The sequence below is a fragment of the Bacillus sp. CIS52 genome, from assembly GCF_053545315.1.
Genome location: NZ_JBIUFR010000001.1, coordinates 1,848,478 through 1,963,820, shown reverse-complemented (window position 1 = coordinate 1,963,820; position 115,343 = coordinate 1,848,478). Strand labels below are relative to the sequence as shown.

The following is a 115,343-nucleotide window of genomic DNA, read 5'->3' as shown; positions in this document are numbered from 1 at the left end:
TGGATATCGTTTTCGGCGCAAGCTCCCCGATGACGACGTGCAGATACGTGACGGCGATAAACGCCGCAATAAACGTGACGACGTGCGTAATGGGTGACGGCATTCCGATCAGACTGAAAACAGGATGAAGAAGCCGCTGAATCGTCGGTTCCCCGAGCCAGCCGAGTCCGAGCGCCGTAATCGTAATGCCGAGCTGGCACGCTGATAAATACTCGTCGAGATTTGTAATCACCCTGTGCGCCGCAAGCGCCCGGCTGTCTCCGGTTTCAACCAGCTCCGCAATTTTTGAACCGCGGATTTTGACAATCGCAAATTCCGCAGCGACAAAGATGGCCGTTAATCCGATTAACAGCAAAATGAGAATCAGTTTTAATATAAGCAAAAAAACCCCTACCGCAAACGGTAAGGGGCCACCTCCTTCGTGTTAATTCTCATCACGACCATTTAAGAAAATCATCACAAAACGAAGCAGCTCGAATAATGAAACGAGCGCCGCAGCCACATACGTCAGCGCAGCGGCGTTCAGCACTTTATTCACGCCGTGTTCTTCACTGTTGCGAATGAATCCTTCCGACACGATAATCCGCTTCGCCCTCGCGCTGGCATTAAACTCGACAGGCAGTGTGACAAGCTGGAAAAAAACAGCGGCAGAAAACAAAATAATGCCGAGCCCGATTAAATTCAAGCTGCCAAGGAGCATTCCGCCCAAGAAAAGCAGAGGGGCGACCCCTGAGGCAAAATTGACGACCGGAAAAATTTTGTGCCTCAGCACAAGCGCGCCGTAAGATTCCTGGTGCTGCAAAGCATGTCCGACTTCATGGGAAGCGACGGAAATGGCGGAAATGGAGCGGCCGTAATATACCGGCTCAGATAAACGCACCACCCGCTCCGTCGGGTCGTAATGGTCTGTTAAAGTGCCTCTTACCGGTTCTACCGGCACATCATATAAACCGTTTATATCAAGAATCCGTCTTGCCGTTTCCGCCCCGGTCCGCTGACTGGAAGCTTCCACGTCTGAGTATTTCTGAAAATTACTTTTCACTTTAAATTGTGCCCAAAACGACAATCCCAATGCAGCAATTGTTAAAAAGACAAACAGCATATTATCCTCTTCCTTTTTCTCTTATATCGTACGATCTGCTTATATATTATTTTAATGATTGCCCGCTTTCCTGTACAGAAATCCGCTTCTTTTTTCTGACAGGAATCAATCCTCCGAGCAAAATCAGAACACATCCGGCCATTGCAGTATAAAACGAAAACGTGCCGACAGTCCCTTTTGCGAAAGCGACCCATGAAAAGCTGCCGGACATATGATCATATCCATTTAAATCGAAAATAAGCAATACGGCCGCTGAAGCGAGCAGCTGCGCTCCGGCCAGCGCCGCCAGCAGTTTTTGAATGACTGTCATCTGACTCACCCTTTTTCGGTCCGCTTTCTTTATCATATGAAAAAATGAAGGTGAATATGTTTTCGCTGATTTTTGAAAGACATCAAACGAACTGGGACATACTGTAATAAAAAAGATACAGGTGTGATCCATCATGAAAGTGACAAATGGCGAAAAAGAAAAGCTGAGCAATGCGATAGACAGAATGAATGAGGGGCTTGACGCCTTCATCCAGCTCTATAATGAATCGGAAAACGACGAACCTCTCATTCAGTTTGAGGATGAGACGGCCGATTTAATCAGACAGGCGCGTGACTCATACGGGCAGGAACAGCTGAATGAAAAATTAAACACCATTATTAAGCAGATTTTGTCCATCTCTTTGTCGAAAGAGGAGCAGGCCGAATGAAATCAAACCGTATCTTTATTTCCTGGCTGAGATGGCCGTTATATATCCGGATCGGACTGATCATTATCGCCTTGATCTTATTGTTCGGCCAATTGATTTACATGCTTGAACCGAAGCAATTCACGTCTGTGTTTGAAGGGGTTTGGTGGGCGGTAATTACGGTAGCCACGGTCGGTTACGGCGATTATGTTCCGCAGACGCCGCTCGGGCAGATTGCCGGCATGGTGCTTGTATTAAGCGGAGCGAGTTTTGTGACCGCCTATTTCGCCACGCTTTCTTCAGCCGTGTTCAGCAAACAGCACCGTTATATCGAAGGGAAGGTCGCCTTTAAAGGCAAGGGGCACGTCATTCTTATCGGATGGAATGAGAAGTCGCATATGCTGCTGAAAGAACTGCAGCACATTGCACCGTCAAAAACTGTCGTCCTGATTGATGATTCATTAAGGGAAGGGCCGCTTATTGAAAATGTCCATTTCATCCGCGGACATGCCGCTGATGACAGCACGCTCAATAAAGCGAATATTACGGAAGCTGATACCGTCATTCTGACAGCAGACCAGCAGAAAAATGAATCCGAAGCTGATATGCTTTCGGTATTAACGCTTCTCGCCATCAAAGGGCTGCATCCGTCCGTTTATTGTATCGTGGAAATTTTAACGGAACGGTATGTCAAAAACGCCGAACGTGCAGGAGCCAATAAGATTCTGTGCACATCACGCCTGTCGAGCCGGGTGATGTTTGAGCATTACCGGGTCAAGATGCAGCTTGCCAAGCCGCAGACGCTGTCCGACCTGACGCTGGAGAAAAAGGTTCGCATCATTCCCGTCCCCGAGGAATTAAAAGGCTCCTCTTATCATGATTGTGCGCGCTATTATCTCAAACGGAATACAACGATTATCGGCATACAAAAAGAAGAGGGGCCGATGCTGACCCCTCCTCTGTCATACCAAGTGCTCAGTACTGATCTTTTTTTGGCGCTTTAATGCAGCAGGACATCTTCCAGCTCTTTCACGAGCGAGATGCCGATATCTATATATGAGCGGTCAATTGCCGCATCCCGGCGTTTCGGCTCGGAGAATTGGTTGAATAATGATTCAAAAACTCCGCCCCCTGCTGCATCATCCGTTTCCTGCTGATAGACGTGCCTCAGCAAAAAGGGTGTGCCGATTGTAACGGCCGTTCCCCGTTCATCAAGGCGTCCTTTATTTGCTTCAACAGGGATACGGAGAAACAAATAGCCGTCCTGATCGGAAATTTTGTAATCAAAGAATCCCCGGTCATATTCCCAGCCGCCTCCGATGGTATAACCGATCGGTTTCAGCACCTGTTCCAATTCGCGGAGTAAAAAAGACTGTCCTTCAAGTGAAGATGGTATGCTGATCATGTAAATACGCTCCTTTTAGTCTTTAGCGTCCCCGGTCTGCGATATCTTCATACGGCTTCCGCAAAGAATCAGGAGCAGCAGACAGACGCTGAAAAGAGGTAACGGCGCATTCAATCAGAACATACGTCACAATTGCGGAGAGAGCGGCATCCGGCGAAATGAGGAAAACGACGGCATACAGACAGCACTTCGTAATGAGCGAATGCATCCGGCCCATCTTCAGTTTCAGCCGGACCATATCCGTAAACAAGCCGAGGGGAAGAGCGAAAAAAAAGATCGTTTGTAAGAGGGAAGCAGAGGACGGATTCAGCGCAAAAAAGACAATAGCGGCGGAACAGAAGGAAATGACGGTATGCTTACATAAGAGCCATGTCAATTCATCATCACACCTTTCACGGTTTAAAAAAGGCTGACCCGTCATGCGGGCCAGCCATTCTTTTTATTTCTCAAGGCGTTTTTCAAGCTCTGCTTTTTTCTCTTCAAAGCCCGGTTTGCCGAGAAGCGCGAACATGTTCACCTTGTAGGCTTCAACACCCGGCTGATCAAACGGGTTGACTCCGAGCAGATAACCGCTCATTGCCACCGCTTTTTCAAAGAAATAGACGAGATATCCAAATGTATATGCATTAAGCTCCGGAATGTTGACGATTAAGTTCGGCACTTTTCCGTCTGTATGAGCCAGCATCGTACCTTGGAACGCTTTTTTATTGACGAAATCGACCGTTTTGCCGGCTAAGTAGTTTAAGCCGTCGAGATCATTTTCCGCTTCTTCAATTGTCAGCTCATGCTTCGGTTTTTCTACGTTTAATACAGTTTCAAACAGATCGCGTCTGCCTTCCTGCACGTATTGGCCGAGAGAGTGAAGGTCTGTTGAGAAGTTAGCGGAGGAAGGATAAATTCCTTTCTCGTCTTTTCCTTCACTTTCACCGAAGAGCTGCTTCCACCATTCTGCAAAGTACTGCAGGGCTGGCTCATAGTTAATGAGCATTTCAATGGTTCTGCCTTTATTGTACAGAACGTTGCGGACGACGGCATATTGGTAAGCCGCATTCTCTTCTAATTCCGAGCTGGAAAAGTCTTTGCTTGCATCAAACGCGCCCTTCATCATTTCGTCGATATCAGCCCCGCTTACCGCAATCGGCAGAAGACCCACCGCAGTCAGAACGGAGAAACGCCCGCCGACATCATCAGGAATAACGAATGATTCGAAGCCTTCTTCGTTAGAAAGCGTTTTTAAAGCGCCGCGCTCTTTGTCAGTTGTCGCGTAAATCCGCGCTTTCGCTTCTTCTTTTCCGTATTTTTCTTCAAGAAGTTTGCGGAAAATCCGGAAAGCGATGGCAGGTTCCGTCGTCGTTCCTGACTTAGAAATGACATTGATAGAGAAATCAGCGTCTTCCAAAAGATCCATAACGTCTTTCATATAAGTTGAGCTGATATTGTTGCCGATAAAGATGACTTGAGGGTTTTTGCGTTTATCTTTCGGCAGGACATTATAGAAAGAATGGTTGAGCGCTTCAATCGCCGCGCGGGCGCCTAAGTATGAACCGCCGATTCCGACGACGAGAAGCACGTCTGAATCTGATTTGATTTTTTCAGCGCTTTTTTTAATGCGCGCAAATTCTTCTTTATCGTAGTTTTCAGGGAGGTCCACCCAGCCTAAAAAGTCGCTTCCGGCGCCTGTTTTTTCATGGATATTATGGTGTGCCGTTTTTACGAAATCACGTGCGTATGTAAGTTCATGTTCATTGAAAAAAGGTAACGCTCTTGAGTAATCAAAGCGTACATGCGTCATTTGCTTGTCCCTCCATCACGGTGAATTGTTTTCTCTTCCACTTTATATGAACTCTACCTCTAAATCAAGTCATGAAGAAGGCCTGACGGATACGGGATTTGCGCTAAAGACGCATTCATTTTTTCTTACAATATCTCGGTTTTGAGATAGGTATTGCACAGAACGTTATATTTGTATGCATGGTGAGAAGGATCACTAATCAGATGACGAAAAATGCAGTAAAGGTGAATGCACGCACGATAAATCAAATACTTCCATTTTTAAAAATAGTGTCTATATTTGGGTTATCATGTTAAGATGAAAATAATTTTAAACCGGGAGGTGATTTTATGACTAAAACCATTGGTCTTATTTGTGGAAGTTTACGAAAAAACTCGTATAATCGAGCAATTGCTCAATCATTGATTGACTTGGATCATTCGGCGCAATTTCGTTGGATTGAAATAGACCGTCTTCCTTTTTTTAACGAAGATTTAGAAATGGCCGGAGCGCCTGAATCCGTAACATCCTTTAGAGCAGATATACAAGATGTTGACGGCGTCATCATTGTAAGTCCAGAGTACAATTCCGGAATGCCGGGGGTTTTAAAAAATGCATTGGACTGGGCATCGAGACCGCGGACCTCTTCTGTGTTCAACAGAAAACCGGTTGGCTTAATCGGAGCAACCCCCGGAGGGTTCGGTACTGCCTTTAGCCAAATGCAAATGAGAGAAGTACTCGAAGCTATGCAAGTCAATGTGCTGCCCTTTCAAAAAATGCTGATTTCGCAAGTCCATGAGAAAATTGATTCCACTCAAAATATACTTACGGATGAACAAACAAACCGTTATCTTCAACGCTATTTACAACAGTTCATCCATTGGATTGATCATGCTCCGGTTCCCGTTCCAGATTAATAGAAGGATCATAACCCTCACTAAAAGTCACCTCAGAAGCTTTCTACATAATTCTTAGATGCCTTTGACAAACTTACTTAATGAATTTAAGGAGGATGATAAAATGTCTGATCTTTATTCCCGTCTTTCAAAAGATGATGCTGCTGTTCTTTTGGTGGATCATCAAACCGGCCTTATTTCCGGTCTAGTACGTGACTATGGTGTTGATGAATTTAAGAATAATGTATTGGCTCTTGGCGATACGGCTAAATTCTTTGATTTACCGGTTATTTTAACAACGAGTTTCGAAAATGGACCTAATGGCCCACTCATGCAGGAATTGACGGATCTCTTTCCTGATGCACCAAAAATAGCGCGTCCAGGACAAATTAATGCATGGGATAACGAAGATTTTGTGAAAGCCATTAAAGCGACTGAAAAAAAACAACTTATTATCGCAGGTGTAGTTACAGATGTCTGCGTTGCGTTCCCTGCACTTTCCGCAATCAAAGCAGGTTACGAAGTGTTTGTTGTGACAGATGCTTCGGGAACATTCAGTAAGCAAGTAGCAGATGCATCATTAACCCGTATGGCTCATGGGGGCGCACAGCTTATGAACTGGTTTAGTGTAGCATGCGAGTTACAACGTGATTGGCGCAACGATGTTGAAGGGTTTGGCGCATTAATTTCCAGTCATCTTCCTGGTTACCAAAACTTAATGGGGAGCTATATGGGGGCGCAGCGAGATCTTAGTACACAGAATGCATAAAAAAGAGCGCTGATTTAATCAGCGCTCTTTTTTATTCTTACTTTCCATAGTTGTTTCAGTGCAAGGAGTGTTTCACTTGCTCCTGATTCACTCATAGAAAATCCGATAGATCTGCAGGATGTGATCTTACAGAGACGCCTTCAGGATGGCAAGCACGTCATCTTTGTTCAGTTTTTGGAAATTGCCGAATCCGCCGTGTTCCATTTCTTTTGCGGCGATATCTGCGATCAGCTCAAGCTTGTCTTCGCCGATGTCATAATCCGCAAGACGGGACGGCGCACCGAGGCTTGACCAGAACGCTGATAACTTATCGATTCCTTCTAAAGCAATTTCTTTATCTGTTTTGCCTTCGGTATCAATGTCAAACATGTTGAGCATGAGGTTTTTAAAACGGTCTACATTTGTATCAAGCGTGTATCTCATCCAGTTCGGGAACAGAATCGCAAGTCCTCCCGCGTGAGGGATGTCATAAACCGCTGATACGGCGTGCTCCATCGTGTGGGAAGCCCAATCGCCGAAATAGCCCATTTGCAGCGTGCCGTTTAAAGCGATCGTACCCGCGTATAAAATCGTTTCGCGATGCTTGTAGTTCCCGAGGTCTTCCAAAAGTTTCGGCGCTGTTTCAATCACCGTCTGAAGCACCGCAAAGCACATTCTGTCCTGAAGCGGCGTATTTTCAACATTGTGGAAGTATTGTTCGAATACGTGGCTCATCATATCCACCATGCCGTATACGGTTTGGTTTTCCGGAACGCTGAATGTATTCTCAGGGTCTAAAATGGAGAAACGCGGATGAGTGACATCGCTGCCCCATACGTATTTTTCATTCGTTTCCCAATTTGTGATAACGGAATCAGGGTTCATTTCAGAGCCTGTCGCCGCAAGCGTCAGCACCGTGCCGAACGGAAGCGCGTCCTGTGCCGTTACTTTTTTGCTGTAAATGTCCCATGCGTCTCCGTCATACTTCGCTCCGGCCGCAATCGCTTTTGTACAGTCGATGACACTTCCGCCGCCGACTGCGAGAAGAAAATCAATTTCATGCTGTCTGCACAGCTCAATTCCTTTATTCACCGTTGCCAGACGCGGGTTCGGTTCAACGCCCGCAAGCTCATGAACGGCTGCGCCTTCTTCTTTTAAGATGCCTGTTACTTGGTCATACAGGCCGTTTCGCTTAATGCTGCCGCCTCCGTATACAAGCAGCACGTTTTTCCCGTATTGTTTCAGCTCTTTTTTCAATTGGTCGATTTGACCTTTTCCGAAAATCAGTTTCGTCGGATTGTAGTACGTAAAGTTCTCCATTTATCATAACCTCCAAAAAAATCGTAAGGGAATTACTATAACACAGAAAAAAAGGAGCTGCCAGTTCGGCCGCCCCCTTTATTCTATTACAATGATGCCTTCAGTATCGCAAGCACATCTTCTTTCTGAAGTGATTTGAACTGTCCGAATGCGCCGTTTGCCATCGCTTTATCTGCAATCGTATCCAGCTTTTCATCTGAAATATCATAATCAGCGAGTCTGTTCGGAGCGCCGAGGCTCGTCCAGAAAGCAGACAGCTTGCTGATCCCTTCAAGCGCGATCTCTTCATCTGATCTGCCTGCCTCGTCAATATCAAAAACACGGACGGCAAGCTGCTTAAAGCGGGCCGGATTTTCTTTGAGCACATGTCTCATCCAGTTCGGGAACAGGATCGCTAAACCTCCGGCGTGCGGGATATCGTACACCGCTGACACCGCATGCTCGATGTTGTGTGTAGCCCAATCCCCTCTTGCGCCCATTGACAGCATTCCGTTTAATGCGATGGTGCCTGTATATAAAATGGTTTCACGAAGCTCATAGTTCTCCAGATCATTGATCAGCTTCGGCGCTGTTTCAATCACCGTGCGCAGAAGTGATTCACACATCCGGTCCTGATACGGCGTGTTTGACGTGTGGTGGAAATATTGTTCAAACACATGGCTCATCATATCGACCATGCCGTAAATGGTGTGGTCTTTCGGAACGGTAAATGTGTTTACCGGATCAAGAATAGAGAATTTAGGATAAACGAGCGGGCTTCCCCATCCGTATTTCTCCTGTGTCTCCCAGTTTGTGATCACTGATCCGGCGTTCATTTCCGAACCGGTCGCCGCAAGTGTCAGCACTGTTCCGAACGGCAGCGCTTCTTTCGGCTGGTGTTTTTTCGTGACGATATCCCACGCATCACCATCATATTTAGCGCCCGCGGCGATGGCTTTCGTGCAGTCAATGACACTTCCGCCGCCGACGGCCAATAAGAAATCGATGTTGTTTTCTTTACAGAGCGCAACACCTTTGTTCACCGTTGAGACACGCGGATTCGGCTCTACGCCTGCCAATTCATGTACCGTAACTCCTGCTTTTTTCAGCAGCTCGGTTACTTGATCATAAAGACCGCTGCGCTTAATGCTGCCGCCTCCGTATACGAGCAGCACGTTTTTTCCGTACGGCTTGATTTCTTCCGGAAGCTTTTCAACCTCTCCCTTTCCGAAAATCAATTTTGTCGGATTCCAATATGTAAAGTTTTGCATGACATCTCCTCCTTTGGATTTATATTATGCAGAAAGTTGACGTTCAATGTAAAGCAATCCGCTTTTTTGACGGCACATCACACGGTTTCATGACAGCGGGTTCACGGGAAAGGCACTGGTACAGCATGAGACAGGATGCGATTTTCACGCCGGAGAATGAAGAATGTATAGTTTCTTTGCTTTGTCACAATCTATAACTGTTTCACGAATTCATAGAGGAGGTTGTTTACATGAGTGTTATTCAGCGGATCTGTCTTGTTTTAACCATTATCGGCGCGATTAACTGGGGACTGATCGGATTTTTCCAATTTGATTTAGTAGCAGCCATCTTCGGCGGCCAAGGATCAGCTCTGTCGCGGATTATTTACGGCCTTGTCGGCATCGCCGGTCTCATCAATCTCGGCCTGCTGTTTAAGCCGAACGAAGAAACATCCCGCGAGGAAGCGGCAAATCCAGAAGTCAGATAAACATAAAAAAAGCACCGAACATACATATCCGGTGCTTTTTTTGATGCTTATTTTTTGATAAGGTCTTTGCGGTTAGACTGTTCGATCCACTCTTCAAGCTTATCTTTCAATGTGTTGAAACCTTGCGGAGCAGATGTTTCTTCAGAAACTTGAGCCGCTTTCGGTTTTCTTGGCTTGCTTTCTTTTCTTTCAGGCGCTGCTTGAGTCGCACGGATAGAAAGGCTGATTTTACCTTTTTCTTCGTCAACTGCAAGAACTTTTACTTGTACTTCGTCACCGATAGAAAGGTGCTCGTTAATGTCTTTTACGAAACCGTGAGTGACTTCAGAAATGTGAACAAGTCCTTGAGTTTCTTCATCTAATGCAACAAACGCACCATACGCTTGTAATCCTGTTACTTTACCAGTGTAAACACTGCCCACTTCAAATTTTGCTGCCATTCATAACAACTCCTAAGTTAAATTAAATACAGTTTATACGCAATTTAAAATTATATCATACAAGTTTGTTTTTCGCAAAGGGAACTTTTTTGTATGATGATGTTTAAGCACAGAAAAAGGTGGGTATACTATGATTACGAAGGCTTTCTAGTATTCCCCCCCTTTTATTTGGATGCGAACCGGGTTCGTATCTTTTTTTATGCCCTTTTTTCAACAAACCGTTTGATTCTGACGAGCGCTTCCTGAATCTGCTCAATAGATGTTGCATAGGAGCATCTGATGTACCCTTCGCCGCTCGGGCCGAATACATTCCCCGGAACGACGGCTACTTTTTCTTCAAGAAGCAGCTGTTCCGCGAACTCTTCTGAACTCATGCCTGTCGATTGAATGGAAGGAAAAGCGTAAAACGCTCCGCCGGGATGGTGGCAGCCGAGTCCGATTTCGTTCAGTGTTTCCACAATCAGATTTCGGCGTCTCCGATAGCTTTTTTTCATTCGTTCGACGTCTTCCTGACCGTTTTTCAAACCTTCAAGCGCGGCGTACTGCGCCATAGAAGGCGCGCACATCATCGCGTGCTGATGAATTTTGAGCATGGCATCCCTGATTACGGGAGGCGCCGCCGTAAATCCGAGTCTCCATCCCGTCATGGCAAATGCTTTGGAGAACCCTGAAATCAGAATCGTCCGCTCCTTCATGCCGCGGATGGCCCCCATGCTCGTGAATGGCTCATCATACGTCAGCTCGGCATAAATTTCATCGGAAAGCACGATCAAGTCATGTTTTTCAGCGAAAGCAGCGATGGATTCAAGTTCTTCTTTCGAATAGACGGAACCGGTCGGGTTTGACGGCGAGCAAAGAAGCAGCGCTTTCGTTTTGTCCGTCAGGGCCGCTTCAAAATCGGCCGGGGATGCTTTGAAACCTTTTGCAGCGACAGTCTGAATCGGCACCGGCTTCGCCCCCGTCAGCGTCACGAGTGATTCATATGCGACAAAACACGGTTCGGGAATTAACATTTCCTCTCCGGGATTCATAATGGCGCGGACAGCGAGATCAAGCGCCTGGCTTGCCCCTACCGTAACGATCAGTTCACTGTCAGGCGAATAATTCAGGCCGAACCGCTGATCTAAATAGCGGCTGATCTCTTCTCTCAATTCATAAAGACCCGCATTTGCGGTATAAGCCGTGTAGCCCTGTTCTAAAGAAAGAATACTCGCTTCCCTCACGTTCCAAGCCGTCACAAAGTCAGGCTCTCCCACTCCCAGTGAAATGACGCCTTCCATCGTAGCGGCCAGATCAAAGAATTTGCGGATGCCTGACGGTTTAATCTGCTGCACATAATCCGATAAATAAGAAGTCTTCGTTTCCATTTACGGAGACACCACGATTCTTTTGTCATCGTCTCCGCTTTCAAAGACTTTGCCGTCATGCTTATATTTTTTCAGGATGAAGTGCGTTGTCGTGGAAACGACAGACTCAAGGGTGGACAGTTTTTCAGAAACGAAGCTCGCCACGTCTGACATCGTATTGCCGCGGATGACGACAGATAAGTCATACACCCCTGACATCAGGTACACTGATTCGACTTCCTGGAATCTGTATATCCGTTCAGCAACTTCATCAAAGCCGACATTTCGTTTCGGAGTGACTTTTACGTCAATCATCGCCGTGACGCCTTCCAGCCCGTCAACTTTGCGCCAGTCGATCATCGCCGCATAATCAATGATGACTTTTTCCTTTTCAAGCTTTTCAATGATGCTTTTGACTTCATCGGCGGGAATGTTCGCCATTTTGGCGATCGTTTCCGCATCAACGCGGCTGTTTTCGTCTAAAATTTCTAATATTTCTGTTTCTTTTTCGGTCAGCTTCATACGTTTCACACCTTTGCTTTATCAAAAATCTTCATGACATTATATCATGATTTTCGACAAATGCTAAGAAAAACCCGCAAGAAACCAGAGCTAAAATCTGACAATTAAAAAGCCATTACACTACAACACAGAAAGGACGGAGAAGACGCTCATGGAAGCTGTTTCACCGATTAAACGGGCCGCGATACACGGAGTTGAGCTGTATTACGAGCATTATGAGAATCCCGGCAGACAGACGCTCGTCTGCGTGCACGGTTTTTTATCTTCGGCTTTCAGCTTCAGAAAACTGATTCCGCTGCTCAGAAACCATTATGATATTATCGCCGTTGACCTGCCTCCTTTCGGACAATCGGAAAAGTCACGGACGTTCGTATACACTTATGCAAACCTCGCCAAGCTTCTGATCGGACTTTTGGAAAAGCTCAATATCAGCCGGGCCGGGCTCGTCGGCCATTCGATGGGCGGCCAGATTTCCTTATCCGCGTCTTTGCTTAAACCCGAGCTTTTTACTAAAATCGTCCTGCTGTGCAGCTCGGGGTATTTAAAACGCTCGCATCCGTCGATTATAGTCGGAACGCATATCCCTTGTTTTGACCTGTATCTTAAGTATTGGCTTTCAAAAGACGGCGTGCTGAAAAACCTGTTAAATGTCGTGCACGACCGGACGCTTATCGACCAGGAAATGATTGATGGTTATGAAAAACCATTTACAGACCGCCAGATTTTCAAAGCGATGACAAGGTTCATCAGACACAGGGAGGGCGATTTGGACTCTGAGGATTTGAAGAAAATACAAAACCCCGCTCTTTTAATATGGGGGGAAGAAGACCGGGTCGTGCCGGTTTCAGTCGGAAAACGGCTTCATCACGACCTGCCGGATTCTATTTTATATTCGCTTAAAAATACGGGGCACCTCGTCCCCGAAGAGCGTCCTGAGTTTGTTTCAGAGCGGATTTTTGAATTTGTCCAATAAAAAAACCGGCGTTTCAGCCGGTTTTAAGGGGTGCAGGAGCTGCTTTCTTTTATGAGCAGAAGCTGCGCGGCGGCCTTTTGACAGTCTTCGATCGGAAGCTTTTGTTCAAATGAAACTTCAAAGATGTCCTGTATGGCTTCTGCCAGCTTGCCGGCGCTGTCTTCACGATATACGGCCTGAACGATATCGACAGCTTCTGTCTCATAAAATTCTTCTCCATATTTAAACGGGTCCCACTTGGCAATGATTTTCATCATTTCCATGACCGCTTGGCTTTCTTCCATTTTCATCACCGCTTATAATAAAGTTTGAAAATCTATTTTATCATAGATACGATGTGAAAAATAATGATACAACAGGAGTGACATACATGAACTTTGACCTTCGAGAAAACCGCTTTGGCACTCAATCGGTGAAATGGGACAAGGCGGAAGCGTTATTCGGCGTATCGGACGCACTTCCGATGTGGGTGGCCGATATGGATTTCCGCGCTCCCGAAGCAGTCACAGAGGCATTAAAAGCCCGTCTTGACCATGGCATATTCGGTTATACGTCTCCTGACGAAAACACAAAAAAAGCCGTCGCTTCATGGCTTGATACACGGCACGGCTACCGGCCAGATCCCGCAAGCATCACGTTCAGCCCCGGAGTTGTGACGGCGCTCAGCATGGCCGTCCAGGCCTTTACCGAACCGGGAGATGAGGTTTTGATCCAGTCACCGGTATATACGCCTTTTTATCAGATGATCGAAGAAAACAAACGGCAGGTTTTACATAATCCTTTACGGGAAGAAAATGGAATCTACCGCATGGATTTTGAGGACCTTGAGAAAAAGCTGAGCGATTCAGGAGTTAAGCTGATGATTCTCTGTAATCCGCACAATCCGTCCGGCAGAGCGTGGAGCCGGGATGAGCTTTTGAAGCTCGGATCACTGTGCGCCGCCCATAACGTCACCGTCGTTTCTGACGAGATTCACTCCGACTTGATGCTGTACGGAAAACCGCACACGCCTTTTGCTTCTCTGTCTGAGGATTTTGCGCGGATTTCCGTTACTTGTGTCGCGCCGAGCAAGACGTTTAATATTGCCGGCCTTCAGGCATCGGCCATTATCATTCCTGATCGGTATAAGCGGGCGAAATTCTCCGCGGCATTGCATCGGAACGGGATCTCCAATCTCAACACATTTGCGGTTGCAGCAATCGAAGCGGCTTATACAAAGGGAGGCCCTTGGCTTGACGCGCTGATTCCTTACATTGAGGGAAATATGAAATTAGCTGAGGACTTTTTTAAAAAAGAATTGCCGAAAGTCCGCATGATGAAGCCTGATGCTTCCTATTTGATCTGGATGGATTTCAGCGAATACGGATTTTCAGACGCCGAGCTCAAAAAAAGAATGCTCAAAAAAGGGAAAATCATTTTAGAACCGGGAACGAAATACGGGCCGGGCGGCGAAGGATTTATGAGACTCAATGTCGGCTGTTCAGCCGCAGCTGTAAAAGAAGGGCTTGAGAGAATCAAAGCAGCGCTTGCTTCATAATGTAAAGGACGCCTTTATCAGAAGAGATGAGGGCGTTCTCTTTAGAGAAATATATACTTTTTTTGCCGGTAAAGATGTTATAATAGGTTCATATTTACATAAGAAAGGATTTCGCATAAATGGAGATTGTAAAGGATTATCTGCTTCACTTCTCTTTTCTTTTATTTCCTATTTTTCTCTATCAAGTCTTCTGGCTCAGCAAGCCCGATTTGCTTGTGCCGAGAGCGAACCGCCTGCTGGTCGCCGTATTTGCAGCGGCATCTTCATTATTATGTACGGCTTTTCCCATCCAGGAGCTTCATTCCGTCCGTTTCGGATTGCAGCTGATTCCCATTATCGTCTGCCTGCTTTATTCCGGAACTGCCGCAGGACTTGCCGCAGGAGCAGCGTCTGTTTTGTTCCAGCTCATATGGTTTGAACCTTCCGCTCTTTTTTTCTTATCCTTAATTCCTTTTTTAATCATCATCTCTATCCAGCTCCAAACGAAATGGCCCTTTTTTTCAAAGCGGAAGAAACTGATTTTCGCTCTTCTCATCGGCTGTACTGAAGCCGCCTTATTAACCGCATCTGTCTTCATCTATTCCGTGACCAATATTTTCAACTTTCAAAATCTATCTTCCGTATATTATGAGGCGGGAGTATCCGTTTTTTTTCAGATCAGCGCTCTTGTGCTGTGCATTTATTTGATTGAAATCATTGATGAGAATGCGTCCATGCGGGCAAGGCTGATTCACTCAGAGAAAATGGCTGTTGTCAGCGAGCTTGCGGCAAGCGTCGCACACGAAGTCCGCAATCCGCTCACGGTCGTCAGAGGTTTCGTGCAGCTGCTGTTCAGCGGCGATCAGCTTCAGGATAAATCACACGCCGGGTATCAGAAGCTTGTGCTGTCCGAACTTGACCGGGCTCAGACGATCATAACGAATTATCTGGATATGGCGAAGCAGGATGATTATGAAAAAGAAAAGTTTGATATTTCTCTGCTTGTGAAGGAAACTGGTTCCTTAATGGAGTCATACGCCAATTTTAAATCGGTGACCGTTACTGTTCGAAGCGAGCCGGATTTATATGTGTTCGGGGATGTGAAAAAACTAAAACAAGCCTTCATTAATCTGATTAAAAACAGTATTGAAGCCGTGCCTTCTGAAAACGGCCATATCGAGGTCTCCGTCCAAAAACAGGAACAGATGATTCTCATTCAGATTACGGATAATGGAATCGGCATGTCCGACGAAGAACTTCAAAAACTCGGCAAGCCGTATTATACGCTGAAGACTAACGGCACTGGACTTGGGCTTACTGTGACATTCTCCATTATTCAGCATCATGAAGGCTCCGTCTATTTCACCAGCGGAGAGCACTCGGGCACCACGGCCTCTGTCAGGCTTCCGGCAGCTGTTCTCTAGCCAATCGCGTTGATCTTATATAGAATAAACAGAGAGGTGAACGCAATGAATTCATTTGAAATCGGCACAATCGTAAAAGGGTTTTATAAAACAGGAGTATACATAGGGGAAGTGACAGACGTCAGGCCCAATCACTATTTAGTAAAAATTAAAGCCGTTCTGACGCATCCCGCTCAAGGAGATCTTCATCATCCGAAGCAGGCCGATGTTCCGTTTTTTCATGAAAGAAGAGCGCTGGCATTCGGAGAACAGACAAACATACCGCATCATATGGTCAAACCGTTTGAAGGCGAAGTTCCTGATTATACGGCTTCCTTACAAGCGGCGGCTGCCCGGCTGAAAGATCAGCTCACAGCGGACGGCTCAGAATGGGCGAAACGTTCGCTCGCCAACTTGGCCGTGTTAGAGCGCGACTATTTTAAAAGACTATGACCCAGTCGGCATGATTGGGTTTTTTTATGTGGCCCGGCGAAACAGTTCAGTCAGATCGACGCGATCGCCGATCGTCGGAGGTTTCGGTTTTTCAAGGTATTGTTTATCCCGTTCGACAAGCTTGAATAATTTATAAGTCGTCTGCGCATCATCAAGCGCTTTATGATGTGTGCCCGTCCCTTTATCGCCATACTCTTCAGCCGCTTTCCAAAGCCCGGTCAGAGTTCTGTCTCCGAAGAAGTTTTTATATTCAAGGGACAAATCCCGGAGTTCTCCTTTAAATGGAAAGGGGATGTGGTTAAACATGCAATTTTGCTTTAACACTTTCATATCCATATTGCCCCAGGTGACGATCGTGCAGTTTTTATCAGGGTCAAGCTCATTTAATTTTCGGATGAATTCATTAAACGTGATTCCGCCGTCCACGTCTTTTTGAGTGATGTTCAGAAAGGTTTTGCATCGTTTTGTCAGCTTCGGAAATTTTTTCGGTTTGATATAACTCGAAAACGTTTCAGTCACTTCATCATTCACTGTCTTGACAATCCCCGCTTCAATAATTTCGGGAAAGAAATTTTGCGGGCTGTATTTTCCGTCAGGCATCGTAAATTCAAAATCAATAATGAGAAGACTGCGCTGATCCACTTTTTTACACCTGCCTTTCCTCCGATCAAAAATGATATTTTATGATAGTATATCAGTTTCCCCTCTGAAACTTTCTTCATTTTCTAAAAATAATGAATTTTCCTATATCCGCATCGAAAATACAAATACCGGATTCATTCCTATATACTTATAATTAGACACACGAAAAGTAAAGAAGGTGATGTTATTTCTGTCCGTAAGAAGAACTTCGTCGTCATTTGGATTACAAATTTCTTTATTTCCGCCAGCATGACTATGATTGTTCCGTTTCTTTCGTTATATATTGAAACGATCAGCCCCCATTCGGGCGGGTATGTGCAGAGATGGAGCGGTTATGTGTTCGGCGTCACGTTTTTAATGGCGTTTGTGATTTCCCCGTTTTGGGGAAGATTCGGCGATAAGCGCGGCTACAAAAAAATTCTCTTGATTACAGGCACCGGCATTGCCGTCAGCATTTTATTGATGGGGTTTGTGACATCGGTTTATCAGCTGTTTGTCCTCCGGCTGCTTATGGGCCTTGTCACGGGCTTTGTTCCGACATCACTGGCGATGATTTCGGCGCAGACGCCGAAAGAGACTGCCGGGAAAACACTCGGCACGCTGCAGATGGGTCAAGTGTCAGGCACTTTATTCGGACCGATGCTGGGCGGGCTGCTTGCTGACAGCTTCGGGTTTACGTACACGTTTTTTATTACGTCTTTTGTCATTTTCGCATCTGTGCTTCTCGTTTTATTTCAGGTCAATGAGCAGCCGCTCGGCGAGAAACAAAGCAAGCGGAAAACCTACTCCAGAAAACAGGTGCTCTCTTATATTTTTCACCAGCCCGCGCTTTGGGCGATGATGGTGCTTACTATGATCGTGCAGACCGGCAATTTCAGTATTCAGCCGCTTCTCGCTTTATATGTTAATGAGCTGCACGGACCTGTTAATTTAGCCTTTTTCTCCGGAATGGCGTTTTCTGCGACCGGACTCGGAAGCTTGCTGCTGGCCCGGAAATGGGGAGACCTCGGCGACCGCTTCGGCCACAGCCGGATCTTAATCGTGCTTTTGATTGCCTCAGCGGTGTTTTTTATTCCGCAGGCGCTCGCCTCCTCCCTTTCCATCCTTTTAGTCTTCAGATTTCTGTTCGGGATGGTCATGGGCGGGACGCTGCCTTGTATTACGGCAGCGATCCGCGTCAGGGCGCCGGGCAGCATTCAGGGGGAGGTGCTCGGCTATAACGTCAGCTTTCGTTTTCTCGGAAACGTAATCGGCCCTCTGCTCGGCGGTGCGGTATCGAGCGGTTTTTCCATTTCGGCCGCTTTCTACGTCACCGCTTTTCTCTTTTTGGCAGGCGCGGGGCTTTTATGGCTGGCCGGACATTTGCAAAAAGATACAGCGTCTGATGCGGGCTGACCGATCAGCAATTACGATTTCTTCTAAATTTAACCTTCTCGTATTCTTAAAAGAATGATACGATATGGCTAGAAATCAGGAGAAAAGAGAGTGACCATGGTACGTAAAATAATCGGATGGATTTTGCTGCTCGGCATTATCCCGTTGTTTGCATTTACAGTTATTGCTTCCGGCAAAGAGGTAAAACAAATCAAGCCTTTTGATCAGGTGCTCGATAAACATATTGATTTAAAAGCGATCAACCTGGTTCAAAACAGTTACATGTATGACAGGGACGGAAGCCTTGTTTCTGAGATTGTCAGCGATCATGAGAACCGCGTGATCGTGCCCTTTAATAAAATACCGAATGAGGTAAAACAGCTGTTTTTAACCTCTGAAGACCGTCATTTTTATGAGCATAAAGGGTTTGACTTTATGGGGATGGTCAGAGCGGCCGCCTCCAATTTTAAAGATCATAAAATTGACCAGGGCGCCAGCACCATCACCCAGCAGCTGGCGAGAAATGTGTATTTAAGCCATGAACGCACCTTCAGCCGAAAACTGACGGAGCTGGCCTATTCCTATCAGCTTGAGAAAAAATACAGCAAAGATGAGATTTTGGAAGGCTACTTAAATACGATTTATTTTAATAACGGTGTATACGGTGTCGGTTCGGCGGCACAATTTTATTTCAGCAAGCCGCTGAAATCTCTCACCTTGGGAGAAATGGCCTTTATCTGCGCCATCCCTAATAACCCTACATTATATGATCCTCTCAAGCATTTTGACTATACGAAAAAACGACAAGTCAGATTGCTTAACGGATTAAAAAAAGCGGGTGTCATATCCGGAAAACAGCTGAAAAAAGCCGAAAAGGAAAAGATCAAGCTTGATATAAACGAAAAAACAAACAAATATCCTGACTATGTTTCCTATGTAAATGATGAATTCACACAGCTTGTTTCATCATCTGAAGGCTATGACAAACGCCTTGAAAAAGCTTCCGGAAAGGCGAAACAAAAAATACAGAGTGAGCTTTCCGATAGAGTCGGCACATTGTTAAAAGACGGTGTGAAGATTTATACGGCGCTGAATCCGTATATGCAAAATCAGGTCGTCGCCCAAGTGAATCAAAATCTGCCGTATGCAGGCGTTCAGGGCGGAGCGGCCGTGATTAATCATCAGACGCATCAGATTATCGCGCTTTCAGGCGGGAAAGATTATCATAAATATGATTTCAACCGCGCCTATCAGGCATACAGACAGCCCGGTTCATCCATTAAGCCGCTGCTTGATTACGGGCCTTACATTGAAAAGACCGGCGCAACGCCACACAGCAAGATTGACGCAAGCAAATTCTGCAGTGCGGATTACTGCCCGCAGAACTATAATAACCGCACGTACGGGACGGTTACGCTGGAAACGGCGTTTAAATACTCGTACAATACACCGGCCATCAGAATCATGGACCGCGTGGGCGTCAATAAGGCGTTCAGCTATCTTGAACCGTTTCATTTCGCGAAGCTGGTCAGCGCGGATTACCGTCTGCCTGCGGCGCTTGGCGGTTTTACAAACGGCATGACGCCGCTTGAAATGACCAATGCGTACACCACGTTCGGAAACAACGGCGTTTATACGCCGAGTCACGCAATTACGAAAGTGACTGATTTAAAAGGAAAAACGATATTAAAATGGAAAGATGAGCCGACGCAGGTATTCAGCGTGCGGACCAACATGCAGATCAAAGAAATGATGAAAGCCGTCGTGAAAAGCGGAACAGGGAAAAAAGCGAACTTTAAAGCTCCGTACGTCGGCGGAAAATCAGGGACGTCAAATGACTATCACGATATGTGGTTTGTCGGCCTGACGGATGCTTACACGATGGGGGTATGGGTCGGCAAGGATACACCGTCAAGCGTCGAATATCTACATGACGCAAGCCCTCAGCTTTCGATCTGGAAAAACACGCTGCAGGCAGCTTATTAAAGATAATGGAGGGGATCCGACTTGAAACCAGCTCAGCTTCCGGACCGCGTGCTTTTGTTTGACGGCGTCTGCAACTTATGCAGCGGCGCCGTTCAATTCATCATTAAACGCGATCCGGCCGGCCTGATCTCATTTGCATCATTGCAATCAGATACCGCCCGGGAGCTTTTGGCATCAGAAGGACTTCCGACAGAACAATTTGACAGCATGATTTTTATCGAAAACGGGCGGATCTACAAAAAATCCGCAGCCGTATTAAAGGCTGCCCGGCATCTCTCCGGGGCCTGGCGGCTGTCAGCGGTTTTTTTCGCAGTGCCCCGCCCTCTCAGGGACAGAGCTTATTCTTTCATCGCCCGGCGCCGTTATAAATGGTTCGGAAAGAAGGAAGCATGCATGCTCCCCTCCCCTGAGATCAAAAACCGATTTCTATCCTAATAAAAATGGCTAGCTTACACAGGTAAGCTAGCCATTATGCTATTATAAAGCTTGATAAAGATGTACAAAATACCGATAACAAAAGTAAACCAAAACAGAATCTCAAGCAATATGAAACCGATCAGCGAAACGACCGAGAGCGTTGAATAGATTCTGTACACCATGAAGATCAAATAAACGAGCGTGACAACGGCAAAAAACGCCGCAATCCAGAAACCATTCTGCACAAGCGCAAAGGAAAGAATTCCGCCGCCTACATAAATTAAAGAGCCTAATCTGATTTTTTTCAGGTTTTCCCCTTCAGGGTCATTTGTGAAAAACAATAGAGACAGCTCTGTCACTGTGTTTGCAATCAGCTTCAAAGCCGAAAAAAGCATAAAATACACAAGGGCGAACGCTGCAAAAAGCGCCAGTCTGATCCCTTTCTCAGAGAAATAATCCAGCATTCCCTGATACATGCCGAGCGTCTGAAGCATTTTCATGACATAAAGCGAGGTAGAAATGGATAATGACGAACTAAAAAGCAGAATCGCAACGAGCGGAAAATAACCCGTCCAATAAGTATTTTTCATATAAAAAGTCCCTTTCTGTAATCTACTTCACTTATTATGGAGGACTTAAAACACATTGACAAGATAAAAAATTCCATTTTTCCTCACTTTTACGAAATAAGAGCCCGATCTTCACAAACCGGCTTTTTCGGAGTAAAGTAGAACGCGGGAATGATAAACGTAAGGAAGGCTGTCATGAAAAAAACATTAAAATTGCAAACCCGATTAACGATATTCGTCTGTATTGTCGTTCTTATCGCACTTTGTATCACCTTTTTCACCATCAGCGTCCAGACCGCAGACCGCGTGAAAGAAGAAGAACGGACAACCGCCCTGCGCACCGCAAAGCTGGTCGCGGAAACACCGAGTGTCGCGCAGGCATTGCAAACAAGAAAAGGGCTGAAAGAGCTCCGGCACTATACACTGGATGTCCAGCATACGACAGGAACCGAATTTGTCGTGGTGATGGATATGAACAGCATCCGTCTCACCCACCCCGACGCAAATAAAATCGGCAAGAAATTCACCGGCGGAGACGAGCAGCCGGCGATGCACGGCCATATCAAAACGAGCACATCAGCGGGAACGCTCGGGAAATCCATGAGAGCCTTCGTTCCGATCTACGGAAAAGATAAAAAACAAGTGGGCGTCGTTTCGGTCGGAATTTCGCTTAACAAAATACAGGATGTCGTCAGCCACAGTTTGAGACCGCTTTATTTCATTATCTGCGTAAGTATTTTTGTCGGCGTTATAGGAGCCGTCATTGTCGCCCGCACCGTTAAAAACATTATGTACGGTCTTGAGCCTTATGAAATTGCCACTCTGCTGGAAGAGCGGAGCGCCATGCTCGAATCCACGAAGGAAGGCATCCTCGCGGTTGACGCGCGGGGAAAAATTAAGCTCGCCAATGCCGAAGCGAAACGCCTCTTTATTAAAATGGGTATTCCGACTAATCCGGTTGATCAAGATGTGAACGATATTCTTCCGAAAAGCCGGCTGAAGCAGGTGATTGAAACGAAAAAACCGCTTCAGGACAGGGATATCCGCATTAACGGACTTGAGCTTGTTTTTAATGAGGTTCCGATTCATCTGAAAGGACAAACCGTCGGAGCGATCGCCACTTTCAGGGACAAAACGGAGGTCAAACATTTAGCAGAACAGCTGTCCGGTGTTAAAATGTATGCAAACGCATTAAGAGCACAGTCCCATGAATTCATGAATAAGCTTCATGTCATTTTAGGACTTGTCCAGTTAAAAGAATATGATGATCTCGGCACTTATATTAAGGATATCGCCATTCAGCAGAAGACGGAAACAAGCGAGATTATCAGCGATGTCAAAAGTCCGGTTCTTGCAGGGTTTCTGCTGGGAAAACAAAGCTATATACGCGAACAGGGCGCTGACCTGGACATTCAGCTTGGCAGCCTGATTCCGAATGCGGCGGATCCCGCCGTCATCCATGAGCTCATTACGATTATCGGAAATCTGCTGAACAATGCGCTTGACGCGGTGGCGCAGATGCCGAAAAAAAACATTACGTGTTCGATGCGGTTTCAGGATCGACTGCTTGATATAGAAATTACGGACACCGGGGCCGGAATGTCCGCCGAAGACCAAACCCGTATTTTTGAACAAGGCTATTCCACGAAAGGGACAAACCGGGGATTCGGTCTCTATTTTACCCAGCAGGCAACAGAAAATTTAAAAGGCCACATGATTGTGACAAGTGAAAAGAATGAAGGAACGACTTTCAGTCTTCGCATTCCGTATGAACCGAAGGAGGAAAATGATGATTAATGTACTCATAGTTGAAGACGACCCCATGGTGGGTGAATTAAATAAACGCTATCTCAGCCAGATTGAAGGCTTTCAGCTGAAAGGGATCGCTTCATCCTTTCAAAGCGCGCTGCACGTGTTAAGCGAGCATCATATCGACCTCATCCTCCTTGACATTTATATGCCGGGAAAAAACGGTCTTGAGCTTTTAACGGAAATCCGCAAACAAAATGAATCGGTCGATGTCATCGTCATTTCAGCTGCAAGCGAGCTGGATGTCATCAAAAAAACACTTCGGTACGGCGCCGTCGATTATTTAATCAAACCATTTGAGTTTGACCGCTTTCAAACCGCCCTTTCCGACTACAGACGCAAGCAGAAGGTTTATCAATCACACAGAAGCATGACACAGAAAGAATTAGATGCGGAGCTTTTTCAAAAGAAAGTAGCGGCGGAAAAGGTTCACCTTCCGAAAGGACTGACAAAAAGCACGCTTAAACTCATTTGGGCGAGCATCGAATCTTTCGGCGACAGCTCTTTTACTACGGAAGACCTCGCCAAGCATACTGAAATCTCGCAAGTCTCCATCCGGAAATACCTTAAATTTCTTGAAGACATTCAAGTGCTGAACGTAGAGATGGCGTACGGCACGATCGGCAGACCCGTCTTTCAATACCATATCAACACCGGCAATGTCAGCACCATAAAACAATATTTATAATGTCAAAAGCGCCGTTCCGCCGTGAACGGTGCTTTTTACTGTCATATCCCCTGACAAAAGGCTTGAGATTCCGTTTTGATATGCTATATAAGAATAATGACCCGACGGAGCCGCCTATGATTTATCCAAATGAGGAAACAGATTCATAATATTGATATTTTTTTAAAAATAAGCAAATTTCTATTTATTTATGCTGGGTAAAATGATAAATTATGATTGGTTAGCTGATCTTTTCAGATATGACATAAGTCCCGAACTAACACGAGACAGCCGCTCAAAGCGGGCAAAAGAGAGACGTCTCATCACTATTATCAGAAAGTTTTTTCGATTCTGTATCCTATCGGCGGCTCAAGTCTGAAAAAAACGGTATCAGCCATATTTTACAGGGGGGTTATATCTTTGAAAAAACGCAAAATCGGAATGGCGGTAGCGCTCATCGCGGCGGCCGGAACCCTATTAAGCGCATGCGGTTCGAGTGACAAAGCAAACGGCTCCGGCAGCAAAAACTTTACCGTCGGCATGGTCACGGATATCGGCGGAGTCGATGACAAATCATTTAACCAGTCCGCCTGGGAAGGCATTCAGGCATTCGGAAAAGACAAGGGGCTTACAAAAGGCAAAAGCGGGTTTGACTATCTCCAATCAAAATCAGATGCAGATTACACAACGAACTTAAATAAATTAGCACGGGAACACTTTGACCTGATTTACGGCGTCGGGTACCTGATGCAGGATTCCATCAGCGAAATCGCTGATCAGCGCAAAGACACAAATTTTGCGATTATTGACGCCGTTGTCAAAAAAGACAACGTGGCGAGCCTTACATTTAAAGAGCAGGAAGGTTCATTCCTCGCGGGAGTAGCAGCTGCGTTATCGAGCAAAACGGGAAAAGTCGGATTTGTGGGCGGCATGGAGTCTGAATTGATCAAAAAATTCGAAATCGGCTTCCGCGCCGGTGTACAAGCCGCAAATCCGAAAGCGGCCGTCGAAGTGAAATATGCGGGCGGATTCGACAAAGCCGATGTCGGCAAAGCCACAGCTGAAAGCATGTACAAATCAGGCGTTGACGTCATTTATCACGCGGCCGGCGCAACGGGTACGGGCGTCTTCACGGAAGCAAAAAACCTTAAAAAAGAAGATCCGAAACGCAACGTATGGGTCATCGGCGTTGATAAAGACCAGTATGCGGAAGGTCAAGTTGAAGGCACAAAAGACAATGTCACGCTCACATCAATGGTCAAAAAAGTGGATACAGCCGTGAAGGACTTAACGAAAAAAGCAAGTGACGGCAAATTCCCGGGCGGCAAAACATTAACTTACGGATTGGCACAGGATGCAGTCGGCATCTCGGATCACAAGGAAAACCTTTCTGACGATGTCATCAAAGCAACAGACGATTGGAAGAAGAAAATCGCGGACGGACTCGAGATCCCTTCAACTGAAAAAGAATTGAAATCCTTCAAGGCTGAGTAAGAAATCAGGGGATAAGGAGACTTTCGTGCTTATCCCCTCTCTTTTTTGGAAAGAGCGGCGAAGGAAGAGCTGCATCTTCTTGCAGCTTTTCTTTTGCCAAGCTTTTTCATCAAAGCATCTCTGAAAAGGAGCGTCAAATCGGTGGATTATATCATTGAAATGCTTAATATACGCAAAGAGTTTCCCGGAATCGTTGCCAATGATGACGTCACGCTTCAAGTGAAAAAAGGCGAAATACACGCCCTGCTCGGGGAAAACGGCGCGGGGAAATCGACACTCATGAACGTTTTATTCGGCCTGTATCAGCCGGAAAAAGGTGAAATCCGGGTGCGGGGTGAACGTGTTCACATCAACAGCCCGAACAAAGCCAACGATCTCGGCATCGGAATGGTGCACCAGCATTTTATGCTCGTGGATACCTTTACTGTCTCAGAAAATATTATTCTCGGAAAAGAGCCGAAAAAATTAGGACGGATTGACAGACAGCGCGCCGACCGGGACGTGCGCGATATTTCCGACCGTTACGGCCTGCAGATTGATCCTGAAGCTAAAGTTGCCGATATATCTGTCGGTATGCAGCAGCGGGCGGAAATATTAAAGACCCTCTACCGGGGCGCGGACATTCTCATTTTTGACGAGCCGACCGCGGTGCTGACCCCGCACGAAATTCAAGAACTGATTCAGATTATGAAAAACCTGGTCAATGAAGGAAAATCCATTATCCTCATCACCCACAAATTAAAAGAAATCATGGAAGTCTGCGACCGTGTCACCATCATCCGGAAAGGAAAAGGCATTACAACACTCGATGTCGCACATACGGATCAGGATGAACTGGCAAGCCTTATGGTCGGACGCGCAGTTTCATTCAAGACGGATAAACAGCCGGCTATACCGAAACAGGAAGTGCTTTCGCTTTCTGATGTAACGGTGAAAGACGCGCGCGGAGTTGAGGCGGTCAAACAGCTCTCCCTCTCTGTCAGAGCCGGTGAAATCGTCGGCATTGCGGGCGTTGACGGCAACGGCCAATCTGAATTAATCGAAGCCATTACAGGTCTCAGAAAAACACATGCCGGCACGATCACGTTAAACGGCAAACAGCTGCAAAACATGCCGCCGCGGAAAGTCACTGAATCAGGAATCGGGCATATCCCCCAGGACAGGCATAAACATGGACTCGTTCTAGATTTTCCGATCGGAGAAAATATCGTGCTGCAAAGTTATTATCAAAAGCCCTACTCTTCTTTCGGCATATTAAATAAACACGCGATTTATGACAAAGCGCGAAGCCTGATTGAAGAATACGACGTCAGAACGCCTGATGAATATACGCCCGCGCGCTCTCTCTCGGGAGGAAATCAGCAAAAGGCCATTATCGGCCGGGAAGTGGACAGAAATCCCGACCTATTAATTGCCGCCCAGCCGACGCGGGGGCTCGATGTCGGCGCGATTGAATTCGTCCATAAAAAGCTCATTGAGCAGCGTGACGCCGGTAAAGCTGTGCTGCTGTTGTCTTTTGAGCTTGATGAAATCATGAATCTCAGCGATCGCATCGCCGTCATCTTTGAAGGCAGCATCATCGCAAACGTCAATCCGCCGGAAACAGACGAGCAGGAGCTTGGTCTTTTAATGGCGGGAAGTAAGCAAATGGAGGCAGGGAACATACATGATTAATCGACTTTCTCATCTGGCTGTGCCGCTGATTGCAATCATTCTTGGTCTGGCTGCGGGCGCGGTCATCATGCTTGCCAGCGGCTACAATGTCGCAAGCGGGTATTCGGCTCTTTGGAACGGCATTTTCGGTGAAATGTATTATCTCGGGGAAACGATCCGGCAGATTACGCCTTATATTTTATCCGGATTGGCCGTGGCGTTCGCATTTCGGACCGGCCTGTTCAATATCGGTGTTGAGGGACAGCTCCTTGTCGGCTGGACGGCCGCGGTTTGGGTCGGGACTTCCTTTGACGCTCCCGCTTACATCCACCTCCCGCTTTCGTTATTGGCGGCTGCTGCCGCGGGAGGCATTTGGGGGCTGATTCCCGGATTTTTAAAAGCCCGTTTTTTTGTTCACGAAGTGATTGTCACGATCATGATGAATTATATCGCTCTTCATTTAACCAATTACCTCATATCCGATGTCATGACGGACCACAGGGACAAAACAGACAAAATTCATGAAAGCGCGTCGCTCCGCTCGCCGTTTTTAGAGCAGCTGACAGACTACTCCCGCCTTCATTGGGGGATACTGATCGCTTTGTTTGCGGCAGTCTTCATGTGGTTTATCATTCATAAAACAAAAAGCGGATTCGAATTTCGGGCTGTCGGCTTTAATCAGCACGCGGCACAATACGCCGGAATGAGCGTCAGAAAAAATATGATGTATGCCATGATGATTTCCGGCGCCTTCGCGGGGCTTGCCGGCGCGATGGAAGGGCTCGGAACCTTTCAATACGCGGCGGTTAAAGGCGCGTTTACCGGAGTCGGCTTCGACGGCATCGCGGTTGCGCTTCTAGGGGGCAGCACGGCAATCGGCGTGGTTCTTGCGGCCTGTCTTCTCGGCGGCCTTAAAGTCGGCGCCTTAAATATGCCGATTGAATCCGGTGTGCCTTCTGAAGTCGTTGACATCGTCATCGCCATTATTATTTTGTTTGTGGCATCAAGCTACGCCATCCGGCTCATCCTTGATAAATTGAAGAAAAAGGGGGCGAAGTAAGTGGACTTCCTGCAGATTTTATCCATAATTGTCCCGGCCACACTCGTTTATGCGGCTCCGCTTATTTTAACCGCTCTCGGCGGCGTGTTTTCTGAAAGATCGGGGGTTGTCAACATCGGTCTGGAAGGCCTGATGATTATCGGCGCCTTTACAAGCGTCATGTTCAACTTATTTTTCGGACGTGAGCTCGGCGCCGCTGCCCCGTGGCTCGCCCTGGCTGCGGCTATGATTGCCGGCGGACTGTTCTCGCTGATTCACGCGGCTGCCGCGGTTTCTTTCCGCGCCGATCAGACGGTAACCGGGGTGGCGATCAATATGCTTGCGTTAGGAGCGACGCTGTTTATCGTTAAGCTGATATACGGCAAGGCGCAGACTGATAAAATCCCGGAGCCCTTTTACAAAACGAACATTCCGGGGTTAAGCGACATTCCGGTTTTAGGAAAGATCTTCTTTTCTGACGTATATTATACTTCGATTCTAGCCATCGTACTGGCCTTTGTTTCTTGGTTTATTTTATTCAAAACACCGTTCGGCCTCCGCATCCGTTCTGTCGGAGAACACCCGATGGCGGCAGATACGATGGGAATCAACGTGTTCGCCATGCGCTATATCGGCGTCATGATCAGCGGGCTGTTTGGCGGGCTCGGCGGCGGTGTGTATGCTTCTACAATCGCGCTTGATTTCACGCACTCCACCATTTCCGGACAAGGCTTTATCGCTCTTGCCGCGCTTGTTTTCGGCAAATGGCATCCGATCGGCGCGCTCGGGGCTGCGCTGTTTTTCGGATTTGCGCAGAGTTTGAGCATTATCGGCTCGCTTTTGCCCCTGTTCAAAGACATTCCGAATGTATACATGCTGATGGCTCCTTACATTCTGACCATTCTCGCGCTTGCCGGGTTCATCGGCCGCGCGGATGCGCCTAAAGCCAACGGCATCCCTTATATTAAAGGAAAACGCTGATCATCATACAAAAAGAGTTCCGCGCCCTGTTGCCGGAACTCTTTTCATCTATAAACGATTCTAATATATTCACGCGGCTGAAACGGCTTTTGCATTGATTCAGCCGCACTCAGCTTGTCGTGCGCGTATTCTGTCCCGAGAAAAAAATACTCCCATTCATCTGCCTCCGTCTCCTGCCTCCCTTTGCAGAAATCGTCCGCTATGAATGTTCCTGCAATAATAGAACAAAATATTCCAATACAGGCTGCCGCCTTTCTTTTCATCTGACCAGCTCCTTTTGTAAAGCTTGATCTGAAAGCTAAATGTATATACAAAGATCCGGATATTTGATAAATTTATTTTAGGTTCAAAAGACCACAAAAACACAGAGAGGAATACATTATGCCGTAGCAGGGTAAAAAAAAGTGCGATATAATTTGTACTGGGTCCTATGACCGTGAATTGATTTTTTCACTCTTACATAAAGCAGTTGCTTGATGAAAAACAAGCAAAGGAGGTCTTCTGTTGCAGCTGTTACATTTCGCGATTTTGGCGCCTTTTTTATTTGCATTTATCGTTCCCTTTCTTTATAAACGGGTAAAACAAGTCCATACAGGCTGGTTTGTGCTGATATTGCCCGTTGTGCTGTTTGTTTACTTTATCAGCAAGCTCCCGCTGACAATGGCGGGAGAAACCATCCGGTATGCGGCCGAATGGATTCCTTCCCTCGGTATTAACTATACCGTTTATATTGACGGACTCGGGCTGTTATTCGCTTTATTGATTACGGGCATCGGCTCTCTGGTGACACTTTACAGTATTTTTTACTTATCGAAGGACAAAGAAAAGCTCGGCCCCTTTTACGTGTACCTGCTGATGTTTATGGGTGCGATGCTCGGCGTTGTGCTCGTCGATAACGTCATTGTGCTTTATATGTTCTGGGAGCTGACAAGCCTGTCATCCTTCTTATTAATCGGGTATTGGCATAAGCGGGAGAAATCACGCTACGGGGCGGAAAAATCACTGCTGATTACCGTCGGCGGCGGACTGTGCATGCTCGGCGGCTTTATCCTGCTATATCTGATGACGGACTCATTCAGTATCAGGGAAATGGTCAACCAGGTGCATATTATCGCCGGCCATCCGTTCTTTATTCCGGCAATGGTTCTCCTGTTATTGGGGGCCTTTACGAAATCAGCGCAGTTTCCGTTTTACATCTGGCTTCCTGATGCCATGGAAGCCCCGACTCCTGTCAGCGCCTATCTGCACTCGGCAACAATGGTGAAAGCGGGCATTTATCTGATTGCCAGATTCAGTCCGGTTTTTGCGTTTTCACCCGTCTGGTTTTGGACGGTTGCCTCAGTCGGTCTGATCACGATGGTATGGGCTTCCTTCAACGCGATTAAACAAACCGATTTAAAAGCGATTCTGGCTTTTTCCACAGTCAGCCAGCTCGGTATGATTGTATCGATGCTCGGCGCAGGAGCCGCCGCGCTTCACTTTCAGCATTCGGAGTATTTCACGGCGGCTGTGACCGCGGCTGTGTTTCACTTAATTAACCATGCTACTTTTAAAGGAAGTTTATTTATGGCGGTCGGCATTATCGACCATGAAACGGGAACGAGGGATATCCGCAGGCTCGGCGGACTGATGGCGCTTATGCCGATAACGTTTACCGTTTCATTGATCGGAACCTTTTCCATGGCCGGCCTCCCTCCTTTTAACGGCTTCTTAAGTAAAGAAATGTTCTTTACCAGTATGCTGCGGATTGCTCATGCAGATATTTTCAGCCTGGATACGTGGGGCGTGCTGTTCCCCGTTCTGGCGTGGATCGGCAGCGTCTTCACGTTTATCTACAGCATGAAGCTGTTTTTCAGAACGTTCAGAGGCGCGCGCAAAACGGATCAGCTTGAAAAGACGCCGCATGAAGCTCCGCTCGGCATGCTGATTTCGCCGGTGATTCTTGCCGCTTGCGCCGTCAGTCTGTTTTTCGCACCGAATGTTTTATCCTGCAGCCTGATTGAACCGGCGATGAATTCCATTTATCCGGCTCTGTTAACCGGCGGAGATACATTCCATGTCCACATTTCCCAGTGGCACGGTGTGACGGCTGAAGTGCTGATGACCGTCGGCATTATCATTGTCGGCACGATCGGTTACGTGTCTCTGTCTAAATGGGAGCGGGTATACAGTCTGTTTCCGAAAAAACTGACGCTGAACCGGCTTTACAATGCGGTGACGGGCAGTATGGAAAAAAGATCTTACCAGCTGACGTCATCTTATATGACCGGATTTTTGCGGGATTATCTGCTGTATATTTTTGCGGCGTTTATCATTCTCATCGGAGCGGCGTTCGTGATGAAAGGCGGCTTTTCCATGACAACGAAAGGAATGGCTGAGATCGGTCTGTATGAAATCGTGCTGTCGCTCGTTATGGTGAGCGCAACGATTGCGACTGTGTTCGCCAAATCGCGGCTGACGGCCATTATCTCACTCGGAGTTGTCGGGTATACGCTCGCGCTGTTTTTCGTGATTTTCAGAGCGCCCGATCTGGCGCTCACGCAGCTTGTCATTGAGACGATATCCGTCGCCTTGTTTCTTCTTTGTTTTTATCATCTGCCGAAAATGCGGCGGAAAAAGAAGACCAGAACATTCCGGCTGACGAATTTTATCATTTCTCTCGGTGTCGGCGTCATCGTGACAATGCTCGGAATCGCGTCTTCCAGCGAAAAAACAAAAGACAGTATCGCCTCTTTTTTCACAGCTTACAGCCATAAGCTTGGCGGAGGCAATAATATCGTCAACGTCATCCTCGTTGATTTCAGGGGATTTGACACAATGTTTGAAATCACGGTGCTGTCGATTGCCGCACTCGGCATTTACGGCATGATCAGAACGAAAGTAAAAGAGGAGGGAGAAGAGCGTTGAGACAGCAAAAAACAAACGACATCATCCTTCAGACGGCAACGAAACTTGTATCTTTTATCATTCTGCTTTTCTCTTTCTATTTATTTTTATCGGGGCATAACGCTCCCGGCGGAGGATTTGTCGGCGGGCTGATTACATCTTCGGCCATTGTGCTTTTGCTTTTGGCCTTTGATTTAAAAACCGTCAAGTCGATTTTGCCCGTCAATTTTATTTATGTAGCGGGCGCGGGTCTGCTTATCGCGATTGCAACGGGTGCAGGTTCGTTCTTATTCGGAGCCCCCTTTCTCACCCATACATTCGGCCATTTTCATCTCCCGGTGCTCGGGAATACGGAGCTTGCGACGGCCACTTTGTTTGATTTAGGTGTGTATCTCGTTGTTGTCGGCGTGACGATGACCATTATTCAAACGATTGGAGAGGAAGAATAGTGGAAATCTTAATGTCTGTCATTGCCGGTATTTTGTTTATGGCGGCAACCTACCTGCTGCTTTCTAAAAGTCTGCTGCGCGTGATTATCGGCACCGCGCTTTTAAGCCACGGCGTCCATTTGCTGCTTCTGACCATGGGCGGACTGAAAAAAGGCGCCCCTCCCATACTGGGCGGAAAAAGCACATCGTTTGTCGATCCGCTGCCGCAGGCACTCATACTGACGGCGATCGTTATTTCGTTCGGCGTCACGTCCTTCCTGCTTGTGATGGCGTTTCGCGCCTATCAGGAACTGAAAACGGACGATATGGATCGAATGAGGGGAAATGATCAACATGAATAACTTTGTGATATTGCCTATTTTGGTGCCGCTGCTTTGCGCAGTGCTGCTGATTTTTATGAACAGGCACGTGATGCTGATGCGGATATTCAGTACTGCCGCTTCCTGTGTCTCCATCGTCATCAGCGCCGTTCTCGTTCAGACGGTTTTTACACACGGGATTCAGACGCTGACACTCGGCGGCTGGAAAGCGCCGTACGGCATTGTGCTCGCCGCTGATCAGCTCGCCGCACTGCTTGTTTTGACAACCGCCGTCATCGGGCTGCTCGTCATTTTGTACTCCTTCCGCTCTATCGGAGAAAAACGGGAGCGCGCTTTTTATTATTCAGGGGTGCAGTTTCTTCTCGCGGGGGTAAGCGGAGCGTTTTTGACGGGTGACCTGTTCAACATGTACGTCTTCTTTGAGCTTCTGCTTATCGCGTCCTACATGCTGATCGTGCTTGGCGGAACGAAAATTCAATTAAGAGAATCATTGAAGTATATCGTGTTTAACATTGTGTCATCCGCGTTTTTTGTCATCGGTGTCGGTTATTTATATGCGGTGACGGGGACGCTGAATATGGCTGATTTAAGCGTGAAAATCAGCGAATCGGGCCAGACCGGGCTGATAACTGTCATCGGCGTCCTGTTTCTCGTCGTTTTCGGTTTAAAGGGCGGGATATTCCCGCTGTATTTCTGGATGCCGGGCTCTTATTACGCCCCGCCGGCTGCGATTTCGGCCTTATTCGGATCTCTTTTGACGAAAGTCGGCCTGTACGCCATTTTGAGAGTATTCACCTTGATTTTCATTCACGATGCAGGCTTTACCCACCAATTGATGATGTGGCTTGCGATGCTGACGGTATTATTCGGCGTAATCGGGTCTATCGCCTTTTCGGATGTCATGAAAATCGTCATCTATAATATTATTACAGCCGTCGGCGTGATTTTGTTCGGCATCGCCATGAACACCCCGGCCTCCATTCAAGGAGCGGTTTATTACTTGATTCACGATATGCTGATAAAAGGAGCGCTGTTTATGCTGGCGGGAACGCTTATCACGCTGACCGGCACGGCGAGTCTGCATAAAATGAGCGGCCTGATCACCCGTTATCCCGTTTTGGGATGGATGTTCTTTATCTCCGCCATATCTTTGGCCGGCATCCCGCCGTTCAGCGGATTTGTGGGCAAGCTGAAGATTGCTGAAGGCGGTTTTGATCAGGGGGAAACATTGTTCTCCGTATTGATTCTCTTGTCGAGCCTGCTTGTGCTGTATTCCGTGCTGAAGGTTTTTACGACGGCTTTTTGGGGAGAAGAAAAAGAAATCCCGGGCGCGGGCGGACGGTCCGCAAAAGGGCTTCTTTATCCGGCAGCCGCTTTTCTCCTTTTGTCGCTTCTGTTCGGGCTCGGAACCGAATGGGTTTCACCGTATGTCAATCAGACGGCTGAGAATCTGCTGAATCCGGAAAAATACATTGAAGCTGTTTTGAAGGAGTAGATGGCATGGCTTTGCAACTATTATTAAATGTTCTTCTCGCTGTTTGCTGGATGTTTCTTACAAACAGCCTCAGCGCGGCGGGATTTGTTACCGGATTTATCGCGGGCTTGGCGGCGCTGTTTTTTTTCCGGCGCTTCTTCTCGCGGCCGTTTTACATTTGGAAAATATGGTCGGTCATCAAACTGATGCTGATCTTTATAAAAGAATTATATCTGGCCAATGTCAGCGTGCTGAAAACCGTTATTTCGCCGAAGATGAACATCCGCCCGGGCATTTTCGCGTTTAAGACGGAACTGACGGAGGATTGGGAGATCACACTGCTCTCGCTGTTAATCACTCTGACACCGGGTACGCTTGTGATGGATATCTCCGATGACCGGTCGATTCTCTATATACACGCCATGGACATTGAGGATGCGGAGAAAGCGATTCATGACATCCGCGTCTCTTTTGAGAAAGCCATTCAGGAGGTGAGCCGCTGATGTTTACGTTTATTCTGCAATTATCACTCGGCATTATGGCGGTTTCGACTCTTCTGTACGTCATTCGAGTCATTAAAGGGCCTACGATACCGGACCGGGTCGTTGCGCTTGATGGGATCGGCATCAATCTGATTGCCATGACCGCGCTCGTATCCATCCTCTTAAGAACAACGGCCTTTTTGGATATCATTCTGCTGCTCGGCATTTTATCATTTATCGGCACGATTGCCTTCGCTAAGTTTTTGGAGAAAGGAGAGATTATCGAAAATGATCGAAATCGTTAAATGGGCCGTCGCCGTTTGTATTCTGATGGGATCGCTGATCTGCCTGGTCGCGTCTTTCGGCACACTCAGACTTCCTGACATGTATACACGCGCCCACGCCTCTTCAAAAGGCTCGACACTCGGCGTTAATTTAATATTGCTCGGGGTGTTAGGTTACTTGTGGCTGCTGACCGGAGAAATTTCCGTAAAAATACTGCTCGGCATCATTTTTATCCTGCTGACGGCGCCGGTCGGGGCGCACCTCATATGCAGAGCCGCGTATAACTCGGGAACGGCGCTTGATAAACGAAGCGTTCAGGATGATTATAAAGGGATCAGAAACTTTGTGATCAAACGAAAAGAAGATTCATACTTGTAAAAACAAACAGCCGGACGATTCAGGGTTCCGGCTGTTTGTTTATTTTGTTATAACAGCCAGCGTGCAGCGGGACACACAGATCAGCCTTTCTCTTTCATCGAAAATGTTAATCCCGTACACAATGGTTGTCCTGCCCGCATGAACGGGTTCCGCAATCGCCGTGACCGTACCGCCCTCTTTCACGGATTTTAAATGATTGGCATTAATCTCAAGCCCGACACAGGCCTGTTTCGACTGGTCGATAAAATGCTGGGCGCCGATGCTTGCAACAGTCTCCGCCAGCGCTGCGGACGCGCCTCCGTGCAGATATCCGAAAGGCTGCACCGTCCTCTTATCCACCGGCATAACAGCAACGCATCTCTCCGCCGTGTTTTCAGTGATTTCAATGCCGAGTGCGCCGAGCAATGTATGATTCAGATTCATAGATCATTCTCCTTTCAAGGTTTATAGTACATTATCTGACTTGGCGATCAGCACCGCTTGCTTAAGTGAAGCGCATCGGCGATTTCCTGATTGGTCAAACCTTTTTCGACCTCTTGGAGAATATGGCGCTCTCTCGGAGTTAACCGATCCTGCTCACTTTGAGGGGAAGAAGACGTTTTTGTTTTTTGCTGGGTCATCAGCTGTTTGAAATAGGAGAAATCAACTAAAATCTGTCCGTTGAGCACGTGATATATGTATTGCATGATTTTCTCTTTAGATTCGGTTTTGCTGATGGCGCCATGCAGGCCCGCGCGGATGGATTCTTCAAAATAATCTTCAACTTCATAGCCTGTGTAGACAATGATTTTACAGAGAGGATTCTCTTTTAAGATTTTCTTGGAAAGCTCTATGCCGCTGAGGTCATCACCCAGATTTAAATCCATTAATATGAGATCGTAAGCTGAAAAATCATGCCGGAGAACGAACTGTTCACTGGCATCGGGACTGAGGCAATCGACAGAAAGATTCGTGTCCGTTTCCAGAATCGTCTTGGTGCCCTCCATGACAGCCGGATGATCATCAATCACTAGTATCTTTTTCATGGTTTCCTCCCTTTTACTCATTCATTTCCATTTTATTAAAAAGACTTGGCTTCTGCCAAGTCGATTTGGTGATAAATTGGTTACAATTCCATTTCAATATCCGCTTTAAAACCATTTCCTTCACTTGTGTCGATTTTCATCCGGCCGTCAAGCGCCCGGACGCGCTCCTTAATGCCCGAAAGCCCCATGCTCATCGACTGTCCGCCGCCTTCTTCCTGATTGCACCCGACCCCGTCATCTTCATAATGCAGAATCACTTTATTTTGAATGCTGATCAGCATAATCAGCACCTCATTGGCCTGTGAATGCTTCATGGCATTCGAAAGAAATTCCTGAATGATGCGGTACAAATTCAGCTGCGTATCCAAATCCAGCGCCGCCGTAAACCGGCCCGTATTCAGACGGATATGAAACGGCGCACGCTCCTGCTGCTGTGCGGCAAGCTTGGATACCGCCTTGACCAGACCCAAATCATACAGCAGCTGAGGCCGAAGCTCATGGCACGTCTCCCGGGTCATCAAAATAACATCCGACATCTGCTCATTCATCTGATGAAGCTTGTCCTGCACCTCTAACTGGCAAGGCTCTTCTCTTTTAAAATCAGCCAGAAACAGCTCACACTGGCGCTTCAAAGAAATCAAATCCTGCAGCACCGAATCATGCAGATCACGGGCCAGATCCGACCGTTGCTTTTCCTCGATCGTAAACATCAGCTTTTTGAGCCAGACCGGGTTTGAGCCTTGTTGTTTCAGGTTTTGAAGGTGATCCATAAGTTCCTCAATTTGCAAAACGTTTTCCATCGATACACTGGTATAAAATGATAACGTCTTCAGCCATGAAGTCTCATCCATTGTAAGTTTCGGTGTATTTATGCTTGATAAACAAAGCAAAACATAAGAACTTGTTCCTCTCTCGCCAATTTTCATGAGGAACCCTTGATTAATCTCAATGATTTTGCCGATTTCCGAATTGACCTTTTCAAATTTGTCTTTATAGGGATACCAATTTGGTTCTGTACTTTGTTTGTCAAAATACACAATTTCTCCGCCAGAACTAATTTCAAATATATAAGCTTTGCTTACTGGCAAAACATCTAAAATCGTCGCTTTAAGATGTGTGAAAACTTGGTTCAAGACTGACACACTTTTAATCAATTGTGTGTATTTAAAAATACTGTCTTGATAATTATACTTTTCTGAGAAACGCTTTAAGCGGAACTTATAGTCCAGCACTTCTTTAAAATAAAAAACAGAAAGCATAATCAGAAAAACAAACAAGGTAATTTGAAAAGTATTAAAATCTCTATTTTTGTTCATAAACACAACAAAAACCCAAACGATTCCAATTGTAGGGATAACCGCTAATAAACAATAATAACGCAGGCGCCCCAGCAAAAAATCAATATTATATATCTTATTAACAACAAACTGATATACCAGCGCTAACGGTATAAGCAAAAGAAAAGGTGCAGTGATTACCGCACTATATACATATTGCCCAAAGATCACAAGAGGAACAATATATAATAAAGTAAAAGGTAAGAATGCAATGGTATTAGATACTAATAATACTTTTAACAAATAAGCAAAATCTTTTTTTCTATGCTTTATTTGATAAAGTATAAGACATACATAAACCACCATCATTTCAAATAAAAAAGTTAAGAGATTAAGGCTTGTAATCACATTATACTTTATATGTTTCTCAAAAAGTTCACATATGATATTCACTAAAGGCAAATTATATAAAATTAGAATATAAATCCCTCGTGAAAATTTCACATTTAATTCTTTAAAATATTGATACAGGAAATTAAGATACAAAACAGGCACTGCTAAAAATGTATAAAGATTAATGTAACGATTTATAGGGTAACCCCTTGTCACTCCTCCGGCACTTAAATAAGCAATAGATATACATAGCAAAAAACAAATCAGAATATATGCCGATATGCTGTCTTTCTTTAAGTTAACTCTAAAGATGTAAAAAATACATATTAAACTTAGTAAATAAAAAATACTTGGTACAATATATGAAAAGAAACTGTACGGGCTATCTAAATAGATAAATTCAAAGTCATCTAATTTAATTAACTTATCATTACGCTCAACTTTTAATTGTCTAACTTTAGCTAGGTAAGAGCCATAAATATTTTCTTTATTTGGTTTATGTCCATTTATTTCAACAATTTTGTCTCCAATTTCCAACCCCATTAATCTTCCATAGGAGGACCTTGTCATATCAACGACTTTCAGTTCTTGATTAGAAACTTGAACGACATTGGTACCTATAATTATTCCATTTTGAGTATAATATATTACAAAAGTAAAATAGAAAATACTAAACAATAATAAGGCAACCGAAAAAAACTTTAAAAACTTCTTCAAAATACCATGGTTCACTTGTTTTTTAAGTACGCCAAGCAGGATCATCATTCCCTATTTTAAATTTATTGTTAAAGATTTTAATAATATCAGGAATAAGCGAGTCAGGAATACTTATTAAGCTCACTTCTCCCCTTCCTAGCTTTTCCACAACCTCTGGATTTCTCATTAAAAAATTTACGATGTCTTGGTTCATAATGGTGCGCCCTCATTCAATGATTTATAGTTGAAAAATTCAAGTTTAATATTGAGTTTGTTTAATTCAGTCATTATTTTATCCTCGTATACTCTGATCATAACCGAAACATATTGAGTCACTCCGGCCTCCCAAAGTTTTTGTTTAAATGAGTTTATATCAGATAGCAATAATTGATACTCCCTGTTTGAATTCATTATATTGAGGATTGATACTGACATCGGATTAAATTTTCGTTTTAAGTATAATAAAACTAAATTATTTCTTTTTTTGTTAATATCACTGCGTTCACTATTAAACAGCCCGTGATAATCATTCTCTATTTGTTTCACAATCCCCATAAAATAGGAATAATTCTCAACAGTTTTGTTATACTCTCCACACGCAAGCATAGTTCCTAAAACACATGGCATCGCAATAAGTGAACCTGATTTATGTTTTATCATTGCGAGACATTCTTCTTCCGTTTCAGCCGAATTCTTTAGATCATCATGCTGCCCTTGCATAGCCTCTAATGCATAATTTAAAGCCAACCGAGAAAAATCAGAAACTGTACAAAGAGAATGAATGAACTGTATACTAACTGTATAGAGAGTAGTTGAGGCATTTAACGATACTGAGCGATCTATTTTCATCCAAAGAGCACTTCCATTGTCCTCATCTTCATGATCATCTAAAATATCAAATGATAAGATTAACAATTCAATTCCTGCAGCCAACATCTCTATTTCTTTGAGATTTTCTCCTTGAAATGCTATGTAATGCTGATATGCCAGGTTTCCAAAAAGGAAGGATTCTTTGGTTTCAATAAAAGAGCATAGCAGACTGATCAAATCTGAATTGTAAAGATTATCATTTACAATTTCCTTCATCTTCTCTTTAATCGTTTCGGCATCTAAACACATTTGCTCAATAATTGTCTTCACCCTCCCATTCTATTTTACTAAATGCAGGTGATGAAAGACAGCGGGTTTTTGTTTTTTTAACAATCGTATAATACTTTATCCATGAAATGGGTGAAAAATGCACAAAAAAAAGACTTGTTTCCAAGTCTTTTTAAGAAATTTTCATTGCATATGAGAATTTATCGAGCTGATCAATGCTTTTGTTAATGTTTCGTAAAGAGTCGGTTGTTTCTCTGATATCATTTTCAAGTCGGAATAATAATTGCTTTACTTCTTCTAATTTCTTTTCCACCGTTTCCACACTCCTTTTTTTGAAAGATCAATGAATTGTGTATGGTGAACGAGTCCTAGGTATTTGATCTGTTACTAATAGTGTAAACGTTTTTGCGGGATTTTTCACCGAAAAGTATGTGTAAAAGTATCTGCGTGACACCGCAAACCTCGATAATCCTATAGTCCCGAATAGAGCATTTAACGAACAGGACTATATAACTATGATAAAGGCAGACGTTTGGGATGAAGCAGATCAATTTTGTGGTTCTGCTGTTTTTTTAACGGTTTTCCGACAAACTGACAAGGACTATAGTCCCCGTCGTCGCAATTTCAAAACAGAATGGGCGAACAGCGTCGCATATCCACCGACAAACACCGAAAAGACCGCAACCCCCGCATTGTGGTCTTTTTGCATGTCATAACTCGTTATCACGCGGCCTATACTCATATATAACGAATGTCATCTCAGGAAGGAGGCCGCCGCATGCATTATGTGTATCTATGCTGCCCTGTTTTCGCCGTGCCGTACCGCAATCCTGCGCCTGCTCCCCAGGCTTCCGCAAATATTTTGACAGCGTCCGCAAAAGACGCTGCGGGCATGCTGGAGGATGCCCGCCTGCTTCTTGCGCGGCTGTCGGCGTCAAAAGAGCTTGCGCGCCGCATCCTCACCGCAGCGGAATCATCTGACGCCGCAGCGGTCAAGCGGCTCATTAAGCAGACCGGCATCAAAAATGACTTTGACGTGACATTTAATCCCGACGGCATCCGCGTCAGTCTGATCAGGGAGCAAAGCCGGTTCATCATCGCCCTCAGGTGGTCGGCTTAAAGCATCAATCCACGATAAGCTGCCGGCACCATTCAATTGCCTGCAAGTAACATTCATACGCTGCTTCTTTGTCCAGTTCTTTTCCCCATTCGTCACAGTCCCAGTTGTTGCATTCAATGGCTTTGACGAGCCCGAGCATCTTATAATAATCGTTTTCATAACCGAGCAGCGCCTGTCCGACTTCATCAATTAAAGGCAGTTCTTTGACGATATCCTCCAGCTCCCTGTGGAGAAGCGTATCGATGAGTGAAAACATGCCGATCAGCATGTAGGAAGCGGGCTGCGGTCTTCCGGTCCTTTTCGCAAGCAGTTCGCACAGCTTAGCCCTGATTAAGGAAATCTTAATGATTTCTTTTTGGCTTGAGTGGCTTTTCGCCGTTAAATCTCTGAATGAAAGAATGTAAATCAAGCGCTTAATCTCATTCAGCCCAAGCATCATGATGGCCTGCCGGATGCTGTCTATCTTTTTTTTCAGCCTTGTCTGCGATCCGTTTAAAAAACGCAGAATCTGATACGATAATGTAACGTCCTGTTCTATGTATTCCGTCACGCGCTCTATATCGGGCTGGTCTTGGTTTAATTCGTTTAAAAGCTGGTAGTAAGAATGAAAATGAAACGTCAGATCATTCCCGCTGATGACACGCGGTTCACTGAAAAAATATCCTTGAAACAGGTGAAAGCCGTCGATGGCTGCCTGTTTGTAATCTTTTCTTGTCTCCACTTTTTCCGCTAAATAAATCAGACTTTTACAGCTGTACGTCTGAATGATTTTTTTGCGTTCCAGACGCGAGGATTGCAAAAAGTCGATTTTTAAAATATCAATATATTTCATCAGCTGTTCCAATAATTCTTCATTTGCCGGATTGATGGCGTAAAAATCATCAAGTGCTAATGTATATCCTAATTTCTTCAGCTGTCTGCATCTTGAGATCAGAGCCGGAGTGATCGGTATGTCCTCAAGAATTTCGATAATGAGCTGGTCAGGATCAAAGGAGGTAGGGAGATCTGAAAACATCAGGCTTTCTGTAAAATTCACAAAGCAGCGTTTTCCCTCAGTCAGTTTTTCGATTCCGATGTTGATAAAGCTGTTAATAATGAGATCAGTCGTAGCTTTATCTCCGTCTGCGGCCGAATAACGGTTCTCTTCGCTCTCCCGGTAAAGAAGTTCATAAGCAACAACCTGTTCATTCCTGTTGAAGATAGGCTGTCTGGCAACAAACACCTTCATTCATTTACCCCCTTAGATGCGGCCTTCGAACATAAGTATATCAAATAATTTGACGAATTTTGTCTAAATGTGAAAAATATTATCGCAAACAAAAAGCCTTTCCAGAGAAAGGAAAGGCTGCTTTGTCTTCTATTCAAGTTCCCGTTTCAGCTTGCTTTTGATCTCATGAATCCGCTGCATCTTGTTGCTCCAGCAGTCTTCGCTTAAATCAACCGGATATTCTTCCGGCTTGCTGATCCGTTTGTATTCCTCCCACAGAAGTTTGAGGTTATCCTGCACGTATTGCTGGATGTCGGTAATTTCGGGATTATCATAGCATAAAACCCCGTTTTCAAAAATCGGCTCATGCAGGTCTTTCGCATAGAAATCAGTGACGAATTTGCTGACGAACGTGTGAACGGGATGGAACATTTTTAAACGTTTCTGGTCATTTACCCGCTCGTCATAAAGAGCGATATAATCCCCTTCCGAGTGGTGGTTCAGCTTGTTGATAATCCGGTATACTTTCTTTCTTCCCGGCGTTGTCACTTTTTCAGGGTTCGACGAAATCTTGATGGTGTCGGTCAGTTTGCCGTTCTCTTCAATGGCGACAAGCTTGTAAACCGCGCCGAGGGCCGGCTGATCGTATGCGGTAATCAGCTTTGTGCCGACTCCCCATGTATCGATTTTCGCTCCCTGCGATTTCAGATTTAATATCGTGTGCTCATCAAGATCGCTTGAAGCAATGACCTTTGCGTCTTTGAAACCCGCTTCATCAAGCATTTCACGCGCTTTTTTTGACAGGTACGCCAAGTCCCCGCTGTCTAAGCGGATGCCGATGAAGTTGATCCGGTCGCCGAATTCTTTCGCGACTTTAATCGCATTCGGCATGCCTGAACGGATCGTATCGTACGTATCGACGAGGAACACGCAGTCTCTGTGCGTCTCCGCATATTTCTTAAAAGCCGTGTACTCATCGCGGTACGCTTGTACGAGTGCATGAGCGTGCGTGCCGGATACCGGAATATTAAAACGCTTGCCGGCTCTTACATTACTCGTCGCGCTGAAGCCGCCGATCAGAGCCGCTCTCGCTCCCCACATAGCCGCATCCATTTCATGGGCGCGCCGCGTTCCGAATTCAAGGGCGTCTTCATCACCGACTACTCCTTTAATGCGGGCCGCTTTCGTGGCGATTAATGTTTGGTAATTCACAATGTTAAGCAGAGCCGTCTCAATCAGCTGCGCTTCAATGAGGGGCGCTTCAACCCGCATAATCGGTTCGTTGTTAAAGACGAGCTCTCCTTCTTTCATGCTGTAAAGAGATCCGGTAAACGACAGATCCCGCAAATAATCAATGAAATCATCAGCATAGTGCAATTCCGTTTTTAAATAGTTCAGATCGCTGTCAGTAAACTTGAAGTTCTCCAAGTATTCGATTGCTTTTTCTAAGCCCGCAAATACCGCATAGCCGTTTTCAAAAGGAAGCTTTCTGAAAAAAAGTTCAAAAATTGCTTTTTTCTCATGAATGCCGTCTCTCCAGTACGTTTCGGCCATATTAATTTGATAAAGATCTGTATGTAAAGACAAACTGTCGTCTTTAAAACCATGCTCCACCAAAATTGTTTTCCCCTTCCTTACTCTGCCACTTGCGCTCCGATGCTGTTCTTAAAATGGGACAGCGCCCATTCATGCCCTTCCGGATTAAAGCTTGCCACAGCGTTTTGATGAATGACGATCTGAAAGCCCTTGTTGTAGGCGTCAACCGCCGTGTGAAGAACGCAGATGTCGGTGCACAGGCCCGCAAGATGCAGTTCAGTGATCTGCCGTTCCCGCAGTTTCAGCTCTAAATCCGTTCCAGCAAAAGCAGAATATCTCGATTTTTCCATGTAGCTTACGTTTTTTGCGTGTTTATGTTTCTCATAAAGAGGCGAGAGCTTTCCGTACAGCTCTTTGCCCTCCGTGCCGTTGATATTATGCGGAGGAAACAGGCGTGTTTCCGGATGAAAGTCATCGTCTGCATCATGTGAATCTACCGCAAAGACAACGTAATCACCATTTTCTATAAATGCTTGCGTCAAACTGACAATCTTATCCTCAATTTGCCTTGCAGGTTCTCCGCAGGTTAATGCTCCGTTCTCTGCTGCAAAATCATTCGTATAATCAATGCAAATAAATGCTTTTTTCATAGCCGGCCTCCCCGCCATTCATATGAAAACCATTATATCCTATCTCCACTTGTAAGTGAATTGGCATTATAAAATGACACTTGCTTTTCTAAGATTTCAGGAGTGAGCGCTTGAAAATGTCATCCTGAACGTAAATGCCGTCAAGGTTCACCGCATGATCGGCGGCAAATACCAGGCCGAGCGGCGTTTCGAATTGAAGATCCGAGATCACGGAGCTTCGGACACCTTCCAGTGCGGCAAGCTTCATATAGGGTGAATAAGCATGATACGGGAGCCTTCCGTTTATATAGAGCACCGCATCTTTTCGTTTTTTCAGCGCCTGTTTCACTTCTTCATACGGCTTCTTTTACAGCACCTGCCCCTTCGTCAGGGCAATGATGACCCGTTCACGCAGCGAGCCTAAAAATAAATGCCGTTCATCCGGTTTCGTCTGCAGAGGGCCGTACATACCCTGCTGTAAATAAAGGTCAACCGTTTTGTCGCTCATCGGCCTTCCCTCCTCAGCTTGTTTTACAATTATCGCCCCGGACGGGACGCGGTAAACCGTCTTCGTTACATTTCAGCGACCCAATGGGAGATCTTTCCTGAGAGCTCTCCGGCGGGCTCTTCATCTATCAGCTTGCTGAATGATTGTAAAAGCCGCTGCGCCAGCGCCTTTTTCTCTTCCTCATAGGAAATGATCGTGCTCCACTCAAGTTCCGGAACGGCTACGAGGGTATGCTGTTCTTTTTTATTTTCATGCAGATACACGTCGCCGATCATTCCGGACTGAACGGTAATATTCGCTTTTCTGATTTTCATAAAAATTCCCCTTTTATAAAAGACTGATTCTATTATACTACAAAAAAGCGACAGCCTCCTAAAGGAGGCTGTCACGCGTTAAACCAATCAGGTTCATCAAACAGATCAATGTCTTCAAAGCGCGTTTTGCTGAATTTATTAGTGACTTTGACAAAATCTCCGGAATGAAACGCCCCTGACCCCGCGCCTGAGTGGTCAACGGCTTTGGGAGAAATGGCAAACACGTCACCGAAGCTCGCCGCAGCATCTCCGGCTAAGCTCATAATATAAATCGGTCCCACAATTGCAGGCATACCCACACCTCCGCTTTTCTTTACAGCAGTTTATGCGCTGCGTCTGGAGTTGTGCCCGTTTTTATTTCGGCTTGCGGCTGTCTTCCAACTTCGATCGCTGACGAAGTTTGATAAGCCGGACGATATTTAAGACGAAGGCTTTTAAGACCGCGTAAACCGGCACGGCCAGAATCATTGCGAGAATACCTCCGAAACTGCCCGCTCCGATAAGCAGAAGAATAATGGTGAGCGGGTGGGTATTGAGCCGCTTCCCGATAACAAGCGGAGAAAGCAGGTTTCCGTCAAGCTGCTGGACGACAACGACAACAATCACGGCAAACAGCGCCTTAGCCGGAGAATCCATAAACGCGATAATGACCGCCGGTGCCGCCCCGAGAAACGGTCCCAGGTACGGAATGATATTGGTGACGGCGATCACCATCCCGAGAATTAACGCATACGGCAGGCCGATGATCCAATAACCGATAAAGCATGCCGTTCCGACAAAGAGACAAATCAGCAGCTGGCCTTGGAAATATGCGGCCAATGTGACATATAAGTCGTTAAATATTTTCCGGCCCTCCGCACGGTAGGAAGAAGGCAGAATTTTAACCGCCAAAAGCGGAAAACGCCGGCCGTCCTTCAGCATATAAAACAGAATGAACGGAACGGTGATCACGACAAGCGTAATATTCGTAACGACGCCGAACACGGCCGACAGGCTTGCCGTAATATTTTGCGGAAGACTTTGTAAAAATCCCGTCAGAGACTGCCGGATTTTTTCTATCGACACATAATCCTGCGTCATCATCCACGTAAACCATTTGGAATGGGATAATTGTGTAATCAAGCTTTGAATCTGATTAATGTAATCAGGGAAATTGTTAATCAGCCCCGTGACCTGAGAAGCTACGATCGGTCCGATTGCGGTGAACATAAAGGCGATCAGGCCGATGAAAACGAGATAAATGAGCAGGATCGCCAATGTTCGGGGGATTTTTTTCTCTAGCAGGCGCACGATCGGATTAAAAATGAAAAACAAAATGCCCGAGATCAAAATCGGAAAAAACAGAGTAGTGATGAAACCGAAAAACGGCTGAAAAATAAACGAGACTTTCGTTGATACGTAAATAATGAGCAAAACGAGCAAAATTTGCAGCGTCCAAAAATGGACCTTTGATTTCAACAAGCGGTTTCCTCCTATTGTCATGTGAACTTGTACTGTGATTGTACCAAAAAAAGGTGCCGTGCATCTATGTATCTCAAAAAAGAAGACGCACCGGGGTTCTGTAAGGGCCGCCTCCGGTCTGCGCCTTATCCTGGGCTGTTACACACGTTCGGTATAATCAGGCATGACAGAAACCACATGGCGGTTCCTGATATATAATACGCGGTCATGCGTTTCTTCAATGGCGATATGATCCGGAGCGGCATCAATCAGCCGTCCCCTGACAATCCGTCTGACGGTTTGAATGATAAACCTTGAGCCGATAAGCTTATGGATGGTCTGATAAACGTAAGGATCTACTAACGAGACGAGTTGCGGGCTTCCTTGATGGGCCATTTTCGCTGATCCCCTTTACTATGTTTTCCTTCATCATATGCAGCGGACAAAGGCTTTGACACAGTACGTCTATCGGAGGGGAAAAGGTGTTAGTGAGTTTGCGGGGTTATGTAAAGCGGAAAAGGCCGCATGAGTGGCCTAGACTGAGCTTCTTATGGGATATTGGGCTTGGTCAATTAACTGATCAAGCTTTTGGATTTGTTTGAGCGCGGCCGTGTGATCCATTTGGCGGTAATGATGATGTCCGCCAGGTTCTTCATCGAGTTCGTCCGCTTGTTTCACGATTTGCTGGAGCGTATTCTTGTCCAGTTCGCCTTCAGGCAGATAGGAATCGGTGTGGAGCAGAATCGCCAGCGCAATGTCTTTCGCCGCTTTCGGTTCTTCACCGAGCCGGATGAGCAGCTTATGCGCCCGTTCCGCGCCTTTTATGGCATGGATATCGTTTCTTCTGTACTTTTCATAGTCCCATTTGCCGTCTGTGTACCATTCGTAATGGCCGACATCATGCAGTAAAGCCGCTTTCGCCGCAAGATCGGGACTGACACCCGCTTTTACGGCAAGACGGTATGCATGAAACGCGCAGGCAATCGCATGGGCGACACCGGAGCGCTGTAAATACTTTTGTGCGATTGGATGGGTGAAGACATCCATTAACGTTACATTTCTCATGGAAACCCCTCCTTAATTATATTTTTAGAATCCTAACATAAATCGAGAAGAAACTCAATTCATCTGATACATTTCTTATACCCCTTACACGGTGTTTCATTCATAATATGCCGCCAGGCGCCGAAGTGATTGTACAAACAAAAAAAGAGCAGCGTAAAAGCTGCTCTACAAAAACTCTTTAATATCGTACATCCGTCCGTTTTCCGGCTCACCCGCGATCAGTGAGTGAATGACACTGGCGATGTATTCCGGGCTTCTGAGGTTTTTCGTTTCTTTCAGATTGCGGAACCGCTCGATGTCATGGAAATCTTCTTTTGACGAAGAACGGATGACAGCCTGCATGTCTGTATCCATCACTCCCGGCGAGAATGATATCATGCGGACCGGCAGCTCTTCATCTTCCTGTTCGAACCCGAATGTTTTCGTAAACATATCAAGTCCCGCTTTTGAGCTGCAATACGCGCTCCATCCTTTATAGGGATTTTTCGCCGCGCCAGATGTGATGTTGACAATTGTTTTGCTGCCGCTGAACGCTTCGAAACGCTTTGTGAACATTTGGCTGAGCAAAACGGGCGCCGTCAGATTAAGGGTGTAGTGGCGGTTCAATTCTTCCGCGGAAGCCTCTTTCGCCCGCTTGATCGGCTCCACCATTCCGGCATTATTGATCAGTGTGACGGCGGAATACCGCTTCTTCTCAGCTTGATCAAGAATCGCCTTCATCTGCCGCTCTGTATCTGCCAGATCAGTTAAATCAACACTGTATTCTGTCAGTCCCTCACGCTTTTCCCCGCTTATCGTTCTTGAAAGCGCGGCGACTTCGGCTCCTTCTTGCAGCGCCTGTTCCGTCAGCGCCCGTCCCAATCCTTTTGACGCGCCTGTTATAAGAAAAAACTGCATGAAACTCCTCCTTTTTTTCTTATTTTACGGGCTGTCTTCCCGCAAACACAAGCGATCCGTTTACCGCTTTGCCTTTTCCTGCGCCGTGACCTTCGGAATCAGATAGATCATTGCGGCAATGCCGAGGAGGATCAAGACGGCATAAATGACAGGCAGCAGAAAGGAAGTCTTTTTCTCATCCGTTTCCATGTCTGCTGAGGTGTGCCGCACGGCAGGCTCGGCAAATGTGATACCCAGTTTTTTCGATTGCGCTTTGATCGTATTCGGCTCCGTTTCTGACGATGTAAACAAATTTGATATCAGTTTTTCATCCGGGTTTTCTGCCGGCTGATCGAACGTGATGTCCTTCTGTTCTTTCGGAAGCGCCGTTTTTTCCTCGGAATAGGCATCGTCATGAAGATAATCCGTACGAATTTCAATGTCCTTCTTTTCATATTCATTCGGCTTGACATCAGTATTGTCCTCATTCGCGGCTGCGGCATGCGGGAGGAAAAGGAGAAAGGAGAGAGCAAACAGCAAAACTCCTTTTTCCACGATTGTGTTACGCCTCATAAGACTGATCACTTTCCTCCGTTTTTTCCGCAAGCAGCCGAATGATGAGCGGAAGCGCCGCCGCAATCAGCGTAATGATCGCAAGAACCGTTATGCCCATCGCAAACAGATGGCCCGTTCCGTATTGAATATCGATATACACTTTCGATACCGGGCTGTCAAAGCTGAAGTTCGGCATAATCAGGTCGATCAAAGGCGCCACATAAAAGAGAATGAGCGCTGATGATGCGATCCATCCGGTGATTGAGCCAAAGACAAAGGCTGCCCGGATGAAAGCTGAACTCGCCGCAAGCAGGAGAATCGTAAAGACTGACCATTTAATCGTCTGATCGTCCGGAAGCGAGTAGATATTCAGACCGAACAGACTGATCATCAGTCCGACCATTATGTTTAAAATCCCAAAGAGCGCGCCTTTGACAAGAAGCGGCGCCTGCTGGTAATACGAGCTGAAATAGCCGATCAGAAGACTGCTGATCAGAACGATTACCAAAATGACGACCGGCGGAACATTCTGAACCCGGTCTTCCGGCACCTCTCCGCTGATTTTAAGCGGATTGGCGAGATAATCGTAAACATATCCGTTTTCCTGTCCGTCAACGAGCGCGTTCCCTAAAATGCCGTACACGTCATTTCTGATCAATTTCGTGGAATCGACGTTTTTGCCCCAGTTGCTGTTCAGGGTGTCCGCTTTATGCTGGACGTCATTTACGCTTTGCTGCATATTGTCGGTATAGCTGATGATGCCGGACTGGCGTTCTGACAGATGGCCCATCGTGTCAGACATTTGCAGCACTTCGCGGCCGACGGTATCCTGAGCGCCGAGCGCCATCGTTCCGGTTAATCCGTCTCCGCTGAATGCGGCCGCTTCCTGCACAGCGCCTTCTGCCAGCTGATCGGATGCTTTAGCCGCGCTGTCTGAAATGCTGGCGAGCTCATTGAGCACTCCGGCTTGTTCATCTCTGATATACGAGCTGTAGTTATCCGAGAATTCGGTCATGCCTTTAATGAAATTGCTGATGTCTTCATCTGTCTGCATCTTATTGTTTTTCAAGTTTTCCCAGCTTGCCGTTTCTTCCGGTTTGATGGAGAGAACGGTTTGGACTTCGCCTTGCTGGGCTTTCAGCACCCTGTTTTTCACATCAGGCAGCGAGCCTGCGTCAAGCGAGTGATAGAGTGTTGCCTCATACAAAGATAAATCATTATAGTAACTCATTAAATCGGATATCTCTGTTGTATTGATGTCAGCGGCAAACATCTGTTCAAGAGCAGATTTGCGGCCGCTATCCAATGACGGGTAGTTCAGAATGTTCTGTTCTGTTTTTACAATCATTCTGTAAATGGTATTGAAGTCTTGTTTTCTCTTTTCTTTTGATTCTTCCAGCTGCTCACGTAATTTGTCCGCTCGTTTTTTCGCGTCACCAATTCGGTCTTTAAGGCCTTGGATTTCTTCATCAAGAGCATCGAGACGTTTTTTCAGCTCTTCATTATGAGTCTGCTGTTTCTCTTCCAGCTCTTTTTCAATTTGCTGAAGGCGCTCTGCGGCTTGGTTCAGCCTTTCTTTCGCGTCAGAAACTCCCGTGCCGCTGTCTCCTTCTGAATCGTTTGAATCATCCGCCGGCTCAACAGCAGGCGGAGTGACGTTTTTAGCGGCCGATGCGGTTTGGACGGTTTTTGGCTCTTCGCCGCCAGTGTTATCGGAATCAGGCTGCTGATCTTTTGTGCCGTCTTCCGTTTTTCCGTCTTCTCCGGGAGCCGTTCCGTTATTCGGATCGATACCTCCGGGTTTTTCACCGTCATCGCCTTGGCCCGGTTTTTCAGGGTCAGGATTTTCTTTTTCCGGTTCTTTTAATCCGTCTGAAATTTGATTGATTTCAGCGGAGATGCGTTTTAATTCGTCACGCTGATCGTCAAGGTCAATTTTCAGATCACCGGGTTTTTCTTCTTCCGGTTTTTCTTCTTCTTTCGGTTCATCTGAGCCGTCATCCCCCGGATCATTTTCCGGAACGGTTAATGCCTGCCGATCCCTTTTCATCAGGGTTTGGATGCTGTTCAGTGTTTCAAATCTTGCTTGAGCTTTATATTGAGTCAAATAATTGTCCAGTAAATTGGATTGAATATTTGCCATCCCGCGTTCCTGATCAGGCACCTGCGCTTCTCTCACCTGCTGGGCGGCAGACAGAGCCGCTCCTGTCTGGTCAAGCTGTGTCTGCGCCTGGTTTATGCCTGAAGACAGCCCGCTCATCATGGCGCTGAACTGATTGGCGGCCTGCTGTGCTTTAATGGCGTTCAGGCCGGTTGTAATTTGCTTTTGATTTTGTTCCTGCGCGGCCATCAGCAGTTTTTTCTGATTTTCCTGATATTGTTTATAGCGCTCAACCGTATCGGCAAAGTCTTTGAGCGTGTTTTTGGCTTCATCTGCCGAAGTCAATTTTTCTTTGGCCGCGCCTTGGGCTTCATTCATTGATTTTTTCAGTTCGTCAATCAGGTCTTTTTGCCGTTTGATTTCACCCGCCAAGTCATTTGAGCTCGGCTTGTAAAAGTTGTACATGACGTTTTGAAATTCTGATTCTTTATTGACGATCTTGTCAAAATCGCCTCTGACATTGTTCACTTTTTGTGAGACGAAATTCCAATACAATGCCGACATTTTTTTATTCATTGATTTTTGGGCGTCTTCAAGCTCACGCTGCACTTTTTCTTTGTTGACGGCGTTCAGGCTGCTTTGAATATTGAATGTCAGCGTGGCTTTTTGCGGACGCTCTTTGTCATAGCTTAAAATGTCTTTTGAAAAATCGGATGGAATGTAAACGACGGCGTCATACTTCTTAGCCGCCAGACCGTTTTCAGCCGCGCTCCTGTTGACAACCGTCCAGGAATAATCCGGACGGCCGCCGAGAGCCGCCGCCACTTCTTTTCCGAAATGGACGGATTCCTGCCCCTCATTTTCATCTGTTTGTAAGCCCATGTCTTCATTCACGACTGCGATTTGGCGGGTGGCATTGATTTTTTGTTTTCCCGGGTCATCGCCGATAAATCGGAAAAACAGCACCGGCAGCACCAGAATGATAACGACCGCGGCTATTAATTTGATCAGGCTTTTTCGTTGTTCTGTCATCTGACGGCCTCCCTTTCCGCTGAACATAGAGGTATTTGGATTTTTTGCTCCTTCCCGTTTTCAACCAAATAGCCGAAGCCCGGCTGAATGTCCGGTTCCTGCCTTTGGTAAGGCAGCGGAATGACGTTTTGTTCGGATTTTTTCACAAGCAGCATCGCGTGGCGGATCTGTTTCATTTCCGTCGTTAAGGAATCATAGCCTTTTGAGAATTCGCTGTGATTGCCCGCCGGGATAAAACTGAAGCCGACATGCGCGTAAGATTTCATAAACATCGCCAGCTTGTCCTGAATGGCGGTGTCGATTGTCTGCTGGAATCTTGTAATGCCGTCGGCCATTAACACGATCGGAGAGAAACTGAGTTTGTGCATATCACCATTTTTAACGGCCTGTGCATACTGGGCTTCACGCTCCGTGAATATGGCTTCAGCAGATTCGATCCACTGCTGTATGTCTTCTTTTGTGTCCAGATAACTGACCTTTGTTTCCTGCGCATATTGCGACAGTCCGCGGTCAATTGAGTCAAACAGTCCGATCTTTTCAGTTCCTTCACGCAGCAGGTGATTCAGCATGACTTTCAGGATGTTTGTTTTCCCCCGCTGTGTCTGTCCTAAAATGAGGCAATGTTTATATTTACCCAGATCAAAGTACACGGGGCTGACCTTTTCCTCATGCAGCCCGACAGGAATTCGGAACGGTTCCTGACCCGGTTCGAGACGGAGCGAAAATTCGCCGGCCGTCAGCATGTCCGGGAGCATTGGAATCGGTTTTGGACCGGCTGTTCCGGCATGGCGAACAGCTAAAGCTTTGACATCGTCTTTCAGCGCTTGGAACATCTCGAGGTCATTTTCCGCTTCTGCCGGAAGAAACATTTGCGCGAAATACAGTTCTTCTTTTTGGATCATGACGCGGCCCGGAATCGGTTCGAGACTGAACGGCGGACGCCCGTAAATAGAGTATCCTTCTGACTGATCCATTAAATAATGAACGACTTTCGTTTTTAAGTTGTTTAACAGCGACTGGCGGACGGCGTTTACCCTCGTTGCGGTCAGCAGGAAGTAAATGCCTAAACTTTGCCCGTCGCGTGAAATCTGGATGAACTCCGTTTCCAATTCATGCATTTCGTCTTTGACGATATCGAAATTATCAATTGTGATAAAAATGAATGGCAGCTCTTCTTCACTGAGCGAATTGTACATTTTTATATGGCTGACTTCTTTTTCTCTGAACAGCCGTTTCCGCAGCTCGATTTCTTCCTTGATGCGGATCATGAATTTTTCAATTTTTCTCATTTGATCCATTAAGAAATAATCTGCGGTGTGCGGAAGCTTTGCCAATGGCAGAAGCGTTCCGTTTCCGAAATCAAAGATATACATATGAAGCTCTTGTGGCGTGTATCCTTCCGCGAAGTTCATCAGGAACGTGATGGCAGAAACTGACTTGCCGTAGCCGGATGAGCCGAAAATACCGATGTTGCCGTCATCCATCATCGTATAAGCGAGAGGCGCCTGTCTTTGCTGATCAGGCTCATCCACGCAGGCGATGAAGAAGCGGTCTTTTTCCTTCGCAGGATAAAGCGTGCGCGGAATACGTTCGGCAAGCGGCGGCAGCCAAGGGCTCGGCAGCTTTTCAATGCCCATTTCTTTTTGAATCCGCTCGATTTCTTCGACTACGGCCTCTATTTCTGCCGGGGCGTCTTTTTTCGCCGCATCATCCGTCTCGACCTCAGACAGCGGAATTAAGCCGGTATCGGTAACGATGGCAATGTCATCCTCGGTGCCGTATACATCTTCCATGTAAGGGGCACCGCTCCAGGCAGACTGGAACTGCTCATACACTTCATTATTTCCGACTTGCAAATAGCCGCGTCCGGTGACGGTAATATTCGCCGCATCACTGTTTTTCAGGATTTCTTTACTGTCGCTTGCATCCTGCACTTTCAGCGCGACCTTAAAGCGTGAGTTGCTCCATATCTGGTCGTCAATGATGCCGCCCGGCTTTTGCGTGGCGAGGATTAAATGCACACCGAGGCTCCGCCCGATGCGCGCCGCGCTGACAAGCTCCCTGATAAATTCAGGCTCTTCGCTTTTGAGCTCGGCGAATTCATCTGAAATCAAAAACAGGTGCGGCATCGGAATATCCGTTTCTCCCTGTTTATACAGCTTTGTATAGTCATTGATGTGATTGACGCGGTATTGATCAAACAGCCGCTGCCGTTTTTTCAGCTCGCTTTTGATGGAGGCAAGCGCCCTGATACTGAAGTTTCTGCTTCCTTCGATGTTCGTGATGGTTCCGAGAAGGTGCGGCATCTTGCGGAACGGCTGCGCCATTCCTCCGCCCTTATAGTCAATCAGCAAAAACGCCGCTTCATGCGGGTGGAAATGAACGGCCAATGACAGAATATACGTTTGCAGAAATTCACTTTTCCCGGAGCCGGTCGTTCCCGCCAGCAATCCGTGCGGCCCGTGGGCTTTTTCATGCAGGTTTAAATGCACGATATCGTCTTTTCCCTTGTAGCCGATCGGAACAGCCAGCGATTTAGCAGACTCACTTGTCTCCCACTTCTGCCTGATGCCGATTTCTTTTACTTCCTTCGCATGAAACAGTTCCAAAAATGAGACCGTTTCAGGAATGGAATTCGTCATTCCGACCTGATGGTGCAATGTCCGAAGCGTCCGGGAAAACCGCTCGTTGTCTGTCCGTTCATGCCTGTCCAGCTTAAACGGGATCTGCACCGCTTTTTTCTTCTGAATGAGAATGTCGCCCTCATCCTCATTAATGTAGCGGACGAGGGTGTGAATGTTTTCTGCCAGGCTTTCCTTCGTTTCCGCGGCAATGATCGCCGAGATGCCGAGATGCTCATGCCGGCCTTCGATATATTCTAAAATGACGTGCTCTGCAATCAGCTGCTGATTTGTGATGACAAAAACAAAATGCGGCTGGAAGATCTTTTTTTCTTTCTCGTCTTCCAAATCCCGTTCCCGCAGCAGCTCATAAATGGACGATAACAATTGATCGCGCGTCTGTTCATTATATATAAACCCTTTCGCATACATATGAGGCAGCTGAAATTGCGGCAGCCACTTCATCCATTCCCAATCCTTATATTCCTCTTCATGAAAGATAAAGACAAACCGCAGGTCATGGTAGCTGTTGAAGAAAGCGAGCTGGCCGATCAGCTGATGAATTTCATTTTTGACGATCTGGGGTTTCCCGACGAGCCCCATCGGCCCTTCTTGTAAATCAACGGTCACGGGCGCATGGCGGATATCTTTATATACACGCTGCATGTGCTGCGACTGCTCCATCAAATCATCGACATCACGGTTCGCCAGGTCTCCGCCGCTCATCGAAATCTCGTAGCTTGCCGGAACCGTGCCCGTTCCGAGCCGGAGCATCAGGAAATCCCTGCTTTCCAGCGATTTCTCCCAAATGCGGCCGCTGATTTCAGAGGTTAAATATTTCATTTTTTCAAACGGGGGAAAGTGATGCGTCAGCACTTGCAATTGTTTTTCCGAAAGCGTCTGAAGCTCTTTCCGTTTGTTTTCTAAATATTGCTTGTACACACGCTCCCGCTTTTCCTCCCGTTTTTTCCGCTGCGTTTTTTCTCGGAAATACTGCACGGTGGACGTAATGAGAGTCATCATAAACATCGCCAAAGAGACGAGAATGAAAATACCCCTCGGCTGTATAATGGCGACAACCCCCATTACAATCAGCATGACCACAGGAGGCAGAATGACGAGCCACAGCCCCCGGTTATTCTGTTCGCTTTCCTGCGAAGGGAAACTGAATGACACGCGGTCTTCGGGAAGATCGTAGACCATCCGCGGCGTTCTTCGATATTGCGGGTATTTCTTTTTCATTTCGGTGCTTGGCTTTAACGTTTTGATTAAGCCGCTTTGAAACGGTTCGTGATGAATGACTTCTAAAAGGTCATCCTCGGTCAGCCTCACACGCAGAAAATTCCACAGCAGCTCATCTCCCGTCCGAAGCTTTTCAGGAGCTTTTGTGAGCTCTCCGTTCAGATAAACTTCCCGGCCGCCAGGAACAACAGACCAGCTTCCTCCCGCTTTTCGCAGATAAAAATCGCCTGTTTGAGCGGACGACGGCTCTTTGTATATATCCGCTTCCTCTGTTGCTGATGAGAAAACGATCTCGTCCTTCCCGCCGATAAAGTAAACGGAGGATTCTTCCTGATCAGGAGTGAGAAGAAGCCGCAGCGTCTCTTCTTCAATCCGGCCGGGCATTTCATTTCCTATTGTCAATTCGCCGGCACAGTTATTTCCCAGGAAAACTTCGTAACGATCTGTTTCCTTACGATAAAGGGTTGCGGCAGGCTGCCGTAACGGCAGTGTGCCGAACGTGATCGTATCCTTTATTTCCGGGCCGATCGTAATCGGCTGAGACGGCGGGAGTTCAGACAGCTGAATCTTTTGTACGTGCTCCCGGTAAAAGACCCATAACAGACTCATATGGCGAACCTCCTGACTGCCTGATCGTTATTTACGGCCAGTTGATATACGCTGTTATTTTTTTTCATCTTTTTTCTCATCTTTCTTGTCGCTCTCTTTGTTATCCTTTGCTTCGTCCTTTTTGCCGTCTTTATCCTGTCCTGCGGAAGCTTCAGCGGTGTTTTCGTCCGCTTCTTTGTTTTGCTCTTCCTGCTCTTTTTTCGCCTTCTCCAGCTCGCTTTCCACAGCGTCCAGTTCTTTCTGCTTTTCGTCGTCTTTCATACTGTCGTCCGCCAATAATTGCTGCTTATATTTTGTAAGCCCGAGCCATATATACGGGTTGTACTCAAGATTGCGGCCGATATTGATGGCTTCTTCATTTTCCCCTCGGCCGATATCAATCCAATATAGGAAGTGCTTCGGATCAGATTGCAGAGTGACCAGATTTCCGATGTTTTTCCGCTGTTCTTCCCTCAGATTTTCAACTGCCACATAAGAGGAAGCAAGCTCGTACTGCACAGATTCCGGGAGGCTTTCCGCATCGTATTTAGCGAGTGTGTCAATGACTTTGCTGTACTGCTGATTTAAAAAATAGCGGTTGCTTTCGGTGATTGCCTCTTGCTTCGGCTGGGCGAAAAACAGTGCGTACAAGGAATACAGAAGTGCCGGCACAAGGAGGACGGCTAGCGCCAGTCCGGCGTATCTTTGGATTTTCCATTTCTTTTTCGGCAGTTTTATGTATGTCTTGTCCCTTGCTTCGAGGGAATCGATTACGGTTAGAATTGTTTCTTCCAGTTCTTCAAACGTTTCCGCTTCTAACACGCTTTTTACCTCGGGAGTGAATTGAAGCGTCTCCTTGTACTTCAAATATTCTTCGAAGGTGAAAGCCCCGTCAGCCGCAAGCGCCGCACATGCTTTGAGCTCTTTTAACACCCTTTCTCTGTCTTCCTCATAAGGCGGGAGGCTCTCCTTTACGCCGTAATGAAGAAAGTAAGGTGTCAGCGCTTTATCAAACACGATATTCTCCGGGGCGGCAATCAGATTGAGCCGTTTCAGCTTATGCTGTTTCACGGCTTGAACGAGACGGTAGGCAAATTGCCACCTGCTTTTTTTATCTTTTCCTTTTATATAGCGGAAAGCCTGGTAAGAAGAAGGGGGTCTGATCGTTATGGTTACTTCGTCTTCTGAGACTGAAACCTCTTTTTGAAAAAAAGGATCGGCCTCTTTAATCACGTTTGCTTCCAGCCCGTCAAGAAGTTTGACTTTTTCCCGCTGGAAGGTGAACGTGAAGCCTGATTCGGTTTCTTCCCGGACGGCGTCCAGTTCTGTTTCTAAATAAGATCTGTTATGACCTGTCATTCCACCATGTCCTCTCATAAAATTTCAAGGCGGTCTCCGTTCGTAATGCCGCAGTCAGATAATTTTTGCTCTCCGGAAAAAACCGTTTCTTTATTGACCACTCTGATCCAATAGCCTTCACGCGGCGGAACGGATACTTGCTGAGCCTGCCGGGCAATATCAATGACTTTTTTCACAGAATGGTAATCTGACAATCTGAGATCGAAGACGCTGCCGTTATAATGTGTTAAATCTATTGTAATATCGATATACATATTCATATCACCCTTACATAGAAAGAGCGCCGTCTTCTTGATTGAATCAGGCGCTCCGTTCTTCATTCATCTTATTATCCGCGAATTTGGTTAGCGATATCTTGGTCAGTAGACTCAAGCGTATTTGCCGTTTGATCGAGCTGATGATTCACATCTTGAAGCAATTCAGACATTTTAATAAATGAAGGTTTCAGCTGCTCATATTGATCCGCGAATGCTTCACTTGAAGCACCTTCCCACATGCCTTTCAAATCAGAAATCATGCGGTTCAGGCGGTCAACCTGATTCATGACTTCCTGACTTTCAACGCCATATTGCTTAGCCATCGCTCTTAGCTCTTCGGGTGTGACACGAATTAATCCAGACATATTCCTTATACCCTCCTGTGTCATCAGCCTAAATATGGGCTAATTCACTTATTTTTTGAACGTCATTATTATAAAAACAACAATTCGGCACAGTCAAACAAATCTGTTTTAATTTTACAAAATGAGTCTTATGATATATTGGATTTTTCGTTATATTTACACATTTTGTAAATATAATAGTATGATTATCTTATTCTTTTCCATTTTTTCAAATGATCCTATTTTCCTACTCCGCTTCCGTTCAAAGATGCCTTTCAGTCTGAAAAACAAGATGGTAAGATCAAGATATGAAGCTATGAAAAAGTAGGGATACAGATGACCAATCCAAAAGATCCATTTAAGTACAGTTTCGACAGGCTTGAAGATGTAGCCGACCATATCAGCGAGGTCCTTCAATGCCCCATTACAATAGAAGACGTTAATCATAAACTGCTTGCATACAGCACGCACAGCGATTGTACAGATCCGGCCCGGACGTCGACGATTATCGGGCGGAGGGTGCCTGAAAAAGTCATCAACAAACTGTGGAAAGACGGAACCATTCCGGCCCTTTTAAAAACGGACCAGCCGATCAAAGTGAAAGAAATTGACGAGGTAGGCCTGAGCAACCGCGTGGCGATTTCCATCTGGAAAAACAGTCAGGTTCTCGGATTTATTTGGGCGCTTGAGATCAAAAAAAAGCTCAATGACGAGGACCTGAAGACGCTTCAGCTGGCAGCCAAAGCGGTGCGGAACAAGCTTTTGCACCTGCAGATCCGCAAAACGAAAATCGAAGAGCGGGGCCAGGAGTTTTTTTGGAAAATGCTGACCGGCCATATTTATCAGGAAGCCGAGATGGCCGAAGGATTTCATAAGCTCGGAATGGCGCTGCCGTCCGTATTCAGCGTCATGATCATCCGTTTGCATGAGGAGCTGACTGAAAAGACGGAACAGCAGCTGCAATATTTGCAGGAAACGACACAGCAGATACATGTCATGCTGGCGACTGTCGATTCAAATGAATTAATCCTACTAGCTGCGCCGAAAACTGATCAGCCTTTTAAAGATTTAAAGCATTTCGCCCTCCATGTTCAAAAACAGCTGAAAGAACGATATAAAATTGAGGATGCGTCGATTGCTTTCGGCGGTATTTACGAATCGATTTCTTACGTTTACCGCTCCTACCAGGAAGCGCTCTCCGTATTAAAAGCGAAAGAACGGTTTGTGAGAGAAACCAAACACCTTTTCAGTTTTTCTGAACTCGGCATTTATCAGTACCTTGATGTGTTGGATGAAAAACGCAAGCACAGCGGCTATATGAACTATTCCCTGTCAAAACTTGAGCAGTATGACAGAGAGCATCAGGCCGATATGGTAAAAACGCTCGAACATTTCATTGATGCCGACAGCAACGTCAACACCGCTGCTAAAGCGCTTAACATTCATGTCAATACATTGAATTACAGGCTGAAAAGAATCAGCCAGATCGCAGAAATCGACTTAAAAAACGTGAATGAAAAGTTTACGATTTACCTTGATATCAAGCTTCGCAGCATGGGTTCGTGAAATTTCACAAATCCGTGTTTTTTTATTTTCTGTTTCAAACAAAGAATTTTCGCAAAAATCGCGCTACACTTGAAGCATCACACAAACATTGGGGGAAACAGACATGATTATCGGGGTTCCAAAAGAAATCAAAAACAATGAAAATCGAGTGGCATTAACACCTGGAGGCGTTTCACAGCTTATCGGAAACGGCCATCGGGTTCTTGTGGAATCCGGAGCGGGACTCGGAAGCGGTTTTACTAATGAAGATTATGTATCTGCAGGCGCGGAAATTCTGGAGGACAGACAGCAAGTATGGGATGCGGAAATGGTCATGAAGGTAAAAGAACCGCTGGCTGAGGAGTATGCGTATTTCCGTCAAGGCCTGATCTTATTCACTTACCTTCATTTAGCTGCAGAGCCGGAATTAGCTAAAGCGCTTACAGAAAAAGGCGTGACAGCTATTGCGTATGAAACGGTAACGGACGGACGTTCACTTCCGCTGCTTACGCCGATGTCTGAAGTGGCCGGAAGAATGGCCGCTCAGATCGGTGCTCAGTTCCTTGAAAAACCAAAGGGCGGAAAAGGAATTTTATTAGCCGGCGTACCGGGTGTATCCCGCGGGAAAGTCACGATCATCGGAGGGGGCGGCGTCGGAACAAATGCCGCGAAAATGGCTGTCGGACTCGGTGCCGATGTGACGATGATCGATTTGAACGCAGACCGCCTGCGTCAGCTTGATGATATTTTCGGGCATCAGATTAAAACACTGATCTCAAACCCTGTAAATATTGCAGACTCTGTCGCGGAAGCTGATCTTCTGATCTGCGCCGTACTCATCCCGGGAGCCAAAGCGCCGACTCTCGTTACCGAAGAAATGGTCAAACAGATGAAACCGGGTTCCGTCATTGTTGATGTTGCCATTGATCAGGGCGGCATTGTGGAAACCGTTGATCATATTACAACACACGATAATCCGACTTACGAAAAACACGGCGTCGTTCATTACGCTGTCGCCAATATGCCGGGCGCCGTACCGCGTACATCTACGCTCGCATTAACGAATGTGACCGTTCCTTATGCGCTTGAAATCGCCAATAAAGGCGCGGCGAAAGCCATTGCCGAGAGCCCGGCGCTTAAAGCGGGGCTGAATACGGCTAACGGACATGTCACGTATGAAGCGGTAGCCAAAGACTTAGGCTATGACTACGTGCCTGCTGAAAAAGCGATGCAAGGTTCAGCTGCAAAAGCTTAATAGATATGAAGAGGACAGCCTGATCAGCGGGCTGTCCTTTTTTCTTTCTCATAAAAGGAAAAACGGACACCTGTCTCGAATATCAATTCATATCCCGGAAGAAAAAGGAGGATTCATATGGCTGTTCAGCACTATGGTGTATTAAAAGGCACTGTGTTAGATATGAGAAGGGAAACAGATGATGATTCTCCGCATTTTCAAGTCGAGGTGCTAGGCGAGCCTGATACGCACTATCGCTGTGCGATCAATGTCATGTCAAGTTCACAAGAATCAGAGGTTCTGTATGCGGCGCGCGATCATTTTGACGCAAGCGCGATCACCCTGCTGCCGAACATACCGTATGGGTACACCCCAATTGATGAAACGAGCCGTGAGCTGGCGCTGGATTATGTCCGCGGCGGATTGTTTGATCCCCGGAACATGGTGCCGCTCCCGCATGAAGTCACCGGGCCTGATAATGACTTAAATGATTTTATTGAGACGTATATGCAAAAAGCCAAATCTGAAAAAGCCGCCGTCTATATTTACGGCTCTAAATTCGGACCGGAGCCGGGCGCTGATAAGATTTTCGGATTCAAACCGACAAACGGCATGCATAATATTCATATGAATCAGGGAAATCCAATTGACACACGCTGGAAGAAGGATAACGGAACGTGGCACGACGGCGGTATTTTAATCCAGTTTGCAGACCAGTGGGCCGCGGTCTTTTTGGCTTTTCTGTCTCAGTCATGGTGCACGAATGAAGAAGGACACCCTTATACATTTTGTGATCATACACAGCTTAACAGCTGATATCCGTATAAAAAGCCTGCCGAAATAGCGGCAGGCTTTAATTTATTACATCTTAGCGGCTTCGGCCTGTTTCAGGCTTTCCGGCCTCATATCACGCCAGTTTGTTTCAATATATTCGAGACAAACGGAGCGGTTTTCATTCGTCAGGCGGGTTTCCCAGCCGTCCGGCACATCAAGATAGGCCGGCCACAGTGAGTACTGGCCTTCAGCATTGACCAGGACATGATATAAGCTGTCTTCCCGTTCAAATGGATTTGTCATAGCAGATTGATCCTTTCTTTACCGGACTGTACGCCGTCCGTTTAATTTCTCTGCCAGAATCGCGCCGATGTCGGCAAGCGGTCCCGGCTGGCACATATCCTTATGGCGGCAGTCTAAATCATACCGCTCGATTTTTCCCGTAATATACGGTTTCCAAGTATCCGGCTCAATCGGGTCAAACCACTCCGGAATAATCGCGGATCTGAAGAACAGTACATCTCCGTGGAACGGCTTCGGCTTGTACTTCCCTAACAGCCCGACAGAATTGACGTACGTGTCTTTCAGGTTCATCATCACCGACTCGTCCAGACTGGCTAATGCGCTTCCCTCACGGCGGAGAATGGTCAGCGCGGTGTCAAAATCAAGCGGCTGATCCCCGAGGCTGTCCGGATCGTACCCTCCCAGGGCAAGCAGCGCAATGACGGCCTCCTCGTCATCAGGCGCATTTTTTATCGGCAGAAAATGATTCGGGTACGCGTCAAGCATCACCAAAAGCGAAACCTCTTCGCCCCGGCTCTGTAATTGTGTCGCCATGGCCTGAATGACATTTCCCCCGAGAGACCAGCCGAGCAGACGGTACGGCCCTTTCGGCTGCACGGTGCGGATCTTTTCAATATAATCCGCCGCCATGTCATCAAGGCTTTCGGGAAGCGGTTCTTTTTTTCCGATGCCTCTCGCCTGTAAACCGTATATCGGATAATCGGCTTCTAAAGAAGACATCAGCCCGGCATAACACCAGCTGAGACCGCCGGCAGGATGGACACAAAACAGCGGTGTTTCTTCTCCGGCTGTTCTGAGCGGCAGAAGCACATCAAGCGCGCTTGTCCCTGTGCCCGTCTCAAGCCTTTCAGCAAGACTTGCCACCGTAGGAGCTTCGAATAATGTTCCGATACTGAGCTCGGCTCCCATCGCTTCCCGAATACGGCTCATTAAATGGACCGCAAGCAAAGAATGGCCGCCTAAATCAAAGAATCTGTCTTCAATACCGACACGCGGCAGGTGCAGCACCTCTGCGAACAGCTCACACAGCATTTCTTCCTGAGGTGTTCTCGGTCCCCGGCCGGAGACCTCCATTTGGAAGTCAGGCGCAGGGAGCGCTTTTCGGTCAAGCTTTCCATTCGGTGTCAGCGGCAGTTCATCCATTTGGACAAAAGCAGACGGAACCATATAATCCGGCAGGCTTTCTCCGGCAAACCGGCGAATCTCTCCCCTATCTAAGCTGCTGCTGTCAGAGCGGACAAGGTAAGCGGCGATCCGTTTGTCTCCCGGCCGGTCTTCACGGACGACTGCAGCCGCGTCCTCAACTCCCGGATGTTTGACGAGAACGGCCTCGATTTCTCCCAGTTCAATCCGGAATCCGCGGATTTTTATCTGGTGATCCGCTCTTCCCATATAATCAAGAGAACCGTCCATCCGCAGGCGGGCTAAGTCCCCCGTCCGGTACATTCTCGTTCCCGGCGGGCCGTACGGATCAGCCACAAAGCGTTCCGCGGTCAGGCTTTTCCGCCCTAAGTAACCGCGTGCCACACCTTCCCCTGCAACATACATTTCGCCTGTGATGCCCGGAGGCACAGGCTCAAGCCGGTCATCAAGCACATATACGTTCAGATCAGGAATGCCGCAGCCGATGAGGCTGTTTGCCTTCAGTTCCGCAATGTTTTTGTCTAATTCAAGATAACTGACGTGCACCGTCGTTTCCGTAATGCCGTACATATTTATGAGCACCGGCTTATCATCCGGATGGCGGCTGTACCAATCTTCAAGCCGGCCCAGCTCAAGCGCCTCGCCGCCGAAGATGATATATCTGAGTGCGAGCTGCCGCCCCAGTTCTTCGTTTTCTTTTTCCGCATGCATCAGCTGGTAAAACGCTGACGGCGTTTGGTTAAGCACGGTCACCCGCTCTTTCACAAGAAGATCCAGAAACGCTTCCGGCGATCTGCTGATGTCATGCGGCACGACGACGAGACGTCCGCCATGAAGCAAAGGCCCCCACATTTCCCAGACAGAGAAATCGAATGCGTAAGAGTGAAACATCGTCCATACATCATCAGAATTAAAGCGGTACCAGTGCTGTGTCGAATCAAACAGCCGGATGACATTGCTGTGCGGGATGATGACTCCTTTCGGCACACCGGTCGATCCCGACGTGTAAATGACGTAAGCCGGATGAAGCGGTGACAGCGGACAACTCCTGTCTGCGTCAGTCGGATTCGTGACGGCATATTGCTCAAGTGTTTCTTTTTTCTGCGGGTCATCCAAAATGAAGGACGGCATACCGCTTTCGGCAGGAAACTTACTTGCGCCTTCACGATTGGTAAGCATAAATACAGGCTTGGCATCCTGTAACATAAAAGCGATGCGGTCCGACGGATAATCGGGATCAAGCGGCAAATACGCAGCTCCCGTTTTCAGGACGGCTAACAGCCCGACAATCGTATCTAAAGAGCGCGGCAGGGCCAGCGCGACAAACTGCTCCGGGCCGACGCCGCGGGCGATCATCAAATGTGCGAGCTGATTGGCTTTTTGATTCAGCTCTTTATAAGTGAGCCGGCTCTCTTTATATACGGCCGCCGTTTCATCCGGTTTTTCGGCGGCCTGTCTTTCAAACAGTTCAGGCAATGTCTTTCGAGGCTGAGTGTGCTGTTTATTCCGTTTAACCGGCAATAGCTTTCGGCGCTCTTCATCAGAAAGAATCGTTAAGCTTCCGATCGGCTTTTCCGGATGCGATACAGCATCTTCGAGCAGAAGAACCAGACGTCCCGCAAGTGCTTCAGCCGTTTCTTTTTTAAATAGGTCCGTGCTGAATTCCAAAAGACCTTCAATACCGGCAGGCGTCCCGTCGTCATGGCGCTGTTCAGCCAATTCCAGCGTCAAATCAAATTTGGACGCTCCGACGCTGCTGAGTTGCAGGCTTGTTTCCATGTCCGGAAGGCTGAGTACAGGATCAGGCGTATTTTGGAATGCGAGCATCACTTGGAACAGCGGATGTCTTGACCGGGAACGAACCGGATTCAATTCCTCCACGAGACGTTCAAACGGCACGTCCTGATGTTCATATGCGGCGAGATTTATCGTCCGGACCCTTTCAAGAAGCTCACAAAAGCTTGGATCTCCTGAGGTGTCGGTTCTCAGCACGAGAGTATTAATGAACATGCCCACAAGGTCGCCCAATGCGTCATCACTGCGGCCGGCTATCGGACTGCCGATCGGAATATCGGTTCCGGCCCCGAGCCGGGTCAGCAGTGCGGAAAGCCCTGATTGAAGCACCATAAACAGGCTTACGCGCTGATTTCTGGCAAGTGAGAGAAGACGGGTATGAAGCTCTTGGCCGATTTTGACCGGAATGACGCCGCCTCTGTAGCTTGATTCGGCGGGTCGCGGAAAATCAGACGGCAGCTCCAGCTGATCCGGTACATTTTCAAGTGTTTTCTTCCAGAAATTCAACTGGCGCGCTATTAAGCTCTCAGAATCAGATACGCTTCCTAAAAGCTGCTGCTGCCAAAGCGCATAATCAGCATATTGAACCGATAGCGGCGGCCATTCTGCTTTTTTGCCTGTTTGGCGGGCGATATAGGCTGCGGATAAGTCACGCATGAGCGGATTCAAGGACCAGCCGTCACCTGCGATGTGATGCAGGAGAACCATCAGCGCATATTCACCGTCACCAAGATCAAACAGCTCAGCCCGTACGGCCGGCTCTTTTGCGAGATCAAACCGGTAGCGTGCCGCAGCGGCAAGCATGTCTTGAAGCTCGTTTTCGTCTGCATGTGTCACTGTAAACACGGGACAGGCTTCTTCAGCAGGCAAAATGAGCTGATGAGACGAGCCCTTATTTTCCGGAAAAACGGTGCGCAGGCTTTCATGGCGGCTGACAACATCGTAAAAGGCGTGTTTCAGCGCTGTTTTGTTAAGCTTTCCTGACATACGGACAATCACCGGAATGTTGTAAGTCGGGCTCGGACCTTCAAGGCAGTAGAGAAACCACAGACGCAGCTGCGCGAATGACAGCGGGATATGCTGCGGCCGGGCAAACGGCTTAAGCTGTGGGCGCGCATTCTTTGCAGTGTCCAGCTGTGCGGCGAGCCCGGCAACCGTCGGTGTATCAAACAGACGGCCGATGCCTAGCTCTGCGCCCATCGTCTCCCGGATCCGGCTCATCAGGCGTCCCGCTAAGAGTGAATGGCCGCCCAGTTCAAAGAATCCGTCATCAATTCCGACCCGTGCAAGACCGAGAACCTCGGCAAACAGCTCGCATAATATTTCTTCCTGCGGCGTCCGCGGCCCTCTGTCACTCAGGACAGCGGAAAAATCAGGGGCAGGCAGAGCATTGCGATCGAGCTTCTTATTCGGTGTCAGCGGCAGTTCCTCCACCTGTACAAATGCGCCCGGCACCATATAATCCGGCAGGCTTTCGCCCATATATGCACGAAGGCCGCCGATATCAAGGGGGTGATCCGCGACAGCATAAGCCGCCAGCCGCTTGCCTCCCGGCTGATCTTCACGGACAATGACAGCGGCCTGCAAAATACCCGGATAGTTCGACAGCACCGTCTCAATTTCCCCTAATTCTATCCTGAATCCGCGGATTTTAATTTGATGATCGGATCTGCTGATATAATCAAGTGAACCGTCCTCACGCCAGCGCACGAGATCGCCCGTCCGGTACATTCTCGCACCTGCGGGGCCGTACGGGTCGGCAATGAATCTTTCCGCTGTTAAATCAGGCCTGTTAAAATAGCCTCTGGCAAGCCCCTCGCCCGCGATATAAAGCTCACCCGCAACTCCCGGCGGGACGGGCTGCAATGCGGCATCCAGCACATATACCCGCGTGTTCCAAATCGGCTTTCCGATCGGGGGCGCCCCTGTATAGTCTTTTGCAAGCGGCTGTGCGGCCGACCAGATTGTTGTTTCAGTCGGCCCGTACAGATTCGTCACCGTACAGCCTAATTCAAGCAGGGCATGCATTAACGCTTTCGGGAGCGCCTCACCTCCGACAAGCACCTGCAGCGACCGAAGTGAATCCGGTTCATTTGTGACTAATGAATGCCATAATGTCGGTGTTGCCTGCATGATTGAAATACCGTATGAGTGAATCATGTGCGCAAGCGCCTGCGGCTCCTGAATCGTCTCTTTTCGGGCGATGACGCACCCTGCCCCGCTGATGAGCGGAAGGAAGAGCTCAAGTCCTGAAATATCAAACGCCGCAGTCGTAACGGCGAGCAGGCGGTCTTGTCCGCCAAGCGGAAACATTTCCCGCATGGATAAGAGAAAATTGCTTACGCTTTTTAATGTGACGACAACGCCTTTCGGTCTGCCCGTTGAGCCCGAAGTATAAATGATATAAGCAGGGTTTAAAGGTGAACATTCCGCCTGAGCAGGACCGTCAGCATTTTGACCGGCAATGATTTTTACCGTATCCGGGTCATCAAGAATAATCCTTTTTGCATTGCTGTCTTCCGGCATGCGGCCCGATAATTCCATCGTTGTAATCAGACATGCAGGCTGTGCATCTTTGAGCATGTATGTGATCCGCTCAGAAGGAAAATCAGGATCAAGCGGCAGGTACGCGGCTCCCGTTTTCAAAACAGCCAGCATGCTCACGGCCAAATCCTGTGACCGCGGAAGCAGTAAAGCGGCAAATTGTTCCGGCCCGAGCCCTTTTTGCTTTAACATGCCGGCAAGCTGGTTTGCGCGCTTGTTCAATTCGGCATAGGTGAGCTCTTCGTTTTCCGTGATGATTGCCGGGCGGTGCGGTGTTTTTACGGTCTGGTCGTAAAACAGCTCCGGGAGACTTTTCTGCTTTTCAGGTTTGCACGTGTCATTCCAGCTTTTCAGCACGCGGAGACGTTCGCTTTCAAGCAGAAGATTGAGTGTGCCGATTTTTTGTGTCTGGTCTTTCACAGCTGATTCCAGCAGCAGCAGGAAGCGTTTTTGATGGTTTTCAATATCTTCGGCGCTGTACACTTCCGGATTCGCATCAAAGTCCACACGCAATCCGCTGCCGTCGGCTCTGTCGTAAACGTTAATTGACAAATCATCAACGGGCCCTGCTGATAAGTTATGAACGGTTCCCCGCGATCCGGCGAAATCAAGCGCGTAATCAAACGGCATCACATTGACTTGCGGTCCGAACAGCCTGCGGTTTTCTCCTAATAATTTAAGATCGCGGCGCAGGTCTTCATGGCGATATTTCTGATGACGCCGGATGCTTTGGATTTCTTTTGCCACTTGGCTGACCGCCTCGTGAAAACTCATATCCGGGCGGAGAGCAAGCCGCAAAGGCAGCAGATTCATCACCATACTCGGAATATTCAGTGAAATCGAGCCGATCCGTCCCATCATCGGCAAACCGAGCACGATGTCCCCGGCGCTTGTCATCCGATGAACATATACAGCTACCGCAGCCGTGACCGCCTCATGCCAGTTCGGAATCGATTTCACATGCTGTACAGCCGTTTCAGAAAGATAAGCCGTGCTCCTGTGAAAGCTTGTTGACATTCTCGGCGCTCTTTCCGCCAAGCTGACGACATCAGGTTCATCGGCAAATTTCTCCATCCAAAATTCCTGATCTTTCAGGAATTGATCAGACGCGCGGTACTCTTGATCTTCTTTTACCAGATCCTCCAAAGAACCGAAGGAGCGCCCGTTATCCGGACGTCCCTCCCGCATTGCAGTGTACATTTGCGCCGTACGCCGTGCCAGCAGTGAAAAACCGTAGCCGTCTATCGCGATGTGGTGAATGCGCTGATACCAGAAAAAACGTTCCGGTCCGGCTTGGAATACAATGTCGCGGTACAAGTGCCCGGCCGCCATATCAACGGGCTCAGCCAAATCAGTCTGCATGATTCTGAGTGCGGCCTGCTTCGGATCAGCCGCTGCGCTCACATCTATGACATCAATCGCGGCCTCACAAGAAGGAGCGATCGTCTGTCTCGGTCCGTCTGTTCCCTCTGTGAAGCGGGCGTGTAATGATGCGGCTTCGGTCAGCACACGTTCAAGAGCCGTTTTAAATATGTTCACATCGAGCGCGCCATTTATCTCAACATACTCGCCTGTATTGTAAATCGGATTATCAGGATCAAGCTGCTGCGCAAACCAGATACCGGCCTGTGCGCCTGTCAGAGGCAGCTGTTGTGTATCATGCATTCTATTTTCTCTCCCTTATAAATAATCTGCATTCGGCAAGACTTTTTGAGATCGGGAAGAAAGCAGTCTCCACCACTCTTCAAGCGTCGGATTCTCCGCCAGTTCCACAAACGTCACTTCAGCTCCGTCACGGCGCCATTGTTCGACAAGGCTCATGATTCTGACGGAGTCAAGGCCCCTGTCCAGCAGGTCTTCCTGATCCGGAATATCGGACGGGGATTCTTGAAGAATCGCCGCAATTTGCTCCCGAACCCGTTCTTTTGTCAATGCGGCGGGAGTCTTCTCTTTTCCGTCAGAAACCGGCGAGCCGCCCAGCACTTCCAGCACTTCGTTTGTCAAAGCTGTGTAAGCGCAGCGCTGGGACGCATATTCGATGGCCATCTTATGTTTTTCTGAAGAAAAGTCAGCTACGGCGTCTCCGATAAAGAAGCTTTGAATATCATCCATAAAAGCTTCACAGGCTGTGACGAGGCAGCCGATGTGTGCGTAAATTCCCGTAATAATGAGCTGATCTCTGCCCTTTTCACGCATGATATCAAGGAGATTCGTCCGTTTAAACGCGCTGTATCTCCACTTTGTGAGGACAATGTCCTGATCTTCGGGGGCAAGCTCCGGAATGACCTTTTCTTCATAAGGACCGCTTTTAAGTCCCGGCCCCCAAAAATCCGTCAGCAGGGCGCGGTCTGCCGGGTCTTGGCTGCCCGGCTGCGCGGTGTACACCACCGGAATGCCGAGCGCTTTGCATTGCTCTTTTATTTTCTTGATATTCTGAGCCGCCTCCGTGATCGGAGCCTTCCCTTTCTCAAAAGCATCGACGAAATAATTCTGCATGTCATGGATTAAAAGCACCGCGCGTTTCGGGTTCAGCGTCCATGATACTTTATTTTCAGGCATATCTGACGCTGTCGGCAGCGCATATGCGGGAATAGCCGGTATAGCCAATATAAACACTTCCTTTTTATGATTGTTTGATTTCAGCAGGCTTCAATTTTTGGGCGATCGTTTCGCGAAGGTCCTTTTTGCTGACCTTGCCGACGCCGGTTTTTGGGAAAGAAGCGATAAATTCAACCCGGTCGGGAATTTTATATGCCGCCAGCCCTCGCTCCCGTAAAAACGCTTTCAGCTCTCCCGGTTTCGGCGCTTCTCCTTTCGGAATGACGAACACACAGGACCGCTCTCCGAGAAAATCATCCGGCATTGAAACCATGGCCGCATCATGAACGGCAGGATGAGCCAGAAGGTGATTTTCCACCTCTTCAGCGGCAATCTTTTCGCCGCCCCGGTTGATTTGATCTTTCGCGCGTCCTTCGACGACGATATAACCGTCCGCCGTCAGTTTGACGAGATCGCCGGTCTGATAAAAGCCGTCATCTGTGAATGATCTTTTATTATGTTCAGGCGCTTTATAATATCCGCGGATCGTGTAAGGGCCGCGTGTAAACAAATGTCCGGTTTCCCCGGGAGCCACGTCCCGTCCGTCATCATCTAAAACCCGCACTTCATCAAATGGTGACATCGGTCTGCCTTGCGTATTGACAATGATCTCCTCGGGATCATCCAGTCTCGTATAATTCACCAATCCTTCCGCCATTCCGAAAACCTGCTGAAGAGTGCATCCGAAAGCGCTTTTCACACGGCGGGCCGCTTCAGCGCTGAATTTGGCGCCTCCAACCTGAAGCACTTGAAGACTTGATAAATCATCACGTCGCGAAGCGGATGCTTCCATCCACACCATCGCAAGCGGCGGGACGAGCGCTGTAATCGTGACACGCTCTTTTTCAATTAACGGGAAGCAGTCATCCGGACTCGGCGCGGGTGACAGAACAACCCGGCCCCCGGCATATAAAGTTCCCAGCACACCGGGTGAGCTGAGCGGATAATTATGCGCTGTCGGCAAAGCGGCTAAATAAACGCTGTGATGATCCAAGCCGCATATTTCCGCACTGAGGCGCAGACTGTATATGTAATCATCGTGTGTCCTCGGAATCAGCTTGGACAGCCCCGTACTGCCTCCTGAAAGCTGTAAAAAGGCGACTTCCGCCGGGCTGACGTCTTCCAGCTGGACGGGCTCTCTATGCAGGCTGCTCAGTTCCTGAAATTCCTCAGCGTCGCCGGCCACAATGACATGCGCCAAAGCCGGAAGTTTGTCTTTCACCTGTCTGGCAAGCGTTCTGTAATCAAAGCCTGAATGCGTATCAGGAATGATGTATGCTTTCGCCTCCGCAAACTCGCAGAAATACGTAATCTCACTGCTTCTGTGAGAAGACAGCGCGAAGACGGGCAGCGCCCCGAGCCGGAACAGCGCAAAAATCACTTCAAAAAACTCAGCGATATTCGGCAGCTGAACGACAACGCGGTCTTCCTTTTGAATTCCGAGCTTGTGCAGTCCCGCAGCCAAACGGTCAGCCCTTTCATCCAATTCTTTGTAGGTCCAATGTACACCTTTACACGTCACGGCAGTTTGATCTCCGTATAAAGCCGCGCGCTCTTTCAGCATCCCTCCGAATGTTTCACCCTTCCAGCAGCCGTCTTTGCGGTATTTGTCAGCCCATTCTTCCGGCCATGGCGTAAATCCAGTCAGCACGATCCGTTTCCTCCTTTTTTACATCTCATCTTGATAAAGCCCCATCGCCCGGAGCATGGTGCGGAATTTCGCAGATGTCTCGTCCAGTTCGTCCTGCGGCTTTGATCCGGCGACAATCCCGGCACCCGCAAAGAGCCGTAGAGACCTTGTTTCCGCTTCGGCGCAGCGGAGTGCGATAATCCATTCTCCGTCACCTTCAGCATCACACCAGCCCGCCATTCCCGTGTAGAAATTGCGGTCAAACGGCTCAATATTTTGAATCGCTTCTCTCGCCGCATCCGTCGGCGTTCCGCATACAGCGGGCGTCGGATGAAGAGCGATGGCCAGCTCAAGCGATGTCGTTGACGGATCACTAAGCTCTCCCTTCACCTCGGTGGACAAGTGCCACATCGCCTCAGTTTTAATGAGTGACGGTTTTTCCGGCACATCAAGCAAACGGCAGAATGGTTTAAGTGCGGCGGCAACTGCGGCCACGACTACGGCATGTTCATGCAGGTCTTTAGCTGATTGCAGAAGTTCCTCCGCTCTTCTCTGATCCTCAGCGGGATCTGTGCTTCGCGGTCTGGAACCTGCCAGCGGATTGGACAAAATGGATGTTCCGTTTTTCGACAGAAGCAGTTCAGGACTCGCGCCGAAAAGCGTTTTTCTTGTTTCTGACGTCCCCGTCACATCTGCAGCGAATGTATAGCCGCGCGGGTTGTGCTGCGCCAAATGCTTGACGGCCTGGGGAATGTCGATATCTCTTTCAGCGGTCAGATGCAGCGTCCTTGACAGTACAATCTTGCTGAGCGGACCGTCCGTAATGTTTAAAACGCCTTGTTCCACACCGCTCATAAAGTCCTCAGGGTCAGGAACGGGCCGGATGTCATATGTATTCGCTTGGGGTTTTTCTGCGGAAGCTTCCGTAAACGAAAGCGGCCCTGCCGTTAGGACGGCTTTCGGTACAAAAAGCCGCGAAGCTTTTCTCCCGTCAAACGGAATGGCGCCGGCCACAATCGGATGTTTGATGCCGGCTTGCTTTGCCTCAAGAAGCGTCTGTCTCACACGTTCAGGCAGTGAGTCCAGCTGATTCTCCGCGTCTGCATCCGGCACTTTTGCAAACATACCTTCTGCAAGGAGCGTACTTTTCGGGGAAGCTAAAAAGAACGCTCTGGGCTTGTAAGCGTCCAGCACCTCTTTTGCAGACACTTCCGTCAATAAATGTTGATTTGTCATGATTTTATTGTCCCTCCTTCTCGTTACATCAAATGCCTAAAGTAGCGCCGCCATCCACGCATAAATCATGCATCGTGATATGGCTTGCCTGTTCAGAGGCCAGAAACAAAACGGCATTTGCAATATCAGAAGGCTTTGCCAGCTTTTGAAGCGGAATTCCCGTTTTATATGTATCAAGCGAACCTCTGATAACGTCCTGTGCTCCGTTTTCATCCCGCCACAGCGCACGCTGCATGTCGGTTTCCGTTGAGCCGGGAGATACGATGTTGCAGCGGATATGATAGGCCGCAAGCTCCAGCCCGAGGCATTTCGTAAACATGACGGCTGCCGCTTTCGACGCCGCATAAGCCGCCATGGAAGCACGCGGAACTCCGGCTGCATTTGAACCGACCGTTACGATGGCGCCTTTTTTCCGCTCCATCATGTATCGGCTGACAGCCCGTGACACATGAAATACACCGGTCGTATTAACTGAAAATGTTTGATCCCACTCTTCATCACTGAGGGAATGCACCGGCCCTGGCCGCAGCACGCCCGCAACGTTCGCCAATATTTCAATAGGACCCATGTCGTGTTCAACGGCGGCGATGATATCATTGACAGCCGCACTGTCTGATACATCTGCTGCGAAAGCCTGTGCCTGCACGCCTTTTTCCCTGAGTCTGTCAGTAAGCCCCCGAAGCAGGCCTTCGTTCTTATCTATAGCAGCCACATTTACGCCTTGTTCAGCAAGGGCGAGCGCTGTTGCTTCTCCGATGCCTTGAGCGGCGCCGGTGACAACCGCCGTTTTCCCTCTCATTCCCAATGCGTCCATATTATCATTCCCTTTCTATATTGATAATGATTATCATTATCAATTATGATTCAAGACAATCATATCCAAATCAAAACACTCCGTCAATTAGAAAATTAGAATCAGCCGCATTTAGTTCGAAGGGCCTGTTTTTTCTCAGGCAGGAGAATACGGGGTATGCGGCCCTCCCGGATTCAGGCAGAAACGCAGGGCCCTGCTGATTAAAACGGGCAGGACAGAGATATGGCCCTCTCCTTCAAACTCGCGGTATTCAGCGCGGACTCCGCCACCTTCAAACTCAGATAGTACAGAATACAGCGCCTCTGCGTGCTGCGGAATTTTGCTTTTATGTGTCTTTTCAATTTCTCCCGCTGCCAGCAGTACGCTGACTTGAAGATTGTCCTCAGAGAGCAGGTCTGACAAACGCTCCGCTTCTTCCTGAATGAAACGTTTGTTCCAGTGAATTGACGGACTCCCGGCAACATAGGTCTGGAACATGTCCGGTCTCGTCAAAAGCACTTGCAGCACAAAAAGACCGCCCAGTGAATGGCCGAAAATCGTCTGCCTGTCTCTGTCGATCGGATAATCCCGCTCCACCGCGGGCTTTACTGCTTCTTCTATAAATGCCAGAAACGCTTCCGCTCCTCCCTGTTCAGGCCACGCCGCGCCGCGCGGATGCACCGGCAGTTCTGATTCAGAGAGCGGCATCGTAAAATCACTGTGGCGTTCGGCGGAAAACGGCTGATCAGTCGGGTAGCCGATTCCGACAATCACCGCCGGGACAACGCCTGTTTTTTCCGGCCGGCGGCTTTGCATCCGCAACGCTTCGGCCATTGTACCGAACACGGAATTCGCATCAAGCAGATAGATGACGGGAAAGCCGGATGGAGGCGGTTGTTCCTGAGGAAAAGAGACGAAGATACGATACGTACGGCCTCCTTTTGAACGCATTTCTCTTACTTCTGTACCCGGAATCGCGTATCGTCCGGCCTGCGCGAGACCCTGCTTTGTTTGTTTTCCGTCCATTATGAGTTCATCCCCTCTATGACATTCGCTCCGCTTATTGATAATGATTTTCAATATCAAAAGACACTTCAAATAATAGGTTTTTTGCCAAACAAAGTCAATGGATTTTGGATATAAAAAAAGCACCTTATTTCAATAAGGTACCTAAGAACTATATGATGATATGTGTTTAATCCCATGTAAAGCGCTGATTTTTCCATGGATCTCCCCTCATATGGTAGCCGTTTTTCTCCCAAAAGCCGGGGTGGTTTTCCTTTGTGAACTGAATGCCGCGCAGCCATTTGGCGCTTTTCCAAAAATAAAGATGGGGGAAAACGCCTCTGAGCGGATAGCCGTGTTCGGGCGTTAACGGCTCGCCGTTATGCGCATATGCCAGCAGGGATGTCTCCCGCGTAAAATCAGAAAGCGGCAGATTGGCCGTCCAGCCCTCTTCAGCGTGCAAAATGACGAAACCGGCTTCTTTGTGCACACCCGCTTTCTCAGCGATGTCTTTCGCGCGTATGCCCTGCCAGACGTTATCAAGACGGGACCAGCCCGTAACGCAATGAATATCATTTTTCAATTCGGCTTTCGGAAAGGCTTTAATATCGTCAAAGCTTAACAGCATAGGACGATCGACAAGCCCGTACACCTGCAGGTTCCATTTTGACATATCTTCATAATAAGGAACATTTCCGGCGTGAAGCACGGGAAACTTCGTTGTGACATTTTGGTTTGGCGGAATCCGATCCGACTGTCCTGTTTGTTTCGTTTTCCCGAAAAACATAGGGCTCCCTCCTTTTAGTAAACCTATATAAAATTCGTGTTGACAATTAATTATCCTTCGATTACGCTAATCTGGTACAAGTGTAAGGGGGAAAAACAAATGAAACAACGCAACCTTCGCGCGGGCGATATGGCGCTTATCGGCATGTTTGCCGCACTGATGGCCATCGGCGCCAACATTACATCAATGGCTCCCTTTTTGCAAGTTGCGGGAATTCCGCTCTCGCTGCAGCCTTTCTTTTGCCTGTTAGCCGCGATGCTTCTCGGCGCAAGACGGGCCGCCATTGCAATGACGGTATACGCATTGGCCGGACTCGCGGGGGCTCCCATCTTCGCCCAATTCTCAGCAGGCTTTGCACCGTTTATCGGAAAGAGCGGGGGATTTATTCTCGCTTACATCCCGGCGGCATTTGCAGCAGGCTGGCTGCTGGAAAAGACAAAAGAACCCGGCCGTCTGCATTATGCATGGGCCTCTTTGATCGGTACCGCGGTCATTTATCTCATTGGCACGACCTATACGTATATTGCGCTGAAATTATGGCTTCATGCTCCAATCAGCTACGGAATGGCTTGGTTTTATATGATTTGGTTTTTCATAAAAGATATCATTTTAGCATTGTTATTGGCATCTGTCGCGCCTGCCGTTTACAGGTCCATTCATAAAGCGACGGGCTTCAATCGAAATCCGGCGTAAGTTTTTTCAAGCATTCAAAAAGGCTCCCCTTTCCGGGAGCCTTTTTTTACAGGACAACTGCGGCAATCCAGCCGAATATGACAAGCGGAATGTTATAGAAAATAAATGTCGGGACGCACGTATCCCAAATGTGGTGGTGCTGTCCGTCGGCGCTGAGGCCTGACGTCGGTCCGAGCGTACTGTCACTTGCAGGAGAACCCGCATCACCGACCGCGGCGGCCGCTCCGATTATCGCGATCGTCGCCATCGGGCTGAATCCGAGCTGAGCGCACAGCGGAACAAATATAGTCGTAATGACCGGTACGGTTGCAAATGACGATCCGATTCCCATCGTGATTAATAAACCGACGATCAGCATCAGGAGCGCGCCTAACGATTGGCTGTGGCCGATCAAGCCTGTTGATGCTTTGACCAAGGAAGCTACATCGCCCGTTTTGTTCAATACATTTGAAAAACCGGCCGCAACGAGCATAACAAAACCGATAAAGGCCATCAGAATCATGCCGTCTGTGATCAGCTTATCCGCTTCATTGCGCTTCATGACTCCGCTGATAAACAGCGTAAACAAGCCGGCGAGCGCGCCCATGATCATGCCTTCCACTCCGAGCACCTGTGACAGGTAGAGCTGAACGGCAAGCGACACGGCAATGGAGAACAGGGCGATCGCAATGCTTTTTTTCGTATAAGGAGAAGACGATAATCCGGCAATCTCCTTCGTCTCATATTTCTTCGGTTTGCGGAAGACGATGACGGATAAAATTAAACCGACTACCATCCCCGCCGTCGGGATGATTAAAGCATACGGGATATCACTGAGCGGCACCTTTAAACCGGCTGATGCCATATTATCTCTCAGCATCCCCTGGAAAATCTGTCCGAATCCGATCGGCAGAACAATGTACGGCGCAGTCAGTCCGAATGTCATCACACACGCGACCAGCCTGCGGTCCATTTCAAGTTCGTTAAATATTTTTAAAAGCGGCGGAATTAATACCGGAATAAACGCAATGTGAACGGGCACCACGTTTTGCGAGAAACAGGATATGATTAAAATAATCAGTACGATCAACACTTTAGACAGTGCTTTTTTCCGCGAATCTTCCTTTTTACCGATTAGTTTGACAGACGCTTCGACCATTGCATCGGGAAGCCCCGTCTTTGTCAGCGCTGCGGCAAATGCTCCGAGCAGCGCGTAGCTGACCGCGACGGTTGCATTTCCGCCGAGACCGTCCGTAAAAGCCTTCACCGTCTCTCCGAGGCCTAAGCCCCCTGTCAGTCCGCCGGCAAGCGCTCCGATCATTAAAGCTATAATAATATTGACACGCAGCAGGCTTAAGACGAGCATAAGCAATACTGCGACAACAACAGCATTCATTGATGAGTCCCTCCAAAAATCCTTTAGTTTGCTAATGTAGTAGATAATTAAAGTTAACATACATTCTGCGCTTTAGTCAACTAAAGATTTTGGAAATCAAAAAACCCGCTGCATCAAGGCAGCGGGTGCTGTTATCTTTCAGGCGTAAACCGCTCAGTCAAAACGGCCAGCGTCCTTGCCATGACGCCTGTTGCGCCGGCAGGGCCGAAGCATGTCGCTTTATTCGCCGTCGCGGTTCCCGCAATGTCGAGATGAACCCACGGGGTGTTTTCCGCGAATTCACCAATGAATGTGCCCGCCATAATCGCGTGGCCTTCTCTACCCGGAGAATTGTTCAAATCAGCCATCTGACTGTTTCTCACGCGTTTTTTATCTTTTTCTGTAATCGGAAGCTGCCAGATCGGCTCTCCGGATTCCTTCGCCGATTCTGCCACCTGCTTATAAAATCCGGCGTGATTGGTCATGGCGCCCGTCATTTCGTTTCCTAAGGCGACAATGACACCGCCCGTTAACGTTGCGACGTCTACGAGGACAGAAGCTCCGTGCTGCTTGGCATATGTGATGCCGTCGGCAAGCACGAGGCGGCCTTCCGCATCGGTGTTCAGAATTTCAATGGTTTTTCCGCTGAGCGAGACGATGACGTCATCCGGCTTCATGGCATCAGACGAGATCATGTTGTCCGTAGACGGAATGACGGCTAGCACATTTTGTTCAGGCCGCAGTTCGCCGATAATTTCCATTGCGCCCAATACCGAAGCGGCCCCTCCCATATCGCTTTTCATGCCGACGATGCCGGTTTTCGGCTTAATCGAATATCCGCCGGTATCAAAGGTAATGCCTTTTCCGACCAGGCCGATGACGTCTTCCCAATGATCTTTGCCCTGATACTTCAGAACGATCATTTTCGGCGGTTCGGATGAGCCTTTGTTAACGGCTAGCAGCCCGCCCATTCCGAGCTCTTCCATTTCTTCTTTTTCTAAAATTTCACACTCAAAATCATATTTTGCCGCAAGCTCAGCGGCATATGACGCCAAATCGGTGGCCGTCAGCATATTTCCCGGCATGTTCACAAGCGTGCGGGCTGAGTTCGTCCCTTGGCCGTATGCCGCGCCGACGTTCAGGCCGGCCTGCACTTCCCTCAAGTCTTCTTCGGTCACGGCGCAGACGGAAGTCAGTTCCTGATCCGGCTCATTCGATTTATGTTTATAATCCTGCACCTCATAAACCGCAAGCAGACAGCTTTCCGAAAGCGCATGAGCGGCATCGGCGGCAGGCACTTCACCGGAGACGAACGTATCAAGCAGAACGGATACTTCTTGTTTTTTATCTTGGTGAATCTGCTGAAACACGCGTGCGAAGCATTCTTTCGCATCTTCAAACGAATAATCCGCTTCCCTTCCCAAGCCGATAAAGTAAATACGTTTCATACCCGTCGCAGCCGGAGGGTATACTTTTGATACACGATTGCGTTTGGCAGACACATCACCGTCCTTTAACAGCTGTGTCAAATGTCCGTCCAGTTTATCATCCAATTCCTTCGTAAATCCGCTCAGCATGCTTTTTTGAAAAAGACCGATGACAAGGGTTTCAGGATGCCGCAATTGATCAGATGCATAAAACATGAGTACACACTCCTTATGTGGGTATTTGTTATGTAAAGTGGTATAATGAAAAAACATTTTTCCATTGATTTTATTTTACCAAACTAAGGGCGTTTTCTGCAGTTTTTCGATATGATCGGACTTTCGCAGATACAGAAAGGATGTCGCATATGGATGTATTTATGAATTTTCCTTTACTGGCGAGTTTTGCTGCCATTATTTTTGCCCAAGTTGTAAAAGTGCCTATTCAATTTATCGTATCCAAAAAACTTGACTGGTCTCTTGTGACGAGCACCGGCGGCATGCCGAGCTCCCATTCCGCCGCCGTCACCGCGCTGTCAACCGGAGTCGCTTTGGAACAGGGACTGGACTCGCCTCTGTTTGCAGTCGCCGCGATTTTCGCCGTCATTACGATGTTTGACGCTACCGGTGTCAGGCGGCATGCGGGTGAACAGGCGACGGTCATTAATAAACTGGTCATCGACTTTAATCGGTTTGTCAGCGAAGCGAAGGACTTTCAGAAAGCGGAAGAGAAAGAAAAACAGAAGAAACTGAAAGAACTGCTCGGCCATCAGCCGATCGAAGTGTTCTTCGGCGGCGTCACCGGCATTGTACTGACACTGATTTTAAATTATTTCTTTATGTAAAAAACGCTTCAGCGGATGCTGAAGCGTTTTTATTCTTTTACCGTTTTGTATTGATTTCTGAAGACTTGAAGTGACTTTGTTTCGTTCAGCTTTACAAGTTCGTCCTCGGTCACTTTGCCGTTCCCTTTTTTGACAATGTAGACATCAAGTGTTTTTTTGCCCCAGTTGTTATAGACGTCCTTTACGGTGTCAAAGTAGAGATCCAGACGGCTGCCTTTAATTTTCGAACCGGTATCGGCGACAACCCCGTATCCGTAATTCGGTATAAACAGAATCGTCCCGATCGGGAAAACAGACGGATCAGCAGCCACAGTTGAATATAAATCGCGTTTGACCTTCACGCCTGAATATGTAATTCCATACTGCGGATGGCCCGGAGATTTCCCCGTAGATTCCGCTCCTGCGGTATAACCGGTGGCCGTCACCTTTTTTGACGGATAGCGTTCCCAGTCAAAAGCTTCTTCCAGCGGTTTTACCTTGCCTGATGCCTGCTTTTCCGGCTGATTCTGTAAGGATTGAAACGGAGTGCCGATGTTTTTCATAACGGCGCCTCGATGTTCCGTCATCCAATTTGTCAGATCCTTTGCTTCAACACCCGTTATGGAAAAGTATGTCGCATGGCATGCGCCCAAAAAAAGCGCAATCATGAATACGCGTCTGATTATCGTCAATCTGAAATCACTCTCCTCCGAGTCAGTGTTCCCAACCCGGTGAGGTGCTATACAAAAAGCGCCGAGGCACAAAAAAAGCTTTCTTTGAATAAGAAAGCGGCTTAAAACATTTGATATCCTCTTTTTCTCAGCGCCTTTATGGCAATGCCTGACATGATTGCTCCCGCCAGTCCGCCTGCCAAAATCACGACATCCGCAACCGCTAATGACATGATCCGCTGAAACAGGCTTTGAAATGATTCCCCCGGCGCCTGCACGTAACTGATCATCTTTTTATTACTGATAATGAAAAGGCATACAATCGGATAGACAACAGCCATAATCCACGACATTCTCAGCAGCATGTTCAACAGAAAGCCAATGCCGAAAAACAGTACGAAAAATAGTACGATTGAGATCAGAACCACCGGCAAACTAATCACAAACATCCACCCCCTACAGCACTTTCAGTGTACCTCGGGGGCGGTAAAAAAGTCAACGTATGGAAAATTCAGCGTCTCTCTTTGCCGCTTCCCTGGCAGGAGGGACATGTTTCGGAGCCGCCAAGAAGCAATTGAAAATACCCTTTACCTGAGCAGAACGGACACGCCGCCGTGCTTTTTGCTGTCGTTTTCATGCGGATCACCCTTTTTCTCAATTTTCTGATAATATATCATATTTACTTGTCAAGCACCAAGTCAGAATATGTAACGAATCATTTCATGTAAGCGGAAACATTCATTTTTTTCTCTTACATGCTTTATATAACGCTCTTTTTTGAAAGAAGAAAAAACCCGCTCCTGCGGGTTTTTCAGAAGAATTTAAACTTCCCTTTTTTCAGTGTCAGGCCGAGTCCGCCGATCATAAATAACGAACGGTTGTCAATGACCTTTTTCATAAAGGACGCCGGCGTGCCTTTGAGCTTCCTGCCGTATACGACACCGACCGCGTTATGCTCACCGAGGGAAGCGACGGTTCCTTTAATGTCCGGCTTGAACTCTTCAAGCTGGCCTCCTTTAATCAGACGGCCCAGGTTTTTGGCCACGGTTTCTCCTTGCTGCATCGCGATCTGAGCAGTCGGCGGGTACGGCCGTTCCGTCTCTTCATTAATAAAGAGCGAGCTGTCGCCGAGAATAAAAACGTTATCATGGCCGGGCGCCCGAAGATCGGGATTGACTTTGACGCGGCCGCGCATATTTTCAAAACCTGCTTCCTCCACGATCGGATGTCCGCGTACGCCTGCGGCCCAGACAACGGTCTGCGATTTGATTTCTTCAGGCTCTTCATCCTTCTTGCCGACTGTGACACCGTCCGCGCGGCATTCTTGAACCGCCGTGCCGATTTTAAACTCAACACCCTTGCTCTCAAGGTATTGAACGGCGTAATCGACAAGCTCCGGGTCAAATCCCGGCAGAACCGTCGGAGCGGCTTCGACGCAGACGATCCGGACGAGACTTTCATCTATATCATAATTTCTGCATAACTCCGGCTTGCGGTTCGCAAGTTCGCCGAGAAATTCAATTCCCGTAAAGCCCGCTCCGCCGACGACGATGGTTAAGCGGTCGGGGCGTTTTTCGGCCTCCGTATTGTATGTCGCAAATTGGAGCTCAATATGCTCTTTCAGCTGACGTGACGTATTAATATTAGCGATCGGAAAGGCGAACTCTTTTAAGCCTTTAATCCCGAATGTTTCAGGGACGGCGCCCAGCCCGATAACGAGATAATCATAAGGGATGTCCCCTTGTGAAAGCGTCACCTTTTTATTTTGCACATCTATTGCTTTTACGGTATCCTGCACAAATTTGACCCGTGAATCATTAATTACATCTTTCACTTGATATCTGCAGCGGTCATGGTGGAGCGTTCCTGCGCTCGCTTCATGCATCCATGTCGTTTCATAATGATAATTGTGTTTATTGACCAAAGTGATTTCGGCGTCATTTGCCCCGATATGCTTCGGAAGCCTTGTTACTGTCATTAATCCACCATAACCTGCACCTAAAACCACGATTTTGGGTTTATTCAATGCCATCACATCCACCTTCTTTTTTTTGCTGTTAGACGCATAATCAAATCAACATTTGTATTAGCTTCAGCTTATTGGCGGGATTTTATGAAATGAATTATAAATTTTTTAGAAAACCGCACATGTCTGCATATCACCATACTATCCGGAAGCATCGGAAAACATTCAGGAAAAAACGGATTGGAATTTGTCCCCATATTAGCGGCAGGCGCAATTTTTTTCAAGAATGAAGCGGCCGGGCGGTTTTCGGCACTCGTCATCCTTTCAAATTCTATGTTATAATTAATAACAATTTTCAATTAGGAGGCAATTTGGTATGCAAGAGGATTCAAAGGTTTATGATATTACGGTCATCGGCGGCGGCCCGGTCGGCCTGTTTACCGCTTTTTACGGGGGAATGAGACAGGCGAGCGTCAAAATCATTGAGAGCCTGCCTCAGCTTGGCGGCCAGCTCAGCGCGCTGTACCCTGAAAAATATATTTATGATGTAGCCGGATTCCCGAAAATCCGCGCCCAAGAACTTGTGAACAACTTAAAAGAGCAAATGGCAAAGTTCGATCAGACCATCTGCTTAGAGCAGGCCGTTGAATCTGTTGAAAAACAGGCTGACGGTGTGTTTAAGCTTGTCACGAATTCAGAAACGCATTATTCAAAAACGGTCATTATCACCGCGGGAAACGGCGCATTTAAGCCGAGAAAGCTTGAGCTGGAATCAGCGGAGCAATATGAAGGCAAAAACCTGCACTACTTCATTGACGACCTCAATCAATTCGCAGGCAGACGCGTTGCCGTTCTGGGCGGCGGCGATTCCGCTGTTGACTGGGCGCTCATGCTTGAGCCGATCGCCAAAGAAGTCAGCATCATCCACCGCCGTGATAAATTCCGCGCGCATGAGCACAGTGTCGAAAACCTGCACAATTCTAAAGTCAACGTGCTGACACCGTTTGTTCCGGCTGAACTTGTCGGTGAAGACCGGATCGAACAGCTCGTTCTCGAAGAAGTGAAAGGCGACCGCAAAGAAATCATTGAAATTGATGACCTGATCGTAAACTACGGCTTTGTTTCTTCCCTCGGCCCGATTAAAAACTGGGGTCTTGAAATCGAGAAAAACTCCATCGTCGTCAAAAGCACGATGGAAACCAATATCGAAGGCTTCTTTGCCGCCGGAGATATCTGCACATATGAAGGCAAAGTCAAGCTGATCGCGAGCGGTTTCGGCGAAGCTCCGACAGCCGTGAACAACGCGAAGGCTTACATGGACCCGAAAGCGCGCGTCCAGCCTCTGCATTCTACAAGCATGTTTGAAAAATAATAAAAAAAGAGTCTGTGTCCTGCCGGCACAGACTCTTTTTTATTTAAAGATCCACATATAATTCATGACGGTTCCGACAACGAGCGCAATCACAAGCGCCGACACGACCCAAATCGTGCCTAAAATAATCCGGTCCTGAATTTTCTGGGCTTTCGGGCTGTGCCCGGGCTGTTTTTGTTCCATACCGGCCCCTCCCTTCTTCTGCAAATCTATCTATCGTAACAAATGTCTGGCAGCACCCAATACTACTATGATAACCAAACTGCAAAAAGATGACAAGCTGACGGCGTATGAGGCAGCATGAAATCATTTGACATTCCTGACAAAACAAAGTACATTATAAAAAGACGAACATTTTAATTTAATTATAATTTTATCATTCGCTTTTAGGGGTGTTATTTATGGAAAATGTATTTGATTACGAAGATATTCAGCTGATTCCTGCAAAATGCGTTGTAAACAGCCGATCTGAATGTGATACATCAGTTACATTGGGCGGACACACATTTAAACTTCCGGTCGTACCGGCCAACATGCAGACGATTATAGATGAAAACATCGCGGCCTGGCTCGCGGAAAACGGATATTTTTATATCATGCACCGCTTCGAGCCGGAAAAACGCCTGGCCTTTGTCCAGAATATGAAAGCACGCGGACTGATTTCCTCGATCAGCGTCGGCGTGAAAGACAACGATTATGAATTCATCCGCGAGCTGAAAGCACAGGAGCTTGTACCGGATTATATTACTATTGATATCGCGCACGGCTATTCCAATGCCGTGATCAGCATGATTCAATTTATTAAAGAACATGTGCCGGAAAGCTTTGTCATTGCAGGGAATGTCGGGACGCCTGAAGCTGTACGGGAACTGGAACGCGCGGGCGCTGACGCGACAAAAGTGGGGATCGGGCCCGGGAAAGTATGCATCACAAAAATTAAAACCGGCTTCGGAACCGGCGGATGGCAATTAGCCGCACTTCGCTGGTGTGCAAAAGCGGCAAGCAAACCGATCATTGCTGACGGCGGCATTCGCACGCACGGCGATATTGCGAAGTCCATCCGTTTCGGCGCGTCTATGGTCATGATCGGATCATTATTCGCCGGCCACGAAGAATCACCGGGACAAACGATCGAAATCGACGGCAAGCTGTACAAAGAATATTTCGGCTCCGCTTCCGAATTTCAAAAAGGCGAAAAGAAAAACGTCGAGGGCAAAAAAATGCATGTTGAGCATAAAGGATCTCTGCAGGATACGCTGATTGAAATGGAGCAGGATCTGCAGTCTTCCATTTCTTACGCCGGAGGCAATAAACTCGAAGCCATCCGCAATGTCGACTACGTAATCGTAAAAAACTCAATTTTCAACGGCGACAGATTTTAACCCACAGCAGAGCCGCTCGAAAATAAAAAAAATGACATTCAACATGAATGTCATTTTTTTATTAAATACCAAAATAAAGAGCCGCACTGGCCAACAGATTAATCACAAAAATAAACAAAAAGATGTAACGGATGAATTTGTTTTGCACCGGGGCAAATAAAAAGAGATACAGCCCCGCTGCCCCAAAAGTAAGAACAGGAAACAGCCACTCAAAGGATAAAGAAATGATATAACCGATAATCATAACAATCGGCACACCGATTAATGATAATTTACTTCTCATATGATTTCTGCCCCTTTTACTTAAAAATTGGTGTGATATAAGTTTCAATGATGGCGGCGGCGATCAGCAGACAAATAATAAACAGCACCAATATTCCGATATGCCTGAACATTGAAGCTATTATCCTTCTCTCTTTAGAAAAACACAGCCTGACGACCAATTCAACGCCCTTAAAACCAATGGCGCCACTTAATAATAACGCAGGAACTTCAAATATACCATGAGGAATTAGCAGTAAAATAATCTGATATAAAGGGATCCCGCCCTGCAGATTTTCGATAATAGAGCCGCTTAAAATAAATCCATTGGTGAATAAATAAAAGATTGAGGTCAACCCAAAAGTAAAAAAACCTGCCGCTAAAAACAGACAAGCGATTGCATTATTCTTTAACAATTCAACTGCGCCTGACGAGCCATTATAAGACGCTGATGATACAAAGTGATCGGTAAAAACCGCAGCGATTGCACCGCCTGAAAAAAACAGCAATGACGCGGTTAACGGAATGGCGGACGTTCTGATTGCCGGCAAAATGCGGTTCATCATGTATAGATACGCTCAGCCATTTCTTCGATTTCTTCTAATGAATGCTCGGATGACTGATACTCCGCCGCAAAAACGCCGTCATGGATAATACCGATCGTATCGCACAACGAATGCGCCAGTTCCAGCAGGTGAGTCGATAACAGGACCGTATTCCCCTGTTTGACGTACTCCTTCAATAACGTCCGTATCGTTTTGCCGCTGATTAAATCAATGCCCGTCAGCGGCTCGTCAAGGATTAAGATCTTAGGCTGATGAATGAGCGCGGCAGCGATTGATAATTTTTGTTTCATTCCGTGTGAATAGGTTTTAATCAGCTGATTTCCGTCTTGTGAAAGCTTCAGCGTCTCTAACATATTCTTTATATAATCATTTGTCCGCTGAGACTGCACTTGAAACATCTCCGCTGTAAAACGCAAGTATTCGACTCCCGTTAAGTAATCATATAAAAAAGCATGGTCGGGCACAAAACCGATATCAGCCGATATTTGCCCCCCCTCTTCTGAATCTATTTCTTTACCGTCAATCACGACGCAGCCTGACGTCGGTTTAAGCAGGCCCGAAATGATTTTCAAAGTCGTTGTTTTCCCGACTCCATTGGTCCCGAGCAAAGCGTAGATTGAGCCTTTTTTCACCTCAAAGGAAATATCCTTTAACACCTGTTTTTCACTATAGTTTTTTTGTATATTCACTAATTTAATCATTGTTCGCAAACCTTTCCGCCATATTAATTCTGCGAAGAAACAGAAACATGACTCCATAGTTTAATAGTGTGAACAGGACAAATATACCTGATGCAGAATGAATAAGCAGCGTTTCAAGTTCCGGCTTTTTATAAATAAAATATGACGTGATCGCAGCAATTTGAAGCGACACAATGAAAATCAAAGAACCGTATAAGTTGTTGTACGTCTTTGCTTTCCCGGCTTCTCCGATTTCGTACAGGTGCTCCCAGTTTTTTTTAGGGTACAAGGCGGTGCTTGAAATCTGGACAAGACTGTATAAAAAACCCGAACATAAAAATACAATAAACAGGTAGACCGTCAGCGCAGCGGAGGACGGAAAAAACACCGTAATCAAAATGGTCATGATGAATGAATAGATAAGAGCCGCAAGATTATAAATACATACTTTCGGAAACACGAGCTGCCACGCATGTTTGATATTCCGGTGAAACAGATGCTGATTTTTTATTTCTCCGTCAACGGATAATACGGTTTTGAGCGCGTCCCCGACGAGCTGATACGAAAAGTTCGCAATGATAACCGCCGCGGATACGATGGCGGCTGCCGAATACCCGGTAAAATGATGAGAAAGCAGCGGAACACAAAAACCTAAAAACAGCATGAACAAATAAAGCATACTGCCGAAATTCCTGATAAAAAACCCGTCAATTCTCGTTAGAAACAGAAGGTCCTTTTGAAAAACGGCATGAAATATTTTGTTATTCCTATATAATTTAAGCTTTGGTGCAAAAGCCGCGTTTGTCAAAAACATATAAGGAATAAGATCCATTTTCTTCAGGGTAGCCGCCCACAGCTTAAACAGTCCAGCCGTAAAAAGGACGGCGGCTGCAAATACTGCTGCGAAAACGAGCACGGAATCTGAGCGGAATACCAGCCATACATACGGTGTATTCATGAGGATGTTCCGGAAAGCCGGCGACTCCGTAAATCCGGAAATGTCCTTTACCGTATACTCCCCAAACACGAGAAGATAAACGGCATACCCCACTGCCAGCGGCACCAGCAGGCTGACGCTGAATAAAATGCCCTTCATGATTTTCAAGTAAAACCATTTGCTCCACATATTCGTTAGAAGATAAACAACGTAAGAAAACAGCATAGATAAAAATAAATTGAGAAGAAAATAAACGAAGCCCAGGAAAAATACGATGACCGCTGCAGATCCAGCCATGCCTGCGCCGGTTAAAAACAAAAAGACCGGAAAAACAAAAAGATACCATACGAAAATGGTTTTTTTGATCGCCTGGCCGGTAAAAACTGAAAACAGCTGTAAAAAACGAACCTTTTTTAATTGATGAATGACCTTGCGCGTATCCAGCAGAAAAGCATTTTGATGTTCTTTAAAGAAGCCGGCAGCCCAAAAAAGCTGCTCCAATGAAACGGCGATTAAAACAAATTGCCCCCACGCGCTGATAGGAAGCTGAATCAGTTTTGTCCCGAATACAACGCCGCATCCCAGTAAAATAAGATAAACACATAACAGAGAAATAATAATGGCAGAAAGCAGTTTGCCGTTGAGTTGAGGAATTCCCCAATCTTCCTTTTTTTTGCGGAACGACGACAGGGTATTATATTTGATAAGAGCTGTAATTTGTCTGACTATCATACTTTCAATCCTTACATATGTATTTGGGAGAGAGGCTCTTTTTGCAGCTTGTACAAAAAGAGCAATTATTTATCGATCGATTTTACCAAGCAGCTGCGTATTTTTTGCCGTATTTCTTAATCATTGTTTTTGCTGTTGCAACGATTGCATAAGAAATCGCGCCTGCGCCTGTAACGATACCGATGAGAGAAATGATAGAAGCAATTGTTGAAGCCGCATCAATGATATCAATTGCTTTTTTAGCTGCTGCTGTAGAGATACCGAGAGTCGAAGCTAATTCAGCATTGGCTGAGAATGCATGAGCCGCCGCCACATTTAATTCAGTGCCAGTTAATAAAAGTGCATAAACCAACGTCGCTGCAGCAAGAGCCGCGCCAAACAAAATGAAAGATTTTTTATTAGATTTTACTAAGTTCATCTTAACATCCCCCTGCTCTGTTTTTAATATATAATAAAATTCAGCTTAATTGACTCTCTCCCGAGCTAAATTTTATCCGCCATAAAATAATTAAAGAAGATAGTGAAGAGTTTTAATAAAACAAAACATCCAGTTAAAATAATTCTCTTTCCTTTGCTGAGATCGGTAAGTTTTCCTGCGGCAGCATAAAGAGCCGCGATTGACAGAAGCAGAAATGGATCCAGCAGCTGTAAACTCAGTTTGGTGCCGCCGGCAGAATATATAAGTGAGGAATCAGCCGTTAAGTAGTTAACAACTGACAGAATCAACATTTTAAATGCTGAGATTAAAGAAGTCAGCGTATATAGAAGCAAATATATTTTTTTCGGTTTTTTTGTACCGAGAATAAAAGCGGCAACGAATAACAGAAACCCGCCTATCAGGATTTCCACAAAAGTGGTGAAGATCATAAACCCTTGCAGAAACATGACAATCGTACGAACACTTTTCTCCCCGATATCGTAGGTATTTTCTCCGACAGAAGAGTAATAAGACTGCAGCACTTTATCTGAAATACTGAATTGGAAGAGTAATGAACAGATCAAAATGATGAAAAAAGAACTTAAAAATATTTTTTTATTGCTCAATTGACCTATCATATTATCATCCTTTTCTTACAAAATAAATGAACTATTCTATACTTTTACAATTTAGTTTATTCCTATCAAAAAATCAATATCCTTTCGAAAAATATGACTTTAGAACGTGTTGACAAAGAGCATATTTTTCATAGTTTTTGATGCTATATACCCTTTATTTTTTTCTTAATTTGCAAATAGTATGATTTAGACAATGGATTTGAGATATTTGAGAGAATGACCTGCGTAATGAGACGCAGGATCCAAAAAAGGAGGATATCGTTATGTATCCTCCGGATGTATGATCGCCAGCACCTGATGATCTTCCCATTTTCCATTTATTTTTACATTTTTTCTCGCAATGCCTTCTTTATGAAACCCAGCTTTTTCGAGCACACGGATTGACGCCTTATTGTGCGGCATGACTCCGGCTTCTATCCGATGCAGGTTCAGCTCATTGAATGCATAATCGGCTGCCAGCTTGACAGCCTTCGTCGCATAGCCTTTTCCGTTATGTTTGCCATCTAAAAAGCAACCGATGAAAGCGCTTTGGATGTCGCCCCGAACCACCTGAAAAGGCTGATCGTACCAATCAGGGCCTGATCCTGAAGAAAAATGCCGAAGCTGTATTCTGTGTCATTTTCCGCATTCTTCAGTGATTGTTCAATTCGTTTTTTCCGGCCTTCCAGCGTATAAAAACCCTCTTGTCTCGACATGGCAAACCGTTCAAAAAACATGCGGTTTTCGTCTGCAAAACCAGTTCCTGCTCTGCATCATTCAGGCTGAGCAGCCTGATATCAACGCTGTTTCCTTCCTGCATATGCATCGCCGTCCTTTTGTTTTAATCAGAAACGTTTTTTAATTGCCTTTTTCCCATGTTGTACGGTACGCTTTATCGCATCAATAAAGATCCCAGAATTTGACCGGAAAAGGTTCTTTTGTTGACTTAAACCGCACTTTAAGCCGTATCATCATATTGTGACAAGGAAAGAATAGTTTTGGCGGGTTTCCCGATGATCCCAAAAAATATATTGATTGGATTGCAGCTGAAATGTTATCAAAGAAATGTAAAACAATTGGAAAAGAGGAGTTCATATGAAACTGACGGGAAATACAATACTGATTACAGGCGGAAATGCCGGAATAGGATTGGCTTTCGCAGAACGATTTTTAAAAGCGGGAAATAAAGTCATCGTGACCGGACGGCGTGAACATGCTCTTCAAAAAGCAAAGGAAACATTTCCGGATCTTATTACCTATGTCAGTGATTTGAGCATTCCATCTGAACGTGTATCACTGTTTGATTGGGTGACAGAGAACTATCCGGAAGTGAATGTGTTAGTCAATAACGCGGGGATTCAACAACGTTTTCATGTGCTGAAAGCGGATGCGAAGGACAATTGGGCCTATTTCAATAAAGAAATCACAACGAACATTGAAGCTCCCTTCCACCTGTCTATGCTGTTCGCTCCGGTGTTTGCCGGAAAAGAAGATGCGGCTGTCATTAATGTCACTTCGGGATTGGCTTTTACACCGCTTGCCATTGCACCGATCTATTCAGCAACGAAAGCGGCGCTTCATTCATTTACAATGAGTCTGAGACACCAGCTTTCTGATTCAGCTGTAGAAGTGATTGAAGTTGCGCCTCCGGCAGTCAATACAGATCTTGGCGGTGCAGGGCTGCATACGCAAGGAGAACCGCTGGATGAATTCGCTGATGGGATTTTTAATGGACTGAAAGAGGGCAAACTTGAAATCGGATATGGTTCTTCTGTGGAACGGCTGCGCATGTCCCGGGATAAAGCCGATGAACACACGGCAAATATGTACAATGCAATGAAACATACAATTGAATAACATCTTTGAAAAAGAAAACCCGCTTCTGTTGAGCGGGTTTTGCTTTTATTAAACAAACGCCTTTCTTAACAATGGTGCAAGCGCCATCGAAAAGAAAGACGCCATATTTTTTCATCCTAAGAATGGCAGGTTGAGCCCTAGCACTCTTCCGGCGTACCGGCGTTTTTGGCCGTGCGGAAAGAAGATCCGCAGCCGCAGGAAGCGATGGCATTCGGGTTGTCAATGGTGAAGCCGCCGCCCATCATGGACTGTTTGAAGTCGATGATCGTGCCGGTCATAATATCGAGGCTGTCGCTGTCGACCAAAACGGTGATTCCGTGCTGTTCAAACATGCTGTCTTTTTCGCCTTTTTCATGCTCAAATCCCATTCCGTAAGACAGGCCGCTGCAGCCGCCGCCTTTTACGCCCACACGGAGGAACGCGTTTTCTTCTTCATGCTCTTTCATCATATCTTTTATATGCAAAGCTGCTGCTTCAGTGATGGTTACTGGAACACTCATAGGTAGACCTCCTTTTTTAAAAACGAATACTGATGTCTATTATAAACCTTGAGAAGCGTATTTCTCAAACGAGCTGTTTTACAAATAATAGACGCCGCTGCATACGGTTTCGGCGGGCCCTGTCATCAGCACGTGCCCATTGTCCTGCCAATTAATCACAAGGTCGCCTCCCGCCAAATGAACAGTGATATCCCGGTTCCGTTCAGAAACACCGTTCAATACGGATGCGACAGCCGCCGCACAGGCGCCTGTTCCGCAAGCCTGTGTAATGCCGGAGCCGCGTTCCCATACACGGAAATGAAGTTCATCCGCGCTGACGGTTTCCACAAACTCGACATTGACGCCTTCCGGGAATCTCGGGTCTTTTTCAATGACGGGGCCGAGCGTTGTAAGAGGCGCTTGACTGATATCTTCAACCGGAAAGACAATATGGGGGTTTCCCATTGATACGGCAGTTCCTGAAAGCTCCGTCTCTCCGAAGACAAAGGTCTCATCGATCGTCCGTTCATCTTCATTGCCTAGCATCGGCAGCTCTTTTTTGGTCAGGCGGGGTTCGCCCATATCAACGGCGACTTCACGCACTATCCCGTTGTCCTCCGTAATGTCTGCTTTCACAAGACCTGAGAGCGTTTCAATGAAAAAGGACGTTTCTTCTGTCAGCTTATGTTCGTATGCGTACTTTGCCACACAGCGAAGGCCGTTGCCGCAATTTTTTCCTTCTGAACCGTCATTATTAAAAATCCGCATTTTGACGGGCGCTTTTTCTGACGGACAGATGAGGATCATGCCGTCAGAACCGATGCCCGTATGAATGCTGGACACTTTAACGGCAATCTCAGCCAGCCGTTCTTCCGGCAGCTTTTCTTCGAATTGATTTACATATATATAACTGTTTCCAAGACCGTGCATCTTGGTAAAACGGAATGAATTCATATCGGCCTCCAACTTTTTTTCTTTTACTTAGTATAAAAGCTCTTCCCCTCGGACACAATACAAATATCCCCCGTTTTTCATACATAAAAGCTCCCTGCATATGCAGGGAGCTTTTATCGTTTACTAAATAAACATACCGGCAATCGCCGCGCTGAGAAGGTTAGCGAGTGTTCCCGCAATAACCGCTCTTAACCCGAGGCGCGCGATGTCTGAACGGCGGCTTGGGGCCAAACCGCCCAATGTGCCGAGCATGATCGCAATGGAAGAGAAGTTGGCGAATCCGCACAGCGCAAAGCTGATAATCGTAGACGTTTTTTTAGAAAAGTCCGCAATATGTGGACCGAAGTTGGAATAAGCGACAAACTCATTCAGCACAAGCTTTTGTCCGATATAGCTTCCCGCTCCGAGCGCTTCATGCCAAGGAACTCCGATAACAAATGCGATCGGTGAAAACACGTAACCGAGAATGGATTCTAATGTAATATGTTTGAAACCGAACCAGCCGCCGATTCCGCCGAGAATTCCGTTCACTACGGCGATGAGCGCGACAAACGCAAGCAGCATGGCGCCGACGTTTAGCGCAATTTGAAGGCCGGTGGACGCGCCTTTTGCCGCAGCATCAATCACATTAGCGGCGCCTTCGCCTTCTTCATCCATATTAAAGTCACCTTTAACTGTCTGCGTTTTTTCTGTTTCCGGTATTAATATTTTTCCGAACACGAGACCGGCAGGAGCCGCCATGAAGCTGGCCGCCAGCAAGTACTCGATCGGAATGCCTAACAGGGCGTATCCGAAAAGCGTCGAACCCGCTACAGCCGAAAGGCCGCTCGTCATAATCGTAAACAGCTCGGAACGGGTCAATCCCGCAATCAGCGGTTTAATGGCAAGCGGTGATTCAGACTGTCCGACAAAAATATTCGCAGCAGCCGCAAGCGATTCTGTTCTGCTTGTCCCAAGAAGCTTTGACAGTCCGCCTCCGATGACGCGAAAAATAAGTTGCATGATTTTCAGGTGATACAAAACCGCAATCAGCGCTGAGAAAAAGATAATGACCGGCAGAACACTCAGCGCGAAAGCCGGGCTGCTGCCCACTTTTAACAGCGGGCCAAAAATAAAGCTGATGCCTTCGTTCGCATAATCAATGAGAAGCTGCACACGGCTTGAGAACCATAAAAATACGGCCCGGCCGGCGTCCCACTTTAATACGATAAATCCGAAGGCCATTTGTAAACATAAACCGACAATGACGGTTCGCAGTTTAATTTTGCTTTTCTTCTCTGATAACAAAAAAGCAATGGCTAATATAGCAACTGCCCCAAGCAGCCCCCAAACGATATTCAATGAATCCACCTCTAAAATTTTATTTAAAAAAAGTCTTTATTAAGATAACAATATTTATTTTTGCTGTCTACAAATTTTTTATTTTGCCAAATCCCGGGGCGCATAAAAAAAGAGGCCCGTTCGGAGCCTCTGATTAAAACATCGGATTTTCTTCTATGAATGTATATATGTTGTCAACCAATTCAGCAGGCGTGCCTCCCGTGACCACTTCGCCGTTAACCAGGGCGAACAGGGACTCCATGCATTTCCCGCAATAACTTAAACAGCCGTATTCAAGCACGTCCAAGTTCGGATCCTTCTCTAAGATCTCTAGTGCTTCCTGGGAACCGCGCGCTAAATTGCTGACACAGAATTCAATCATCGGATTCATGCGGTTTCACCTCACATATGTACCTTATCCTAACGGAATTCCCTCTATTCGTCAAAGATCCGGTTTCACGCTCAATGTTATCGTAACATATTAATTCAGGTTAAAGGTTTTACTATTACGCGTTTTCTGGTCAATTTGTAGGTTATTTTAAAACTATTATTGTGGTTTTAGATCAAATTCGATATAATTCTAGATGTTATTTTACATAGTTCGTTATTTTGTAACAACATTGACTACCATATTTTTCGGGCAAAAGGGGAATCATTATGAAAAAATTGGTCTTGATCGGCGGGGGTTACGGAAACATGCGGGTGCTGCACCGCTTATTGCCGAACCAGCTTCCGTCAGATACATCCATCACGCTGATTGACAGAAACCCGTATCACTGCTTAAAAACAGAATATTATGCGCTCGCTGCCGGCACGATTTCTGATCATCATATCAGAGTGTCCTTTCCAGAGCATCCGAATCTGGATGTTCAATACGGTGAGGTGGCTTCCATCGACACGAAAAACAAACAAGTCTTGTTTCATGACCGCGAACCGATTTCTTACGATGACGCGGTGATCGGACTGGGCTGCGAGGATAAGTATCATAACGTGCCCGGCGCGCCGGAATATACTTACAGCATTCAAACCATTGACCAGTCACGCGAAGCCTATCAAAAGCTGAACAACCTCGGCGCCAATGCATCTGTCGCTATCGTCGGAGCGGGATTAAGCGGTGTGGAGCTTGCCAGTGAATTAAGAGAGAGCCGTGACGATCTGAAGATTATATTATTTGACCGGGGCGATCTGATTTTATCAAGCTTTCCGAAAAGGCTCAGTAAATACGTTCAAAAATGGTTTGAAGAGCACGGCGTCACCATTATCAATAATGCGAATATTACAAAAGTGGAAGACGGCATTGTTTATAATCATGACGAAGCAATACCGGCCGATGCCATCGTGTGGACGGCGGGAATTCAGCCGAATAGAGCCGTCAGAGAACTGGACGCTGAAAAAGATCCGCAAGGCCGCATCGTTTTGACACCGCACCATAACCTTCCGGGCGATGAGCATGTTTACGTCGTCGGTGATTGCGCGTCCCTTCCGCATGCGCCGAGCGCTCAGCTTGCTGAAGCGCAGGCGGAGCAAATTGTGCAGGTTCTTTTGAAACGCTGGAACAATGAAGAGCTGCCGGAAACAATGCCGCAATTTAAGCTGAAAGGTGTCCTCGGCTCGCTCGGAAAAAAAGCGGGTTTCGGTCTTGTCAACGACCGTCCGCTGATCGGGCGTGTGCCGCGCCTGTTAAAATCAGGCCTTTTATGGATGTACAAGCATCATAACGGCTGATAAGGGAAAAGCCGCTGATTGCGATCAGCGGCCGTTTTTATGAGCCCGCCACATAGCCGCGCTTTTCCATTTCTTCATATATATCTTTTAAATGCGGATTCCCTTCTCCTACAATGACATCTTCCACCAGCACAAGCGGATAGAAAAATTCATCGTTTCTGATTCGCTCCGCAAGTTCTTTTGTCTCCTTTTGCTGAGGCGGTGTGTCAATATCAATATACTGCATGTTAAAAGGCTGCTCCGGATATTTCCGTTTCAGCGCCGCCTCCAGCCATTCAAACGTATCTTTGGCGCTCGGCATATTTACACAGCTTGCGCAGAGCGTTTCAGCGCCGTAAACACTGAGCGTCACCGGCTTTGTCATGTTTATCATCCCCTTTCCACCAGTATACAAAGGACGGGGCAGCTTTTGTATAAAAAACGGTTTTTATGTTCAAGTTTAAATATGCTATAATGAAGAAAGCAGCATTGCAAACCAAACATTAGATTTTTACCGTTACTGTGAATATAATGGTTTTATGCATATGAAAGGAGCGAATCTCATGACTGAGGTTGAAATGAAAGAGCAAGTACAGGAAGTATTGGATAAATTACGCCCGTTTCTGCTTCGTGACGGCGGTGACTGTGAGCTTGTCGACGTTGACGAAGGCATTGTAAAGCTTCGTCTCCTTGGCGCATGCGGCAGCTGCCCAAGTTCAACGATTACGCTGAAAGCCGGAATCGAACGCGCCCTTCTTGAAGAAGTGCCGGGTGTCGTTGAAGTAGAACAAGTATTTTAATAACAAAACCAGGCTGATGACAGCCTGGTTTTTTATTTTATTTTTGGAGATAGTCATTAAACCATGAATAAATATAACGGATGCGCTTGATCCGCTGTTCCGGATGGCCGCTTCTCGACAGCTCATGCGTGGCTTTCGGAAATCGGATGAACGCCGTCGTTTTGTTCAGCTTCTTCAACGCGATAAAGAGCTGCTCAGCCTGTTCTATCGGACAGCGGTCATCACGCTCGCCGTGCAGGATGAGAAGCGGCGTTGAAACGCGGGACGCATATTTTACAGGTGAACGGTCCCAAAGCTTATCCGCTTCCTCAAACAGATCATGGCCAAGCTGCCAGTCGGTAAAAAAGAAGCCGATATCGCTGACACCGTGGAAACTGAACCAATTTGAAATGGAGCGCTGCGTGACGGCTGCTTTAAAACGGCCGGTCTGCCCGACAATCCAATTCGTCATAAACCCTCCGTAGCTTCCGCCCGTCACGCCGAGACGGCTGCTGTCAATAAACGGATACGCCTGAATGGCTTCATCCACCGCCTGCATGACATCACGGTAATCTCCGCCTCCGTAATCGCATCTGACACGATTGACGAAATCCTGTCCATAGCCGTGGCTTCCCCTCGGGTTGACATAGACGACAGCATATCCTTGCGCGGCCAGCACTTGGAATTCATGAAAATACGTATGCCCGTACATCATGTGAGGCCCGCCGTGTATGTATAGAATGAGGGGATAAGTTTGATCTTCTTCAAAAGCCGCGGGCTTTAAAAACCAGCCGTGCACCGTCAGTCCGTCTTTCGTTTCATATTGCAGCTTCTCCGGCACGGATATGATGCGTTCCTCTGTAAAACAATCATTGTTGTTTGTCAATTGCTTCTCTTTCAAATGAAATGCTGTAAAGCTCAAAAGGCCGCGCGGGTTTGGCAATTACGGCGATACAGCTTTTCTGATCGGGATGAAAAGCAAAACCGTTCACATACTCTTCTTCTAATCGGATCGGATAGACGAGGCCGTCAATCGAGATATAATAAATACCGGTGCTTCCCTGCTCGCTCCCGAGGACGTAAAATCCCTGCCCGTCATTTGTCCAAACCGGCCGGGGCGTCACTCCTCCTATGAGTGAATCGGCAATAAGCGCATCGCTCAAATGAACATCCAGCATGTCGGTTAAGCAGGACAGCCGCTCATTTTTCACATCGTACAGCCACGCTTTTTCTAAGGTTGCGTTGCGAAATTCATTCTCATGGCCCAGCATCGCGATATAAGAACCATCCGGTGAAAACACGCAGGAGCCGAAAGAACCGCTGTGCGGGGTAATCTGTTTGAGATCGCCGTCTGCCAGATTCATCAGGTAGACATCGCTCGGCTTTCCGGCGTCACCGGGATCACATAAATTGGCGGTAAACGCAATCTGCTTGCCATCCGGTGAAAATGCCGCGTCATCATGATCCGCTTCATGGTCTGTCAGCTGCTGAATCTCCCCCGTTTCAAGATGAATCAGCACAAGCTGTGTCCGGCTGCCATTGAGCAGGCCCTTTCCGTCACGTTTATATGTTAATGACTGAATGTCAATTGGCTCATATTCGTCATACTTCTTTTTTTCTTTCTCATCGGCGCGCTCCGCTGATGTCAGACTGACGGACACAAGCACGGATCTGCCGTCGGGAGCCCATATCGGATCTGACACGCCCCAAGGGATATCAGCCGCCTTTTCCGCCTCTCCCCCGGCAGTGTCTACGATGTACAGCTGAGGGACGCCATCCTCCCTGTCAGAAACAAAAGCAAGGCGCCGTCCGTCAGGCGACCACCGCGGGCTTGTATTTTTACCGCTTCCGAATGTCCACGGTTTTGAGGTGCCGGATTCTGTGTCGTACACCATAATGGCTGAGGAATAAGAGTCCCGTTTATCATTGACAGTTGTCCGGACGTATGCGGCCCGTCTGCCGTCAGGGGCGTATTGGGGATCTGTCACGGATACGAGAGACGCAATGTCCTCCTCGATTATAAGTTTTTTCAATCGTTTCTCCTCCTTTTCTCTTTTATTTCGCTTCCCTAAATAAAAATGCTTCTCCAGAAAAAGAAAGCGTCCTTCTCTGATGGGAAGAACGCTTTTTACCATTATACACTTTTCATTTGCTTTAAAGGGTTCCGTTCGATTACGCTTCCTTCTGACGGGACGGTAAGCGACGCAATCTCACAGTGCGGAAAATGCTGAGAAAGGTGGCTTCTCATCTCTTCTCCTTTTCCTTTTGCAGTCAGGACAAGAATCGTCGGGCCCGCTCCGCTCAGCGCCGTCCCATAAGCGCCTTTCATTTCTGCCGCATGCTCTACCTTCGAAAGCTCAGGAACAAGCATGGCGCGGTACGGCTGATGCAGCATGTCTTTTCTCATCATTTTCCCCGCGAGCGCCCAGTCATTTGACATGATCGCAGCAACAAGAAGGTTGCTGACGGCGCTTGCTTTAACGGCGCCGCGGTACGGCAGTTCTTTCGGGAGGACGTCTCTTGCGTCCCTGGTCAGAACTTCGTAAAACGGAATCACTGCCACAACGTCGATATCCGCTTCGGCTGTACGCACGATATGTGTTTCATCTTCTTCATGAAGGCCGATCACAAGCCCTCCTGCGAGAGAAGCGGCGGCATTATCAGGGTGCCCCTCTTCAAGGCTGGCTAAGTGCAGCTTGTCGCTTTCCGGCAGCTGCAGGCCGCATAACTCATCCGCAAGCTCAATGGCGGCGACGATAGCGGCTGCGCTGCTGCCGAGGCCCCGCGCAAGGGGGATGTCACTCCACACCTTGACATGCGCGGGCGGCAGCTCTTTCTGATAACGGTCAGCCGTCCGTTTGGCGACTTGATAGATGAGGTTGTCCGTTCCTTGAGGGATGCCCGCGACAGTTTCCGTCTCCGTCGAAAACGTCCATTCATCATTTCGGAAAACCGAAAGCTTCAAATATCTGCTGAGCGCCATCCCGACGGAATCAAAGCCCGGTCCTAAGTTGGCGGTGCTTCCCGGAACCGTAATGGAAAACAGCATCTCCGCCTCATTCATACACGCGCCGCTCCATTTAAGTATTCGAGAATACTGTCTTCATCTGTCGGCAGCGTGATCGGTTTTATCTCAGATACGTCTACAGCCGTGTTCGGATCTTTCAGGCCGTTTCCGGTCAAGACTGCGACAACCTTGCTTCCTTTTGGAATTTCACCGGATTTCACCTGTTTTAAAACGCCGGCGATGGATGCACAGGAGCCCGGCTCGGCAAATACGCCTTCTTCACGGGCAATCAGCTGATAAGCGTGAAGGATTTCTCCATCTGTGACCTCATCAATTTTTCCGGCTGATTCTTCCGCTGCGAGCACGGCTTTGTCCCAGCTGGCAGGGTTCCCGATCCGGATTGCCGTCGCAACGGTTTCGGGATTTTTAATGACCTCGCCGCGAACGATGGCTGCAGAACCTTCCGCCTCAAAACCGCGCATCTTCGGAAGTCCGGTGCCGTTTTTCTCATGGTATTCTTTGAACCCTTTCCAGTAGGCCGTAATATTCCCGGCGTTTCCTACCGGGATCGCCAGAATGTCCGGCGCTCCGCCGAGCTGTTCGCATACTTCAAAGGCCGCTGTTTTCTGCCCTTCAATCCGGTAAGGGTTTACCGAATTCACTAATGCAATCGGAGATTTTTCACAAATCGACCGGACGATGGCCAGCGCGTCGTCAAAGTTTCCGTCGATCGCGATGATTTCCGCTCCGTACATGACAGCCTGCGCAAGCTTTCCGAAGGCGATTTTTCCGTCCGGAATGATGACAATGCATTTCATGCCTGCTCTCGCCGCGTATGCCGCAGCCGCCGCGGATGTGTTGCCTGTTGAAGCGCACATGATCGTATCATTGCCTTCTTCTTTCGCTTTGGCGACCGCCATCACCATGCCGCGATCTTTAAAAGATCCCGTCGGATTAATGCCCTCCGTTTTCACATGCAGCTCAATTCCGAGCTTTTCGGAAAGCTTCGGAAGATGAATCAGCGGCGTATTTCCTTCATGCAATGTCAGGGCCGGCGTTTGTTCCGTCACCGGCAGAAATTCTTTATATTGATGGATGAGTCCTTTCCACATTAGCTCCAACCGTTCCCTTCTACGCGATATGTGCTTTTTACTTCCTGTACGACTTCGAGATCATTTAAGTTTTGAAGAATGTCGCTGAAATCTTCTTCTGAGGTATGATGCGTGACAATTACGATTTCCGCAAGATCATCGCGGCCTTTGATCGGCAGCTGCAGGATTTTTTCAAAGCTTACACCGCGCTCTGAGAAAGCGGATGTGATTATTGAAAAAGAGCCGACCTGGTCTTTGACGTGAATTCTTAAAAACTGCTGGGCGTAGATATCTGACGGCTGCTTCAGATTTCTTTCATACTGCGGGGCGACAAAGCTGTTTCCGTTTACGCCGAGACGCATGTTTTTCATAACCGCGACCAGATCGGAAACGACTGATGTCGCAGTCGGCATGCTTCCGGCGCCAGGGCCGTAAAACATCGTTTCTCCAACAGCTTCTCCGTATACGTAAACGGCATTAAACTCGTTATGCACCGCAGCGAGCGGATGATGATCAGGGAGCAGTGTCGGCTGAACGCTGACCTCGATTTTATTGTCATCACGCTGGGCGATGCCGATCAGCTTCATTGTGTAGCCGAGCCGTTTGCTGAAGCTGATGTCTTCATCCGTAATGCGGGAAATCCCTTTTACTTTGACATCGTCCAAGTCGACATTCATAGAGAAACCGAGACGGGCTAAAATCGCCATCTTGCGTGCGGCATCGAGTCCTTCTACATCGGCGGTCGGGTCCGCTTCCGCGAATCCGAGATCCTGCGCTTCCTTCAGCACTTCTTCATACGGGCTTTTTTCTTTAATCATTTTCGTTAAGATGAAGTTCGTCGTTCCATTGACGATTCCCATCATTTTTGTGATCCGGTCAGAGGAAAGCCCGTCTTCGAGTGTACGTAAAATCGGAATTCCGCCGGCGACACTCGCTTCATAATACAAGTCACAGCCATTTTCCTTTGCGGCGGCTAAAAGCTCTGAGCCGTACACAGCGATCAGATCTTTATTTGCTGTCACGACATGTTTTTTCGCTTTCAAGGCGTCGAGCAAGTATTGCTTCGTCTGTTCGACACCGCCGATGACTTCAATAATCACATCGACCTCAGGGTCATCGATCACATCATAGACTTCCGTCGTCAGCACTTCTTTCGGCAGGTCTGCGTCTCGTTTTTTATTAATATCTTTAACTAGCACTTTTTTGATCGTCACCGGACAGCCGACCTGGTGCATAAGCTTATCCTGATGATCTTGTATAATTTTGACGACACCGCTTCCCACGGTTCCCAGTCCTAACAGTCCAATACGAATTGCTTCCAAAGAGAAACTCCACCTTTCTTCCTTTTGTCCACTTGAAAAGGACAATTGTTAACCCTTCACAGACATTTAAGTTACAAATATTATATAAGCCCGCTTTTGTTTTGACAAGCGGCTGAATATTGATTTCGCGGTCATGAAAACGCTTAACACACTGATATGACAAGATTCTCTATTTTCTAAATATTTTTGCGTTATATTTTCTTACGAAATGCTTCCTTTTCCGAGCCAGGCGACAGGCGGGACAAAAACCTGCGCCGCTCTGACATTCAGCATGTCGTGACATGTCTGCAAAAACTGTTCATAACGGGTGCAGTCGGCAAGAATGTAGTCCAGCTGCTCTTCGTAAAAATGCTTTTCAGACTCATGAGAGATGTAATAGCTCTCCACCGTCTCGAAAAAATGGAGCGGAAACAGCAGGCGGCTGTAAAACAGGCGTTTGGAAAAGGAGGATAACGGCGTAACTTGCTCATATTCCTGTAAAAACAAAAACCCGTCATTGAGCAAGTCGTCACGATGATACAAATACGTGCTGCGCATATATTCCGCAATATCACGGGCTGCATGATCGAATACCCAATCTCCCGGAATGCGGATCAATGAATCAGCCGACCAGGTATCCCGCTCCATCCGCTGATGGCAGATCGTCCCCGAGTCTTCCGTGCCGGGATTGTCATCCAGCTCCGTATCCACTAAATATTGAATGGCATTTTCCGCTAAGCCTGAATAATAAGGAAATGCTTCGATCATTTTCTTTTCGAACGGTTCAAGCGGAGACATATGAATTTTCTGCATCCAAAATGATTCCAGCTGATCCACCCGTTTTCCCCATAAGTCTTTCCATTGACCGATTCTGCCCGCTTCTTTCACTTCGTAAGGAAAACCCCGCCCTTTTCTGTGGAATTCAGCAAGCTCCCCTCCGACAGAAAATGACCGGTTTGAGACGGGAATCGGCGCTTTTAAGAGCGCATATGTTTTGCCTTCGTCCTCAAAGGTCAGCTCTCCTTCCTTCGTAAAGATAAACACTGAAACGTATGGGTCACTTTGTTCTTGTAAATACTGACTCATGTAATAAAGCTCCGTCAGCTCTGATTGCGAAAAGCCGGAGACGGGAATAATAAGAAAGAAGGAATTAGGCGTCTGGAAGCATTGGTATTTCTGATAAACGGAAAGCTGTCTGACATGGATGCCGTATTTTTCTTTAATGATGCTTTTCATCATAATCACCTGCCTGAAAAATTAGAGCTATTCACATCGTAGTCATACGCCGGCGGAATTATGAATACATATTGTATTCCTTTGAATGAAGAGGAGAAACATCGTACACATCGGAAGGATGCTGTATAAACTAGTAAAAAAAGATTGGGTGAAGCAAATGTCAGAAAAGGAACAACTGAATCAGGTGGAAGCTGTCGCCAGAGCGCGTTTACAAGAACGGGGAGTTGAGACGGATGATATTGCCGAGCTTGTGTATTTCCTTCAGAAAAAATATCATCCTGATTTGACGATAGAGGTATGCAGGCTCAATGTGGACCGCGTCATCGCGAAACGCGAGGTGCAAAACGCGATTTTAACGGGAATAGAATTAGATGTGCTTGCCGAACAAAAAAAGCTGTCTGAACCGCTTCAGACTATTTTGGCGATTGATGAAAGCCTGTATGGGGTTGACGAGGTGCTCGCCTTCTCTATCGTGAATATATACGGCTCGATCGGCTTTACGAATTACGGTTATATTGACAAAGAAAAACCCGGCATTCTCGGGCGGTTAAATGATAAATCAACGGGCGAATGCCATACGTTTCTTGATGATATCGTCGGCGCAATCGCAGCAGCGGCTTCAAGCCGGCTTGCCCACAGCGCCAGAAATACAGAATAAGGACGGCCGTCATGGCCGTCCCTTTTTTATAGATGTTCAATCCATTCAGTTAAAGAGTCAATCGCATATGTCGGCTTCTGATCGTAACCGGCCATATGCTCACGCTTTGTCACTCCGGTATGAACGAGCAGCGTATCCATGCCCGCATTGATGCCGGCCATAATATCCGTTGCATAGTTATCGCCGACCATGAGTGTTTCGGAAATATCCGTTCCGAGCACACGCATCGCCTGTTCCATAATAATGGATTCCGGCTTGCCGATAAAGACAGGCTCAACGCCTGTGGACACCGTCAAAACGGATGTCAGTGAGCCGTTCCCCGGCAAAAGCCCTCTTTCAGTCGGAATGGCGACGTCGCCGTTTGTTGAAATAAACCGGGCGCCGTTTCTGATCGCCAGACATCCCGTAGCCAATTTTTCATATGTAATGCCGCGGTCGATTCCCACAACGACAAAGTCCGCGTTTTCTTCTCCGAAGCTCAGCCCGTTTTCTTCGATAGCCTGGCGGATGCCTTCTTCGCCGATCACATACACCGACGCATCTTTTTTCTGCTGGGCGATATGCTGCGCAGTCGCCATGCTTGTTGTGAAGACCTGTTCTTCAGAGGCCGGAATGTCAAAGCTCATCAGTTTGTCCGCCACCTGCTTCGGCGTCCGGGAGGAATTGTTCGTCACGAATAAATACGGAATGCCGCGCGCTTTAAGCGTTCTCACGAATTCACACGCTTCTTCGATTTTTTCCGTCCCGTTGTACATTGTGCCGTCCAAATCAATCAAATATCCTTTATAATCCTTCATACTCAACACTCCTGTGGATTTTCTCACTTGTTGTTATTTAAATGCGGAAACAGGGCCTAACTCTGTTTCAAGGTAGGTTCTTACGCGGGCCGGAAAGGCTTTCAGCACGTCTCTGGTTGACGAGATCAGTGTAAACAGCTCCTGATGATCGGCGTGCTGATATTCCTGAACAAGCTGCTTTCTGGAAGAGATCAATTGCTTCAGCTTATTTCCTTCTTCCTCAGCTACCACCTTTTCGTCCGTCAGAATATCCATGATGTCGTCATAACTTCCCGGATCGCGCATGATAAAGCCGTCAATCATATCATTTCCGACATCGAGAATGCATTCGATCAGAAGATGGCTGATCCGCTCAAGCGCTCTTTTTTCGATCTCGCTCTGCCAAGCCGGCGTGCTGTCAAACAGCGCCAGCTGATTCTCAAAAAAACGGAGTGTTTGTTCGATATTATTTCTGTCAACAAAATACACGTGACAGCATCCCCTTCTGCATCAATTATTTTCTGATTCGTTTTAGAACAAAATACGCGCAGCCGAAATTGCAGTATTCGTAAATGTATTCGTCCAATGTGCTGATTTTCGTTTCAAAGGTTGCTTTTTGATTCTGGTCATCAAAGAAGCCTTTGAGCCGCAGCTGACTGTATCCCCAGTCCCCCACAATGTAATCATATTTATTTAATATGTCCGAATAGCGGGCTTTGAACGCTTCTTCATTAAAGCCGTTTTTAAAATCATGTACGAGTTCAAACTCGGCATTTTGAATAAGAATCATGTCTTCACCTCTTTTATCACTCTTTACTATCATAATTCATTGACTTCTGTGCATCAATTGCAAAATGAGACGCTTCGGATTGCGGAGAAGATTTTTCCCTTTTATATCCAGTTTAGCGGTTCAGACGGTCCTTATTCAAGAATGACTTTTTTTTCGGCTGAAACGGCTCCATCACAAAAAACCCAAAACCTGCGGCGTTTTGGGTTTTTTCGGCTTATATTATGCTTGGGCCTGGCGTTTTTTAGACGCTTCGTTTACTTGTTCATCCGCATGATAGGAAGAACGGACAAGCGGGCCTGCTTCACAGTGGCTGAAGCCTTTTTGCATCGCGATTTCTTTCAGTTCGGCAAATTCGTCCGGATGATAATATTTTTGAACTTTTAAATGTTTTTTGGATGGCTGTAAGTATTGGCCGATCGCCATGATGTCGACATTGTTCGCAAGCAGGTCGTCCATCACTTCAATAATTTCTTCCTTCGTTTCGCCGAGACCGATCATAATGCTTGATTTCGTCGGGATGTCAGGCTGCATTTCTTTCGCACGGCGCAAGAATTCTAAAGAACGGTCATATGTTGCACGGGCGCGGACTCTCGGTGTCAGGCGGCGCACGGTTTCAATGTTGTGGTTCAGAATATCAGGACGGGTATCCATTAATGTTTTCAGGTTGTCGTAATTTCCGCCCATATCGGATGGCAGCACTTCAATCGTCGTGAACGGGCTTTTTCTGCGGATCGCCCGGACCGTTTCCGCAAAGACGCCTGCTCCGCCGTCTTTCTGATCATCACGCGCCACGGCCGTGATGACGGCGTGCTTTAAGTTCATCAGCGCAACCGAATCAGCTACGCGTTCCGGCTCCTGCAGATCCAGCTCAGTCGGCAGACCCGTTTTGACAGCGCAGAAGCGGCATGCTCTCGTACAGACGGAACCGAGAATCATGAATGTCGCCGTACGTCTGACAGCCCAGCATTCATGGATGTTCGGGCATTTTGCTTCTTCACATACGGTATGCAGATTATTTTCACGCATTAATTTTTTGAGACCCGTATAGTTTTCATTCGTGTTCAGCTTTATTTTGAGCCATTCCGGCTTTCTCAGATGCTCGTCTTTCTTTGCCATTTCCCCATCATCTCCATTATCCCTTTATTCATGTTTATGTGCGAAAAATTTCTATTTCACGATGGATATAAAACTCGCGGATTTCTATTCATAAGTCACTTTAACATAGGAAAAATTTCTCGACAAGGGAAGAGAATTACTTACATTTTCTCGGATTGTTGCCGCAAACTATTTGTATTCAATCCTGAAAGGAGATCATGTTGTGAAAGTTCTGTTATCTGCTCTTCTCCTTTTATCCGTTTTCTGTCCGGCTGCAAGCGGAAAAGAACAATCGGCTTCTGTCTACGACGGACGGATGCAATTGTACCGCAAAGCCGAGGCGGTCACACAGATTCCTTGGTATGTGCTTGCAGCGGTTGATCAATATGAAGAAAATGTCCGCTCGAACCGAAAGGATCTGCCTGAAAAAGCGGGAATCATCAGCATTTATATTCCGGATCATTTGTGGAGCGGGCCTGAAAATCCAAATCCTAAGGACGATGCGCCCCTCAGTATTAAAGTATTTGACGGCATCGGCCTGGACGGCGACGGTGACGGAAAAGCCGAGGTAAGCAATGATGAGGATATCCTTTATACATTTGCACAGTACTTAGCGGGATTCGGAACGGATCTTGACCATATCCGCATCGGCCTCTGGAATTATTACCGCCGTGATCAGACGGTCGGCATTATCACCGAATTCATGACACTGTTCAAGACATTCGGCCGCCTTGACCTCGGAGAGCACGCCTTTCCGCTTCCCGTAAAGACGGATTACAGCTACCGCAGCACTTGGGGAGCCGCGCGGGGATTCGGCGGGCGCCGGATTCACGAAGGAACGGATCTGTTCGCTCGTTACGGGCTCCCCGTCAGATCGACCTGCTACGGGATTGTCGAAATGAAAGGCTGGAACCGCTTCGGCGGCTGGAGAATCGGCATCAGGGATATCAATAACACGTATCACTACTTCGCTCACCTGAACGGCTTTGCAAAAGGCATTCATAAAGGCCAGATCGTCAAACCCGGTGAGGTGATCGGTTCTGTCGGAAGCTCCGGCTACGGCCCGCCCGGCACCGCAGGAAAATTTCCGCCGCATCTTCACTACGGGATGTATAAAGATAACGGCAGATCGGAATGGTCTTTTGACCCGTATCCTCATTTAAGGGCATGGGAACGGAAAGAAATCCGCAGGAAAAAGTAAACACACAGCCGCCAGAAGAGAATGCGGCTGTGTGTCTTTATTTGTCTTTCTCCTTTTTTTCATTCGGCAGCTGAACGGAAGGCGTCACACCTGATCCGCCGCTTCCGTTATAAAACTGCGGCACTTCTCCTTGAATGGCTTTAATGGAGACCGGAATATTATTTGTCACGACTGATGTTTTGCTGGCAAACGGGATAATCACCTTCACTTTAATCTCCACGAAAATACTGATATCAATCAGGGCATTGTTGATGCCGTACGGCTTTATTTTTGTTTTCACGTCAGTTAACGCATCGCCGATCAAGTTAAAGCGCACGGGGATTTTCGGCCCGAGATTCCCAAGAATGCTGTTACCCGTGACCTGCCCTAAAGGGATGTTAATCATAATTGCATCGGCCGTTTTGGCGCCTTTTTCTGTTTCATGCTGCTTATTGTTCGACTCCGCTTCCTTCAGATGAGCCTGAAGCTGCTTTGTCACTTTCGCCTTCATGCTGTTGACCACTTGTGTATTAAAATCCATCGTTGTGACTTTTCCGTTTTCATCCGTTTTCATATCGACCATATCTTTCACATTGTCGCTGTGAGACATGTATTCTTCAATGGATTCTGTAATGACCTCTGTCGCCACCCGTTTTGTTTCCATTTCTCCGATGTTCATCAGCACCGGTTTAATTGAGGAGTTGATCATCCAAAGGCTGATGACCGTCGATATGATAAAAAAAGCAAACGACAGAAGAAGCACATACCGAAAAGGCAAAGGCCCTCTCTTGCGAAGAGTGCTCCGGTATCTAGGCAAGAAAAATCCCCCCTTACATATCACAATGTATGCTTGTAAGAGGGGACATAGTAATTTATTTTTACTCTTAAAAAGTCACGCTTTCCTTCATTCAAGTGCCCGCGGCAGAAATGGACCGGCGAACGAACACCTCTGACATTACGGCTGCCGCGCGAGCTTCCATGCGAGCAGATCTCTTAAAAACTCCGGCATAAAGTATTGTTTTTCTTTCGAATCACGGATCTCAGGGAACAGCTTTCCGAGTGTGAACATGTCGAGAACGGCAACCGAGTATATCCGGTCCGGATCAAGCTCTTCTCCGTTCACTTTCACATTGATGAGGTGCGTCACCCCGTCTTCAAGGATGTCAGTCTGCACCTCTGCTCCGGCATATACCATCCTGCCCATGACTTCTCCGCGGAAGCCGAGGCCTTTAATCCGCATCTGCTCCATTTTTTCAGAGGCAGCCTGGCTGATTGTTTCTTGAAGTTCCCTGCCTGAAAGACGCACGGCGACCGGATTGATCGGATGGGGGCAGATGCGGTGCAGATCAAGCTTTGTGACAGGCCCCTTTCTTAAAGGCCCCAAAATAACACCTGAATTCACCATGCTGACTTCACAGCCGCACCAGCTTTTCAGCGCTTCAGCTAGAAGAAGCGGAAGGGGCGATTCTTCAAACCACTTCACGCCGGCTTCTTCATTCAGATCGGCGACTTGTACGGAGAGCAGGTTTTCCGCTTCCCGTTCTTTCTCTTTCAGATAAGCCGCCGTATCTTCAGATTCACCGTGCCAATCAGCCATTTTCTGCACAGATGCCTGTTTGCTGACGATGGTTCTTGATTCACTTTCGATCGTCAGCTCGACACAGCCGACGTAGTTCCCGTATTTCTCCGCACAGGCAAGCAGTACGCCGTTTATGTCCTGGCCGTCCTCAAGAAGGTGGTGCGTATGCGATTCAAGAATGACATCAATATCGGGGAATTTTTCCGCTGCGGCCCGGTCATCGATCAAGCCTAAATGCGAAAGCAGAATGATGATATCCGCTTTGCCCTTGATATCGTCAAGTGATTCTTGAATGCTTTTTTCCGCATCCGTCACCGTCCAGCCAAGCTTTTGATAGACGGGATAATACGGCACCGTGACGCCGAGTATGCCTGCGGTCATCCCGTTTTTCAGCGTTTTGATCACGTATGGCTCGGCCCATTCCGGCCGCTGTCCGGCCGCATCAAACAGGTTGGACACTATGACGGGAAACGCGGCATGATTATATAAATCCGCCAGTTCATCATGAGGCAGCGTAATTCCTTCATTATTCCCGACGGCGGCCGCATCAATCTCAAGACGGTTTAACAAGTCGACATTCGCTTTGCCGAAGGTCGCTTCCGTTATCATTTGAAATCGGTCCATATGGTCGCCGATGTCGAAAACGAGTGTTTCCTCCCCGTCTTTTTCATGCTCATGTTTCTTCTGCTCAATATAATGTACGATTTTCGGCCAATTTTCGAAATGGCTGTGCAAATCATTCGTATGATATAAACGGAGCTTCTCTAACATACCATCTCTCCTACCTTTTAGCTGAATATCCCTTGATAAATCAATTCACAGCCGATCAAAATCAAGACGATCCGCATGAAAAGCACGATCGTTTTCGTCTGCACCCGCTTGTTGACCCACGCGCCCATTTTACCGCCGAACCATGCGCCCGGAATAAGACACAGCGCATACAGCCAATTGACATGGCCTTCTGCGATATGTGACACGGAACCTGTCACGGAGGATAAGAAAATAATGAGCATTGACGTCGCCACAGCCACTTTCGGCGGGAACAAAAATAACAGCATCATGGCCGGAACCATAAGAGAGCCGCCGCCAATGCCGAAAAGACCGCCCAATAAGCCGACGAAAAAGGCAATCGCGATACCGGTAAACATACGGTACGAATATGTATAAAGCTCACCCGATTCATCCTCAAATGTCCGGATCATGCCTTTATGCGCTTTATTGACCGGTTTTGCTTTCGCCTTCAGCATTAATGTAATGGAAATCAAGATCATAAAAAATCCGAACCAGACGGAAAACGTATGCGCATTAAAGAGTTTAGACAAATACGCGCCGATGATGCTTCCCGGGCCGGAACCGATAAAAAAGATCAGCCCGCTTTTGTAATCAACGGTTTTATATTTCATATAGGCCAGAGTTGATGACAGACCCGTAAATATAATCACCAAAAGGGACGTGCCGATGGCAGTCTGCGGTGTTACGTCATGGAAAAACGGAGTCATCGTGCTTAAATAGAGCATTGCGGGCACAATAATAATTCCTCCCCCAAGCCCGATCAGGCTGCCGACCGTTCCCGCGATAAATCCTAATATAATTAAAATAAGATAAGACATGTGTCTTGAAACCTCTTTTCTAGCTGAATAGGTCAAGCTGCTTCGGAGCAAGCCCGGTATATTGTATATCTAGCATTTCAAGCATCTCAAGGCCGTTGTCGGCGGCGTCTCCGCCTGAGTTATTATTGAAGAGCACGTACAGATTGCGCGACTGCTTTTTCAGCTCCTGAAGATTGTTTTTCCAATCTTTGAGTTCCTGTTTATTATAGCGGTATAAATATCTGACCTCACGCCAGTTTTGCCCGCCGTCAGGTTTGACCCAGCCCTGCTTGTTCCGTCCGTGAAAACGGACAAGCGTTTTTTCTTCATCCGTTGCTTTCAGGACGGTCGGAATGCTGCCCTCGCCGATTTGCGGCTCGTCACATATGGTGTGAATCCAGCCTTCCGACTTCATAAAGGAAAGCGTCTGCTCGTAAAACGTTGGGGAAAACCATGACCTGTTGCGGAATTCAAGCGCACACGGGATATCACCCATCTGCTGCCTGCACCATCTTAAATATGCGACGTTTTCTTTCTTGCAGTCAAACCACGGCGGGAATTGGAACAGCACCATAGCAAGCTTTCCATGCTCTATATACGGCGTCAATGACAGCTTAAACGCTTCAAACATCTCTTCCTTCGTTTCAAAAGGAATATCGCCGCGCTGATGGCCCGTCATCCCTTGATATGCTTTGATGATAAATTGAAAAGTTTCCGGCGTCTCTTTGACCCACCTCTCGTTATTGCGGGCGGGCTGTATCGCGTAAAAGCTCGCGTCCAGCTCAACGATGGGAAAATGAGAGGAATACGCCTGCAGTTTTTGCGGGCCCACCGTTTTAGGCGGATAGATGCTGTCATGATCCCCCCAACCCGTCAGTCCGATATAAATCACATTCCTTCACCTCTCAATCTAGTTTATCACAGGTGTTTTTCTCTTTCCGTCTCCATGTTTTGTCTGAATGCAGTTTTCAGATACCGGTATTGATGTTCATTGGTGTCCGAAAATGCTTCACTTCTGGTAGAAGGGATATGCTGATAGACGACAGGCTCCGAAAACTGTCCCCTCGTAAAATCGTATATCTCCCCTTCTATTCGGTTATAAAAATGCCAGCTTGTGCCGGTTTTTGTTTTGAGAATGTCACCGCCGTAAACATCTTGGATGACTAAAGCCGTCACGCCGCACTGGCCTTTGGCCGGGCATTCTTCCGTCCATTTTGTACTGGACTGCCGCGACCAGGATGCCGTTAATATGTTCAAGATTTGATCATACAATGTGTTTTACTCCTTTTTATAAAAAGATACCACGTTGATGAAATTTTAAAAACAAGCAGGGCGGAAATCAAAAAAACCCGGCGGTAAAATCCGCCGGGCTTACGAAGGAACGACCAGCGTTCCGTCAATGCCTTCTTTTGCTTTCTTCCCGTCACTGTACACGCACCGGCCTTTGCTGTATGTAGCCGAAATGCGGGAGGGAAAGGTATGTCCTTCGTAAAGGCTTAGCTTATGCTTTGCAAACATCGATTCTCTTGTGACAGTGTACGGCTCCATGCTGACGAGCACAAAATCCGCATCACACCCTGCTTCCAGCCGCCCTTTTTTCTGAAGGCCGAATCGCCGCGCAGGTGCTGCCGCTGTCCATTCAGCGATGGTTTCAAACGGAATCTGATGCTCAAGCGCGAGTTCCAGCATCCCTAATAAAGTAAACTGCCCGCCGCTGATTCCGCCCCATGATAAAAACAGATTATCCTCCCGCTTCAAGGATGGACGGCAAGGGGAATGGTCAGAGGAAACCATGTCAATGTGCCCCGCAATGAGCGCCTCGATCAGCGCTTCCTGCGACTCCCGCGGCCGGAGCGGAGGCGCGCATTTTGCGACAGAGCCCTTTTCCCGTAAATCGTCATGGCTGAACAAGACATAATGCGGGCATGTTTCGACTGAAACATCGAGCCCTTCCTGTTTCGCCTCTCTGATCAGCCGAACCGCTTTCGCCGTGCTGATATGAACAAAATGCACCGGGCACCCTGTCACCCTCGCATACTGAATGGTGCGATATACCGCTTCAGCTTCAGCTTCCTCCGGGCGGGAGGCGGCGTACGCATCCGCATCCACCTTTCCTTCATTGGCCAAAACCATCTGCAAATAACTTGTGAGCGCGTCGCTTTCCGCGTGAAGAGCGAGGATTTTCCCTGTTGCCGCGATTTCCGCCATGCCTTTGAGCAATGTCCGTTCATCAACAGAGCGGAACTCATCTGTGCCTGATCTTGATAAAAATGCTTTAAATCCGATCGCTCCCGCTTCAGCCATCGGACGGATGTCCTCGATATGGCCGGGCACCAGGCCGCCCCATAGCGCAAAATCCACGGCTGATTTTTGTCTGCCGAGTTCAGCTTTTGCGTGTAGATGCTCTGCCGTTACGGTTGACGGGATGCAATTGAGCGGCATATCAAAATAGGTAGTGCAGCCGCCTGCCGCCATCATTTGAGAGCCTGTTTCAATCCCCTCCCAGTCCTCTCTGCCCGGTTCATTGAAATGAACATGGCAGTCTATCGCACCGGGAAACACGTACTTTCCGTCTGCTTGGATGATTTCTGCCCCGCTTGTTTCAATGACAGAACCCACCTCGGCAATGATACCGTTTTGAACTGCGATATCAACTTCCTTCACACCATCTGGCGTAACTGCCTTCGCACCTTTTATCACCATATCGTAAGCCATACCGATCCCCCCATGTCAGGTTGACGATTTTTCATGTCAGTTTATGTAACACAATCCATTCTATTTTCAACAGTTTACTGCTACTATAATCGTATTACATCAGCAAAACCGCTAGAATTCCTATTGAAAATTATTCATCTTAACCAATCTTTTTATAGAAAAGGAGAATACGCTATGAATATTTTTGATGTGATGAGAATACCGGCTTTTGAAAACGCTCATTTAATCGCTGGAAAAGCAGGAGGGGAAAGAGAGGTTCAGCATGTCAATATGATGGACGCACCGGATATTGCAGACTTCCTGCACAAGAATGAATTGCTCGTCACCACCGCGTATCACCTGAAGGATCACCCGGACCAGTTATCTGAATTGATTCGGCAAATGGCAAAACGCGGCTGCGCGGGTCTCGGCATTAAAACTAAGCGCTACTTGGAGGATATCCCGCAAGAAATCATCGAACTGGCCGATTCATACGCGTTTCCGATCATTGAGCTTCCGGAACACATCCGTCTCGGCGATATTGTGAATGCAACACTCAGCCGTATTCTCGATATGCGTTCCAGCGAGCTTCAGCAAGCCATTTACGCGCACAAAAAATTCACAAACCACATTATGAGCGGCAAAGGGCTGCAATCTCTCCTCAAAAAGGTCTCAGACCTGCTTCAGATACCCGTGCTGCTTCTGGACCAGCATGCCAAAATGCTGTCTGCGTCCCATCAGATCTCAATTGAGACCGAAAAGCTAAAAAGAGTCCTGAACACCGTATCCGGGCCGTTTTTCACTTGTTTTTCCGCAATCTCCGATCAGAAAACATATTCCGTCCTTCCTATTTATAATCACGAAAAAAACTGCGGCTTCCTGCTGATACCGGACATGGTGCAGGCCGGCGACAAAGGATTGATTCTCACCATTGAGCAAGCGGCCAACGTAATATCCTTTGAACTGCTGAAGGAAAATGCGCTGAAGCAATTCAGCAAACGTGCGCGCAATGAGTTTTTCAGCAATTTTATTGAGCGCACATTTTCTTCAGATGATGAAATCAAAAACCGGGCGAAGGAATTCAAGCTGTGCTGGGATCAAAAATACATGTGCATCGCCGGCAAACTCGACCGGAATAACGATTCGATCAGCTTCACAGAAAATCAGCTCGCCTCCGACGGTGTCTTCGACTTTCTTGAAGGTGAATTATCAGCCTTCCCGTTTCCGCCCCACCTTTTTATAAAAGGAAATGTCGGCATTATTCTGATAGAAGCGACAGACAGCTGGAATGAAATGCACGCCTCGGTGATCAGCTTTTTAGAGCAGTTCCAAACACAGGTCAGAGCTCAATTTAAGCGGACGGTGTCCTTTGGCATCAGCAATATATGCCAAAAGCTCATTGACGTCCCCGACGCTTTCACAGAGGCTTCTGATGCTCTGCACTCTGGGCATTTGTCAAGAAGCACGGAGTTTATCCAGGTGTATCACGCGAAA

114 protein-coding genes and 4 pseudogenes (2 of these 118 only partly in view) are annotated in these 115,343 nt (G+C 47.2%); 39 read left to right on the top strand and 79 right to left on the bottom strand.

The window, feature by feature from the left end; translation table 11 throughout:
* The 3 genes in view from ACH32G_RS09625 to ACH32G_RS09615 are tightly spaced (at most 46 nt apart) and all read right to left on the bottom strand, a layout consistent with a single transcriptional unit that may run on beyond the window.
* A protein-coding gene (locus ACH32G_RS09625) for a hemolysin family protein (RefSeq protein WP_016938153.1) crosses the window boundary here: on the bottom strand, positions 1 to 382 show its 5' end (the start). Its footprint begins 908 nt before the window's first position; 382 of the gene's 1,290 nt are visible here — the first part of the coding sequence; it begins with the start codon at positions 380 to 382; its stop codon lies beyond the left edge, outside the window.
* Positions 383 to 424: 42 nt separating this feature from the next.
* The gene (locus tag ACH32G_RS09620; RefSeq protein WP_007408641.1) at positions 425 to 1,102 is read right to left on the bottom strand and encodes a zinc metallopeptidase; all 678 of its coding nucleotides are present in this window, start codon (positions 1,100 to 1,102) and stop codon (positions 425 to 427) included.
* 46 nt (positions 1,103 to 1,148) lie between these two features.
* On the bottom strand, positions 1,149 to 1,412 hold the full coding sequence (locus ACH32G_RS09615) for a hypothetical protein (protein ID WP_095241424.1): 264 nt from the start codon (positions 1,410 to 1,412) through the stop codon (positions 1,149 to 1,151).
* A gap of 133 nt (positions 1,413 to 1,545) precedes the next feature.
* Here ACH32G_RS09615 and ACH32G_RS09610 point away from each other — a divergent pair, with 133 nt between their 5' ends.
* Both ACH32G_RS09610 and ACH32G_RS09605 read left to right on the top strand, forming a co-directional pair.
* Positions 1,546 to 1,800: a protein mistic gene (locus ACH32G_RS09610; protein WP_016938151.1), complete on the top strand. Its 255-nt coding sequence runs from the start codon at positions 1,546 to 1,548 to the stop codon at positions 1,798 to 1,800.
* Positions 1,797 to 2,783, top strand: coding sequence for a potassium channel family protein (locus ACH32G_RS09605; protein ID WP_448814259.1), 987 nt, complete (start codon positions 1,797 to 1,799; stop codon positions 2,781 to 2,783). The genes ACH32G_RS09610 and ACH32G_RS09605 overlap by 4 nt, the downstream gene beginning before the upstream one ends.
* Here ACH32G_RS09605 and ACH32G_RS09600 read toward each other — a convergent pair.
* Genes ACH32G_RS09600 through ACH32G_RS09590 form a run of 3 tightly spaced genes read right to left on the bottom strand, consistent with a single transcriptional unit; the run spans position 2,780 to position 4,976 of the window.
* The gene (locus ACH32G_RS09600; protein WP_016938149.1) at positions 2,780 to 3,184 is read right to left on the bottom strand and encodes a YugN-like family protein; all 405 of its coding nucleotides are present in this window, start codon (positions 3,182 to 3,184) and stop codon (positions 2,780 to 2,782) included. The two genes, ACH32G_RS09605 and ACH32G_RS09600, sit on opposite strands and share 4 nt — an antisense overlap.
* Before the next feature lie 22 nt (positions 3,185 to 3,206).
* Positions 3,207 to 3,605 carry a transporter gene (locus ACH32G_RS09595; protein ID WP_448814258.1) on the bottom strand — a complete coding sequence of 133 codons (399 nt, stop codon included), beginning with the start codon at positions 3,603 to 3,605 and terminating at the stop codon, positions 3,207 to 3,209.
* Positions 3,606 to 3,623: 18 nt separating this feature from the next.
* A complete protein-coding gene (locus ACH32G_RS09590; protein ID WP_016938147.1) occupies positions 3,624 to 4,976 on the bottom strand; it encodes a glucose-6-phosphate isomerase in 1,353 nt (450 codons plus the stop codon).
* Positions 4,977 to 5,305: 329 nt separating this feature from the next.
* Between ACH32G_RS09590 and ACH32G_RS09585 the strand changes: the two genes are divergently transcribed.
* On the top strand, positions 5,306 to 5,872 hold the full coding sequence (locus ACH32G_RS09585) for an NADPH-dependent FMN reductase (RefSeq protein ID WP_064778704.1): 567 nt from the start codon (positions 5,306 to 5,308) through the stop codon (positions 5,870 to 5,872).
* A gap of 103 nt (positions 5,873 to 5,975) precedes the next feature.
* Positions 5,976 to 6,620 carry an isochorismate family cysteine hydrolase YcaC gene (gene ycaC / locus ACH32G_RS09580; RefSeq protein WP_064778703.1) on the top strand — a complete coding sequence of 215 codons (645 nt, stop codon included), beginning with the start codon at positions 5,976 to 5,978 and terminating at the stop codon, positions 6,618 to 6,620.
* 126 nt (positions 6,621 to 6,746) lie between these two features.
* Here the strand turns inward: ycaC and ACH32G_RS09575 are convergent, their stop codons facing one another.
* Together ACH32G_RS09575 and ACH32G_RS09570 are read right to left on the bottom strand one after the other, a co-directional pair.
* Positions 6,747 to 7,919 (bottom strand): iron-containing alcohol dehydrogenase, encoded by a 1,173-nt coding sequence (locus ACH32G_RS09575; protein WP_198698066.1) that lies wholly within the window; start codon positions 7,917 to 7,919, stop codon positions 6,747 to 6,749.
* Between the two features lie 86 nt (positions 7,920 to 8,005).
* Positions 8,006 to 9,169 (bottom strand): iron-containing alcohol dehydrogenase, encoded by a 1,164-nt coding sequence (locus ACH32G_RS09570; RefSeq protein ID WP_016938143.1) that lies wholly within the window; start codon positions 9,167 to 9,169, stop codon positions 8,006 to 8,008.
* Positions 9,170 to 9,399: 230 nt separating this feature from the next.
* Here ACH32G_RS09570 and ACH32G_RS09565 point away from each other — a divergent pair, with 230 nt between their 5' ends.
* Positions 9,400 to 9,636: a DUF378 domain-containing protein gene (locus ACH32G_RS09565; RefSeq protein WP_003152104.1), complete on the top strand. Its 237-nt coding sequence runs from the start codon at positions 9,400 to 9,402 to the stop codon at positions 9,634 to 9,636.
* A gap of 47 nt (positions 9,637 to 9,683) precedes the next feature.
* On the opposite strand, the gene yugI is transcribed toward ACH32G_RS09565, so the two are convergent.
* The 3 genes from yugI to ACH32G_RS09550 form a co-directional block, all read right to left on the bottom strand.
* Positions 9,684 to 10,076 (bottom strand): S1 domain-containing post-transcriptional regulator GSP13, encoded by a 393-nt coding sequence (gene yugI, locus ACH32G_RS09560; protein WP_003152102.1) that lies wholly within the window; start codon positions 10,074 to 10,076, stop codon positions 9,684 to 9,686.
* 197 nt (positions 10,077 to 10,273) lie between these two features.
* Positions 10,274 to 11,443 carry an aminotransferase gene (locus tag ACH32G_RS09555; protein ID WP_095241419.1) on the bottom strand — a complete coding sequence of 390 codons (1,170 nt, stop codon included), beginning with the start codon at positions 11,441 to 11,443 and terminating at the stop codon, positions 10,274 to 10,276.
* Entirely contained in the window at positions 11,444 to 11,944 is a 501-nt protein-coding gene (locus ACH32G_RS09550) for an Lrp/AsnC family transcriptional regulator (protein ID WP_016938141.1), read from the bottom strand.
* A gap of 151 nt (positions 11,945 to 12,095) precedes the next feature.
* Between ACH32G_RS09550 and ACH32G_RS09545 the strand changes: the two genes are divergently transcribed.
* Positions 12,096 to 12,917 (top strand): alpha/beta fold hydrolase, encoded by an 822-nt coding sequence (locus ACH32G_RS09545; protein ID WP_448814257.1) that lies wholly within the window; start codon positions 12,096 to 12,098, stop codon positions 12,915 to 12,917.
* A 23-nt stretch (positions 12,918 to 12,940) separates the two neighbouring features.
* Here ACH32G_RS09545 and ACH32G_RS09540 read toward each other — a convergent pair whose 3' ends face one another.
* On the bottom strand, positions 12,941 to 13,201 hold the full coding sequence (locus ACH32G_RS09540; protein WP_045925833.1) for a DUF1871 family protein: 261 nt from the start codon (positions 13,199 to 13,201) through the stop codon (positions 12,941 to 12,943).
* Between the two features lie 86 nt (positions 13,202 to 13,287).
* Here ACH32G_RS09540 and ACH32G_RS09535 point away from each other — a divergent pair, with 86 nt between their 5' ends.
* The 3 genes from ACH32G_RS09535 (at position 13,288) to ACH32G_RS09525 (ending at position 16,289) form a co-directional block, all read left to right on the top strand.
* Positions 13,288 to 14,454, top strand: coding sequence for a MalY/PatB family protein (locus ACH32G_RS09535; RefSeq protein ID WP_448814256.1), 1,167 nt, complete (start codon positions 13,288 to 13,290; stop codon positions 14,452 to 14,454).
* A gap of 119 nt (positions 14,455 to 14,573) precedes the next feature.
* Positions 14,574 to 15,857 (top strand): ATP-binding protein, encoded by a 1,284-nt coding sequence (locus ACH32G_RS09530; RefSeq protein ID WP_448814255.1) that lies wholly within the window; start codon positions 14,574 to 14,576, stop codon positions 15,855 to 15,857.
* 45 nt (positions 15,858 to 15,902) lie between these two features.
* The gene (locus tag ACH32G_RS09525; RefSeq protein ID WP_047476997.1) at positions 15,903 to 16,289 is read left to right on the top strand and encodes a kinase-associated lipoprotein B; all 387 of its coding nucleotides are present in this window, start codon (positions 15,903 to 15,905) and stop codon (positions 16,287 to 16,289) included.
* 24 nt (positions 16,290 to 16,313) lie between these two features.
* Here ACH32G_RS09525 and kapD read toward each other — a convergent pair whose 3' ends face one another.
* A complete protein-coding gene (kapD, locus tag ACH32G_RS09520; RefSeq protein ID WP_029575323.1) occupies positions 16,314 to 16,931 on the bottom strand; it encodes a 3'-5' exonuclease KapD in 618 nt (205 codons plus the stop codon).
* Between the two features lie 150 nt (positions 16,932 to 17,081).
* Between kapD and ACH32G_RS09515 the strand changes: the two genes are divergently transcribed.
* The 3 genes from ACH32G_RS09515 (at position 17,082) to ACH32G_RS09505 (ending at position 20,726) form a co-directional block, all read left to right on the top strand.
* Complete coding sequence (locus ACH32G_RS09515; RefSeq protein WP_076982538.1) at positions 17,082 to 18,326, top strand: multidrug efflux MFS transporter; 1,245 nt, start codon at positions 17,082 to 17,084, stop codon at positions 18,324 to 18,326.
* A gap of 90 nt (positions 18,327 to 18,416) precedes the next feature.
* Positions 18,417 to 20,291, top strand: coding sequence for a transglycosylase domain-containing protein (locus tag ACH32G_RS09510; RefSeq protein ID WP_016938134.1), 1,875 nt, complete (start codon positions 18,417 to 18,419; stop codon positions 20,289 to 20,291).
* A 21-nt stretch (positions 20,292 to 20,312) separates the two neighbouring features.
* Positions 20,313 to 20,726, top strand: coding sequence for a thiol-disulfide oxidoreductase DCC family protein (locus ACH32G_RS09505; protein WP_016938133.1), 414 nt, complete (start codon positions 20,313 to 20,315; stop codon positions 20,724 to 20,726).
* A 14-nt stretch (positions 20,727 to 20,740) separates the two neighbouring features.
* On the opposite strand, the gene ACH32G_RS09500 is transcribed toward ACH32G_RS09505, so the two are convergent.
* Entirely contained in the window at positions 20,741 to 21,298 is a 558-nt protein-coding gene (locus tag ACH32G_RS09500) for a YufK family protein (RefSeq protein ID WP_045925838.1), read from the bottom strand.
* A gap of 174 nt (positions 21,299 to 21,472) precedes the next feature.
* Between ACH32G_RS09500 and malK the strand changes: the two genes are divergently transcribed.
* From malK to nupQ, 6 genes are all read left to right on the top strand, one after another.
* Positions 21,473 to 23,074, top strand: coding sequence for a malate sensor histidine kinase MalK (gene malK, locus ACH32G_RS09495; protein WP_064778698.1), 1,602 nt, complete (start codon positions 21,473 to 21,475; stop codon positions 23,072 to 23,074).
* Positions 23,067 to 23,774 (top strand): response regulator, encoded by a 708-nt coding sequence (locus ACH32G_RS09490; protein WP_016938130.1) that lies wholly within the window; start codon positions 23,067 to 23,069, stop codon positions 23,772 to 23,774. Before malK ends, ACH32G_RS09490 begins: the two co-directional genes overlap by 8 nt.
* A gap of 399 nt (positions 23,775 to 24,173) precedes the next feature.
* Positions 24,174 to 25,247, top strand: coding sequence for a BMP family lipoprotein (locus ACH32G_RS09485; RefSeq protein WP_016938129.1), 1,074 nt, complete (start codon positions 24,174 to 24,176; stop codon positions 25,245 to 25,247).
* 141 nt (positions 25,248 to 25,388) lie between these two features.
* Positions 25,389 to 26,921 carry an ABC transporter ATP-binding protein gene (locus tag ACH32G_RS09480; RefSeq protein WP_342007002.1) on the top strand — a complete coding sequence of 511 codons (1,533 nt, stop codon included), beginning with the start codon at positions 25,389 to 25,391 and terminating at the stop codon, positions 26,919 to 26,921.
* A complete protein-coding gene (locus ACH32G_RS09475) occupies positions 26,914 to 27,960 on the top strand; it encodes an ABC transporter permease (RefSeq protein ID WP_047476991.1) in 1,047 nt (348 codons plus the stop codon). The genes ACH32G_RS09480 and ACH32G_RS09475 overlap by 8 nt, the downstream gene beginning before the upstream one ends.
* Positions 27,961 to 28,920, top strand: a complete 960-nt coding sequence (gene nupQ, locus ACH32G_RS09470) for a guanosine ABC transporter permease NupQ (RefSeq protein ID WP_016938126.1) — start codon at positions 27,961 to 27,963, stop codon at positions 28,918 to 28,920. It abuts the gene before it with no gap.
* A gap of 44 nt (positions 28,921 to 28,964) precedes the next feature.
* Here the strand turns inward: nupQ and ACH32G_RS09465 are convergent, their stop codons facing one another.
* Entirely contained in the window at positions 28,965 to 29,183 is a 219-nt protein-coding gene (locus ACH32G_RS09465) for a hypothetical protein (protein WP_064778695.1), read from the bottom strand.
* Between the two features lie 241 nt (positions 29,184 to 29,424).
* Between ACH32G_RS09465 and ACH32G_RS09460 the strand changes: the two genes are divergently transcribed.
* The 7 genes from ACH32G_RS09460 to mnhG are packed head-to-tail and all read left to right on the top strand — an operon-like array spanning position 29,425 to position 35,194.
* On the top strand, positions 29,425 to 31,827 hold the full coding sequence (locus tag ACH32G_RS09460; protein ID WP_448814254.1) for a Na+/H+ antiporter subunit A: 2,403 nt from the start codon (positions 29,425 to 29,427) through the stop codon (positions 31,825 to 31,827).
* Positions 31,824 to 32,255, top strand: a complete 432-nt coding sequence (locus ACH32G_RS09455) for a Na(+)/H(+) antiporter subunit B (protein ID WP_007613424.1) — start codon at positions 31,824 to 31,826, stop codon at positions 32,253 to 32,255. Before ACH32G_RS09460 ends, ACH32G_RS09455 begins: the two co-directional genes overlap by 4 nt.
* Positions 32,255 to 32,596, top strand: a complete 342-nt coding sequence (locus ACH32G_RS09450; protein ID WP_003152063.1) for a Na(+)/H(+) antiporter subunit C — start codon at positions 32,255 to 32,257, stop codon at positions 32,594 to 32,596. Before ACH32G_RS09455 ends, ACH32G_RS09450 begins: the two co-directional genes overlap by 1 nt.
* On the top strand, positions 32,589 to 34,070 hold the full coding sequence (locus tag ACH32G_RS09445) for a Na+/H+ antiporter subunit D (RefSeq protein WP_448814253.1): 1,482 nt from the start codon (positions 32,589 to 32,591) through the stop codon (positions 34,068 to 34,070). Before ACH32G_RS09450 ends, ACH32G_RS09445 begins: the two co-directional genes overlap by 8 nt.
* Before the next feature lie 5 nt (positions 34,071 to 34,075).
* Positions 34,076 to 34,552, top strand: a complete 477-nt coding sequence (locus ACH32G_RS09440; protein ID WP_016938121.1) for a Na+/H+ antiporter subunit E — start codon at positions 34,076 to 34,078, stop codon at positions 34,550 to 34,552.
* The gene (locus ACH32G_RS09435) at positions 34,552 to 34,836 is read left to right on the top strand and encodes a Na(+)/H(+) antiporter subunit F1 (RefSeq protein WP_016938120.1); all 285 of its coding nucleotides are present in this window, start codon (positions 34,552 to 34,554) and stop codon (positions 34,834 to 34,836) included. The genes ACH32G_RS09440 and ACH32G_RS09435 overlap by 1 nt, the downstream gene beginning before the upstream one ends.
* A complete protein-coding gene (mnhG, locus tag ACH32G_RS09430) occupies positions 34,820 to 35,194 on the top strand; it encodes a monovalent cation/H(+) antiporter subunit G (protein ID WP_328221096.1) in 375 nt (124 codons plus the stop codon). The genes ACH32G_RS09435 and mnhG overlap by 17 nt, the downstream gene beginning before the upstream one ends.
* A gap of 39 nt (positions 35,195 to 35,233) precedes the next feature.
* Here the strand turns inward: mnhG and ACH32G_RS09425 are convergent, their stop codons facing one another.
* From ACH32G_RS09425 to degQ, 6 genes and pseudogenes are all read right to left on the bottom strand, one after another.
* On the bottom strand, positions 35,234 to 35,617 hold the full coding sequence (locus ACH32G_RS09425; protein WP_448814252.1) for a hotdog fold thioesterase: 384 nt from the start codon (positions 35,615 to 35,617) through the stop codon (positions 35,234 to 35,236).
* Positions 35,618 to 35,670: 53 nt separating this feature from the next.
* Positions 35,671 to 36,219: pseudogene (locus ACH32G_RS09420) on the bottom strand (response regulator transcription factor); the annotation flags it as partial.
* Between the two features lie 80 nt (positions 36,220 to 36,299).
* Positions 36,300 to 38,651 carry a sensor histidine kinase gene (locus tag ACH32G_RS09415; RefSeq protein ID WP_448814251.1) on the bottom strand — a complete coding sequence of 784 codons (2,352 nt, stop codon included), beginning with the start codon at positions 38,649 to 38,651 and terminating at the stop codon, positions 36,300 to 36,302.
* A complete protein-coding gene (gene comX / locus ACH32G_RS09410) occupies positions 38,629 to 38,799 on the bottom strand; it encodes a competence pheromone ComX (protein WP_045208751.1) in 171 nt (56 codons plus the stop codon). Before comX ends, ACH32G_RS09415 begins: the two co-directional genes overlap by 23 nt.
* The gene (locus tag ACH32G_RS09405) at positions 38,796 to 39,725 is read right to left on the bottom strand and encodes a polyprenyl synthetase family protein (protein WP_448814250.1); all 930 of its coding nucleotides are present in this window, start codon (positions 39,723 to 39,725) and stop codon (positions 38,796 to 38,798) included. Before ACH32G_RS09405 ends, comX begins: the two co-directional genes overlap by 4 nt.
* Positions 39,726 to 39,855: 130 nt before the next feature.
* Entirely contained in the window at positions 39,856 to 39,996 is a 141-nt protein-coding gene (gene degQ / locus ACH32G_RS09400) for a degradation enzyme regulation protein DegQ (RefSeq protein ID WP_013353398.1), read from the bottom strand.
* Between the two features lie 465 nt (positions 39,997 to 40,461).
* Between degQ and ACH32G_RS09395 the strand changes: the two genes are divergently transcribed.
* Positions 40,462 to 40,803, top strand: a complete 342-nt coding sequence (locus tag ACH32G_RS09395) for a hypothetical protein (RefSeq protein WP_448814249.1) — start codon at positions 40,462 to 40,464, stop codon at positions 40,801 to 40,803.
* 4 nt (positions 40,804 to 40,807) lie between these two features.
* Here ACH32G_RS09395 and ACH32G_RS09390 read toward each other — a convergent pair whose 3' ends face one another.
* The 16 genes and pseudogenes from ACH32G_RS09390 to ACH32G_RS09315 all read right to left on the bottom strand — a co-directional run bounded on the left by ACH32G_RS09390 (position 40,808) and on the right by ACH32G_RS09315 (position 58,498).
* Positions 40,808 to 42,031, bottom strand: a complete 1,224-nt coding sequence (locus ACH32G_RS09390; protein ID WP_016938113.1) for an EAL and HDOD domain-containing protein — start codon at positions 42,029 to 42,031, stop codon at positions 40,808 to 40,810.
* A 129-nt stretch (positions 42,032 to 42,160) separates the two neighbouring features.
* Complete coding sequence (locus ACH32G_RS09385) at positions 42,161 to 43,627, bottom strand: nicotinate phosphoribosyltransferase (protein ID WP_016938112.1); 1,467 nt, start codon at positions 43,625 to 43,627, stop codon at positions 42,161 to 42,163.
* A 17-nt stretch (positions 43,628 to 43,644) separates the two neighbouring features.
* On the bottom strand, positions 43,645 to 44,196 hold the full coding sequence (locus ACH32G_RS09380) for a cysteine hydrolase family protein (RefSeq protein WP_016938111.1): 552 nt from the start codon (positions 44,194 to 44,196) through the stop codon (positions 43,645 to 43,647).
* An 88-nt stretch (positions 44,197 to 44,284) separates the two neighbouring features.
* Positions 44,285 to 44,683 (bottom strand): annotated as a pseudogene (locus tag ACH32G_RS09375) (YueI family protein).
* A gap of 65 nt (positions 44,684 to 44,748) precedes the next feature.
* Entirely contained in the window at positions 44,749 to 44,997 is a 249-nt protein-coding gene (locus ACH32G_RS09370; RefSeq protein ID WP_448814248.1) for a YueH family protein, read from the bottom strand.
* Between the two features lie 71 nt (positions 44,998 to 45,068).
* Entirely contained in the window at positions 45,069 to 45,290 is a 222-nt protein-coding gene (locus tag ACH32G_RS09365; protein WP_016938109.1) for a spore germination protein, read from the bottom strand.
* Positions 45,291 to 45,351: 61 nt separating this feature from the next.
* Positions 45,352 to 46,458, bottom strand: a complete 1,107-nt coding sequence (locus ACH32G_RS09360) for an AI-2E family transporter (protein ID WP_095241407.1) — start codon at positions 46,456 to 46,458, stop codon at positions 45,352 to 45,354.
* Between the two features lie 138 nt (positions 46,459 to 46,596).
* Positions 46,597 to 46,833 carry a DUF2642 domain-containing protein gene (locus tag ACH32G_RS09355; RefSeq protein WP_016938107.1) on the bottom strand — a complete coding sequence of 79 codons (237 nt, stop codon included), beginning with the start codon at positions 46,831 to 46,833 and terminating at the stop codon, positions 46,597 to 46,599.
* 138 nt (positions 46,834 to 46,971) lie between these two features.
* A complete protein-coding gene (locus ACH32G_RS09350; RefSeq protein ID WP_007613450.1) occupies positions 46,972 to 47,502 on the bottom strand; it encodes an HD domain-containing protein in 531 nt (176 codons plus the stop codon).
* Between the two features lie 165 nt (positions 47,503 to 47,667).
* Entirely contained in the window at positions 47,668 to 48,399 is a 732-nt protein-coding gene (locus ACH32G_RS09345) for a (S)-benzoin forming benzil reductase (RefSeq protein WP_448814247.1), read from the bottom strand.
* Positions 48,400 to 48,459: 60 nt separating this feature from the next.
* A complete protein-coding gene (gene essA / locus ACH32G_RS09340) occupies positions 48,460 to 48,933 on the bottom strand; it encodes a type VII secretion protein EssA (RefSeq protein ID WP_082083383.1) in 474 nt (157 codons plus the stop codon).
* Between the two features lie 7 nt (positions 48,934 to 48,940).
* The gene (gene esaA, locus ACH32G_RS09335; protein ID WP_448814246.1) at positions 48,941 to 52,066 is read right to left on the bottom strand and encodes a type VII secretion protein EsaA; all 3,126 of its coding nucleotides are present in this window, start codon (positions 52,064 to 52,066) and stop codon (positions 48,941 to 48,943) included.
* A complete protein-coding gene (essC, locus tag ACH32G_RS09330) occupies positions 52,063 to 56,538 on the bottom strand; it encodes a type VII secretion protein EssC (RefSeq protein ID WP_448814245.1) in 4,476 nt (1,491 codons plus the stop codon). Before essC ends, esaA begins: the two co-directional genes overlap by 4 nt.
* 54 nt (positions 56,539 to 56,592) lie before the next feature.
* Positions 56,593 to 57,876, bottom strand: a complete 1,284-nt coding sequence (gene essB / locus ACH32G_RS09325; RefSeq protein ID WP_366969726.1) for a type VII secretion protein EssB — start codon at positions 57,874 to 57,876, stop codon at positions 56,593 to 56,595.
* Positions 57,877 to 57,890: 14 nt separating this feature from the next.
* The gene (locus ACH32G_RS09320) at positions 57,891 to 58,130 is read right to left on the bottom strand and encodes an EsaB/YukD family protein (RefSeq protein ID WP_016938101.1); all 240 of its coding nucleotides are present in this window, start codon (positions 58,128 to 58,130) and stop codon (positions 57,891 to 57,893) included.
* A 74-nt stretch (positions 58,131 to 58,204) separates the two neighbouring features.
* A complete protein-coding gene (locus ACH32G_RS09315) occupies positions 58,205 to 58,498 on the bottom strand; it encodes a WXG100 family type VII secretion target (protein ID WP_003152013.1) in 294 nt (97 codons plus the stop codon).
* Positions 58,499 to 58,813: 315 nt separating this feature from the next.
* Here ACH32G_RS09315 and ACH32G_RS09310 point away from each other — a divergent pair, with 315 nt between their 5' ends.
* The 3 genes from ACH32G_RS09310 (at position 58,814) to ACH32G_RS09300 (ending at position 62,072) form a co-directional block, all read left to right on the top strand.
* Entirely contained in the window at positions 58,814 to 60,043 is a 1,230-nt protein-coding gene (locus tag ACH32G_RS09310) for a PucR family transcriptional regulator (protein ID WP_198698077.1), read from the top strand.
* Between the two features lie 103 nt (positions 60,044 to 60,146).
* Positions 60,147 to 61,277, top strand: coding sequence for an alanine dehydrogenase (gene ald, locus ACH32G_RS09305; RefSeq protein ID WP_049627275.1), 1,131 nt, complete (start codon positions 60,147 to 60,149; stop codon positions 61,275 to 61,277).
* A gap of 117 nt (positions 61,278 to 61,394) precedes the next feature.
* A complete protein-coding gene (locus ACH32G_RS09300; RefSeq protein ID WP_448814244.1) occupies positions 61,395 to 62,072 on the top strand; it encodes a DUF2278 family protein in 678 nt (225 codons plus the stop codon).
* A 45-nt stretch (positions 62,073 to 62,117) separates the two neighbouring features.
* Here the strand turns inward: ACH32G_RS09300 and ACH32G_RS09295 are convergent, their stop codons facing one another.
* The 8 genes from ACH32G_RS09295 to ACH32G_RS09260 all read right to left on the bottom strand — a co-directional run bounded on the left by ACH32G_RS09295 (position 62,118) and on the right by ACH32G_RS09260 (position 75,863).
* Positions 62,118 to 62,333 carry an MbtH family protein gene (locus tag ACH32G_RS09295; RefSeq protein WP_045925859.1) on the bottom strand — a complete coding sequence of 72 codons (216 nt, stop codon included), beginning with the start codon at positions 62,331 to 62,333 and terminating at the stop codon, positions 62,118 to 62,120.
* A gap of 18 nt (positions 62,334 to 62,351) precedes the next feature.
* Positions 62,352 to 69,479, bottom strand: coding sequence for an amino acid adenylation domain-containing protein (locus ACH32G_RS09290; protein WP_448814243.1), 7,128 nt, complete (start codon positions 69,477 to 69,479; stop codon positions 62,352 to 62,354).
* 15 nt (positions 69,480 to 69,494) lie between these two features.
* Positions 69,495 to 70,421, bottom strand: a complete 927-nt coding sequence (locus ACH32G_RS09285) for an isochorismatase (protein ID WP_016938095.1) — start codon at positions 70,419 to 70,421, stop codon at positions 69,495 to 69,497.
* Positions 70,422 to 70,437: 16 nt separating this feature from the next.
* Positions 70,438 to 72,063 (bottom strand): (2,3-dihydroxybenzoyl)adenylate synthase, encoded by a 1,626-nt coding sequence (locus tag ACH32G_RS09280; protein ID WP_448814242.1) that lies wholly within the window; start codon positions 72,061 to 72,063, stop codon positions 70,438 to 70,440.
* A gap of 18 nt (positions 72,064 to 72,081) precedes the next feature.
* Positions 72,082 to 73,278 (bottom strand): isochorismate synthase DhbC, encoded by a 1,197-nt coding sequence (dhbC, locus tag ACH32G_RS09275; protein ID WP_448814241.1) that lies wholly within the window; start codon positions 73,276 to 73,278, stop codon positions 72,082 to 72,084.
* 28 nt (positions 73,279 to 73,306) lie between these two features.
* Positions 73,307 to 74,092 carry a 2,3-dihydro-2,3-dihydroxybenzoate dehydrogenase gene (locus ACH32G_RS09270; RefSeq protein WP_016938092.1) on the bottom strand — a complete coding sequence of 262 codons (786 nt, stop codon included), beginning with the start codon at positions 74,090 to 74,092 and terminating at the stop codon, positions 73,307 to 73,309.
* Positions 74,093 to 74,227: 135 nt separating this feature from the next.
* Entirely contained in the window at positions 74,228 to 75,097 is an 870-nt protein-coding gene (locus ACH32G_RS09265) for an alpha/beta hydrolase (RefSeq protein WP_448814240.1), read from the bottom strand.
* 169 nt (positions 75,098 to 75,266) lie between these two features.
* On the bottom strand, positions 75,267 to 75,863 hold the full coding sequence (locus ACH32G_RS09260) for a sulfite oxidase-like oxidoreductase (protein ID WP_045926060.1): 597 nt from the start codon (positions 75,861 to 75,863) through the stop codon (positions 75,267 to 75,269).
* Positions 75,864 to 75,962: 99 nt separating this feature from the next.
* On the opposite strand from ACH32G_RS09260, the gene ACH32G_RS09255 reads away from it, so the two are divergent.
* The gene (locus ACH32G_RS09255) at positions 75,963 to 76,556 is read left to right on the top strand and encodes a biotin transporter BioY (RefSeq protein ID WP_016938089.1); all 594 of its coding nucleotides are present in this window, start codon (positions 75,963 to 75,965) and stop codon (positions 76,554 to 76,556) included.
* A gap of 46 nt (positions 76,557 to 76,602) precedes the next feature.
* Here the strand turns inward: ACH32G_RS09255 and ACH32G_RS09250 are convergent, their stop codons facing one another.
* A complete protein-coding gene (locus ACH32G_RS09250) occupies positions 76,603 to 77,931 on the bottom strand; it encodes a Na+/H+ antiporter NhaC family protein (protein ID WP_448814239.1) in 1,329 nt (442 codons plus the stop codon).
* A gap of 131 nt (positions 77,932 to 78,062) precedes the next feature.
* Positions 78,063 to 79,553, bottom strand: coding sequence for a leucyl aminopeptidase (locus tag ACH32G_RS09245; RefSeq protein WP_099744201.1), 1,491 nt, complete (start codon positions 79,551 to 79,553; stop codon positions 78,063 to 78,065).
* Between the two features lie 149 nt (positions 79,554 to 79,702).
* Here ACH32G_RS09245 and ACH32G_RS09240 point away from each other — a divergent pair, with 149 nt between their 5' ends.
* Positions 79,703 to 80,179 carry a divergent PAP2 family protein gene (locus ACH32G_RS09240; protein WP_016938086.1) on the top strand — a complete coding sequence of 159 codons (477 nt, stop codon included), beginning with the start codon at positions 79,703 to 79,705 and terminating at the stop codon, positions 80,177 to 80,179.
* Between the two features lie 29 nt (positions 80,180 to 80,208).
* Here the strand turns inward: ACH32G_RS09240 and ACH32G_RS09235 are convergent, their stop codons facing one another.
* From ACH32G_RS09235 to ACH32G_RS09220, 4 genes are all read right to left on the bottom strand, one after another.
* Complete coding sequence (locus tag ACH32G_RS09235; RefSeq protein WP_047476953.1) at positions 80,209 to 80,850, bottom strand: 3D domain-containing protein; 642 nt, start codon at positions 80,848 to 80,850, stop codon at positions 80,209 to 80,211.
* A 101-nt stretch (positions 80,851 to 80,951) separates the two neighbouring features.
* Positions 80,952 to 81,272, bottom strand: coding sequence for a YuiB family protein (locus ACH32G_RS09230; RefSeq protein ID WP_003151989.1), 321 nt, complete (start codon positions 81,270 to 81,272; stop codon positions 80,952 to 80,954).
* Between the two features lie 68 nt (positions 81,273 to 81,340).
* Positions 81,341 to 81,466, bottom strand: a complete 126-nt coding sequence (locus tag ACH32G_RS09225) for a YuiA family protein (RefSeq protein WP_007408708.1) — start codon at positions 81,464 to 81,466, stop codon at positions 81,341 to 81,343.
* A 174-nt stretch (positions 81,467 to 81,640) separates the two neighbouring features.
* Positions 81,641 to 82,861 carry an NAD(P)/FAD-dependent oxidoreductase gene (locus ACH32G_RS09220; protein ID WP_047476951.1) on the bottom strand — a complete coding sequence of 407 codons (1,221 nt, stop codon included), beginning with the start codon at positions 82,859 to 82,861 and terminating at the stop codon, positions 81,641 to 81,643.
* 310 nt (positions 82,862 to 83,171) lie between these two features.
* Between ACH32G_RS09220 and yumC the strand changes: the two genes are divergently transcribed.
* Complete coding sequence (yumC, locus tag ACH32G_RS09215; protein WP_007613496.1) at positions 83,172 to 84,167, top strand: ferredoxin--NADP reductase 2; 996 nt, start codon at positions 83,172 to 83,174, stop codon at positions 84,165 to 84,167.
* Between the two features lie 39 nt (positions 84,168 to 84,206).
* On the opposite strand, the gene ACH32G_RS09210 is transcribed toward yumC, so the two are convergent.
* Positions 84,207 to 84,350, bottom strand: a complete 144-nt coding sequence (locus tag ACH32G_RS09210; RefSeq protein WP_016938080.1) for a hypothetical protein — start codon at positions 84,348 to 84,350, stop codon at positions 84,207 to 84,209.
* A 218-nt stretch (positions 84,351 to 84,568) separates the two neighbouring features.
* On the opposite strand from ACH32G_RS09210, the gene guaC reads away from it, so the two are divergent.
* Complete coding sequence (gene guaC / locus ACH32G_RS09205; protein ID WP_448814238.1) at positions 84,569 to 85,549, top strand: GMP reductase; 981 nt, start codon at positions 84,569 to 84,571, stop codon at positions 85,547 to 85,549.
* A 61-nt stretch (positions 85,550 to 85,610) separates the two neighbouring features.
* Here the strand turns inward: guaC and ACH32G_RS09200 are convergent, their stop codons facing one another.
* The 7 genes and pseudogenes from ACH32G_RS09200 to ACH32G_RS09170 all read right to left on the bottom strand — a co-directional run bounded on the left by ACH32G_RS09200 (position 85,611) and on the right by ACH32G_RS09170 (position 90,580).
* Positions 85,611 to 85,832: a DUF5970 family protein gene (locus ACH32G_RS09200; protein ID WP_045926054.1), complete on the bottom strand. Its 222-nt coding sequence runs from the start codon at positions 85,830 to 85,832 to the stop codon at positions 85,611 to 85,613.
* Positions 85,833 to 85,848: 16 nt separating this feature from the next.
* The gene (locus ACH32G_RS09195) at positions 85,849 to 86,376 is read right to left on the bottom strand and encodes a stage II sporulation protein M (protein WP_045926053.1); all 528 of its coding nucleotides are present in this window, start codon (positions 86,374 to 86,376) and stop codon (positions 85,849 to 85,851) included.
* Positions 86,373 to 87,077: an ABC transporter ATP-binding protein gene (locus ACH32G_RS09190; protein WP_448814237.1), complete on the bottom strand. Its 705-nt coding sequence runs from the start codon at positions 87,075 to 87,077 to the stop codon at positions 86,373 to 86,375. Before ACH32G_RS09190 ends, ACH32G_RS09195 begins: the two co-directional genes overlap by 4 nt.
* The gene (locus tag ACH32G_RS09185) at positions 87,070 to 88,725 is read right to left on the bottom strand and encodes a hypothetical protein (RefSeq protein ID WP_016938076.1); all 1,656 of its coding nucleotides are present in this window, start codon (positions 88,723 to 88,725) and stop codon (positions 87,070 to 87,072) included. The genes ACH32G_RS09190 and ACH32G_RS09185 overlap by 8 nt, the downstream gene beginning before the upstream one ends.
* Positions 88,726 to 88,807: 82 nt before the next feature.
* The gene (locus ACH32G_RS09180; RefSeq protein WP_003151973.1) at positions 88,808 to 89,143 is read right to left on the bottom strand and encodes an uberolysin/carnocyclin family circular bacteriocin; all 336 of its coding nucleotides are present in this window, start codon (positions 89,141 to 89,143) and stop codon (positions 88,808 to 88,810) included.
* Between the two features lie 65 nt (positions 89,144 to 89,208).
* The gene (locus tag ACH32G_RS09175; RefSeq protein WP_016938075.1) at positions 89,209 to 89,781 is read right to left on the bottom strand and encodes a hypothetical protein; all 573 of its coding nucleotides are present in this window, start codon (positions 89,779 to 89,781) and stop codon (positions 89,209 to 89,211) included.
* A 261-nt stretch (positions 89,782 to 90,042) separates the two neighbouring features.
* Positions 90,043 to 90,580, bottom strand: a pseudogene (locus ACH32G_RS09170) (GNAT family N-acetyltransferase).
* A 275-nt stretch (positions 90,581 to 90,855) separates the two neighbouring features.
* Between ACH32G_RS09170 and ACH32G_RS09165 the strand changes: the two are divergent.
* Positions 90,856 to 91,617, top strand: coding sequence for an SDR family oxidoreductase (locus ACH32G_RS09165; RefSeq protein WP_448814236.1), 762 nt, complete (start codon positions 90,856 to 90,858; stop codon positions 91,615 to 91,617).
* A gap of 137 nt (positions 91,618 to 91,754) precedes the next feature.
* Here the strand turns inward: ACH32G_RS09165 and ACH32G_RS09160 are convergent, their stop codons facing one another.
* From ACH32G_RS09160 to ACH32G_RS09145, 4 genes are all read right to left on the bottom strand, one after another.
* Complete coding sequence (locus ACH32G_RS09160; protein WP_016938072.1) at positions 91,755 to 92,117, bottom strand: HesB/IscA family protein; 363 nt, start codon at positions 92,115 to 92,117, stop codon at positions 91,755 to 91,757.
* 78 nt (positions 92,118 to 92,195) lie between these two features.
* Positions 92,196 to 93,050, bottom strand: coding sequence for a diaminopimelate epimerase (gene dapF / locus ACH32G_RS09155; protein ID WP_049627289.1), 855 nt, complete (start codon positions 93,048 to 93,050; stop codon positions 92,196 to 92,198).
* Between the two features lie 123 nt (positions 93,051 to 93,173).
* Entirely contained in the window at positions 93,174 to 94,391 is a 1,218-nt protein-coding gene (locus ACH32G_RS09150) for a NupC/NupG family nucleoside CNT transporter (protein WP_016938070.1), read from the bottom strand.
* 133 nt (positions 94,392 to 94,524) lie between these two features.
* Complete coding sequence (locus ACH32G_RS09145; protein ID WP_007408721.1) at positions 94,525 to 94,761, bottom strand: YuzB family protein; 237 nt, start codon at positions 94,759 to 94,761, stop codon at positions 94,525 to 94,527.
* A 266-nt stretch (positions 94,762 to 95,027) separates the two neighbouring features.
* Between ACH32G_RS09145 and ACH32G_RS09140 the strand changes: the two genes are divergently transcribed.
* Positions 95,028 to 96,095, top strand: a complete 1,068-nt coding sequence (locus ACH32G_RS09140) for an NAD(P)/FAD-dependent oxidoreductase (protein WP_095241393.1) — start codon at positions 95,028 to 95,030, stop codon at positions 96,093 to 96,095.
* 37 nt (positions 96,096 to 96,132) lie between these two features.
* Here the strand turns inward: ACH32G_RS09140 and ACH32G_RS09135 are convergent, their stop codons facing one another.
* Positions 96,133 to 96,459 (bottom strand): YuzD family protein, encoded by a 327-nt coding sequence (locus ACH32G_RS09135; protein WP_045926049.1) that lies wholly within the window; start codon positions 96,457 to 96,459, stop codon positions 96,133 to 96,135.
* A gap of 79 nt (positions 96,460 to 96,538) precedes the next feature.
* Between ACH32G_RS09135 and ACH32G_RS09130 the strand changes: the two genes are divergently transcribed.
* Complete coding sequence (locus ACH32G_RS09130; RefSeq protein ID WP_173363134.1) at positions 96,539 to 96,874, top strand: NifU family protein; 336 nt, start codon at positions 96,539 to 96,541, stop codon at positions 96,872 to 96,874.
* Positions 96,875 to 96,911: 37 nt separating this feature from the next.
* Here ACH32G_RS09130 and ACH32G_RS09125 read toward each other — a convergent pair.
* The 5 genes and pseudogenes from ACH32G_RS09125 to yutH form a co-directional block, all read right to left on the bottom strand.
* Positions 96,912 to 98,886, bottom strand: a pseudogene (locus ACH32G_RS09125) (S9 family peptidase).
* Positions 98,887 to 98,987: 101 nt separating this feature from the next.
* Positions 98,988 to 99,917: a homoserine kinase gene (gene thrB / locus ACH32G_RS09120; protein WP_448814235.1), complete on the bottom strand. Its 930-nt coding sequence runs from the start codon at positions 99,915 to 99,917 to the stop codon at positions 98,988 to 98,990.
* Entirely contained in the window at positions 99,914 to 100,972 is a 1,059-nt protein-coding gene (gene thrC / locus ACH32G_RS09115; protein ID WP_045926048.1) for a threonine synthase, read from the bottom strand. Before thrC ends, thrB begins: the two co-directional genes overlap by 4 nt.
* Positions 100,972 to 102,273 (bottom strand): homoserine dehydrogenase, encoded by a 1,302-nt coding sequence (locus tag ACH32G_RS09110; protein ID WP_045926047.1) that lies wholly within the window; start codon positions 102,271 to 102,273, stop codon positions 100,972 to 100,974. The genes thrC and ACH32G_RS09110 overlap by 1 nt, the downstream gene beginning before the upstream one ends.
* A 201-nt stretch (positions 102,274 to 102,474) precedes the next feature.
* On the bottom strand, positions 102,475 to 103,491 hold the full coding sequence (gene yutH / locus ACH32G_RS09105) for a spore coat putative kinase YutH (protein WP_366969741.1): 1,017 nt from the start codon (positions 103,489 to 103,491) through the stop codon (positions 102,475 to 102,477).
* A 154-nt stretch (positions 103,492 to 103,645) separates the two neighbouring features.
* On the opposite strand from yutH, the gene ACH32G_RS09100 reads away from it, so the two are divergent.
* On the top strand, positions 103,646 to 104,146 hold the full coding sequence (locus tag ACH32G_RS09100) for a phosphatidylglycerophosphatase A family protein (RefSeq protein ID WP_045926073.1): 501 nt from the start codon (positions 103,646 to 103,648) through the stop codon (positions 104,144 to 104,146).
* Between the two features lie 26 nt (positions 104,147 to 104,172).
* Here ACH32G_RS09100 and ACH32G_RS09095 read toward each other — a convergent pair whose 3' ends face one another.
* The 4 genes from ACH32G_RS09095 to lipA all read right to left on the bottom strand — a co-directional run bounded on the left by ACH32G_RS09095 (position 104,173) and on the right by lipA (position 106,828).
* On the bottom strand, positions 104,173 to 104,943 hold the full coding sequence (locus ACH32G_RS09095; RefSeq protein ID WP_013353455.1) for a TIGR01457 family HAD-type hydrolase: 771 nt from the start codon (positions 104,941 to 104,943) through the stop codon (positions 104,173 to 104,175).
* A 33-nt stretch (positions 104,944 to 104,976) separates the two neighbouring features.
* Positions 104,977 to 105,411: a DUF86 domain-containing protein gene (locus ACH32G_RS09090; RefSeq protein WP_327814467.1), complete on the bottom strand. Its 435-nt coding sequence runs from the start codon at positions 105,409 to 105,411 to the stop codon at positions 104,977 to 104,979.
* Positions 105,412 to 105,436: 25 nt separating this feature from the next.
* Entirely contained in the window at positions 105,437 to 105,712 is a 276-nt protein-coding gene (locus tag ACH32G_RS09085) for a YutD family protein (RefSeq protein ID WP_003151928.1), read from the bottom strand.
* Positions 105,713 to 105,931: 219 nt separating this feature from the next.
* Positions 105,932 to 106,828: a lipoyl synthase gene (lipA, locus tag ACH32G_RS09080; RefSeq protein WP_003151923.1), complete on the bottom strand. Its 897-nt coding sequence runs from the start codon at positions 106,826 to 106,828 to the stop codon at positions 105,932 to 105,934.
* A 202-nt stretch (positions 106,829 to 107,030) separates the two neighbouring features.
* On the opposite strand from lipA, the gene lytH reads away from it, so the two are divergent.
* Positions 107,031 to 108,008, top strand: a complete 978-nt coding sequence (gene lytH, locus ACH32G_RS09075; RefSeq protein WP_045926044.1) for an L-Ala--D-Glu endopeptidase — start codon at positions 107,031 to 107,033, stop codon at positions 108,006 to 108,008.
* A 37-nt stretch (positions 108,009 to 108,045) separates the two neighbouring features.
* Here lytH and yunB read toward each other — a convergent pair whose 3' ends face one another.
* The 6 genes from yunB to ACH32G_RS09045 all read right to left on the bottom strand — a co-directional run bounded on the left by yunB (position 108,046) and on the right by ACH32G_RS09045 (position 113,870).
* Positions 108,046 to 108,804, bottom strand: a complete 759-nt coding sequence (yunB, locus tag ACH32G_RS09070; RefSeq protein WP_076982791.1) for a sporulation protein YunB — start codon at positions 108,802 to 108,804, stop codon at positions 108,046 to 108,048.
* 138 nt (positions 108,805 to 108,942) lie between these two features.
* Entirely contained in the window at positions 108,943 to 110,337 is a 1,395-nt protein-coding gene (locus ACH32G_RS09065; RefSeq protein ID WP_448814234.1) for a bifunctional metallophosphatase/5'-nucleotidase, read from the bottom strand.
* A 17-nt stretch (positions 110,338 to 110,354) separates the two neighbouring features.
* Positions 110,355 to 111,176, bottom strand: coding sequence for a sulfite exporter TauE/SafE family protein (locus ACH32G_RS09060; RefSeq protein WP_045926041.1), 822 nt, complete (start codon positions 111,174 to 111,176; stop codon positions 110,355 to 110,357).
* 19 nt (positions 111,177 to 111,195) lie between these two features.
* Positions 111,196 to 112,047 carry a DUF72 domain-containing protein gene (locus ACH32G_RS09055; protein WP_448814233.1) on the bottom strand — a complete coding sequence of 284 codons (852 nt, stop codon included), beginning with the start codon at positions 112,045 to 112,047 and terminating at the stop codon, positions 111,196 to 111,198.
* 26 nt (positions 112,048 to 112,073) lie between these two features.
* Positions 112,074 to 112,427, bottom strand: coding sequence for a YunG family protein (locus ACH32G_RS09050; RefSeq protein ID WP_049627299.1), 354 nt, complete (start codon positions 112,425 to 112,427; stop codon positions 112,074 to 112,076).
* A gap of 99 nt (positions 112,428 to 112,526) precedes the next feature.
* Entirely contained in the window at positions 112,527 to 113,870 is a 1,344-nt protein-coding gene (locus tag ACH32G_RS09045; RefSeq protein WP_045926039.1) for an allantoinase, read from the bottom strand.
* A 174-nt stretch (positions 113,871 to 114,044) separates the two neighbouring features.
* Here ACH32G_RS09045 and pucR point away from each other — a divergent pair, with 174 nt between their 5' ends.
* A protein-coding gene (gene pucR / locus ACH32G_RS09040) for a purine catabolism transcriptional regulator PucR (RefSeq protein ID WP_448814232.1) crosses the window boundary here: on the top strand, positions 114,045 to 115,343 show its 5' portion. Its footprint extends 297 nt past the window's final position; only the first 1,299 of its 1,596 coding nucleotides appear in the window; its start codon is at positions 114,045 to 114,047; its stop codon lies off the right edge, out of view.

Bases quoted from the DNA above. Each gene is read 5' to 3' on its own strand.
- ACH32G_RS09620 (WP_007408641.1), bottom strand. From the start codon at position 1,102: ATGCTGTTTGTCTTTTTAACAATTGCTGCATTGGGATTGTCGTTTTGG.
- ACH32G_RS09615 (WP_095241424.1), bottom strand. From the start codon at position 1,412: ATGACAGTCATTCAAAAACTGCTGGCGGCGCTGGCCGGAGCGCAGCTG.
- ACH32G_RS09610 (WP_016938151.1), top strand. From the start codon at position 1,546: ATGAAAGTGACAAATGGCGAAAAAGAAAAGCTGAGCAATGCGATAGAC.
- ACH32G_RS09605 (WP_448814259.1), top strand. From the start codon at position 1,797: ATGAAATCAAACCGTATCTTTATTTCCTGGCTGAGATGGCCGTTATAT.
- ACH32G_RS09600 (WP_016938149.1), bottom strand. From the start codon at position 3,184: ATGATCAGCATACCATCTTCACTTGAAGGACAGTCTTTTTTACTCCGC.
- ACH32G_RS09595 (WP_448814258.1), bottom strand. From the start codon at position 3,605: ATGACGGGTCAGCCTTTTTTAAACCGTGAAAGGTGTGATGATGAATTG.
- ACH32G_RS09590 (WP_016938147.1), bottom strand. From the start codon at position 4,976: ATGACGCATGTACGCTTTGATTACTCAAGAGCGTTACCTTTTTTCAAT.
- ACH32G_RS09585 (WP_064778704.1), top strand. From the start codon at position 5,306: ATGACTAAAACCATTGGTCTTATTTGTGGAAGTTTACGAAAAAACTCG.
- ycaC (WP_064778703.1), top strand. From the start codon at position 5,976: ATGTCTGATCTTTATTCCCGTCTTTCAAAAGATGATGCTGCTGTTCTT.
- ACH32G_RS09575 (WP_198698066.1), bottom strand. From the start codon at position 7,919: ATGGAGAACTTTACGTACTACAATCCGACGAAACTGATTTTCGGAAAA.
- ACH32G_RS09570 (WP_016938143.1), bottom strand. From the start codon at position 9,169: ATGCAAAACTTTACATATTGGAATCCGACAAAATTGATTTTCGGAAAG.
- ACH32G_RS09565 (WP_003152104.1), top strand. From the start codon at position 9,400: ATGAGTGTTATTCAGCGGATCTGTCTTGTTTTAACCATTATCGGCGCG.
- yugI (WP_003152102.1), bottom strand. From the start codon at position 10,076: ATGGCAGCAAAATTTGAAGTGGGCAGTGTTTACACTGGTAAAGTAACA.
- ACH32G_RS09555 (WP_095241419.1), bottom strand. From the start codon at position 11,443: ATGGAAACGAAGACTTCTTATTTATCGGATTATGTGCAGCAGATTAAA.
- ACH32G_RS09550 (WP_016938141.1), bottom strand. From the start codon at position 11,944: ATGAAGCTGACCGAAAAAGAAACAGAAATATTAGAAATTTTAGACGAA.
- ACH32G_RS09545 (WP_448814257.1), top strand. From the start codon at position 12,096: ATGGAAGCTGTTTCACCGATTAAACGGGCCGCGATACACGGAGTTGAG.
- ACH32G_RS09540 (WP_045925833.1), bottom strand. From the start codon at position 13,201: ATGGAAGAAAGCCAAGCGGTCATGGAAATGATGAAAATCATTGCCAAG.
- ACH32G_RS09535 (WP_448814256.1), top strand. From the start codon at position 13,288: ATGAACTTTGACCTTCGAGAAAACCGCTTTGGCACTCAATCGGTGAAA.
- ACH32G_RS09530 (WP_448814255.1), top strand. From the start codon at position 14,574: ATGGAGATTGTAAAGGATTATCTGCTTCACTTCTCTTTTCTTTTATTT.
- ACH32G_RS09525 (WP_047476997.1), top strand. From the start codon at position 15,903: ATGAATTCATTTGAAATCGGCACAATCGTAAAAGGGTTTTATAAAACA.
- ACH32G_RS09500 (WP_045925838.1), bottom strand. From the start codon at position 21,298: ATGAAAAATACTTATTGGACGGGTTATTTTCCGCTCGTTGCGATTCTG.
- malK (WP_064778698.1), top strand. From the start codon at position 21,473: ATGAAAAAAACATTAAAATTGCAAACCCGATTAACGATATTCGTCTGT.
- ACH32G_RS09490 (WP_016938130.1), top strand. From the start codon at position 23,067: ATGATTAATGTACTCATAGTTGAAGACGACCCCATGGTGGGTGAATTA.
- ACH32G_RS09475 (WP_047476991.1), top strand. From the start codon at position 26,914: ATGATTAATCGACTTTCTCATCTGGCTGTGCCGCTGATTGCAATCATT.
- ACH32G_RS09465 (WP_064778695.1), bottom strand. From the start codon at position 29,183: ATGAAAAGAAAGGCGGCAGCCTGTATTGGAATATTTTGTTCTATTATT.
- ACH32G_RS09445 (WP_448814253.1), top strand. From the start codon at position 32,589: ATGAATAACTTTGTGATATTGCCTATTTTGGTGCCGCTGCTTTGCGCA.
- ACH32G_RS09440 (WP_016938121.1), top strand. From the start codon at position 34,076: ATGGCTTTGCAACTATTATTAAATGTTCTTCTCGCTGTTTGCTGGATG.
- ACH32G_RS09435 (WP_016938120.1), top strand. From the start codon at position 34,552: ATGTTTACGTTTATTCTGCAATTATCACTCGGCATTATGGCGGTTTCG.
- mnhG (WP_328221096.1), top strand. From the start codon at position 34,820: ATGATCGAAATCGTTAAATGGGCCGTCGCCGTTTGTATTCTGATGGGA.
- ACH32G_RS09425 (WP_448814252.1), bottom strand. From the start codon at position 35,617: ATGAATCTGAATCATACATTGCTCGGCGCACTCGGCATTGAAATCACT.
- ACH32G_RS09415 (WP_448814251.1), bottom strand. From the start codon at position 38,651: ATGATCCTGCTTGGCGTACTTAAAAAACAAGTGAACCATGGTATTTTG.
- comX (WP_045208751.1), bottom strand. From the start codon at position 38,799: ATGAACCAAGACATCGTAAATTTTTTAATGAGAAATCCAGAGGTTGTG.
- ACH32G_RS09395 (WP_448814249.1), top strand. From the start codon at position 40,462: ATGCATTATGTGTATCTATGCTGCCCTGTTTTCGCCGTGCCGTACCGC.
- ACH32G_RS09390 (WP_016938113.1), bottom strand. From the start codon at position 42,031: ATGAAGGTGTTTGTTGCCAGACAGCCTATCTTCAACAGGAATGAACAG.
- ACH32G_RS09380 (WP_016938111.1), bottom strand. From the start codon at position 44,196: ATGAAAAAAGCATTTATTTGCATTGATTATACGAATGATTTTGCAGCA.
- ACH32G_RS09370 (WP_448814248.1), bottom strand. From the start codon at position 44,997: ATGAAAATCAGAAAAGCGAATATTACCGTTCAGTCCGGAATGATCGGC.
- ACH32G_RS09365 (WP_016938109.1), bottom strand. From the start codon at position 45,290: ATGCCTGCAATTGTGGGACCGATTTATATTATGAGCTTAGCCGGAGAT.
- ACH32G_RS09355 (WP_016938107.1), bottom strand. From the start codon at position 46,833: ATGGCCCATCAAGGAAGCCCGCAACTCGTCTCGTTAGTAGATCCTTAC.
- ACH32G_RS09350 (WP_007613450.1), bottom strand. From the start codon at position 47,502: ATGAGAAATGTAACGTTAATGGATGTCTTCACCCATCCAATCGCACAA.
- ACH32G_RS09345 (WP_448814247.1), bottom strand. From the start codon at position 48,399: ATGCAGTTTTTTCTTATAACAGGCGCGTCAAAAGGATTGGGACGGGCG.
- esaA (WP_448814246.1), bottom strand. From the start codon at position 52,066: ATGACAGAACAACGAAAAAGCCTGATCAAATTAATAGCCGCGGTCGTT.
- essC (WP_448814245.1), bottom strand. From the start codon at position 56,538: ATGAGTCTGTTATGGGTCTTTTACCGGGAGCACGTACAAAAGATTCAG.
- essB (WP_366969726.1), bottom strand. From the start codon at position 57,876: ATGACAGGTCATAACAGATCTTATTTAGAAACAGAACTGGACGCCGTC.
- ACH32G_RS09320 (WP_016938101.1), bottom strand. From the start codon at position 58,130: ATGTATATCGATATTACAATAGATTTAACACATTATAACGGCAGCGTC.
- ACH32G_RS09315 (WP_003152013.1), bottom strand. From the start codon at position 58,498: ATGTCTGGATTAATTCGTGTCACACCCGAAGAGCTAAGAGCGATGGCT.
- ACH32G_RS09310 (WP_198698077.1), top strand. From the start codon at position 58,814: ATGACCAATCCAAAAGATCCATTTAAGTACAGTTTCGACAGGCTTGAA.
- ald (WP_049627275.1), top strand. From the start codon at position 60,147: ATGATTATCGGGGTTCCAAAAGAAATCAAAAACAATGAAAATCGAGTG.
- ACH32G_RS09300 (WP_448814244.1), top strand. From the start codon at position 61,395: ATGGCTGTTCAGCACTATGGTGTATTAAAAGGCACTGTGTTAGATATG.
- ACH32G_RS09295 (WP_045925859.1), bottom strand. From the start codon at position 62,333: ATGACAAATCCATTTGAACGGGAAGACAGCTTATATCATGTCCTGGTC.
- ACH32G_RS09290 (WP_448814243.1), bottom strand. From the start codon at position 69,479: ATGCATGATACACAACAGCTGCCTCTGACAGGCGCACAGGCCGGTATC.
- dhbC (WP_448814241.1), bottom strand. From the start codon at position 73,278: ATGACAAATCAACATTTATTGACGGAAGTGTCTGCAAAAGAGGTGCTG.
- ACH32G_RS09270 (WP_016938092.1), bottom strand. From the start codon at position 74,092: ATGGACGCATTGGGAATGAGAGGGAAAACGGCGGTTGTCACCGGCGCC.
- ACH32G_RS09265 (WP_448814240.1), bottom strand. From the start codon at position 75,097: ATGGACGGAAAACAAACAAAGCAGGGTCTCGCGCAGGCCGGACGATAC.
- ACH32G_RS09260 (WP_045926060.1), bottom strand. From the start codon at position 75,863: ATGTTTTTCGGGAAAACGAAACAAACAGGACAGTCGGATCGGATTCCG.
- ACH32G_RS09255 (WP_016938089.1), top strand. From the start codon at position 75,963: ATGAAACAACGCAACCTTCGCGCGGGCGATATGGCGCTTATCGGCATG.
- ACH32G_RS09250 (WP_448814239.1), bottom strand. From the start codon at position 77,931: ATGAATGCTGTTGTTGTCGCAGTATTGCTTATGCTCGTCTTAAGCCTG.
- ACH32G_RS09245 (WP_099744201.1), bottom strand. From the start codon at position 79,553: ATGTTTTATGCATCTGATCAATTGCGGCATCCTGAAACCCTTGTCATC.
- ACH32G_RS09240 (WP_016938086.1), top strand. From the start codon at position 79,703: ATGGATGTATTTATGAATTTTCCTTTACTGGCGAGTTTTGCTGCCATT.
- ACH32G_RS09225 (WP_007408708.1), bottom strand. From the start codon at position 81,466: ATGAAAACGACAGCAAAAAGCACGGCGGCGTGTCCGTTCTGCTCAGGT.
- ACH32G_RS09220 (WP_047476951.1), bottom strand. From the start codon at position 82,861: ATGGCATTGAATAAACCCAAAATCGTGGTTTTAGGTGCAGGTTATGGT.
- yumC (WP_007613496.1), top strand. From the start codon at position 83,172: ATGCAAGAGGATTCAAAGGTTTATGATATTACGGTCATCGGCGGCGGC.
- ACH32G_RS09210 (WP_016938080.1), bottom strand. From the start codon at position 84,350: ATGGAACAAAAACAGCCCGGGCACAGCCCGAAAGCCCAGAAAATTCAG.
- guaC (WP_448814238.1), top strand. From the start codon at position 84,569: ATGGAAAATGTATTTGATTACGAAGATATTCAGCTGATTCCTGCAAAA.
- ACH32G_RS09200 (WP_045926054.1), bottom strand. From the start codon at position 85,832: ATGAGAAGTAAATTATCATTAATCGGTGTGCCGATTGTTATGATTATC.
- ACH32G_RS09195 (WP_045926053.1), bottom strand. From the start codon at position 86,376: ATGATGAACCGCATTTTGCCGGCAATCAGAACGTCCGCCATTCCGTTA.
- ACH32G_RS09190 (WP_448814237.1), bottom strand. From the start codon at position 87,077: ATGATTAAATTAGTGAATATACAAAAAAACTATAGTGAAAAACAGGTG.
- ACH32G_RS09185 (WP_016938076.1), bottom strand. From the start codon at position 88,725: ATGATAGTCAGACAAATTACAGCTCTTATCAAATATAATACCCTGTCG.
- ACH32G_RS09180 (WP_003151973.1), bottom strand. From the start codon at position 89,143: ATGAACTTAGTAAAATCTAATAAAAAATCTTTCATTTTGTTTGGCGCG.
- ACH32G_RS09175 (WP_016938075.1), bottom strand. From the start codon at position 89,781: ATGATAGGTCAATTGAGCAATAAAAAAATATTTTTAAGTTCTTTTTTC.
- ACH32G_RS09165 (WP_448814236.1), top strand. From the start codon at position 90,856: ATGAAACTGACGGGAAATACAATACTGATTACAGGCGGAAATGCCGGA.
- ACH32G_RS09160 (WP_016938072.1), bottom strand. From the start codon at position 92,117: ATGAGTGTTCCAGTAACCATCACTGAAGCAGCAGCTTTGCATATAAAA.
- dapF (WP_049627289.1), bottom strand. From the start codon at position 93,050: ATGAATTCATTCCGTTTTACCAAGATGCACGGTCTTGGAAACAGTTAT.
- ACH32G_RS09145 (WP_007408721.1), bottom strand. From the start codon at position 94,761: ATGAATCCGATGATTGAATTCTGTGTCAGCAATTTAGCGCGCGGTTCC.
- ACH32G_RS09140 (WP_095241393.1), top strand. From the start codon at position 95,028: ATGAAAAAATTGGTCTTGATCGGCGGGGGTTACGGAAACATGCGGGTG.
- ACH32G_RS09135 (WP_045926049.1), bottom strand. From the start codon at position 96,459: ATGACAAAGCCGGTGACGCTCAGTGTTTACGGCGCTGAAACGCTCTGC.
- thrB (WP_448814235.1), bottom strand. From the start codon at position 99,917: ATGAATGAGGCGGAGATGCTGTTTTCCATTACGGTTCCGGGAAGCACC.
- thrC (WP_045926048.1), bottom strand. From the start codon at position 100,972: ATGTGGAAAGGACTCATCCATCAATATAAAGAATTTCTGCCGGTGACG.
- yutH (WP_366969741.1), bottom strand. From the start codon at position 103,491: ATGATGAAAAGCATCATTAAAGAAAAATACGGCATCCATGTCAGACAG.
- ACH32G_RS09100 (WP_045926073.1), top strand. From the start codon at position 103,646: ATGTCAGAAAAGGAACAACTGAATCAGGTGGAAGCTGTCGCCAGAGCG.
- ACH32G_RS09095 (WP_013353455.1), bottom strand. From the start codon at position 104,943: ATGAAGGATTATAAAGGATATTTGATTGATTTGGACGGCACAATGTAC.
- ACH32G_RS09085 (WP_003151928.1), bottom strand. From the start codon at position 105,712: ATGATTCTTATTCAAAATGCCGAGTTTGAACTCGTACATGATTTTAAA.
- lipA (WP_003151923.1), bottom strand. From the start codon at position 106,828: ATGGCAAAGAAAGACGAGCATCTGAGAAAGCCGGAATGGCTCAAAATA.
- ACH32G_RS09065 (WP_448814234.1), bottom strand. From the start codon at position 110,337: ATGTTAGAGAAGCTCCGTTTATATCATACGAATGATTTGCACAGCCAT.
- ACH32G_RS09060 (WP_045926041.1), bottom strand. From the start codon at position 111,176: ATGTCTTATCTTATTTTAATTATATTAGGATTTATCGCGGGAACGGTC.
- ACH32G_RS09045 (WP_045926039.1), bottom strand. From the start codon at position 113,870: ATGGCTTACGATATGGTGATAAAAGGTGCGAAGGCAGTTACGCCAGAT.